The following is a 115,343-nucleotide window of genomic DNA, read 5'->3' on the forward strand; positions in this document are numbered from 1 at the left end:
ACGTGTCACTACAATGTTTTGATGTCAGCACATACTCATATTGATGATACAAAGGAAACCATGATGATGACTGCTTCGCAACTGATTCAACGCTTGGCCGAGATTGTCGGCGATAAATTCATTTTGACCGATCCTGCCAAAACCGAGCCTTACCGCCAAGGCTACCGCTTCGGCGAAGGGCGCGCATTGGCAGTGGTGCGTCCGGGTACTCTGTTGGAGCAATGGCAGATTCTGCAAGCCTGTGTCGATGCTGATGTGATTGTGATTACGCAGGCGGCCAATACCGGTTTGACCGGCGGCTCAACGCCTGATGGCAATGATTACGACCGCGATATTGTGATTGTGAATACCATGCGCATGAACATCATCCATCCGATTAACAATAACGAGCAAGTGGTGTGCCTGCCCGGGGCGACCCTAAATCAGCTAGAGCTTTTGCTGAAGCCGTTAGGCCGTGAGCCGCATTCGGTGATTGGTTCGTCGTGTATCGGTGCATCAGTGTTAGGGGGTGTGTGTAACAATTCGGGCGGCGCATTGGTGCAGCGCGGCCCGGCTTATACCGAAATGGCTTTGTTTGCGCAAATTAATTCAGACGGCCAATTGGAGCTGGTGAATCATTTGGGTATCGATTTAGGCGAGACGCCGGAAGAAATCCTCACCAATCTGCAAGGTCATCATTATCAGCGTAAAGACATCACGCAAAACGCCGGCAAAGGCCACGACCATGCTTATTGCGATCATGTGCGCCAAGTGGACGAGCCGACCGCCGCGCGTTTCAATGCCGATCCGGCGCGCCATTATGAAGCATCAGGCTGTGCGGGCAAATTGATGGTGTTCGCCGTGCGCTTGGATACCTTCCCGCAAGAACCGAAAACCGCCGTGTTCTACATCGGCACCAACGATATTAATGAGCTCACCGACATCCGCCGCGCTGCGTTGGCCGATTTCAAATCACTGCCGATTTCGGGCGAATATATCCACCGTGAAGCCTTCAATATTGCAGAAATCTACGGTAAAGACACTTTTTATGTGATTAAGAAATTCGGCACGCACCAACTGCCGAAATTATTTGATTACAAAGCACGCGCCGACCGCTTCAGCAAAAAATTATCTTTCCTGCCGAAGCACTTTTCCGACAAAGCCCTGCAATGGGTGAGCAGGCTGTTGCCGCAACATCTGCCGCAATCTTTGCTCAACTACCGCGACCAATACGAGCATCATCTGATTGTCAAGATGGGCGGTGAGGGTGTAGATGAAGCGCGTGCATTTTTGAAAAGCTATTTTGCCGGCCACAGCGGCGCGTATTTCGAATGTAACGCTGAAGAAGCACAAGCTGCCATGTTGCACCGCTTTGCGGTGGCTTCCGCAGCCATCCGCTATCGCGCCGTGCATGATGACGAAGTGGAAGATTTAGTCGCGCTTGATATTGCCCTGCGTCGTGACGATCGTGATTGGTATGAACATTTACCGAAGGAAATCGATGACAAAATCATTCACAAGCTTTATTACGGCCACTTTATGTGCCACGTGTTCCATCAGGATTATGTGATTAAAAAAGGCAACGACTGCATGGCTTTAGAGCATGAGATGTTGGCCCTGCTTGACCGGCGGGGTGCGCAATATCCGGCGGAACACAATGTTGGTCATTTATACGAAGCCAAACCTGCGCTGAAACAGTTTTACCGCAAACTTGACCCGACAAATAGTTTCAATCCGGGCATCGGGCATACGTCCAAGAAGAAAAACTGGGCGGAATAAGGCTGGGTTGATTTTGATAATGAAAGGCCGTCTGAAAGACATGATTTCAGACGGCCTTCCATCAATAATAAGGTAATGGTAAAAACAAAAAAGCCGCTTAAAATAAGCAGCTTTTTATCATTTGGCGGAAGCGGTGAGATTCGAACTCACGGAGGGCTATCAACCCTCGACGGTTTTCAAGACCGTTGCATTAAACCGCTCTGCCACGCTTCCTTAAAAAAAATAAATTCAAGAAAATGGCGGAAGCGGTGAGATTCGAACTCACGGAGGGCTATCAACCCTCGACGGTTTTCAAGACCGTTGCATTAAACCGCTCTGCCACGCTTCCGTTTTCTTGAAGACGATATAGTAATGAAAACTTGCCTGGTTGCCAAGCAAAATTTACGCATTCAGGCTTAGTTTTTTGTTTTTACTTGGTTTGTTCTTTGCGCAAAAATATCCATTCTTTATCATTTGAAGCGGCGGCGTTGAATTCGTAGCCTTCGTAATCAAAATTTTGCAAATCTTGCGGCTCGATAATGCCGTGCTCGGCGGCGTAGCGCACCATCAAGCCGCGCGCGCGTTTGGCGTAGAAGCTGATGATTTTGTATTGGCCGTTTTTCTCGTCTTTAAACACCGGCGTAATCAACCTGGCCTTGAGTTTTTTGGTGTTGATCGATTTGAAATACTCTTGCGAAGCCAAGTTGATCAACACCTCGCTGCCGTTGGCGGCAAGGGTTTCATTCAGTAGGTCGGTGATGCGGTCACCCCAAAATTCATACAGATTTTTACCGCGCGAATTGGCAAACGCGGTACCCATTTCCAAACGGTAGGGTTGCATTAAATCCAGCGGGCGCAGTAAGCCGTAAAGACCCGACAGCAGGCGCACGTGTTGTTGCAGGTATTGAATTTGTTCGGGATTTAGCGATTCGGCATCAATGCCTTCGTATACATCGCCGTTGAACATATACACCGCCTGTTTGGCATTTTGAGGGGTAAACGGCGTATGCCATACGGCATTGCGCTCGGCGTTGAGCAGGGCGATTTTGTCGGAAACGTGCATCAGTTCGGCGATTTGCTGTGGCGCAAGCCGGCGCAGTTCGCGCATCAGGATTTCCGATTCTTTCAGTAAATCAGGCCGGGTAAATTCTTGAATGGGAGCGGAATCTTTTTCGTTGAGATTTTTCGCCGGAGATAAGACAAAAAACATGGTCGCCTCGTATCGGTATTAAAATGAATGGGCTGATTTTAGTTTTAAACGCCAAGCAGGGCAAGAATCGGGGCGGTTGAAATGCTTAATCACACCAACTAAAAGGCCGTCTGAACTTTTTCAGACGGCCTATGTATCACACAAACGATCAACGATACAGCGACACGATGATTTCTGCCGCTTTGACGCAGGTTTCCACATCGGCTACCAAAGCGATGCGCACATAGCCTTCGCCCGGGTTGCCTTGCTCGGTGTCGCGCGCCAGGAAGCGGCCGGGCAAGACTTGAATCGCCGCTTTTGTCCATAAGCGTCTGGCAAAGGCCAAATCATCGCCGTCCGGTACTTTCAGCCAGATATAGAACGAAGCGTCGGGGAAATCGACATCAAATACTTCGCGCAAAATCGGAATCACTTTGTCGAATTTTTCCTGATACAGCCGGCGGTTGTCGATGACGTGGGTTTCATCGTTCCATGCGGCAATGCTGGCGCGTTGCACCGGAATGCTCATCGCGCTGCCGTGGTAGGTGCGGTAAAGCAAAAATGCTTTCAGCAAAGCGGCATCGCCCGCCACAAAGCCCGAGCGCAACCCCGGCACATTGGAGCGCTTGGACAAGCTGGTAAACATCATCAATTTATCGAAGCCGCGGCCTAATTGTGCCGCTGCCTGCAAGCCGCCGATGGGCTTTTTGCCGTCGAAATAGATTTCCGAATAGCATTCGTCGGAAGCAATCACGAAACCGTATTTGTCTTGCAGGGCAAACAATTCTTGCCAGTCTTCCAATTGCAGGACGCTGCCGCTCGGGTTATTCGGCGAGCAGACCAAAACCATTTTGGTGCGTTGCCACAAGCCGTCTGAAACGCTCGACCAATCAGGGTTGAACGACGGTGCAGGGCAATTGGCAAAATGGATTTCACCACCGCCGAGAATGGTGCCGCCTTCGTAGATTTGGTAAAACGGATTCGGGCTGATGACCACAGGCTTGCCGTCGGCAACCGGATCCAAAACCGTTTGAATAAACGAAAACAAGGCTTCGCGGCTGCCCAGTACCGGCAGGATTTCAGTAGCCGGGTCAACTTTTAAACCGTCATAGCGGCGCGCCAACCAGTCAGCACAGGCTTGGCGCAATTCCGGCAAGCCGGCGGTGAGCGGGTATTTTTCCAATTCGCTCAAAGAAGCAGTGAGCGCATCGGTGATGACTTTAGGGGTGGCGTGTTTGGGTTCGCCGATGTGCAGCGGTACGGTTGGTAAGCCTTCAGGCGCTTCCAAGCCTTGCATGGCTTCGCGTAAACGGGCAAACGGGTAGGGTTTGAGTTGGGATAATAATGAATTCATGATTTTTCCGAGCCTAAAATTTAACTGCTATGTTAACATTTTTCTGATTTATTTTGTTAACAATCTGCGCAGGCTGTGATGGATTGAGGCCGTCTGAAAAGTTTTAAGCCGGAGATAAATCTTTGAATAGTAAAAGGCCGTCTGAAACGTTTCAGACGGCCTGTCAGTTTTATTTTGCCGCAACCGGCATAGCACCGTTTAACAAATAGTGAATGGTTTCTTGCACCGTGCGCATGGCGTTGCCGAATGGAAGCGGGTCTTTACCACGGAAAAATAAGCCTTTATCGACTTCGCCACGGAGAGCGGCAGAAAGTTGGATGTCGATACAGAATTGGCCGGCTTTGTCCAGACCGTCGCGCAAACCGCAACTGGTCAGGCAGTTTAAGCCTTGGGTGCAGCGGCGCGGGTCGGCTTTGGCCACCGATTGCAATTTGGCCTCGCGCTTGATGTAGTTGTCGAGAAATTTGGTGCGCACGCCGCGGGCCGGCAAACCGGCGACCGACATAAATTCAACCACTTGCTCGGTATCGGCACCGGCCAAGGTTTTTTTGAAATTGATGTGGGCATCGCCTTCTTGGGTCACGGCAAATGCGGTGCCGATTTGCACGGCATTGGCACCCCATATTTTCAGCGCGGTGGTGACTTTTTCGAAATTTGCCATGCCGCCGGCCAATACCAAGGCGATTTTTTCGCTTTCCAAGCCCAAATTTTTAAACATTTCCAAGGTTTCTTCAATCACACGCTTAAACTCGAATTTTTTATCGTTGACACCGGCTACGGTGGCCGCTCCTAAGTGTCCGGCAGCGTGGGCAGGGTGCTCAATCACAATGGCATCGGGCAAAATGCCTTTTTTCATCCAGCGTTTCAATACAATATTGATGCCGCGCGATTCCGATAAAATCGGAAACAAAGCCACATCTTTGTGATAGCCCTCGGTCATTTCCGGCAAATCCAATGGTAAGCCGGCACCCATCACAATCGCATCTGCACCCGATTCGCAGGCTTGGCGCACATAAGCGGCATGGTCTTTGACTGCTTTCATCACGTTCACGGCAATCATGCCGTTGCCTTGGGCATCGCTTTTGGCTTTTTGGATTTCACGGTCCAGCGCGATACAGTTGAGCTTGGTGTATTTTTCTTCGGTCGGGTCGATTGTTGATTCTGCCAGCAAGTCTTCGTGCAGATGGCGTAAATCCACGCTGGCGATAGTGCCGATGCCGTTTTCACGGGCAACTGCACTGGATAATTTAGACGCTGAAATACCCACGCCCATGCCGCCTTGAACGACGGGAATCAATGACTTGCCGCGGATAACCAATGGATCGAAGGAGTGTGACATGTAATGGCCTCAGGTGTTGGAGTGAGTGTTACGATGTGTGTCAGTGTGTTCTTAAATTCTAGGCATTATACTCTAAAAAATCTAAAAATTAGAGTAATTCTATAGTTTTTTCAAAAGGTAACATAAAAATGTGAATTCAGTATAGTGTGGAATGATAATAAATTAAAATAATTCAATTATTTATATAAATTATTTGATGTCGTGAAGATGCCAATGAAAATAAGGGCCGTGGTAAGGTTGATGGTGAAATCAGAAAAATGTTTAATTTTGTATGAGCAAAATAAAGGCCGTCTGAACCTAAATTTTTCAGACGGCCTTAGATATTGCGCCTCATCAAAGGGATATTTTTGACCAATGTAAAGCCCCTTTAACGAAAGGGGCTTTTTTTATGTGCATTGTTTTCTACACTGTTAATCCCGAACCGCCTAAATTCCCAAAATCTTTTATCGTGCGCGTTTTCAAAGATGATGCCGACAACACCCATTGCTCTAAAACAGTCAATTTCCCTATCTCTTCACGCGACCGCATTCCACAAATCCAAAGCGCCGCAAATGAATACGGCCGTTTGTCTGTGCGCGAAATCATCGGCAAAGAGGTGCCCTAATGAAAAAAATCAGCACGAACAAAGCGCGTGCAGCCGCGTTTGACGGCGGCAGCGTAAGCGATGCGCCAAACGCGGCTTCATGCGCGCCGATGGTGCTCCTTATCTTTTTAGTGTCAATCTTTTTTCAAAGCGGTGCGCCAATCCAAGCCGTTGATAGCGGGGATTTGGGTCACGGCTTCGGTGTCGAGGTTGACGGCGGTGAGTTCGCCGCCCCACAATGCGCCGGTGTCGAGCGAGATGATACCGTCGGTGTTCATGTAGCCGAGTGACGACCAATGGCCGAATACGATTTTATGGCTCAGGTTTTGACGGTCGGGAACGCGGAACCATGGGCGCAGATAAATCGGCATTTTGTCGAGTGTGGCTTTGAAATCGAAATCGAGTTCGTTTTGGTAGGTCAGCGCGCGCATTCGGCTGAACACGTTGACGATAAAGCGCAAACGGCCGTAACCGCTTAAATTTTCATCCCACGCAATCGGGGTGTTACCGTACATTTTGGCAAAGAATTTTTGGTATTTGCTGCCTTGCAATTCAGTTTCGGCTTCACGCGCTAATTCTTCGGCTTGGGCAACAGACCATTGCGGCAAAATACCGGCATGTACCATAACGTGGCTGTCGTTGCGAATCATCAAAGGTTGATGACGCAGCCAGTCGAGCATTTTTCGGCTGTCGGGGTGATTCAGAATCGGGGCGATGGTGTCGCTGCGTTTGGTGGTACCGTGGCCATAGCCGACGGCAAGCAGGTGGAAATCGTGGTTGCCAAGAATGATTTGAACACTGTCGGGATGCTGCATGGCAAATTGCAGCGATTCCAAGGATTTGGGGCCGCGGTTGACGATGTCGCCGGTGAGCCACAGGGTATCGGTGCCGTGGTTGAAGTCGATTTTTTTCAGCAAAACCGAAAGCTCGTCATAGCATCCTTGAATGTCGCCGATTGCATAATGCGCCATGTTGATTCTGATTCCTGATGGTGGGGTTTCCGACGGCTTATTGAGAAAATAGGCCGTCTGAAAGCAATGATGCTTGAGACCGTTTCAGACGGCCTTTATTTTTTAAAGTAAATGGTTTATGCGTTTAGCACTAATACTGCTTCCGCTTCAACTTGTACGCCTTTAGGCAGGCCGGCGATGCCGACGGCGGCGCGGGCTGGGAACGGCTCGGCGATAAATTCTGCCATCACTTCGTTGAAAATGGCGAAGTTGCCTAAGTCGGTCAGATAGGCGTTGACTTTAACAATATCGTTCAATGAACCGCCGGCTGCTTCCGCTACGGCTTGCAGGTTTTTGAATACTTGCACCGCTTCGGCACGGAAATCGCCGTCGCCGACCACTTGCATGGTAGCCGGGTCAAGCGGGATTTGGCCGCTCATGTAAACAGTGTCCCCCGCACGCACGGCTTGGCTGTAAGCGCCGATGGCAGCTGGAGCGTTGTCGGTGTGAATGATGGTTTTTGCCATGATGTTTCTCCTGAAAAAGCAGTTGGAATAGGCTGTTATGATACAAAATTTTGTGCGGCTTAGGAAGATGGACGGTGTGTCTGATTGCGGTTCAGACGGCCTATTTTGTATCAAGGCCGTCTGAAAAAAACGGGGAATCTATTTCAGACGGCCTTTATCTTGTTTTATCAATAACCTATAAAAAGCATTGCAACAAATCATTTAAAAACAGGCGGCCTTGTGCAGTGGGTTTAAACACGGTCGGATCAGGCTCCAGCAAGCCTTTGCGGCGTGCGGTTTCAATTTGCGGCATGATGTGTGCAGTTGGAATGCCGGTGCGCTGTTGCAACATGGCAGCGGGCACGCCATCAGTCAGGCGCAGGGCATTCATCATGAATTCAAAGGCCAAATCATCGCGCTGAATGGTTTTGCGCTCTATGCCGTCGGCCGGATCGCTTTGCATGGCGGCAAGATAATCGTTGGGATGGCGGCGGCGGATGGTGCGTTCGATGCGGCCGGCGTAGGAAATCTTGCCGTGCGCACCTGCACCGATGCCGATGTAGTCGCCGAATTGCCAATAATTGAGATTATGGCGGCACTGCATGCCGGCTCGAGCAAAAGCGGATGTTTCGTAATGGATAAAACTGGCTTGCTCCAACGCTGTATGTACCGCATCTTCGATGTCTAAAGCGTTTTCATCGCTTGGTAAACCTGGCGGCGGTGTGTGGCCGAAAGCGGTGTTTGGCTCCATCGTGAGATGATAGGCACTGATGTGGCTTGCACCGGTGGCGATGGCGGTATGGACATCGCCTAAGGCCGTCCGAACGGTTTGGTCCGGCAGTGCATACATTAAATCAATATTGACTTTATCGAATAAATTCAAAGCAGTATCGATGGCGGTTAAGGCTTCGCGGCTGTTGTGTACACGCCCTAAGCGGGGCAGTATGTCGTCGTTAAAGCTCTGCACGCCAATGGAAAGACGGGTAATGCCGGCTTCTTTAAAGCCTTGAAACTTTTCGATTTCAAACGTACCGGGATTGGCTTCCAGCGTAATTTCCGCATTCGGTTGCAAACGCACCAACGAACGCACGCCGCTCAGCAGCCTGTCAATGGTTTGTGCGCCGAACAGGCTCGGTGTGCCGCCGCCAAAGAAAATCGTTTCGACCGGCCGCCCCCATATATTAGGTAATTCGGTTTGCAAGTCGGCCAGTAAAGCATCGACATAAGCATCTTCGGGTAAACCGCTTGGGGCGGTTTGCGCCGGTGTGATGGTGGCAAGCGGTTGGTAACGCAAGATATTGTGCGAGTTAAAATCGCAATACGGGCATTTTTTGATGCACCACGGAATGTGGATATAGAGCGATAACGGCGGCAGGGCAGTGAGCTGTTCTGATTGATTGAGGAGGATCGGGGTCATGGCGGGTTTGTGTGTGAGGCCGTCTGAAATGTTTCAGACGGCCTGTTTGAATGGATTACATTGCGGCTTGGATTTTTTTGAGTAATTCTTGCAAAGCCAAACCGCGGTGGCTGACGGCGTTTTTGACTTCAGGTGCGAGTTCGGCGGCGGTACAGCCGTGTTCGGGCAGGAAAAAATGAGGATCGTAGCCGAAACCGTTGCCGCCGGCAGCTTGTTGTTGCCATTGGCCGCGCCAAATGCCTTCGGCGATAACAGGCTGCGGATCATGCTCGTGGCGCACGAATACCAATACGCAAACATAATAGCAGCTTTGGTCGGCTTTATCGGCCAGATCGGCGGAAAGTTTGGCATTGTTGGCGGAATCGGATTTTGGGCAGGATCCGGCATAACGGGCAGACAATACGCCCGGTGCGCCGCCTAAAGCATTGGCGCAAATGCCGCTGTCATCGGCCAAGGCAGGCAAGCCGCTGTGTCTGGCAGCGTGGCGGGCTTTGGCCAGCGCGTTTTCAACGAAGGTAAAATGCGGCTCGGGGCATTCGGGTGTGTTAAATTGTGATTGAGGCAGGATGTCGATATTTTGTTCGGCAAACAGACGGGAAAATTCTTTGAGTTTACCGGCGTTGCCGCTGGCTAAAACGATTTTGTCAAACATGGGGCTTTCCTTGGTTGCCTTGCGCCTTTGTTTGTCTATACTGCATTTTGGCTTTTAAACGCAGATAAAGTGCCAAACTGGCGATTTGGCCGAAGATGGCGGCAAATGCGAATAAGAATGCGGCCACGGCAAATTGTTTGCTGCCGATGGAAATCAGATAGCTGCCCAGCAGTACCAAGGCCATAAACAGCAGGGTAAAAAAGACGATGCAGAGCAGGTAGGTTTTGCGTTGGTTCATGAGCAAGTTTGCTGCATAGCGAAATGCCGTATTATAGCGGATAGAGGAGGCCGTCTGAAATTATTTGCGTTTCAAATGGTCTTACCCGCATAAGCAAAACCGCTTTTGAACATTGAATTCAAAAGCGGTTTTGAGGCATAAGCCGGTGGCTTAACGCAATTCTGAATGCAGGCGGCCAATCAGGGTTGGGGCATCGCTGCCCTTGTAGCTGCTGCCGTCTTTGTTCAGCAGGCTGATGCGTGCGCCGTTGTTAACCGGTTCAACGTAAACAATCAGTTCAGGATGTTGCACTTGTCGGGTTTCGGCTTTTTTGCCTTTACCAAACCAGCGGCTGAACATGCCCGGTTTTTGGCTTTTTACGGCTTCGCTTTCGATTGGCGCTTGTTGCACCAAAAAAGCGTGGCGTTCGGCATTTTGGCCCAATACGGTCAGGCCGATGCGATCCAGTGCCAGTGCGGTACGGCGCCAGTTGCGGCCGTAGTCGCCGTTGAGCAGCAGGGTTTGGCCTTCTACTTTGGCCAAATCGCCGGCATTGGCACGCGGCGCAACGCTTTGGCCCAAGGCGTTTTCAGCCTGTTTTTCGTCCATACCCAAATATTGCATGAAACGCGCCAAGAAGGCGGCTTCTAAGTTTGGATCGTTCGGGCGCGGCTGCCACATGGTGGTGTCTTTGTTTTTGTCGCCATATACTTCTTCCATGCCTTTGTGGGCGAAGAAGACATCGGTGGTGCCGTTTTTGCCTTTTTCAACTCGAATGATGAATTTGTCGCGTTCGCTGGTTGAGTAAATGCCGCCCAAGCCGACTTTGTCGAACAAGCGGCGCAAGGTGTCTTGCGGGATTTTGGCACGGTTTTCCGCCCATTCGGTTTCCATTTGGCCGATGGCAGGCTCTTCCGATTTGATGTCGAAGCCGTTTTCTTGCCAGAAGGCTTTCAGTAATGGCCACAGTTCGGCCGGCTGTTTGCCGTCAACCACGACCCAGCGCTGGCTGCCGTCGCGCTCTAAGCTAACACCTTTTACCGATTGCAACACGGCTTGGTTGGCCGGTTGTTGCGTGGCTTGCGTACGGTTGCGGCGGTTGTCCAGTTCGGTCGCGCGCACGGCACCGTTGCCCGCCGGCAGGTGATAGAGATTGCCTTGATCCGGATTGGTCAAATCAGGCGGTACTTCCAAATTCACGATTTTGCGTGTTTGGCTTTGGTAATCCAGCTTAGGTTGCTCTTTTTTGCCGCTGGAGCACGCGGTCAGGCTAATCAGGGCGATAGCCACGGCTATCGGTTTGAGGTAAGTCATCTCGGTTTCCTGTGAGGTTAAATCAGTTTGGCTGCTTCCAATGCGCGGCGCACTTTGACTTGGCCGTCTTCAGTCAGGGCGACCAAAGGCAGGCGCACATGTGCTTCGCATTTGCCCAATGCTGCGGCGGCCCATTTTGGTGCGGCAGGGCTTGGTTCGCAGAACATGGTGTTGTAGATTGGAATCAGTTGGTTATTGAGTTGACGTGCCGCCGCAATGTCGCCGGCCAATGAGGCGCGGCACATATCGGCAAATAATTTCGGTGCAACGTTGGCTGCAACGGTAATCACACCGTGACCGCCCGAGAGCATAAAGGCCATACCGGTCGGATCATCGCCCGATAATACGGTGAAGCCTTCCGGCGTGCTGTTAATCAGCTCGATGTCGCGACCGATGTCGCCACTGGCTTCTTTAACGCCGACGATATTCGGAATTTCGGCCAGACGCAGTATGGTTTCATTGCTCATGCTTACCACGGTACGGCCCGGTACGTTGTACACAATCATCGGAATCGAAGTGGCTTCGGCAATGGTTTTGAAATGTCGGTAGATGCCTTCTTGCGAAGGTTTGTTGTAATAAGGAACCACCGACAAGCTGTAATCGGCACCGACTTTTTCTGCGGCTTTCGACAAAGCGATGGCTTCGGCGGTGTTGTTGGCGCCGGTGCCGGCAATTACGGGCACGCGTTTGTTGACATGCTTAACTGTGGCTTCAATCACAGCCAAGTGCTCGCCAACGTCTAAAGTTGCGCTCTCGCCGGTGGTGCCGACTGCGACGATACCGTCGGTGCCGTTGTCGATGTGCCAGTCAATCAGGTTTTTCAGGTGTTCGAAATTAATGCTGCCGTCTTGATTCATCGGGGTAATCAGGGCAACCAAGCTACCTTTTAACATAATGAATGAAACCTTTATTCGATAATGATGAAGTCGGTTATGTCGGCGATTGTAGCTTACTTTGTTGTTGGTGTGAAACACTGCTTAAACAGACGTTTGTGCAATAGATTGGAGTGTTAGGATTGTTTTGGGGGATATATTTATTAAAAACAAATAATTGCTTATCAAGCTTAGGCTTTTTTGTGTCAAGGCTAAAAAGTGTTAAATCTTCAAAAACGCACTAAGGCCGTCTGAAAATCATAAGGTTTCAGACGGCCTGTGTCCGGCAGCCTAATAATAAGCCTATCGGGGGGAGCGGAAATGCCGGTATTCTTAAGCAATCAATTGCCCAATATCGATGTATCAGAAATCAAATCGAGCCAATTATTCAGTAAGTGTTGCGATTACATGCCGCTACGCCTTGCAGGCCGTCTGAAAATTTGTCCGGATGCCAAAGCTTGTATACAATTTTGCCCTTACAAAAATTATCTGTTTATTACTAACTTTAAAGGATGGGTATGGTGCACGCAACGGACAAGCAGGCTCAATCGCCTGATTTGGTGTACGGTTTGGAAGACAAACCGCCTTTTATGAATGCATTGTTGAGTGCCATTACGCACTTACTGGCGATTTTTGTGCCGATGATTACGCCGGCGCTGATTGTCGGCGGTGCGCTCAATCTGCCGGTGGAAATGACCGCTTATTTGGTATCGATGGCGATGGTGGCCTCCGGTATCGGCACCTATTTGCAGGTGAACCGTTTCGGGGCGGTCGGCTCGGGTATGCTGTCGATTCAGTCGGTGAACTTTTCGTTTGTAACCGTGATGATTGCGTTAGGCACGGGCATGAAAGAAGGTGGTCTAACTGAGAACGCCATGATTTCAACGTTGTTGGGCGTGTCGTTTGTCGGTGCGTTTTTGGTGTGTTTTTCCGCTTGGTTGCTGCCGTACTTGAAAAAAGTGATTACGCCGACCGTGAGCGGTGTGGTGGTGATGTTGATCGGTTTGAGCCTGGTTCACGTCGGCATTACCGATTTCGGCGGCGGCTTCGGCGCTAAGGCTGACGGCACATTCGGTTCGATGGAAAATCTGGGCTTGGCATCGCTGGTGTTGTTTATCGTGTTGCTGTTCAACTGCATGAAAAACCCGTTGTTGCGCATGAGCGGCATTGCCGTGGGTTTGATTGCGGGTTATATCGTGGCGTTGTTTTTGGGCAAGGTGGACTTTGCGGCATTGCAAAACCTGCCGCTGATGACCATTCCCGTGCCGTTCAAATATGGTTTTGCTTTTGATTGGCATGCATTTATTGTGGCCGGTGCGATTTATTTGTTGAGCGTGTTTGAAGCAGTGGGTGATTTGACGGCCACGGCGATGGTGTCGGACAAGCCGATTGAAGGCATCGAATACACCGAACGTCTGCGCGGCGGCGTGTTGGCCGATGGTTTGGTGTCGGTGATTGCGACCGCTTTGGGTTCGCTGCCGCTGACCACGTTTGCGCAAAACAACGGCGTAATTCAGATGACCGGCGTGGCTTCGCGCCATGTGGGCAAATACATTGCCGCGATTCTGATTCTGCTGGGCTTGTTCCCTGTGATTGGCCGCGCGTTTACCACTATTCCGAGTCCGGTATTGGGGGGCGCGATGGTGTTGATGTTTGGTTTGATTGCGATTGCCGGTGTACGCATCTTGGTAAGCAACGGTATCCGCCGCCGCGAAGCCGTGATTGCGGCAACTTCTGTCGGCATCGGCTTGGGCGTGGCATTTGAGCCGGAAGTGTTTAAAAATCTACCGGTGTTGTTCCAAAACTCAATTTCTGCCGGCGGTATCATGGCGGTGATTCTGAACTTGGTGTTGCCGGAAGACAAAACCGAAGCCGCAATTCATGTGAATACCGATAGCTTGGAACACTAACTTGAAAGCGAATCGAAGGCCGTCTGAAACGATTGTTTCAGACGGCCTTTTTCATATTAATTAGTTAAGTTAAATTATGTTTATAAAAATTTTCTATGTTAAGCAAAAATCAGATTTAAACTTAAAAATACCATATTTAGTATTAATATGATTAAATACTCACTAAATATAGTATTTGGTCATCTGATATGCAAGCGTTCACTTTTACTGCCGAACACATTGTCTGGCAAGAAGTGCCGAATGAAACTTCATTGGCGTTTCTGATTGCCGGCTGCCCGCTGCGCTGCCAAGGCTGTCACAGTGCCGGCAGTTGGAAGGTCGGTTTGGGCAAGGCTTTGACCTCCGAATATTTAGCAGGCCGTCTTAAACGCTATCGAGGTTTGATTAGCTGTGTGCTGTTTATGGGCGGCGAATGGCAGCCTGAAGCATTGCTGCCGCTTTTAATGCTTGCACAATCCGCCGGATTGAAAACCTGCCTGTATACCGGTTTGGAGCGCGATGAATTGGAGGCAGTTTCAGACGGCCTGATTGAACGTTTGGATTATTTGAAAACCGGCCGTTGGGTGATGGAACTGGGCGGTCTCGACAGCCCGACGACCAATCAACGATTTACGGATTTGCGCACAGGCGAAGTGCTGAATCACTGTTTTATCAAAGACCGTCCGCAAAAAAACATCGCTATCACACCTGCTCAACCCGACTTTTTTCAGACGGCCTGACCGCCGCCCACCAACCAACCTTACTAGGAGAACAACATGATTCGGCTGCATCCCGAACAGTTAAACGGCAAACTCGATTTTATGCGCGACTACATTCACGCGGCCAATGCGGCCGACGGCTCGAAGATGGACGCCAACGCCAACGTTACGCAGAAAAACATCGCCACGATGGAAGCGGAATTGATGAAGGATTTTTTCGTGCAGATTAACCGCAGTCAGGTGTCGCGCAAGATTGCCGAATTATTTGGGCAGGGTGCAGCCGATGAATACATCCGCCAAATCGAGGCACACGAAATTTATGTGCACGACGAAACCAGCTTGAAACCGTATTGCGTGTCGGTGACGCTGTATCCGTTTTTGCTCGACGGTTTGGCCAAGCTTGGCGGCGAATCGAAAGCGCCCAAACACTTGGCTTCGTTTTGCGGCTCGTTTGTGAATCTGGTGTTTGCCATCAGCGCGCAATTTGCCGGTGCGGTGGCAACGGTGGAATTTCTCACTTATTTCGACCATTTTGCCCGCCGTGATTTCGGTGATGATTATTTGGAGACCCACGCTGCCGAAGTGGCCAATCACTTGCAGCAGGTGGTGTACAGCATCAACCAGCCCGCCGCCGCACGCGGTTATCAGAGCGTGTTTTGGAATATTTCGGTGTATGACCAATATTATTTTGAAGCCATGTTCGGCGATTTTGTCTTCCCCGATTTCGGCAAACCCGATTGGCAGAGCGTGGCCAAGCTGCAAAACTTTTTCCTGAAATGGTTTAATCAAGAGCGCACTAAAGCCGTGTTGACTTTTCCTGTCGTCACCTCCGCCATGCTTACCGACGAAGGCAGGTGCAAAGACACGCGGTTTGCCGGTGAAATGGCGCAGGAATTGGCTGAAGGCAATTCGTTTTTCGTGTATTTGTCCGACAACCCCGATTCGCTGGCTTCGTGCTGCCGTTTGCGCAACGCCATTGAAGACCGCACCTTTTCCTACACCTTGGGTGCGGGCGGCGTAGCGACCGGCTCGATTAACGTCATCACCATCAACATGAACCGCTTGGAACAAGACGGGCGGGACTTGGCGGCGGAAGTGGCGAAAATCCATCAATATCAATACGCTTACCGCAAGCTGATGGAAGAATACCAAGCCGCGGGCATGCTGCCGGTGTATGACGCAGGTTTTATTACGCTGGACAAACAGTTTCTCACCATCGGCATCAACGGTATGGCCGAAGCGGCGGAATTTCACGGCATCAAAGTCGGTTACAACGAAGAATACGTTGCTTTTGTACAAGGCCGTCTGAAAACCATTTTTGAAGCCAACCAAGCCGCCGGCAAACATTACGGCGTGAAGTTCAACACCGAATTCGTACCAGCGGAAAACCTCGGCGTGAAAAACGCCAAATGGGACAAAGCCGACGGCTATCAAGTGAGCCGTGATTGCTACAATTCGTATTTCTATGCGGTGGAAGACGAAGAAATCAATGCGTTGGATAAATTCCTGTTACACGGCAAAGAAATGGTCGATTGGCTCGACGGTGGCTCCGCCCTGCATTTGAACTTAGACGAAGCCCTGCCGAAAAGCGGCTACCGTTCGCTGCTCGACATCGCCGCGCAAACCGGCTGCAACTATTTCTGCGTGAATGTGCGTATTACCATCTGCAACGAATGCGGCCACATCGACAAACGCACCTTACACGCCTGCAGCAGCTGCGGTTCGAACAACATCGACTACGGCACACGCATCATCGGCTATCTCAAACGCGTGTCGGCCTTCAGCAGCGGGCGGCGTAAAGAACATGCCTTGCGGCATTACCACCGCCAAGCGGCGTAAGCTACCTAAAAGTAAAGGCCGTCTGAACAAGGTTTTATCCGTTTCAGACGGCCTTTCGTTATATAATTCAAGCTTAAGCAGATTTTGTTGGTTTATCGATATATAACACCTTTGTTTTTCCTATTTATTTTTTTACTCACGCCGCTGCTTTATGCCGCGGATACTCATGGTTTATTGTATTTTGGCAGCATCCCGCCCGAGCCGAAATCGTGACCGTAACCAAAACCACTGCCGAGAACGCAAGCGTAGAAGAAGCAAAAGCAGAGTTGGATGCATTTTGTCAAGCGCAAGACAGCTTGTGGAATTTGAGTGCGCAGGAAGAGAGTGGTTGCAGGAGCATTTATTACATTGAACAAACCTTGCTCGGCAGCGGCATGGCCGCGTGCGCAAGGTTTGTTGAAACATGAAAATGTGGCGGCGGCATAAAATGCAGCGTTTAGCAAAGCGGCGGGCGCAGGCTTTGCAACAATGCCGTCTGAAATACGGTAGCGCAGGCGGGCGGATGTGGGATTGAAACCGCGTTTTGGACATCCTCGGCGGCTTACGCTAAAGAAAGAAAGGGCCGAAATGTTGCATAAATTCAAGTTAAAATAAATGAAAACGGTTTGAAAATACATCATTTGAGCCCATAATCACCTCAAACCGACATTTGTTTTATATTGAATCTGAATTTGGAAATCATCGAGAATCACCATGAAGAAAATTCTCTCTGCATTGATATTCAGCGGCTGGGCAGCCATTGCCGCAGCCGCCGATACCTACGGTTATTTGGCTTTTTGGCAAAATCCGAGCGACGGCAGCGATATACTGCATATTAAAACCACGCGCGAAAATCTCAACCAGCTCGATGCCAGTAACGAATTGGCCGCCTATTGCCGCGGTCAGGATGCGTTGGCCGGCGTACAAAAAGACCAAGCTACCGGCTGCCGGTCGGTGATGCCGCTGCAAAATACCTGCGTTGCCGTGGCTTATCCGCGCGCGCACAACCGCCTGACAACAAATAACGTGGTGGTCATCAGCTCGCCTCTGTTTAAAAATATCCATCAAAAAGCGATTACCCAATGCAGCAAAAAATTCGGTACTGAAGGACAATGCGCCATTGAAGCTTCATATTGCACTTCAAGTGATTATTACGGTGGCGCGATGAAGACTTTATGGAGCAGAATTAAGTCTTTGTAATCTCAAAAATCTGAAGGCCTTCTGAAACATTCCTGATTCCGGACGGCCTTTTCCGACTTTTTCATCAGAAGAAAAACTCATGCAGAATATCCGTTTCCCTTTAAATTTCCAATTCAAAATCTTCACGCCGTCAAACGATTTTTCTGTGTTTGATGCCGATGGCAAGGAAATTGCCTACACGCGGCAGAAGATTTTTAAAATCAAAGAATCGGTGCAGATTTTTCGCAGCAGTAGCGACAAAACCGAATTGTTCAATATTCAGGCCGACCGTATCATTGATTTTAATGCGGTTTATACCGTGCGCGATTCAAGCGGTAATGTCATCGGCAAAATCCAACGCCAAGGCATGAAATCGTTGTGGAAAACCAGTTACGTGCTGTTTGACGAACAGGGGCGCGAAGCGTACCGGCTGCGCGAAACTAATCCGATGGTGGCTTTGGTAAACGGTTTGATCGGCGAAATTCCCTTGCTCGGTTCGCTGACCGGCTATTTTCTCAACCCGACTTACGCACTGACTGTGCCGGACGGGCGGGAAGTGTACCGTCTGAAAAAAGAACCGTCGTTTTTCGAGCGCAAGTTCAGCTTGGACAAGCTCGCCCAAACAGACGGGCGCGATGACGTGCTGGTGTTGAATGCGGTGATGATGGTGATGCTGTTGGAGCGCGGTGACGGATAAATGATTTAAATAAAAAGGCCGTCTGAAAACAAAAGTTTTCAGACGGCCTTTTATATCAGAGGCTTAAGCTTTACCCGTGCTGCCGAATCCGCCTTCGCCGCGTTCGCTGGCGGCAAATTCGTCCACCACTTTAAACGCCGCCTGAATCACCGGCACAATCACCATTTGCGCGATGCGTTCCATCGGTTCGATGGTGAATGCGGTTTGGCTGCGGTTCCACACCGACACTTTCAATTCACCCTGATAATCCGAGTCGATTAAGCCCACCAGATTACCCAATACAATGCCATGCTTGTGGCCGAGACCGGAGCGCGGCAGCAAGACGGCGGCGTAAGCCGGATTGGCTAAATGTACGGCCAAGCCGGTAGGCACCAGATAAGTTTCGCCCGGTTGCAGCGTCACCGCTTGGTCCAAGCACGCGCGCAAGTCCAAGCCGGCGGAGCCGGGGGTGGCGTAGGCGGGCAGCTGATCGGCCATTTTCGGGTTTAAGATTTTCAGTTCGACTTCTGCTTGCATGGTTTTTCTCGCATTCATATTTTTCAGACGGCATTATAACAAGCTTGAGGCCGTCTGAAAAAAAAGCGTATTATTAGAGCAAACCACAGGAGAACCATCATGGATCTGCACAATATCCGCGAAGACTACAGCAAACGCGAGCTGTCGGAATCAGAATGCAACAGCAACCCCATTACCCAATTCGAGCAATGGCTGCAAGAAGCCATGCATTCGCAGGTCAACGAGCCGACGGCGGTGAACGTAGCTTCAGTCGGCGAAGACGGCCGTCCCAACAGCCGCATGGTGCTGCTGAAAGAAGTGAATACGCAAGGCTTTGTTTTTTTTACTAATTACCACAGCCGCAAGGGTAAATCGTTTGCCGCCAACCCATTTGCTGCGATGACGTTTTTCTGGCCGGAGTTGGAGCGCCAAGTGCGCATTGAAGGGCGCATTGAAAAACTGGATGCCGCCGCTTCCGACGAATATTTCGACAGCCGCCCCTACACCAGCCGTATTGGCGCATGGGCGAGCAACCAAAGCGAAGTGATTTCCGGCAAAGCCGTGCTGGTGGCCAAAGCCGCGGCAGCCGGCGCGAAGCACCCGCTGCATGTGCCGCGTCCGCCGCATTGGGGCGGCTACGTCGTGATTCCCGACCGTATTGAATTTTGGCAAGGCCGCCCGAGCCGTTTGCACGACCGCATTCAGTATCGGCTGGCAAACGGTGCGTGGGTGAAAGAACGGTTAGCGCCTTGATGGAAATCGATTGAGAGATAAAGATGAAGTATTGAATTATCTGTTTTCAGATAAAGACCTTTATAAAATATAAAACTCGTTTTGAAACAAGAAAACTATGCCCGTCATTCCCGCCCGTGCGGGAATGACGGTATAAAGGTTTCTAAAAGTTTACGGGTTCTGCAAAGGCTCCGGACGGCCTTTTCTAAATTAAAACCGACACAAATTCAATAAAATAGGGTAGAATCACAGTTGATATAAAAGGCCGTCTGAAAACGTGTATTTTTTCAGACGGCCTCAGTATTCATTGTCCAACTGTCCTGCCGCCTTTGCCGCAGAAGAACCGTTGTTTTCAAAGTATCCAACGTGTTAGGAGATTCATAATGGCCAAAAAGCCGACCAGCAAGCGTGAATGGCGTGACGGCGTGGCAACCGCCGCCAAAAAGCCCGCCAAGAAAAGTGTATCATTCAAAAGCAAACCGAAAGCCGAATCCGGCTTTAAATCCAAATCCCAAGAAACTGAATCCAAAGGAGGCCGCCGCGCGCGCGGTGAAGCCGTTTCAGACGGCCTGAAAGCAGGTAAAACCGCAAAATCAAGTTTCCGCGACCAAACGGCCGGGGAAAATCCGCGTGCGCCGAAGCAGCGTGCGTCAAAAGCAAAAAAGTTGATGGTGCGCAATCCGAACCAAAAAATCATGGAACACGCGCGCGATTTGAAAGAGCGCCGCAGCGATTTGTCCCGCTTCGGGCCGGAGCGTCTGCAAAAGGTGTTGGCCGCTTCGGGCGTAGGTTCGCGCCGTGAGATGGAAGAATGGATCAGCAACGGTTGGGTGACGGTCAATGGCCGCGCGGCCGAATTGGGTGAAAAAGTCACGCCTGATGACCATGTGACGGTGAAAGGCAATGTCATCAAGCTGAAATGGGCTGACCGCCTGCCGCGCATTATTCTGTATTACAAACAAGAAGGCGAAATCGTATCGCGTGACGACCCGCAAGGCCGAGTGAGTATTTTCGACCGTTTGCCGCAAGCGGCCAGCAGCCGTTGGGTGGCCATCGGCCGTTTGGATATCAACACCAGCGGTTTGCTGATTTTGACTACTTCAGGCGAATTGGTGCAGCGTTTTGCCCATCCGAGTTTTGAAGTCGAGCGCGAATATGCTGTGCGCGTGTTGGGTGAATTGAGCACCGAGCAAATGCGTATGCTGACGCAGGAAGGTGTGATGCTGGAAGACGGTTTGGCCAAGGTCGAGCGCATTTACGAGCAGGGCGGCGAGGGCATGAATAAATGGTACAACGTGGTGATTAAAGAAGGCCGAAACCGCGAAGTGCGCCGCATTTTCGAAAGCCAAGGCTTGACCGTAAGCCGCTTGGTGCGTGTGGGCTTTGGCCCGATTGGTCTGCCGAACCGTTTGAAACGCGGCCGGTTTTACGAATTGAATCCGGCAGAAGTCGCCAATATCATGAAATGGGCGGATATGCTGCTGCCGGGTGAATACCGCCGCCGTTCGTAAGCGGTTGGGTTGAAATCAATGCCGTCTGAATGTCTGTGAAATGATTTTCAGACGGCATTTTGTGTATTGAGAAATGAGGGCGAAGATGTTCAGTCTTGGTTTGTCTGAAGAAACCGTCGTATTAATCCGGCACGACCGGTGCCGCGCCGAAATTTATACCTTTGGCGCCTTACTCAACCGCTATGAAATCATGCAGTCTGACGGCACTTGGTTCAATGCCGTCAATGGGCATGAGTCGCCGCAGCAATGCCGCCAGGCGCTGACCGATGGTTTTCGCAGCGCCAAACTCAGCCCGTTTGCCTGTCGCGTGCGGCATGGCAAATATGTATTCGAAGGGCGGCATTATCAGCTTGACGGCAAATTTCAGGCAGCAGATCATGCTTTGCACGGTTTGATGTATGACCTTGATTTTGCCGTTGTGGAAAGCGGTGCGGATGCGCAATCGGCTTGGGTGGAACTGGCGGCGGATTACCGCCAAGACGACAGCGGCTATCCTTTTGCCTATCGCCTGAATATTGTTTATCGACTGGCTTCGGACGGCCTGAGTGTGACTACCGGCGCAACCAATACCGGCAATCGCGCTATGCCGCTGGCCGACGGTTGGCATCCTTATTTCATGCTCGGCGGCAGGGTTGATGATTGGACAATGCAGCTCAACAGCAGCGAACGTTTGGAATTTGACCAAGATTTGGTTGCCAACGGCAATATTCTGCCCGACACCCGCTTTCAGACGGCCTTGAGTATGCAGGGCATCACGCTGGACAACAGTTTCGTGTTGGCCGATTTCGACAAACCGGCTTGCGTGTTGAGCGGTGAAAACCTGCAACTGCGCATTTACCCCGATTCGAGTTATCCTTATCTGCAAATCTATATTCCGCCAACGCGCGATTCGATTGCCTTGGAAAACTTGAGCGGCGCGCCGGATTGTTTCAATAATGGCTTGGGCTTGCAGGTGTTGCAGGCAGGGGAAACACAGACATTTTCTACGCGTTATGTGTTGTCTTTACAGGAATGATGTTTGGAAACAAATAGAAAAATGCCGTCTGAAAACTGTTTCAGACAGCATTTTGACGTGCCGTTAAGTTTTACTGTTCTGCCTTCAACACCCGCTGACGGCGTGTTTCGCCCAACACCATACCGGCGGATACTGATACGTTCATGCTTTCGACCGTGCCGAACATCGGAATCGATACCAACATATCGCAGTGTTCGCGCGTCAGGCGGCGCATGCCTTCGCCTTCGTTGCCCATCACCCATGCCACGCTTTCTGGCAGGTCGGTGTGGTATAAATCGGATTGGCCGCCCATGTCGGTGCCGACGACCCAAATGCCGTATTCCTTCAACTCGCGCAAGGTACGGGCCAAATTGGTGACGGTGATATAAGGCACGGTTTCGGCCGCGCCGCAAGCCACTTTGCTGACGGTGGCATTCAAGCCCGCGCTTTTGTCTTTGGGCGCAATCACCGCATGCACGCCCATCGCATCGGCGGTACGCAGGCATGCGCCAAGGTTGTGCGGGTCGGTGATGCCGTCGAGCACCAATAAAAAGGCAGGTTCGCGCAGGTTTTCCAATACGTCTTCCAAGTGGACGTGGTTTTTAGATGCGTCGATAAAGCCGGCCACGCCTTGATGGCGCGCGCCTTTGGCGATGGTGTCGAGACGGTCGGCATCGGCAAAATGCAGGCGTACGTTTTCGGCGACGGCTTTTTCCAACACTTCACGCATGCGGGCATCGTTTTTGCCTTCTTGGACGTAGAGTCCGGTAATGGATTTCGGGTTTTGCCACAAGCGGGCGTTAACGGCGTGAAAGCCGTAAATTAATCTTTGGTTGGCCATTGTTTTACTTAAGAAAATGTTTCAGACGGCATTATACGGGATTTGCGTGCCGGCGCGTGAAAATTGTGCCGTCGATGGACAACAATTTGAATCGATACATAAGAAGAAGGCCGTCTGAAAACCGATTGTTCAGACGGCCTTATCGTCAAAAAAAATCAAACCCAATTAAGCGATAAACGCTTTGATTTCCCTATCCATTTCTTTGAATTTGGCTTCGGCTTCGTTCATGCTGCCGCCGACAGCGGAAATGTAGAATTTGATTTTCGGCTCGGTGCCGGAAGGGCGCACGGCAATCCAAGAGCCGTCGGCCAAGTAGTATTTCAACACATTGCTTGGCGATGTGTTCAAAGCGGTAATCCTGCCGTCTGAATCGGTAGCGGTTTGCGCTTGGAAATCTTCTACTTTGACGATGTCGGTGCCGTTAAACTGCTTCGGCGCATTGGCACGGAATTTGTCCATAATCGCTTGGATTTCCGCCGCACCGTCAATGCCGGTCATGGTGATGGAAACCGGCTTGTCAAAGTAATAGCCGTATTCGCGGTAGATTTCGTCGAGACCGTCGGCCAAAGTCATGCCGCGTGAGCGGTAGTAGGCGGCGATTTCGGCAAACATCACTGCGGCTTGCACCGAATCTTTGTCGCGGGCAAACGGTTTGATCAAGTAGCCGTTGCTTTCTTCAAAACCAAACAAATACTCATAGGCTTGCGTGCGCTCGAATTCGGCGATTTTTTCGGCCACGAATTTAAAGCCGGTCAAAACGTTGAATACGGTTACGCCATAGCTTTCGGCGATTTTGCCGACTAATTCGGTGGAGACGACGGATTTGCAAATCGCGCCGTTTTTTGGAAGCGTACCGGCTTGGCGGCGGGCTTCCAAAATGTATTTGGCCATAACGGCACCGATTTGGTTGCCGGTTAAGGTTAAGTAGCTGCCGTCGGCTTGTCGGATTTCTGCGCCCAAGCGGTCGGCATCAGGGTCGGTGCCGAGTAGCAAATCGGCACCAACTGCTGCGCCCAGTTTTTCTGCCAAAGCAAACGCGGCTTGGCTTTCGGGATTTGGAGAAGGTGCGGTGGTGAAGTCCGGATCGGCTACGGCTTGTTCTCCGACCAACTCAAACGACTCAAAGCCGGCTTGTTTCAAGGCACGGCACACCATCATTTTGCCGGTGCCGTGCAGCGGCGTATAGACGATTTTCAGGTCTTTGCCGTGTTGGGCAATCAATTCGGGATTGATGGTCACCGTTTTAACGGCAGCCAAGTATTTTTGATCCGTCCCTTCGCCCAGCAGCTTGATTTTGCCGTTGGCTTGGGCGGCATCGAAATCGGCTACTTGAATGGTGAACGGATCTTCAACCGCACGGATGAGTTTGGTCAACGCAGCGGCATCGTCGGGCGACAATTGGCCGCCGTCTTCGCCGTACACTTTATAGCCGTTGAATTCGGCCGGATTGTGGCTGGCGGTAATCATGATGCCGCCGGCGGCTTCGAGTTCGCGCACGGCAAAGGATAATTCAGGGGTCGGGCGCAAGGATTCGAACACATAAGCCTGAATGCCGTGTTGCGCCAACAAAGCGGCGGAATCAAAGGCAAATTCTTGTGAAAAATGGCGCGAATCATAAGCAATTACCACGCCGGCAGCTTTCGCAGCTTCGCCTTTGGCGGCAATCAGTTGCGCAAAGCCTTCGGTAGCTTGGCGTACTACATAGCGGTTGATGCGGTTGATACCGGCACCGATAACACCACGCATACCGGCCGTGCCGAATTCCAGCGGTGCGTAGAATGCGTCTTCTTTGGTTTTTTCATCCATGGCCGACAATTCTTGTTTTAAGAAGTCGGGCATGTCGGCAAAATCCAACCATTTTTGATACGTTTCTTGATAGGCCATCTGAATCGTCCTTTGAGGGTAATAAACGAATTATGGGCAAGATTATACGTTATTGTGTTGCGATGCGCCTTATAAGCCGATATACGGCAGTATCAGCGCATCAAATAGCCGAGTATGCTCGACGAAGCCACGCCGATGATGACGGTGGCCAACATCGAAAAACGGCTGGCAGCCAATACGGTCAAGGCAATGGCAATCAGCTCATGCGGTTTGTCGGACACAAAATACGGCGCAATCACCGAAATCAACACACAGCCGGGCGCCGCTTCCATCACCGCTTGGGCGCGTTTGCCCAAAGTGCGGTTGCGCAGGGCAAAAAAGCCGATGAGGCGGGTGGAGTAAGTCACGCACAGCATGGCGCAAAAAAGCAGGAAGGAATCGAGCGGAATCATTCTTGTTCCCCCAGCAGATAGGCTGTGAGCAAGCCTGATAATGCGCCGGCCGGTACATACCAAGGGCCGTCAACGCTCAAGCAGGTAATGCCCGCCGCAATCAGGCTGACAAACCAAGGCCGCGCCGCCGAAAAGCTCTTCCACAAGCCGCGCATAATCACCAAGAACACCGCCGGAAACGCCATGCCGAAGCCCCAGGCGGCCACATCGCCGAACATCGGGCCGACCGCCGCACCAATGGCGGCAAACAGAATCCATGTGGTGTACATAATGAAACACGTGCCGCCGTAATAGGCAAAATTAAAGCCGCCCAAGCCGGCCGCTTTGCGCTTTTGTGCGTCGGCCAAACCCAGCGCCCATGATTCGTCACACATAAAAAACAGAGACGGCAACACTTTTTTCATCGGCGCGTTTCTCATATACGGCGCATAAGCCGCGCCCATCAAAATATGGCGCGAGTTAATCATAAAGGTCACGCCGGCAATCAGTAGAATCGGCAGCGGCTGCGTCCACAAATCAACCGCGGCAAATTCCGAGCCGCCGGCAAAATTCATCCCCGTCATCAGCATCATTTCCAGCCAACTCATGCCTTTTTGCCCGCCTTGTATACCCAGAATAATCGCCCACGGCAATAAGCCGATGAGCATGGGCGAGCAGTCTTTGATACCGCGTAAGAATTCTTGTTTGGGTGAAGCCGTCATGGTGCGGGAAAACAGTTCAATATGAAAAAGGCGCATTATACACCCATTGATTTTCAGACGGCCTGTTGAAATACTAACCGAATGGATTAGTTCTTTATAATTATAAAAGAGCACTAAGAGAAGTGGTACAACAACGTTTTTTATCCATCGGGTAGGCCGTATGAAAAAAAATTATGCTTTTTTGTTGACCGCTTTTATCGCAGGCCAAGTATCCGCGGCCGAAATCACCGTATCCGCTGCCGCCAGCTTAAAAGATGCGTTCAACGACATTATCACGCATTATCACAAGCAGTATCCGCAAAGCAAAATCAAGCTCAATACCGCCGGTTCGGGCGCTTTGCTGCAACAGGCGGTGCAGGGCGCGCCGGTAGATGTATTGGCTTTCGCAGATGAAATCACCATGAATCAGGCACAGCAGAAAAATGTAATTGATGCCTCCAGCCGCAAAACGTTTGCGCACAATGCCTTGGTGATTGCCGCGCCGAAGAACAGCCGGTCTGCGGTGACCAAACTCAGCGATTTGCAAAGCCGGCAGTTCGGCCGTATCGCCGTGGGCAATCCGGCCGGCGTGCCGGTTGGCCGCTACAGCAAAGCCAGTTTGGAAAAAGCCGGTTTGTGGGCGGACTTGCAGCCGAAAATCATTACCACGCAAAACGTGCGCCAGTCTTTAGATTACATCGCGCGCGGTGAAGTCGATGCCGGTTTCGTGTACCGCACCGATGCCGTGTTGATGAAAGACAAGGTCAAAATCTTAGCGACGGTGCCGACGCAAAACGCCGTGTCTTACCCGATTGCGGTGAGCAAAAATACCGAGCAAGCGGCGGAAGCCAAGCGTTTTGTGCGGTATGTATTGTCGGCGCAAGGTCAGGCAGTGTTGAACCGTTATGGTTTTAGGAAGCCTTAATGTTTTGAATGGAAAATAAAACAGGCCGTCTGAAAGCATACTCTTTTTCAGACAGCCTCCAATCATCATTATCTATGAACGAAACCTTACTCGCAACCTTATTACTCTCACTCAAAATTGCCGCGGCCGCCACGCTGTTGAATACCGTGTTGGCGGTGGCGGCGGGCTTCGCTTTGGCGCGTTGGCGTTTTATCGGGCGCAATGTGCTGGATACGCTGTTGACCCTGCCGATGGTATTGCCGCCGACGGTATTGGGCTATTACCTTTTAGTGGCATTCGGCCGCAACAGTGCTTTAGGTATGTGGCTGAAAGACACGTTCGGCATCAACTTGATTTTCACCTGGCAGGGTGCGGTGATTGCGGCGATGGCGGTGACTTTCCCGCTGATTTTCAAACCGGCGCGGGCGGCGTTTGAAGAAGTGAATCCGCAATTGGAGCAAGCGGCGCGGGTGTTGGGCTTGAGTGAAGCAGCGGTGTTTTTCCGCGTCAGCCTGCCCTTGGCATGGCGCGGGATTTTGGCCGGCATTTTGCCGGCGTTTGCCCGCGCTTTGGGTGAATTCGGCGCGACCTTGATGATTGCCGGCAGCATTCCGGGGCAGACGCAGACTTTGTCGATTGCGATTTACGAAGCGGTGCAGGCGGGAGATGATGCGCTGGCGAATGGTTTGGTGGTGCTGGTGTCGGCGGTGTGTATCGTGATTTTGCTGGCCGCCGGACATTTGATGCGGGTGAAAGACGGGAGAAAATAATGCTGTTTGATATTGAATTGCACAAGAAACTGCCGTCGTTTATCTTGAATGTTACGTTGCAATCCGATGCGCAGCGTATCGTGATTTTAGGTGCATCCGGTTCGGGCAAAAGCCTGGCTTTGCAATTACTGGCCGGTTTGATCCAACCTGACAGCGGCCATATCCGTATCAGTGGTGAAACATGGTGGGACGGGCGCATAAAGCTGGCCACACAAGCACGCAAGGCCGGTTTGCTGTTTCAGGATTATGCCTTGTTTCCGCATTTGACCGTGGCGCAAAATATCGATTTCGGCTTGGCGGCAGGCTGGCGTAATCCGAGTAAAAGGCCGTCTGAAAAGGCGCAGCATTGGTTGGCTTTACTTGAATTGTCGCATATTGCCGACCATTATCCCAACCAAATTTCCGGCGGGCAAAAGCAGCGTACCGCCTTGGCACGGATGTTGATAACCGAGCCCAAACTGCTGCTTTTGGACGAACCGTTTTCCGCATTAGACGCCCAATTGCGCGAACACACCCGCCATGAAATATCGGCCTTGCAGCAGGCAGCGGGTGTGCCGATGATTTTGATTACCCATGACCGCGCCGATGCCGAAGTTTTGGGGCAGGAAATCTGGCGTATGGAAAACGGGGGATTGCAGTTGGAAAAAACATATTGATATTAGATATTGATATTAAATGACAGACGAATTGAATAAAGGCCGTCTGAAAGCGTTTCAGACGGCCTTTGATGCATTAATCAATGATTTAAATCAGTTCCAAATCCGGGCCGGCGTTTTGCGCACGGCGGCTGCGCAATTGGATATCCAAGCGCAAATCGTGGGCAGAGTCGGCATTGCGAATCGCATCTTGGAAACTGATGTCACCGCGCTCGTACAAGTCATATAAAGCTTGGTCAAAGGTTTGCATGCCTTGGGCGGTTGATTTTTTCATCAACTCTTTAATGCCGTGGATGTCGCCCTTGTGGATCAATTCGGCAATCAGTGGGGAGTTGAGCAATACTTCCACCGCAGCTACACGGCCTTTGCCGCTTTCGCGCGGCACCAGACGTTGCGAGATAAATGCTTGCAGGTTCAGCGATAAATCAGTCAGAAGCTGTGTGCGGCGTTCTTCAGGGAAGAAGTTGATGATGCGGTCGAGTGCTTGGTTGGTGCTGTTGGCGTGCAGGGTTGCCATGCACAAGTGGCCGGTTTCGGCAAAGGCAATCGCGTAGTCCATGGTTCCGCGGTCGCGAATCTCGCCAATCAAAATCACATCCGGCGCTTGGCGCAGGGTATTTTTCAGCGCCGCCATCCAGTTCTCGGTATCTACCCCGACTTCGCGCTGGGTGATGATGCAGTTTTTATGTTGGTGCACAAATTCAATCGGGTCTTCGATGGTGATGATGTGGTCAAACGAGTTTTCGTTACGGTAATCAATCAAGGAAGCCAGCGATGTTGATTTGCCCGAGCCGGTCCCGCCGACAAAAATCACCAAACCACGTTTTTTCATGGCGACATCTTTCAATACCGGCGGCAGATTCAGGCTGTCGAATTTCGGGATATTGCTGGTAATCGCACGGAATACCATCGCCGTGGCGCCACGTTGGATCATGGCATTGACACGGAAGCGGCTGGTGTCGGGCAGGCTGATGGCGAAGTTGCATTCATTGGTACCGGAGAATTCTTCGATTTGCTTGGTATTCATAATCGAAAAAGCCAATTCCATGCACTTTTCCGCCGTCAGCGGTGTGTCGTTGATGCGGGTGATTTTGCCGTCCACTTTCATGGCAGGCGGGAAATTGGTGGTGATGAATAAATCCGAACCTTTGTATTTATTCATGTGGCGCAGCCAACCGAATAATTCTTCTTTGGCGCAGGGGGGATTGTTTGGATCAAACATTTGCGTTTTCGTATTCAAAATAGTTTGGAAGGGTATTATAGCAAGGTTGTTGCTTATGGTGTTCCATCATCGAAATATACGATGAAAAATTAAGCTGTAGCGGTTTTGCGCGGGGCGGAAAGATGGCGGCTTTGGGTTATAATCCAAGCAAATCATTTAAAAAAGGCAAGACAATGAGCATGAATACAGTAGCCGTTATCGGTGCAATGGTGCAGGAAATCGAATTATTGAAAACGCGTATGGATGGCATTAAAGCGTTCCAGTTCGGTAAGTTTAATGCTTATGAAGGCACGCTCGACGGCAAGCGTATGGTGCTGGTGTTAAGCGGCATCGGCAAAGTCAATGCCGCAATCGCCACGGCATGGGTGATTCATCAGTTTCGACCCGATTGCGTGATTAATACCGGTAGCGCGGGTGGCTTGGGCAAAGGCTTGAAAGTCGGTGATGTGGTGATTGGCGAACGCGTGGCGCATCACGATGTCGATGTCACCGCATTCGGCTATGTGCGGGGACAAGTGCCTCAACAGCCTGCTGTGTTTGAAAGCGATGAACGCTTGATGGCCGTGGCCAAAGAAGCCGCTCAGGCGTTTGAACACGCCCAAATCAGCCGAGGCTTGATTGTCAGCGGCGACCAATTTGTTCACAGCAGCGAGCGTGTGGCGGAAATCCGCGGTCATTTTACCGATGTGCAGGCGGTGGAAATGGAAGCGGCAGCGATTGCACAGGCTTGCCATCAATTAGGTACGCCGTTTGTAGTGATTCGCGCGGTATCCGATTCCGCCGATGAAAAAGCCGGTATCAGTTTCGAAGAATTTTTGAAAACGGCGGCGGCGAGCTCGGCGAAGATGGTGGCGGAGATTGTCGCCAAGCTTTAAAAATCCATGCAAAAACAGTAAATTTCCGCTAAAATACACGGCTATTTTAATTCTATTCGGAAGGCCGTCTGAAAGCTTACCGTGTTTTTTCAGGCGGCCTTTTGAGCCATCGAACTTCCCGTCAAAATAACCACATGAAAAATATCCGAAATTTCTCCATTATTGCCCACATCGACCATGGTAAATCAACGCTGGCCGACCGTTTCATTCAGTATTGCGGTGGTTTGGAATTGCGTGAAATGAGCACGCAGGTGCTGGATTCTATGGATATTGAAAAAGAGCGCGGCATCACCATTAAGGCGCAAACCGCAGCTTTAAGCTACAAAGCGCGTGATGGTCAGACTTACCGGCTCAACCTGATTGACACCCCGGGACACGTTGACTTTTCTTATGAAGTGTCTCGCTCGCTTTCCGCTTGTGAAGGTGCGCTGTTGGTGGTGGACGCGTCGCAAGGCGTGGAAGCGCAAACCGTTGCCAACTGCTATACCGCCATTGATTTGGGCGTGGAAGTGGTGCCGGTATTGAACAAAATCGACCTGCCCGCCGCCGATCCCGAACGTGTCGAACAGGAAATCGAAGACATTATCGGCATTGATGCCGTGGGTGCGGTGCAGTGTTCGGCAAAAAGCGGCTTGGGTGTGGAGGATGTATTGGAAGAAATCATCGCCAAAATCCCTGCACCCGAAGGCGATGAAGATGCGCCTTTGCAAGCGATGATTATCGACTCGTGGTTTGACAACTATGTCGGTGTGGTGATGCTGATCCGCATCAAACAAGGCCGTCTGAAACTCAAAGACAAAGTGCGTTTCATGAGCACCAAAGCGGAAACGCAGGTGGAACAATTGGGCGTGTTTACGCCGAAATCGGTGCAGAAACAGGAATTGAAAGCCGGTGAAGTGGGCTTTTTGATTACCGGTATTAAAGAATTGGGTTCGGCCAAAGTGGGCGATACCATCACGCTGATGGCCAATCCCGCCGCCGAGCCCCTGCCGGGTTTCCAAGAAGTGCAAAGTCAGGTATTTGCCGGCCTGTATCCGGTGGAAAGCCACGATTACGAAGCCTTGCGCGATGCCTTGGAAAAATTGCAACTCAACGATGCGGCTTTGAAATTCGAACCGGAGGTATCGCAAGCCTTGGGCTTCGGTTTCCGCTGCGGTTTCTTGGGCTTGTTGCACTTGGAAATCGTGCAAGAGCGTTTGGAACGCGAATTCGATATGGATTTGATTACCACCGCGCCGACGGTGGTGTATGAAGTATTGATGAAAAACGGCGAAAAAATCGAAGTGGAAAACCCGTCCAAGCTGCCCGACATCAGCCAGATTGAGACCATTCTCGAGCCGATTATCACCGCGACCATTCTCGTGCCGCAGGAATATGTCGGCAACGTAATGACCCTGTGCAACCAAAAGCGCGGCGTGCAGGCCAACATGCAATACATGGGCCGCCAAGTGATGCTGACCTATGATTTACCGATGAATGAAGTGGTCATGGATTTCTTTGACAAGCTTAAATCCACATCGCGCGGCTATGCTTCTTTGGACTATCATTTTAAAGAATTCCAAGCCTCTGATTTGATTAAACTGGATATTATGGTTAACGGCGAAAAAGTCGATGCCTTGAGCCTGATTGTACACCGTCAAAGTGCCGTTCACCGAGGCCGGGAATTGGCCGCCAAAATGCGCGAACTGATTCCGCGCCAAATGTTTGACATTGCCGTGCAGGCCGCCATCGGCAGCCAGATTATCGCCCGTGAAAACGTCAAAGCCCTGCGTAAAAACGTACTGGCGAAATGTTACGGCGGCGACATCACGCGTAAGAAAAAGCTGTTGGAAAAACAAAAAGCCGGCAAACGCCGTATGAAACAGGTGGGCAATGTGGAAATTCCGCAAAGTGCGTTCTTAGCGATCTTGCAAGTGAGTGACAAATAATGGGTACGAATTTATTGTTTGCGGCCATTGCCGCTTTTGTGTTCGGCGTGGTGCTGTATCTGAAAAGCAGCAAAGTGCGTGAAGGCAACGGAGAATGGAGCGGCGGTCTGCAATGGGGCTACCTGCTGATGATGATCGGCGTGTTCGGCGTGTTGTCGTTTTTTATGAGCTTTACCGCCGTATTGTTGGTGTTTGTGGTGTTTACCGGCATTGTGTGGTTTATCCATAAAGGCCGTCTGAAAAAAGATTCTGCGCATCAAGACGAAGGCCATTTCACCGATTACATGAGCGGCTTTTTCCCGATTATCTTAATCGTGTTTGTGTTGCGCACCTTCATCGCCGAGCCTTTCCAAATTCCGTCAAGCTCGATGCGTCCGGGTTTGGTGGTGGGTGACTTTATTTTGGTGAACAAATTTTCATACGGCATCCGCACTCCGATTATCAATAATGTGCTGATTCCGACCGGTAAAGTCGGGCATGGCGATGTGGTGGTGTTTACTTATCCGGAGAATCCGAGCATCAACTACATCAAGCGCGCCGTCGGTTTGCCGGGCGATGTAGTCGAATACAAAGACAAAGTCTTGAGCATCAACGGCCAAACCATTACCGATCAATCCGAAGGCATGCAGACTTACGCCGAAAACACCCGCCAATACGGCATAGTGGATATTGAAGCCGAAGCCTTCCGTGAAAGCATCGGCAGCCACAGCTTCCAAGTATTGAAGATGGCCGAACAGCCAAGCTTTCTGCCACAAGCCGTGCGCACCAATTTTGCTTACCGCGAAAACTGCGAATATGTGCAAGACGGTTCAGCCTTCAAATGCACCGTGCCGGAAGGTCATTATTTCATGATGGGCGACAACCGCGACAACAGCGAAGATTCCCGCTACTGGGGTTTTGTGAGCGATAAACTGATTGTCGGCAAAGCATTTTTTGTGTGGATGAACTTCGGTGATATGAGCCGAATCGGTACATCGATTAAATAAAAGCGGATAATAAAAGGGCCGTCTGAAAGTTATGAACTGCACCCCAAAAGTTGGACACCCCTCCAACTTTAAAAGGTGCAGTTTTCTTATGTCCAAATATAACCTACACTTCAAATACCGAGCCGTACTCCATTATCACCAAGTGCACAGCCAACAGCGCACCGCAGAGCACTTCAACGTCTCGCGCACCCACCTGCGCCGTTGGATAGCCGCCTATCGGCAAGGCGGTATCGCCGCACTTCAACACCCGCAGGCTACGTTTATGAAGACCAAACGCAAAAACCCGTTTATCGCCGACAAACCCGACCACGAAAAAACCCGGGCGGAACTGATTGAAGAGTTACGTTACATGAGGGCGGAGAACGACTACCTAAAGCACATGAAAGCCCTCAACGAAAAGAACGCCGCCAAAGCTGCGAAACCGTTCAAACGTTGAGAGCGAAGCACCCGCTGAAATATCTGCTGCACAGTGCCGGCATTCCCAAAAGCAGCTTTCATTACCATATCGGCAAAGCCGATCCCGATGCGGCGGCCAAAACCGCAGTAAGTGAAGTCTATCGCCGACACAAAGGCCGCTACGGTCATCGGCGGATTGCCGCCGTATTGTCGTGGAACAAAAAGAAAGTGCAGCGCATTATGGGTTTGTTGGGACTGAAAGCCAAAGTCCGCAGCAAAAAAGCCTACCGTCCGCAGGTAATAGGAGAGGCTTCGGATAATATTCTTAATCGTGAATTTACTGCCGGCAAACCGGCAGACAAATGGCTGACCGATGTGACGGAGTTCAAATGCACAGACGGGAAGCTGTACTTATCGCCGATATCGGATGTGTTTAATCGGGAGATTGTGGCCTATTCTTTAAGCCGCAGAGCAAACAGTAAACTGGTGGCGCAAATGTTGGATAAAGCATTTGGCCGTCTGAAAGGCCAAACGCCGCTGCTGCATTCCGACCGGGGTGTGCTTTACCGCACCGGGGCTTATCGGGCGAAACTGGCTGAGAAAGGAATGGTGCAAAGCATGTCGCGTAAAGGAAATTGCTGGGACAATGCGCCGATGGAGCGTTTCTTCGGTACATTAAAAGAAGAGAGCTTCTATCAGGAAGGTGCGTTGTCGGTGGCAGAGCTGACAGAGGTAATAGATGATTACATACGTTACTACAATCATGAGCGGATTAGTTTAAACTTAAAAAAGCTGAGTCCTGTCGGCTACAGAACCCAGCTTGAAAAGGCTGTTTGAGAAAGATTCTTAACTTGTCCAAGTATTGGGGGCAGTTCATGTTTTGCAGACGGCCCTTTTACTATACCGATTAATCTGCCGATTTGCTTTTAAGCGATCCTAAATAAATCGCCAGCAGCGTCATGGCTGCTCCCTGCCATTGCAGGCCGTTGATGGGTTTATCGAGCCAGAAATAGTCGATCACCAAGGCCGCGACGGGTTCGGAAAGCAGCAGCAGGCCGGTCAGCGAGAGCGACAGCAGCGGAATGGCATAAGCAATCAAGCCCCAAGCGAAACATTGCATCACCACGCCGTAAATCAATACCAAGCCGATATCGCGCAAGGTGGTCGGGTAAAGTGAGCCCGCATCAAACATCAACGCCGGAATAATCAGTGACAATGTGCCGCCGAAACTCAAAATCATCATTAAAGGAAACAGCGCGGTTTGTTCAATTTGATGGGTTTTGCGGATAAACACCATCGATAAAGCCAACATCGCGCCGGAAGCAATGCCGCTGACAAAGCCCCAAACTGCATTGCCGTTGTAGCCGAATTCCGGGCTGCCGATGAAGGCCACGCCGGTGATGGCAATCAGCAAACTGAGCATTTGCAGCTTGTTTAAGCGTTCGCCGAAAAAGAAAAAACCGATGGCGGATAGGAAAAAGATTTGCAGGCTGTTGAGCAGGGTGGAAATGCCGGGGCCGACAGCGTGGATACTCTCGTGCCACAGTGCCAAATCAAAGGCGAGGAACACGCCGGAGAGCAGGGCGGTGTAAATGGCTTTTTTGTTTTGCGGCAGCTTTTGGCCGAAAAAGCGCGCCAAAAAGAAAAACACCACACCGGAAACCGCCAGCCGCCAAAAGGCAATGGCATAAGAGCCGACATCGACAAATTTCACAATCAGGCTGCCTAAGCCGAAAATAATGCAGCCGACCACCAGCAGCGGTGCGGCATGCGGGGCGTGCCGTTCAGACATGATGTTTCTATAAATACGGATAAATCGAACTTTGGATTGTGCCATATTTTTGACGCAAATAGAATCATCATCCGAGGCCGTCTGAAACAAAAGGCCGTCTGAAAAGCATGGTTCCTATACTTTCAGACGGCCTCATACGCGGCTTATACCAAATCTTTTACCGCTTCTTGCTCTTCCAGCAATTCGTTTAAGGTCAAGGCAATACGCTGTTGGCTGAATTCATCGGATAAATCCAAACCTTGCACAATTTGATAATCGCCGTTTTCACAAATTACCGGAAAACCGAAAATCACATCTTCAGGAATGTTGTATGAGCCATCCGACGGCACGCCCATGGTGACCCATTTGCCGCTGGTCCCCAAAATCCAATCGCGCAAGTGGTAGATGATGGCATTGCCTGCCGAAGCCGCCGAAGAGGCACCGCGTGCTTCGATAATGGCTGCGCCGCGTTTGGCGATTTTCGGCATGTAAACATCGGTGTACCAAGTTTCATCGTGGATCATATCGACCACCGAATCGCCGTTGCTGGTGGCGTAGCGGTAATCGGCATACATGGTCGGGCTGTGGTTGCCCCATACGCACATTTTTTCTACTGAGGTGACCGAACGATTGATTTTTTCAGCAATTTGGCTGACTGCGCGGTGATGGTCGAGACGCATCAAGGCGCTGAAGTTTTTCTTCGGAATATCCGGTGCCGATTTCATGGTGATGTAAGTATTGGTGTTAGCCGGATTGCCCGCCACCAAAACTTTCACATCACGGCTGGCCACTTTGTTCAAGGCTTCGCCCTGTGTTTTAAAAATCGCCGCATTGGCATTGAGCAAATCCGAACGCTCCATGCCTTGCGTGCGCGGACGGGCGCCAATCAAAATCGCAATATCCGCATCTTTAAACGCCACTTCCGGATCATCGGTGGCAAACACATCCAGCAGCAGCGGAAACGCGCAATCGTGCATTTCCATGATGACACCCTGCAAAGCTTTTTGCGCATGCGGCAGATCCAGAAGCTGCAAAATCATAGGCTGGTCGCGTCCCAGCATAATCCCGCCGGCAATGCGGAACAAAGTCGCATATGCAATTTGTCCGGCCGCACCGGTGATCGCAATACGGATAGGGGGGTTCAAAGTCATCATCAATCTCCGCAAGAAAAACAAAAGTTTAAGGAAGTAGGATTATAACAAAGACTGACGGCAATAATATGGCAAAATAAAAGTTTTCTTACAAAAATAGCGAAGGCCGTCTGAAAGGCAGCAACATATTTCTGCTTTTCAGACGGCCTTGATGGCATGATTATTCACAATTCAAATTTTTGACCTTTTCCGGAAAATCATGCAGCGCGATTTCACACATTTTCACCCGCTGTTTTTCATCGGCGGCAGGCAGTGATTGGCGCAAGAATGTTGTGTTACCGCTTTGAAACAACGCCTTTTTCTCCCCCGCTTTTCGATAACACGCCTCCGCACGTTTGAAATATTGTTGGCAAACCGGCGGCAGCTCTTCCAAAGCCAAAGGCTTGTGTTTGTGCATACTGTGCGCCGAAGCGGCGGAAGCCGAAACTGCCATGGCTGCCAGCAGCCATTTGAAAGCATGGTTCATCATGGATTCCTTTAAAGAATTAACTTGGTCATTATAAAACTGTATGTCTCGAAAATCAGAAGAGTGTGTAGAAAGTTTGATAAAAGATAAATAAAAGGCCGCCTGAAAGATTTCAGACGGCCTATCAAGCTCAATCATTTATAAAGCTTGCTCTTCCTTATTCAGGTTTTTTTCCGGTTTCGGTTCAATAACCGTTGCGGCCGGTGCTTTTTCGACACCCAAATCAGCCGGCACTTCTATAAACGGCAGGTTCAACGCGCTGCCGGTGGCGCGACGGATTTCATTGGTAAATGCTGCACTGCCATTGATTTTTTGACCGTAAGACGGCACCATTTCTTTCAATTTCGCTTCCCAACCTTGTTTCATCTGCTCAGGGAATGCTTTCGGCAGCAGGCTCAGCATAATAGAAGGTGAGGTCGAAGCACCCGGCGAAGCACCAAGCAGGGCAGCTATGGTGTGGTCTTTATCGGCCACGATTTCGGTGCCAAACTGCAAAACAGAGCCTTTTTCAGGATCTTTTTTGATGATTTGCACGCGTTGGCCGGCGGTAATCAGCTTCCAAGAATCCTGTTTCGCACTAGGATAATATTTTAGCAATTCCGTTTGGCGGTCGGCATCTTTCAGTACTGCTTGCTGCACCAAATAGCTCACCAAATCCAAATTGTCTGAACCGACTTTTAACATCGGAATCACATTGTTGTTGTTCACAGAACCGAATAGATCAAACCATGTGCCGGATTTCAGGAATTTTGTGCTGTACAGCGCAAACGGGCCGAACAGTATCGATTGCTTGCCGTCAAGGAAGCGTGTATCCAAATGCGGCACCGACATCGGCGGCGCACCGGTTTCGGCCTGACCATACACTTTCGCACGGTGGCGTTTGGCTAACGCTTCGTCTTGGAACGATAAAAATTGGCCGCCCACAGGGAAGCCTGCATAGTTTTTCGATTCAGGAATGCCGGAAAGTTGCAGCAATTTCAATGCCGCGCCACCCGCCCCGATAAACACGAATTTGGTTTTAACCGTTTTTTCCTGACCGTTGGCCAAGTCCAACACCGTTACATTCCACGTTTTATCGTCGTTCTGATTCAACGCACGCACTTCATGCTGCACATTCAGCTTGAAATTTTGACTTTTTTGTAAAGAAGCCGCCAACTGTTTGGTAATCACACCGAAGTTTACATCCGTACCCAACGGCATATAAGTCGCCGCCACTTTCTGATTCGGGTCACGGCCCTCAATCAACAAAGGCGCCCATTTGCGGATTTGTTCTTGGTCGGTCGAAAATTCCATACCGTAAAACATCGGATGTTGCGTCAGCGCCGCATGGCGTTTGCGCAAAAATTCGATATTGGCATCACCCCAAACAAAACTCATGTGCGGCACGGCATTGATGAAATCCTGCGGATTGCCCAAGCGGCCTTTACGCACCCAATGCGCCCACAATTGACGTGATACCTCAAATTGTTCGGTAATGCGCAAAGCACGTTCGGTTTCAATCACGCCGTTTTTCTCAGGCGTGTAGTTCAATTCGGCAAAGGCAGCGTGACCGGTACCGGCATTGTTCCAGCCATTCGAGCTTTCCAATGCCACCGCATCCAAGCGTTCAAACGCCTCGATTTTCCAATCCGGCTCCAACTCTTGCAGCAGCGTCGACAGTGTCATGCTCATAATACCGCCGCCAATCACCACCACATCTACCGGCTGCTCGTTTTCAGCTTGCGGTTTATTCGGTTTGACCAGCGGCCAATTTAAGAAAATTACAGCGGCTGCAACAGCAAACAGCAGCAGTAAAATGAAGGATTTTAATAATTTTTTCATGATGTATATGTATTTAAAAGATAAAAGTGCAGTAATTGTATCATATAAAACTTGATATAAATCAAATCTTGATGATTGAAATAAACAAAGAGGCCGTCTGAATGTTGCAAAGTTTCAGATGGTCTGAGACCTTTGCAAGCTCCTCAGATTTGAGTGCAGTTCGAAGTTAGAGCAGTGCAGAAGGCGCAGACATATCATGAAGATAGGCAAGCTTTCGAGCAGCGCATAACGAAGAAATGTGCCAAAGATGGGGAGCTTGCAAAGGTCTCAGCCTCAGAATAATAAGATTGATTAGGGCAATAAAAAAGCAGCCCAAAAATACATCAGGCTGCTTTTTTAAAAGATTGGTCGGAATGAGAGGATTCGAACCTCCGACCCCCTGCACCCCATGCAGGTGCGCTACCAGACTGCGCTACATTCCGGTTGATAAGTAGGAATTATAAAGATTGTCGGGTGGTTTGGCAAACGGAGAGTATACCCACAACATAGATATGTTTAATTGTGGAATAGCAAACCTGAATTTTAAATAGTAGGTCGGATACTTGTATCCGGCATTTGCTTTTGTTATGGAAGTATGTATTCAATGTAGAAAATTATCAGATTCAAGAATTCGACCTACTTCTCAATATCTATTCCGGCAAAAACAGGTAGGATGGTGCGAACCCGCAGTTCGGCATGATGGGTTGCTAGAAATCCTACAGTGACGGGTTATCTACAAGATGTTTTCAGACGGCCTCGCTGGAAATCATAGACACCCTGCACACCCGCCCCGCCCACAAAAAAGCCGCTGACCCCACCGACCCGCTCGCCTTCGCCCGCAGCAAAGAAACGACGTTTCTGTATCGGTTAAAAAAGTGCAGCAGCTGATTTCAGGTTTAAATTGAACAATGCCGTCTGAAAATAAAGTTTTCAGACGGCATGGACGTGGGGATTATAGTGAATCAACCAAATTTTCTGTACAAACCGGTAAATCAATGATAGTTGAAATATGGTTTTGGTAGGCAGCAAGTTGCCCCCCTACGACAGCTAATCCTTTCCCGCCAACGGTAGGGTGCGTGCCAAAGCACGCACGGGTTCTTTAACTCACATTGATGCCGTCTGAAAATTGGGAACTGGCCGTTTACGTTGTCATACTTTTAAAGTGAATTCACTATAGAAAACAGGTGTACGCAAAGGCGTACACCCTACATACGGGATTTAAGTTTTGCGGGCTATGATTTTGCTTTACCTTAGCGCAACATCGGTTTCAAATACTTCCCGGTATAACTCCCCTCAACCTTTACCACTTCTTCCGGCGTTCCTTTGGCAATAATCCTACCGCCGCCGTCGCCGCCTTCCGGTCCTAAATCGACAATATAATCGGCGGTTTTAATCACATCAAGGTTGTGTTCGATGATGACAATCGAGTTGCCTTTGCCTTTCAGACGGCCTATGACTTCTAACAATAAAGCGATGTCGGCAAAATGCAGGCCGGTGGTGGGTTCGTCCAAAATGTATAAGGTGCGGCCGGTGTCCCGTTTGGATAATTCCAAGGCGAGTTTGACCCGTTGGGCTTCGCCGCCGGACAGGGTGGTGGCGGATTGGCCGAGACGGATATAGCCGAGTCCGACATCCATCAGGGTTTGCAGCTTGCGGGCGACGGTAGGGACGGCATCGAAAAATTCCCGTGCTTCTTCGACGGTTAAGTCCAGGACTTCGCTGATGTTTTTGCCTTTGTATTGCACTTCCAGCGTTTCCCGATTGTAGCGTTTGCCGTGGCAGACTTCGCAGGGAACATACACGTCGGGCAAAAAGTGCATCTCGACTTTAATCACGCCGTCGCCTTGACAGGCTTCGCAGCGGCCGCCTTTGACGTTGAATGAGAAACGGCCGACGTTGTAGCCCCGCTCCCGTGATACGGGTACGCCGGCGAAGAGTTCCCGAATCGGGGTAAACAGGCCGGTGTAGGTGGCGGGGTTGGAACGGGGGGTACGGCCGATGGGCGATTGATCGACATTGATGACTTTGTCGAGGTGTTCCAAACCGTGGATTTCTTCGTAAGGTGCCGGTTCCTGCTGGGCCCGGTTGAGTTCCCGTGCGGTGATTTTGGCAAGGGTGTCGTTAATCAGGGTGGATTTTCCGCTGCCGGATACGCCGGTAATGCAGGTAATCAGCCCCAACGGTAATTCTAGGGTAACGTTTTTCAGGTTGTTGCCGCCGGCACCTTTCAACACCAGCATTCTGTCGGGATTGACCGGCGTTCTTTCAGACGGCACTTGAATGGCTTTCCGGCCGCTTAGGTATTGTCCGGTTACGGAATCCGGGCAATCTGCGACTTTGGCGGGCGTGTCGGCAATCAGCACCGTACCGCCGTGTTCCCCTGCTCCGGGGCCCATATCAACCACAAAATCGGCTTCCCGAATGGCATCTTCGTCGTGTTCGACCACAATCACACTGTTGCCCAAATCCCGCAGGCGTTTGAGGGTAGCGAGCAGGCGGTCGTTGTCCCGCTGGTGCAGGCCGATGGAAGGTTCGTCCAACACATACATCACGCCGGTCAAGCCGCTGCCGATTTGGCTGGCAAGGCGGATACGTTGGGCTTCGCCGCCGGACAGGGTTTCGGCGGAGCGGGAAAGATTAAGGTAATCCAAGCCGACGTTAATCAGAAAGCCCAAACGCTCGGTGATTTCTTTCAGGATTTTTTCTGCAATTTGCTGTTTGTTGTCGCTTAATTCCAGATGTTCAAAGAAATTTAAAGTTTTGTTCAACGGCCACGAAGAAATTTCGTGCAGCGGTTGTTTGCCGACATAAACATAACGGGCTTCTTTGCGCAAGCGTGCGCCGCCGCAGCTCGGACAAGCCCGATGGCTTTGGTATTGCGATAATTCTTCACGCACGGTCGGCGAATCGGTTTCCCGATAGCGGCGTTCCAAATTCGGCAAAATGCCTTCGAATGCGTGTTCCCGCTGGAACGTGCCGCCCCGCTCGCTCAAATAGGTAAAGGCAATCACTTCTTTGCCCGAACCGTTGAGAATGATATTTTGGATTTTCTTCGGCAAATCTTCAAACGGCGTATCCACATCAAAGCCGTAATGTTTTGCCAGCGACTGAATCATTTGAAAATAAAAAGTGTTGCGCTTGTCCCAACCTTTGACGGCACCGGCGGCCAAGGACAATTCGGGGTGCATCACCACCAGTTTCGGATCGAAGAAATTCATGCTGCCCAAGCCGTCGCAAGTCGGGCATGAACCCATAGGATTGTTAAACGAAAACAGGCGGGGTTCTAATTCCTGCAAACTGTATGAGCAGACCGGACAGGCGAATTTGGCGGAAAACCAGTGTTCTTTGCCCGAATCCATTTCCAAGGCCAGCGCACGGTCGTTGCCGAAACGCAGCGCCGTTTCAAAACTTTCCGCCAAACGCTGCTGGATATCGGCTTTGATTTTAATGCGGTCAATCACCACATCGATATTATGCTTGATGTTTTTTTCCAGCTTCGGCACTTCGTCCAAAGTATAAACTTCGCCGTCCACCCGCACCCGCGCAAAACCCTGCGCCTGCAAATCGGCAAAAAATTCGACAAACTCGCCTTTGCGTTCCCGCACCGCCGGTGCAAGAATCATCATACGGGTGTCTTCGGGCAACTGCAACACCGTATCCACCATCTGCGAAACGGTTTGGCTGGAAAGCGGCCGGTTGTGTTCGGGACAATAAGGCGTACCGACACGGGCATAAAGCAAGCGCAGATAATCGTGGATTTCGGTAACCGTGCCGACCGTTGAACGGGGGTTGTGGCTGGTGGATTTCTGTTCGATGGAAATCGCCGGCGACAGCCCTTCGATTAAATCCACATCGGGTTTGTCCATCATCTGCAAAAACTGGCGGGCATACGCCGACAGGCTTTCCACATAGCGGCGCTGCCCCTCGGCATACAGCGTGTCAAACGCCAGCGAAGACTTGCCGCTGCCGGAAAGGCCGGTAATCACCACCAGCTTGTGGCGGGGAATGTCCAAATCGACATTTTTCAAATTATGGGTACGCGCGCCGCGGATACGGATCGTGTCGTTGTCGGAAGCGTTTTTGCGGTGATGGTTGCACATAGTGTCTAGGCCGTCTGAAAATAAAATCAAGAATAGGATATTGTAGCACTTTTCGTCAGTTCAACTGATGATGTGCGCCGTCGATTTTTTCAGACGGTCTGACTATTTACGCCGATAATCCGTTATAATCACCCAAACTTTACGAATAGAATAAAGGAATCTGCATGAACAAACCTTCTTATCCGCACCCGATTATTGCCCGCGAAGGTTGGCCGTTTATCGCCATCGGTTTTATCGCCGGCGTGTTGGTGACGGCTGTCAACGGCTGGTTGTCGCTGCCGTTTTGGCTGTTTACCATTTTCGCCTTGCAGTTTTTCCGCGACCCGGCGCGCTACATTCCGCAAGATCCGGATGCGGTGTTGAGCCCGGTTGACGGCCGCGTGGTGGTGGTTGAGCGTGCGCAAGACCCATACCGCAAAACTGAAGCCTTGAAAATCAGTATTTTTATGAACGTATTCAACGTGCATTCGCAGAAATCGCCGGTTGACGGCACGGTTGAAGCAATCGAATACAACCGCGGCAAATTCCTGAATGCGGATTTGGACAAAGCCAGCACCGAAAACGAACGCAATGCTGTGTTGGTTACTACCGCAACCGGCCGTGAAATTACCTTTGTGCAGGTGGCCGGTTTGGTGGCGCGCCGCATTTTGTGTTACACCCAAGTCGGCCGCAAATTAAGCCGGGGCGAACGCTACGGCTTTATCCGCTTCGGTTCGCGCGTCGATGTTTACCTGCCTTTGGATGCCAAAGCCGAAGTGGCCATCGGCGACAAAGTCACCGGTGTAAGCACTATCTTGGCGCGTTTGCCGTTTCCGTCACCGGATGCCAAACCGTTTGACGATGCGCCGGTGAATACCGCAAATGCAGCGTTGCAAACAGTGGCAACAACTTCCCCGCAAACTGCCGAACCGGTGATGACTGCTTCGGAAAATATTACGGAAGTCAGCCAAGCGGCGATTGAAGAAGCGGCGGACAAAGTGCGCGAAGCTGCGGCTAAGGCTGTTCAGTCTTAATTGCAGTAAATGATCAAAAGGTTTTCAGGCGGCCGTCTGAAAGCCTTTTTTTATGCGTGAAACAAGCGCACGTTTGGCGTGTTTGACGTAGAATAGGTGTTTTGATTCAGGCTGAGACCTTTGCAAAATCCCCATCTTTGGCACATTTCTTCGTTATGTGCTGCTCGAAAGCTTGCTTATCTTTTTGATATGTCTGCGCTTTCTGCGCTGCTATAACTTCGAACTGCACTCAAATCCGGGGTTTTGCTAAGGTCTCAGGCCGTCTGAAAAAAAGGAAATCTCTTGAGTAAAGCCCGTTTGTTCCCCGTTGATAAATCTTTGGAAAAACCCGAGCGCGTGATGTTGGTCGGGGTAATGTTGAGTGCGGATTATTCCGGTACCAATGAATTGCGCGAGCAGTCTTTTCAGACGGCCTTGGAAGAAGCTGCCGATTTGGTGCGGGCGGCCGGCGGCGATTTGGTGCAGGTGGAAACAGCCAAACGCGATAAGGCGCATACCGCGCTGTTTGTCGGTACGGGTAAAACTGATGAATTGGCCGCAGTGGTGAAACAGCATGATGTGGATTTGGCGGTGTTCAACCACGAGCTGACACCGACGCAGGAACGCAATCTGGAAAAAACGCTGCAATGCCGTGTTTTGGATCGGGTCGGGCTGATTCTGGCTATTTTTGCCAAACGGGCGCAGTCGCAGGAAGGCGGCAAACTGCAAGTGGAACTGGCGCAGCTCTCGCATTTGAGCGGACGGCTGGTGCGCGGCTACGGGCATTTGCAGAGCCAAAAAGGCGGTATCGGCATGAAGGGGCCGGGCGAAACGCAGTTGGAAACCGACCGCCGCCTGATTGCCCAAAAAATCGCCGCCTTAAAAAAACAGCTTCAAGAAGTGAAAAAACAGCGTGCCACCCGCCGCAAATCCCGTCAGCAAGGCCGTCTGAAAACCTTTGCCATCGTCGGCTACACCAACGCCGGAAAATCCAGCCTGTTCAACCGTTTGACCAAAGCAGACGTATTGGCGCAAGACCAACTGTTCGCCACGCTCGATACCACCGCACGCCGCTTGTTTTTGTCGCATGATGCCAGTGTGATTCTCACGGATACGGTCGGCTTTGTGCGCGATTTACCTCACAAGTTGGTGTCGGCTTTTTCCGCTACTTTGGAAGAAACCGCGCTGGCGGATGTGTTGCTGCATGTAGTGGACGCATCAAATCCGGATTTTCAACGCCAAATCGATGATGTGAACGAAGTATTGCATGAAATCAAAGCGCATGAAGTGCCGCAATTGGTGGTGTACAACAAAATCGATTTGCTGCCCAAAGGCGGGCGCAAAGCCGGTGTGTTACGCGACCATCGCGGCAAGGCAGTGGCGGTGAATATTTCAGTGGAGAAAAGTGTGGGGTTGGAAGCCTTACGCGAAGTGATGATTGAATATGCACTGGCGGATAGGCCGTCTGAAAGCGATAGCGAAGATTAAAGATAGATAAGATAAACGAAGCCGGTAGGCGTAGGTCGGCCGTCTGAAGTCAAAGATAAATCAGGGAGGGTTCACCAATGAAATTCAGACGGCCGGAAGACATCGATCAAATTGTTATGCAAGCGCAATGATTTGATGGAGAAAAAGTCGGGTTAGTGGGCAGTAATCTGCTTCACGTTCACGTGCTTTTTGGGTTTTTTCTGTAGGTTTTCATACAAGACCCAAACGGCCAAGCTGAGGTAAACAGTACTGGATAAGATGCCGATTACGGCAAAGATAGGCATAAGGCGATCAATCATGACAATTCCCAGTGAGTTAATTTAGATATTTTTCGTCAATGTGTATTTTGTTGCGCAGATGATTCTGCTTTATTGTTTTCCGTCTTATGCGGAATATGGGTGCAGTATGCGATTTAAATTTTCACAGGTCAATTGAAAATGTATTAAAATTTTAAAAAAAGTTCCATTTTTACATTCGGATAATCGGAATAATTTACGGATAAAAGGAAAATTAATCGGCCTTTTATTTTTGTATAAAAGGTTAGTTTGTTGAAAAGTATAAATAAATTATTATCAAAAAATATTTTTATTTTATTTTGAATAAACAGGCAGTCCGAAAATAGTTTATGCAATAATGAAACACTAATTTTAGATATAGAATATTAAGTATAAACTCCATAAAGTATGATTGTTGTGTGCTAATGCGATAATCGCAATTTACTATCATGAAGAAAAATTGTTTTCACTGCGGGCTCGAAATCCCCGAGCATATACATTTACCCGTCATTTATGACAATGAAGAGCACGAAACATGCTGTATGGGTTGTCAGGCGGTGGCGCAAAGCATCATTGATGCCGGCTTGGGCAACTACTATAAACAGCGCACCGCCGATCCGGAAAAAGCCGCTTTGCCCGGGCAGGATATTTTGTCGCAACTCAAGCTCTATGATCTGCCTGAGGTGCAGGCCGAATTTGTCGAAGTGGGCGAGGGTGACGAGCGCGAAGCGGTGTTGATGCTGGGCGGCATTACTTGTGCGGCTTGTGTTTGGCTGATTGAGCAGCAATTGCTGCGCCTGCCTGGGGTAATACGCGTGGATTTGAATTACAGCACCCACCGCGCGCGCGTATCGTGGAATAACGGCCAAGTTGCGCTTTCCGATATTTTATTGCGCGTACAGTCAACCGGTTATACCGCGTCGCCTTATGATGCGCAAAAAGTGGAAGAATCGGCCAATAAAGAGCGCAAGCAATTTATCGTGCGCTTGGCGGTGGCGGGCATGTGTGCCATGCAGACCATGATGTTTGCTTTGCCGACTTATCTCTACGGCAACGACATCGAACCGCCGTATCTGCAAATTCTGCACTGGGGCGGGTTTTTAATGGTGTTGCCGGTGGTGTTTTATTGTGCCGTGCCGTTTTATAAAGGTGCGCTGCGTGATTTTAAAAACCGCCGCGCCGGTATGGATACGCCGGTTGCGATTGCGGTGTTGATGACGTTTGCCGCCGGTGTTTACAGCATGGTGCAAAGCACCGGCGAAGGCATGTATTTCGAATCGATTGCCATGCTGATGTTTTTCCTGCTCGGCGGCCGTTTTATGGAACAAATCGCGCGGCGGAAAGCCGGTGACGCGGCGGAACGCCTGGTAAAACTTGTGCCTGCGTTTTGCCACCGCCTGAAAGATTATCCGAATAGCGATGAAACCGAGGAAGCCGTGGTTGCCAAATTGCAGCGCGGCGAAATGATTGTGGCGAAGCCGGGCGAAGTGATTCCGGTCGACGGCACGGTATTATCGGGCGAAAGCGAAGTGAACGAAGCCATGCTTACCGGCGAGAGCATGCCCGTAGCTAAGCACGTTGGCGATAAAGTGATTGCCGGTACGCTCAATGCCGCCGGCCCGCTGATTATCCGCACCGATACCGTCGGCAGCGAAACGCGCTTGTCACACATCGTTAAACTGCTCGACCGCGCCTTGGCGCAAAAACCACGCGTGGCTGAGCTGGCCGAAAAATATGCATCTAATTTTGTTGCGGCCGAATTGATTTTGGCGGTTCCCGTATTTATCGGCTGGGCATTATACGCCGATGCACAAACCGCCTTGTGGATTACCGTGGCGCTGTTGGTGATTACCTGTCCGTGCGCCTTATCGCTGGCCACACCGACTGCGCTGGCGGCTTCCACCGGCGTGCTCGCCAAAGACGGCGTGTTGATTGGTGGCAAAAATGCCCTTGAAGCCTTGGGACAGATTGATGATGTGGTGTTCGACAAAACCGGCACACTTACGCGCGGCGAATTATCCGTCAGCCGCATCATCGCTTTAGGCCGTCTGAATAATGAAGATGGCTTAGCCATCGCACAAGCTTTGGAACAGCAATCCGAGCATCCGATTGCGCGCGCGATTTTGAATCACACGCCTGATAAAACGTGTTCGGACGGCCTGGATGTCGGCCAGCGGGTAAACCGGGTAGGCCACGGTGTCAGCGCGCAAATTACCTTTGGCGGACAAACACAAGTCTGGGCATTGGGGCGTGCCGGATTTGTCGCCGAAATCGCCGGCACATTGCCGCCGGGTGCCGACATCGAACACAACGGCAGCATGGTGTTTCTCGGCAACCAAAGCGGCTTTCAGACGGCCTTTTTACTGGAAGACGAAATCAAAGCCGGCGCGTCGGAAATGTTGGCCGGTTTGAAAGCCAAAGGCATCCGCCTGCATTTATTGAGCGGTGATAGAAAAGCTGCCGTCGCCCATGTTGCTCGAACCTTGGCTTTGGATGCTTATCAAGCCGAAGCCACGCCGGAAGATAAATTGAACTATGTCGAATCGCTGCAAAAACAAGGCCATAAAGTATTGATGGTAGGCGACGGCATCAACGACGCGCCTGTGTTGGCGCAGTCTGATGTATCCGTGGCGGTGGCCGGCGGCGCCGATGTGGCGCGCGACGGTGCCGATGTGGTGTTGCTCAACGACGATATACGCATCATGCCGCTGATGATCGAGCAAGCCCGGCGCACACGCCAAATCATTCAGCAAAACCTGACTTGGGCAACGGCTTACAACCTGATTGCCGTGCCGCTGGCGGTGTTGGGCTATGTCAAACCATGGATTGCCGCGCTGGGCATGAGCTTGAGTTCACTGCTGGTGTTGGGGAATGCGTTAAGGTTGTTGAAACGCAAGTAGTTTTGTAGCTCGATGGGGAATTGAAGGCCGTCTGAAATCTTTTTTAAAACTTTTTCCGACGGCCTTTAACTAACGGGTATCTGCATATAAAAAATGATTAAATTAACTTTAAGAAATACCTATATAATGAGAATTTTGAAGAATTTATCCCCGAAACTGCCGGTAACTTTCACCAATGGATAGATTTAGATGTCGGTATAGAAGGAGAGCTGGGGGTATCAATATTTTCAGCCTGTGTTTGTCCTCCTAAATGGATGGCACATAATGAATTACAGAAAAGAAGGTTTTTTTGGTCAAATGCGTTAATAATAGAAGAATTTAATTATGTAACCATCAAAAATCAAATCAACAAAATCTTGTTATACTCTTCAAAAGAGACTTGGGGTTTATCTTTATCAAATTTATTAAAATTTTCTCCTGATCGTTTGAAGATTATCATCCAAATTTGTAGAACTTGCCGTACGCTTGCCCAACAAGTCAATCGAAGGCCGTCTGAAAAATGGGTTTCAGACGGCCTTCGATTGACTGGCAGCTTTTTGCCATTAAATCACGCAGCCATTGGTGTGCCGGATTGCGGTGGGTGCGTTCGTGCCACACTAAGGCATTGCTGAATCCGGTAATATCGACCGGCGGCGTAAAATGGCTGATATCGGCGTGTTCGGCAATCAGGCGGTAAGGGATGAGGGCGCATAAATTGCTGTGGCGCACGATATCGGGCAGCACCAATGCGCTTTGCACCGATACGCGGCGGTTGAGGCCGAGGTCGTCTAGGACGCGGGCGGGCGTGTTGTTGTAGGCATTGTCTTCTGATGAAGCGGTAACATGCTGCAAGATGCGAAATGCAGTTAAATCGGGCTGGCGGTCTTGCTGCAAAATAGGGTGGCCTGTGCGCACGGCGCAGACGTAATGGTCGTCAAACAAGATGCGCACATGCAGATTGTCCGGCGCTTGTCCGGGCGTGGCCAGTACAAAATCGAGCTTGCCGCGTTCCAAATCTTCCTGCATGCTGCGCGGATTGAGTAAGGCAACGTTGATTTGAATGTTGGGCGCTTGGTGGTGCAGTATAGACAGTAAAGGCGTGATGATGGTGCACATGGCGTAATCGCTGGCGGCGATGTTGATTTTGAGTTCGGCACGGGCAGGGTCGAATTCGGGTTCGGTCAACAAGCCTTGGGCCTGATCGAGAATCTGCTTCACAGGAATGGCCAAACCCAAAGCACGGTCGGTGGGCAAAATACCGTGTTGGGTGCGGATAAACAGCGGGTCGTTGAAGCTGTCGCGCAGGCGGGTAAGCATTCCGCTCATGGCCGGTTGCGATATGGAAAGCTTCTCGGCGGCGCGGGTGACGTTGCGCTCGTCAAGCAGGGCGTTAAGGGCTTTGAGCAGGTTCAGGTCTAGGGTTTTGATGGTTTGCATGGCGTGGATAAAGGCCGTCTGAACGGGCAAAGTGGAATCGTGATTAAGGCCGTCTGAAAGAAATAGGCTGAGATTTTTACGCTACTCAATTTAAATTAGGAAATCTATGCTCGTCATTCCCGCTTGGGCAGGAATCCGGAACTTTAATTTTATATTTCTGAAACTGATAAATCCGGGTTCCCGCTCACGTCGGAATGACGGATTGCAGGTTTCTTAAAAATCTGCCGGTTTTGTGAAAGTCTCAGGTTTTCAGACGGCCTTTCATGAGGAAAAAAATTAGAAATAGCCTGCTTTTTTGCGCTCTTCCATCGCCGCTTCGGAAACGCGGTCGTCCATGCGGGTGGCGCTGCGCTCGGAAATGGTGGCGGAAGCGGTTTCGGCGATGATGTCTTCCGGTGTGGCGGCGGTACTGGCGACAGGGGCGGTGCAGGAAATGTCGCCGACGGTGCGGAAGCGTACGTCACGAATCACGGATACGTCGGCGTCGCGTTTCGGCGTGAGCGGGGTTACCGGAATCAGCAGGCCGTCGCGCTCGACCACTTCGCGTTTGTGGGTGTAGTAAATCGGCGGCAGGGCGAGTTTTTCGCGTGCGATGTATTGCCAGATGTCGAGTTCCGTCCAGTTGGAAATCGGGAACACGCGCATGTTTTCGCCTTGGAATAATCGGGTATTGTAAAGCGACCACAATTCAGGGCGTTGGTTTTTCGGATCCCATTGGCCGAATTCGTCTCGGAACGAGAAAATCCGCTCTTTCGCACGCGCTTTCTCTTCGTCACGGCGTGCGCCGCCCATCAGCGCGTCAAAACCCTGTTCTTCAATGGTTTCCACTAAGGTAATCGCTTGCGCGGCGTTGCGCGAATCGGTTTCCCGACGCAAAACGACCGTGCCTTTACGGATGGATTCTTCCACGCTGCCCACCACCAACTGTACACCCGTGCGCGCTACGGTTTCATCGCGGAACTGAATCACTTCGGGATAATTGTGGCCGGTATCGACATGCAGCAGTTTAAACGGCAATTTCAGCGGACGCCCCTCGATTTGAAACGCCTTTACCGCCAGCGACAGCAACACAACAGAATCTTTGCCGCCGGAAAACAGCAACGCTGGATTCTTGGCCTCGGCGATGACTTCGCGGATAATGTGGATGGATTCGGCTTCAAGCCAGTCGAGATGGTGGTTTTGGATAGACATGCGGTTTCTCTTTTGTGTAGTGCTTGATAGTGCATACTGTAAACAGACGGTCTGAAAAAGGGAAAGAATGGTTTGTTTGATATAAAGATGATTTTGTTATATTGCTGAAGTGGGTATTTCACGGCATCTTTGGCTTAAACACAAAAAGGCCGTCTGAAAACATAAGTTTCAGACGGCCTTTGTTCAAACCGAATCTTACAAATAAACAATCTCGCCGCTGCGGCCTTTACTTTCTTCGCTCGCCCACCAAATGAATTGCGGCAACACGTCTTCATAGGTTTTGCGTTCGCTTTGCGCTTCGCCGGGGTGGGATTTGATGCGTTGCGGCGAGTTAATCGGGCCCGGCACCAAGATATTGGCGCGCAGGTTGGGGAAGCGCTCCCATTCGTCGGCGATGACTTTGCCCAAGTAGTTGAGCGCGGCTTTGGAGGCGCCGAAGCCGCCCCAGTAGGCTTGCGGGGTTTCGCCGTGGCTTTCGCTGACGAACACGACTGAAGCATCCGGCGATTCTTTCAGCAAGGGCGAAAAGGCGCGGGTCAAACCCATCGGAGCGATGGTGTTGATGCGGAATTGCTTGATCCAATCCGGCACGGTTTGGAAATCTAATGGCGACAGAGCGTTGAAATAGCTGGCGCAATGCACGATGCCGTCAAGTTTGCCTTGGGTGGCTTCGGCTACGGTGGCGGCCAATTGGTCGAATTCTTTGTCTTCGGCGGTCAAGAGGTCAAAGCAGATGGCGTAAGGCTCGGCGTGGCCGGCTTCGACAATCGCGTCGTACACTTTTTCCAAACGCTTTTGGTGGCGCGCAATCAGAATCACGGTAGCGCCTGCAGCGGCATATGCCTTGGCCACTTGTTCGCCCAAACCTTGAGATGCGCCGGTTACGATGATGGTTTTATTGCTGAGTGTCGGCATCGGATATCCTTGTTTTCCGGTTGATGCCGCCGGAAAACTTCTTATACATGTAAATAAAAATGTTTTCAGACGGCCTTTTCTTTATATTATACAATATTGGTTTTCTATTTGGTTACATCAAGGAATACCTATGAAAAAAATCATCACTTTATTATTGAGTTCATTATTGAGCGTAAGCAGTTTCGCCGCTCCTGCCGTTTTCCCTGTTTCAACGTCTGTTAATCACGAAGCCAAGCTCTCTTCAACTATTTTATTGTGGATGCGTGCCGATAAACCACGCCAAGTGAGTATGGACAGATGGGCAGGGCCACACGCCAAAATTATTAGTGCCAATCCAAGTTTGAGCGAATACCGCCAATTACATTTTAAGGAAGTGAATACAGGGCTGTGGCCTGCGATAGAAGGCGTGCAAACCCAAATTCCTGCGGACAGAAAAATAGACGGCGTTGCCGATGTAACGTTAAAAAGCTATGATGCCATCGCCCTTGGCGAAAAACAAAGCCGACTGGCACAAGCCGATGAAATCAATTTATTTTCACGCACGCTGTTATATGCAGCTTCGCCTGATAACTCAAAATGGTATCAACTTAACGCACAACCGACACAAACACGCGTGATGGTGTTTATTCGCAAGCGTGATGGAATCAGTGAATCACTTTTCCAACAGTTTATCAACCAAGAACTTGCCCCAAGCCTGGCGAATTTAAATGCTAACGGTTTAACCGAACTTCGCAGCCACGTTTATGGCAAATACAATCAAGCCCAATGGGATTCGCCCAATGTGGCACACGACAATCCGCCGGAAGCACAATTTCAAGCGGCGTTAATTTTAGGTTTTCAAAGCCCTCAAGCGATGACTGAGTTTTTTGAAAGCGAGGCTCTTAAACCAATTTCACAACGCCTTGCTCAATTCAGCCAAGCAGTTCACGCCTATCAACTGGAAAAAACACTAATATTTATCGACAATGGAAAGCAAATGCCAGCACGCTAGTCTCTTGAAAAATAAGCAATAATCTGGGGCGTATTGTCAAAATGTATTTGCGGATTTTCTCACCAAAAGATGCCGGTGAGCACGGTTAAAGAATGTTAACAGTGTATCGCAGTTTGCTAACCTTTACAACAGGCTCAAGTGCCCGAGTTTGGCTTCGGCGCGTCGATAAGCAGCATGGGTTTCAATCCGCTGCACATAGGCCGCAATATTCGGCAAATCCAGCGCGCTGCGTGCAAGGGCGGCCTGCAGCGGAAAGCTCATCATTACGTCGGCGGCGGTGAGTGTGTCGCCCAAGAGCCAAGTTTGGTTTTTCAGACGGCCTTCGATAAAGGTCAAATGTAGTTTGAGTTGCGGCTGCAGGAAGCTTTCCTTTACGCCGCCGGTGATTTTGTGCGCAATCGGGCGTGCGAAAAACGGCATCGGTTTTTCATCAATCTTGCGGAACACGAGCGACATCACCAACAGCGGCATCAGCGAGCCTTCGGCATAGTGCAGCCAAAACAGGTAGTCGGGGTAAGCCGCGCTGTCTGTTGCCGGTTTGAGCGTGGAATCTTTACCGTAGCGGCTAATGAGATATTCCACGATCGCGCCGCTTTCGGGCAGCGTCAAATCACCGTCTTGCAGCAGCGGCGATTTGCCCAAAGGATGGATTTGGCGCAGGCTTTCCGGCGCGAGCTTGGTGGCTTCGTCGCGTGCAACGACATTGGCCTGATAATCGAGATTGAGCAATTCGAGCAGCCAAGCGATGCGGTAGGCGCGCGATTGGGTGAGGGCGTGGAGGGTAATCATGGGTGTCCTTTCAGACGGCATGGAGTAAAAATCAAAGATGATTCAATGCAAAGAAAGTGTTTGGGCGAAGATAATCAAATGTTTGCTCTGCGGAAAAACAGCGTATCGGAAAAACCGTCGTCAAAACGGCCGCTGTTTGTCCATTCTTGTAAGCAAAAATCCGCCGCGGCTGCGCCTGATTGAACCGCCGCTTCCAGCGTCGCCGGATAGCGCGGGTGCAGGTAGTCGCCGCAGGGGTAGATTTTGCAGTGATGCAGCCAAGCCAAATCAGGAAGGCGGCGATTGGCTGTGGCGGCGACGGTGGCGCGTTTTTCCGTAATCACGCGGTAGGCGGCCGGTTCGCCGATATCGGGACAAACGCGTTTGATATCGGCATGGATTTTGGCCGCCCATTCGTCTGTTTTTACCGCACCGACACGGTCGCACACGCTTACCACAGCGGCAATTTCCTGAGGCGGCAAACCGAGCGCACCGCGTGCAATCAGCCATTGCGCCGTGCCTTGGGCAAAGCCCGTCATCGCCGCAGGCAGCTTGAGCGGTTCGTTATAGCGCAGATACACGGTGGTAATCGGGCAATATTCGATATTTTGGTAGGCCGTCTGAATATAATCCGGCGTTTCAGACGGCAACAAGGCTGCGGCATGATAAGGCGCCACGGCCAAGATCGCCGCATCAAATGTCTCGCTGTTGACCGATACTTGGCCGTTAGGTAAGGTTTCCAAACGCGGCACGCGCGTTTCCATGTGAATGTCCGCGCCGCGTTCACGCAGGAAGGCCAAGGCAGGCTCGGCAATGATGTTGCCCAAATCCGTTTTCGGCAGCAGATAGTCGCTACCGGCCTTATCTGTCCACACGCCGTCTGAAAGCACGTTACACAAAATATTCAAACTTGCCTGCTCCAGCGGCGTATTGAGCGCGCCCCACACCAATGGCTGCCAGAACTGGGCAATCAGTTTGCGCGGCGTTTCGCGCTGATTCAGCCATGCGCCGACACTGGTGTCGGGCAGGTTTGATCGGTGGCGGCTTTGCAGCGCGCGCATATCGCGTAATAATTTGATTTTATAAGAAAACGAAAGATTTTTGCCTCGCAGTAAGCCAAACAAAATATGCCAAGGCGCAGGCAGGGAGGCCGTCTGAAAACGCAAACCGTCGTGCAGATACCATTGCAGCGGCAACCGCACAAACGCATTCTGCTCGCGCACACCGATTTGCTTCATCAAAGCCAACACACCGTGATACGCCCCAATCATAATGTGCTGGCCATTGTCCAAAAACGAAAAACCGCCCTTATCACCGCCAAACGAACGTGCCCGCCCGCCCGCCAGCTTGCCAGCTTCAAACAGCGCAACATCTGCACGGTGCACGAGCTTTACCGCCGCCGATAAACCGGCCCATCCGGCACCGATGACAGCAATTTTGGGTTTGGACTGTTGATTAGGAAACATGGTTTTTCTTTTTTGATTGGGGTTGGTGGAAGGGTTTAGACAGCCTGAAAACTCGGTGTCATGGGATTATAGCAATGATTAAAGAGTGTGGGTTGCGTAGCGCGGGGGAGCTTTGGTTGGTATGGTATTTCGAGAAAACCGATGCCGTCTGAAGAGTTCAGACGGCCTTGTATATTGCACTTCACGCAAGGGGGTGTAAATCTTCGTTAATGCCCATTGGCAGGTTTAACCGACTTTCAATAGGTCTGACCAGACGGCATGAAGCCCGAATTTAACGAGTTTTCAACATCTCACAAAAAATCATCAACCGCTTTGGAAATGAACGTACGTCAATTTATTAAAACATCCGGCCTTTTCCATTTGATCGAATCCTAAACCCAAACACCCAAGTTTTCAGCGCAATCCGTTTCTTTCTCGGTGAAGGAATGGCGATTTTGTATTTCAACACATTCTGTGCGCCGTCGCGTTCGATTTCGTTTAATAAGGCATAATAAATCGCAGCCATCACCAAGCCGACTTTTTGGTTTTTTTTGTCGGCGGCGGGCAATAGGGCGAGGGCTTGGCGGTAGGTGTCGCGCGCGCGTTGGATTTGAAAGCCCATAAGTTCGCCGAATTCGGGCGTGGGCTGATATTGCATGATGGCGGCGGCGGGTACGTTGAAGCGTTGCAGCTCTTCCATCGGCAGGTAGATGCGGCCGTTGCGGGCATCTTCGCCGACATCGCGGATGATGTTGGTCAGTTGCAGCGCCAAGCCCATTTGGTCGGCGTAATCAAGGGTTTGTGGGTTAGTAAAGCCTAAAATGCGGGCAATCAGGCAGCCGACTACACCGGCGGCGCGGCGGCAGTAAAGTTTGAGTTCCTCAAACGTGGCGTAGCGGGCTTGATCCAAATCCATCTGCATGCCGTCGATGAGTTCGACAAATTCGCTTTGCGGCAGATTGAAGGTGCGGGCAACGGGCTGTAAGGCTTGGTTGACCGGGTGTTCGGGCAGGCCGTCTGAAAAGGCGCGCGCCAAGTCGAGGCGCCACCAGTTGAGCGTGGTTTGGGCGATGTTTTTGTCGCTGCAATCATCGACTGCATCGTCGAGCTCGCGGCAAAAAGCGTATAACGCCGTCATTGCATCGCGCCTGTGTTCGGGCAGGAATTTGAAGCCCGATAAAAAGCTGGAACCGCTTTCGGCGGCTTTTTGGCGGCAGTATTCGATGGGTTGCACGGCGTGTCCTGTGGGTCGATTATGATGATTGTGACGGAATTGTATAGCGATTTGGGGTTGAACTGAAGGCCGTCTGAAAAAATTGTGTTTTTCAGACGGCCTGAGATTTTTGTCAAATTCAATTTGAATCAGGAGATGTATGCTTGTCATTCCCTCCCGGGCGGGAATCCGGAAATTAAAATTACCGTCGTAGCTCAATATTCCTGAAACCGGTAGGTCCGGACCCCGTCCGTGCGAGAATGACGGCTAAAGATTTCTGAAAATCTATGCGTTTTCCAAAGGTTCCGACCTTCGATACCGTGCAGGGCTGAAAAGCCCATTGAGATTGGCTATTATTCCCGACTAAACCACTCAACTATCGGCGTCAAATCTGTTAGAATACGGCCGATGACACAATAAAACCAAAAGGCACACCAACCATGGCACTTTTGCAAATTTCCGAACCCGGCATGTCTGCCGCACCGCATCAACACCGTTTGGCCGTGGGCATCGATCTCGGCACCACCAACAGCCTGGTCGCTACCGTGCGTAGCGGCAGCGCTGTTTGTCTGTCTGACGAGCACGGCCGCAAAACTTTTCCTTCTGTCGTGCGCTATTGCGAAGACGGCCGTGTGGAAGTCGGCGCGGATGCCCTGAAAGCGCAAAAAATCGATCCGATTAATACCATCAGTTCGGCCAAGCGTTTAATCGGCCGCACTTTGGCCGACTTATCGAAAGAAACGCATTACCTGCCTTACCGCTTCGGCAACAACGAACGCGTGATTGAATTGAACACGCGGCAGGGTGCGAAAACGCCGATTGAAGTGTCGGCGGAAATTCTGAAAGTTTTGAAAACGCACGCCGAAGAGAGCTTGGGCGGCGATTTGGTGGGGGCGGTGATTACTGTGCCGGCGTATTTTGACGATGCGCAACGCCAAGCCACTAAAGATGCGGCGCGTTTGGCCGGATTAAACGTGTTGCGTCTGCTCAACGAGCCGACCGCCGCGGCGATTGCCTACGGTTTGGACAACGGCTCGGAAGGCACGTTTGTGGTGTACGATTTGGGCGGCGGCACCTTTGATGTGTCAGTGTTGCAGTTGACCGAAGGTTTGTTCCAAGTGAAGGCCACGGGCGGCAATTCCGCTTTAGGCGGCGATGATTTCGACCATCGTTTGTTCTGCCATATTTTGGAACGCGCCGATTTGTCGAAACTCAATGAGCAAGACAGCCAATTATTGCTGGCCTTGACCCGCAAAGCCAAAGAAACCTTGACCACCGAAACCGGCGCGGCCGTGCAGGCCACGCTTTCAGACGGCCATAAGGTTGATGTGACCATTACGCGCCAAGAGTTTCATCAATTGACACAGCATTTGGTGCAAAAAACCATCGAACCGGTGAAGCAGGCATTGAAAGATGCAGGTGTGACCAAGACCGATATTAAGGGTGTGATTATGGTGGGCGGTTCGACGCGTATGCTGCACGTGCAGCAAGCGGTGGCAACCTTCTTCGGCCAAACACCATTGAATAATCTGAATCCTGATGAAGTGGTGGCGCTGGGCGCGGCGATGCAGGCCAATGTGTTGGCCGGCAATAAAACCGACGGCGAATGGCTGCTGCTCGATGTGACGCCTTTGTCGCTCGGTTTGGAAACCTACGGCGGCTTGGCGGAAAAAATCATTCCGCGCAACAGCACCTTGCCGGTGGCGCGCGCGCAAGAGTTCACCACGTTTAAAGACGGCCAAACCGCGATGACGATTCATGTGGTGCAGGGTGAACGCGAGCTGGTATCCGATTGCCGCAGCTTGGCAAAATTCACCTTGCGCGGCATTCCGCCGATGGTGGCCGGTGCGGCGCGTATCCGCGTGATTTTCCAAGTGGATGCCGATGGTTTGCTGTCTGTATCGGCGCAAGAGCAAACCGTCGGCGTAAGCGCGCAAATCGAAGTGAAGCCGTCTTACGGTTTGGACGACGATACCATCACGCAAATGCTGAAAGAAGGTATGAGTAACGCCGCCGACGATAAAGCCGCGCGTGCGCGCGCCGAAGCCACAGTCGAAGCCGAAAGCCTGATGGATGCCGTCAAGGCCGCGCTTGAGCTCGACAGCGATTTGCTTGAAGCTGAAGAGTTGGCCAAAATCGAAGCCGGCATCACCGCTTTGCAGGACCATGTGCAAAATGGCAGCGCCGATGAGATTCGCACCGCCGTGACTGCGTTGAGCCGCAGTACCGACGGTTTCGCCGCCAAGCGCATGAACCGCAACATCCGGCGCGCGCTGATGGGGCAGAGCGTGGACAATATTTAAGCAGTTTCAGACGGCCTTCTTTCTTCAAGGCCGTCTGAAAAAAGAAAGCCGATATGGAATCACTCAATCAAGATTTATACGAACGAATCAGCGCATTGTGCGATCAAGGCGATGAGTTGGCGGATGAAGGCCGGTTTGACGAAGCGGTTAAGCAATATAAAGAAGCATGGAGGCTGCTGCCCGAGCCGAAATCACAGTGGGAAGCAGCAACATGGATTTTGGCCGCGATGGGCGACACGCATTTTTTAAACGGCAAATACCGCCAAGCCGTAAAAAATTTGACCGAAGCATTGGCCTACATCAATGCGCTGGATAATCCGTTTATCTATCTGCGCTTAGGACAAAGCCGGTTTGAATTGGGCGAAGAAAAAGCCGCGCTCGAAGCCTTACAGACGGCCTATGACTTGGGCGATGAAGAATTGTGGGAAGGTGAAGATGAAAAATACCTGCAATTTTTGGCGGCCAAAGTGGATAGTATTGTCATATCCTGATATTTAGGCCGAGACTTTTGCAAAATTTGTAAATTCCTGAAATTTTTAAGCCGTCATTCCCGCGTAGACGGGAATGACGAGCATAGCTTTTTGACTCAAATTAGGGTTGCAAATATTTCAGGCCGTCTGAAAGATTACGAAAAAAATCATGCGCTTGTGGCAGAATCTTTAATTGGCCAATTGCCGTGCCGGCAGCTTTGGGCCCGATACCGTGAACGTGCTGCTTTGCGTGCGCAGGTTGGGGCGGCCGCATGCGACGGCGGATGATGTGTTTAGCCATCTGCCGTATAAGCTTTTTCAGTATCATGTGCTGATTATGCAGGAAATGTACCGGTGGTTATCGGCCTGATGAAGCGTGGTTCGACCCGCTGTATCGCGGCAAACCGAACCGCCTTATGCCGATCACACGCCATTGTCGGCCGGCAACCCAATTTATCTCCGAGCATGTGCGGATTATCTGCAAGAGTGCTTGGACAATTTAAAGCAAAAAGGCATCGTGTTACGCATGCCCGACACAAACCATTGACATCAACGAGAACATAAAAATGCCGAAAATTACCGTATTACCACACGCAACATTGTGCCCTGAAGGCGCGGTTATCGATAACGCACCGGAAGGCAAAACTGTATTGGACATTTTGTTGGATTACAACATCGAAGTCGATCATGCCTGTGAAAAATCCTGCGCCTGCACCACTTGTCACGTGATTATCCGCAAAGGTTTCGACAGTTTGGAAGAGCCGACTGAAATCGAAGAAGACTTGCTCGACCAAGCATGGGGCTTGGAAGCCGATTCGCGCTTGAGCTGCCAAGCGGTGGTGGCTGATGAGGATTTGGTGGTGGAAATTCCGAAATACACTATTAATCATGCGCGCGAAGATCATTGATTAACCAAAAGGCCGTCTGAAACCATCATTTGATTTCAGACGGCCTTGAGCACGAAATTGAATATACCAAAATTATTTCTGTTTATAACCGCCAAAGCTGAAACGGGAAACCTTAATGGACTGAGCTTTGGGCAGGTTTGCTTGCGCTGCGGCATAGTTTTCCGTTTTCGGTTGGGTGTTAATCCGGCTTAAACTCTTACCGAGTGACGAGATAATGCTTGGCGCTTCCGGTAGAGAATAAGCAGAAGATTCGTTGGGTAATTGGGCAAAGGCATTGTTTGCAGGGAGGGTGGAAAGCGCTGGTTCATCGGCTGTCAAACCAAAGCCATTAATCATTTGCAGCACAATGTCTTCGCAATAAGCTTGCTCAATGGCACCTTTTACTTTCACATTCGCCAATGATACCGATATTTGGCCGCAGCCGAGCACTTGTTCTGCAATGCGCCGATAGAGATTCCAGCGTTTCAAACGAATCACGGCCGAATTGGCATTCAGCGGAATCGGTTGCAGGCGCACTTGCCCTTGCTTGCTACCGCAATGGATGCGCAAAGTGACTTGGGTCAGGCCGTGTTGTTCGTCCAAGGTATGGTAGATATGGCGGATGAGCAGAATCAGACGGTCAAGCGGGTGTGCTTTGGCAAAATAATCAGGCTCTTTGGGCACGGAGCCGTAAACCAATTTAGACAGCTTGGCATTCAGCGCATTGTTCATCGGCGATTCCTTATTAATTACTGCTGGAAATAGAATTTAAGAGCATTTTGCGCTGATTTAGTTGCATGGCCGAATGTAAATTAGAGTATATTAGCCATTGCCGAACCTGATTTGACCGCGGCAATTGTTTGCTTTACATTAAAATGGTTTCAGACGGCCCAAGCCGCTACGCATCGAAAGGAAATACTCATGAAATGGACCGATACCCAACGCATCGCCGAAGAATTGTATGACGCACACGGCGACATCGACCCGAAAACCATCCGCTTTACCCGCTTGCGCGAATTGATTATGGCTTTGCCTGATTTTGATGACGAACCGGCACATTGCGGCGAGCGCATTCTCGAAGCCGTGCAACAGGCTTGGATTGAAGAAGCCGAATAATGGGTTTACAGGCTGTATGTTCGCGCTGCGCATGGTTTGGGCGGCGCGGCAGATTGCCAAAGAAGACACGCCGTCTGAAAAAATTGCAGACGGTGTGTTGGATGAAATGCCGCCGTTTTGCCGATGGCGCAGTGTTGCGCTGCAGCATGGAGCAGGATGAGGGCAATTTTGATGCCGCTGTTTGTTTGCCGTGTGAAATCAGCTGTCAGGTGTTGGCGCATCCCGGGCATGGCCGTATCACACCCGAGCGTAAACGCTTTACTGATTCGTGCCGCCATTGTTTTGGTTGAAAATGCAGAAGCAGGATTAAGATTGGATGACAGGCCGTCTGAAAGCTAATACTTTCAGACGGCCTATTTATTTTTGATGAACAAAATTCATATTTGATTATCGGTATTCCAAGTATTTTCTGCCGGATTGTTCTGGCTGGCCATGAACCTTTTGAACAGGCCGTCTGAAAAAGAAAACGCTCTTTTTCAGGCGGCCTTTTTCATATTTTTCTGAATTATAGTGAGTCCATTTTAAAATAGTACGGCGTTGGCTCGCCTAGCCGTATTATCTATACTGTCTTCGGCCCGCCGCCTTGTCCTATTTTAAAGTGAATCCACTATAAAAAGAATTATGAAAAGATAATTAAAGTGCTGATTTTCTATATTATTAAAATAATTCATGATTAATTTGAAAATTTTGAAATTGACTCATGGTAAAGAAGAAAATAAGATGGCGTTAACAGGAACACAGCACCATTGCACAAGAGGTAAAAGCATGAGTTACGCAAAAGAAATCAATGCACTGAACAACAGTTTGTGTGATTTAAAAGGCGATATCAACGTATCGTTTGAATTTTTCCCGCCGAAAAACGAGCAAATGGAAACCATGCTGTGGGATTCGATTCACCGCCTGAAAAAACTGCATCCCAAATTTGTTTCAGTGACCTATGGTGCCAATTCGGGCGAGCGCGACCGCACGCACGGCATCGTGAAAAACATCAAGCAGCAAACCGGCTTGGATGCTGCGCCGCATTTGACCGGCATTGATGCATCGCCTGAAGAATTGAAACAAATCGCGCAAGATTATTGGGACAGCGGTATCCGCCGCATTGTGGCGCTGCGCGGTGATGAACCGGCAGGTTATGCGAAAAAGCCTTTTTATGCCGAAGATTTAGTGAAAGTATTGCGCTCGGTGGCCGACTTCGATATTTCCGTGGCGGCTTATCCGGAAGTACACCCCGAAGCCAAATCGGCGCAGGCGGATTTGATTAATCTGAAGCGCAAAATCGATGCCGGTGCCAATCATGTGATTACCCAGTTTTTCTTTGATGTCGAAAGCTATCTGCGTTTCCGCGACCGCTGCGTGATGGTCGGTATTGACGCTGAAATCGTGCCGGGTATTTTGCCGGTAACCAATTTCAAGCAGTTGGGCAAGATGGCGCAAGTAACCAATGTTAAAATTCCGAACTGGCTGGCAAGAATGTACGACGGTTTGGACAACGACCAAGGCACCCGCAATCTGGTTGCCGCCAGCATTGCCATCGATATGGTGAAAGTGTTGTCGCGCGAGGGCGTGAAGGATTTCCATTTTTATACGCTCAACCGCAGCGAGCTGACTTATGCAATCTGCCATACTTTGGGCGTGCGTCCGATTAGTGCATCATAATGTTTTAAGTTTTAGATTTTAATTTTAATCATTTATCCAACAGGAGAGTCAATATGGCCACATTACATTTTTCAGGTTTCCCGCGTGTGGGTGCCTTCCGTGAATTGAAATTCGCCCAAGAAAAATACTGGCGCAAAGAAATCAGCGAACAAGAGCTGCTTGACGTTGCCAAAGATTTGCGTGAAAAAAACTGGAAACACCAAGCTGCGGCGGATGCCGATTTCGTGGCGGTTGCCGATTTCACTTTCTACGACCATATTTTGGATTTGCAAGTGGCTACCGGTGCGATTCCGGCACGTTTCGGCTTCGACAGCCAAAACCTGACTTTGGAACAATATTTCCAACTGGCACGCGGCAATAAAGACCAGTTCGCCATCGAAATGACCAAATGGTTCGACACCAACTATCACTATTTAGTACCCGAATTCCACGCCGATACCGAATTTAAAGCCAACGCTGCACACTATCTGCAACAATTGAAAGAAGCCCAAGCGTTGGGCTTGAAAGCCAAACCGACCATCGTCGGCCCGCTGACTTTCCTGTGGGTAGGTAAAGAAAAAGGCGCAGCCGCATTCAACCGTTTGGATTTGTTGCCGAAACTGCTGCCGGTTTATGTAGAGCTGCTGACTGAATTGGCGCAAGCCGGTGCCGAGTGGATTCAAATCGACGAGCCTGCTTTGGCGGTTGATTTGCCTAAAGAATGGGTTGCCGCTTACCAAGAAGTGTATGCCGAGTTGAGCAAAGTAAATGCCAAAATCCTGTTGAGCACGTACTTCGGTTCGGTTGCCGAACACGCCGCTTTGCTGAAATCCCTGCCGGTTGACGGTCTGCATATCGACCTGATTCGTGCGCCCGAACAATTGGCTGCATTTGCCGATTACGACAAAGTATTGTCTGCCGGTGTGATTGACGGCCGTAACATCTGGCGTGCCAACCTCAACCAAGTATTGGAAACCGTAGAGCCGCTGAAAGCCAAATTGGGCGACCGTTTGTGGATTTCCAGCTCATGCTCGCTGCTGCACACGCCTTACGATTTGTCGGTCGAAGAAAAACTGAAAGCCAACAAACCCGATTTGTACTCATGGTTGGCATTCACCCTGCAAAAAACCCAAGAGTTGCGTGTGTTGAAAACCGCATTGAACCAAGGTCGCGAAGCCGTTGCCGAAGAGTTGGCAGCCAGTCAGGCTGCTGCCGATTCCCGTGCCAACAGCAGCGAAATCCACCGTGCGGACGTTGCCAAACGTTTGGCAGACCTGCCTGCCGATGCCGACAAACGCAAATCACCGTTTGCCGACCGCATCAAAGCCCAACAGGCATGGTTGAACCTGCCGCTGCTGCCGACAACCAATATCGGTTCATTCCCGCAAACCACCGAAATCCGCCAAGCCCGTGCCGCCTTCAAAAAAGGCGAACTGTCTGCCGCCGATTACGAAGCTGCGATGAAAAAAGAAATCGCTTTGGTAGTTGAAGAGCAGGAAAAATTGGATTTGGACGTGTTGGTACACGGCGAAGCCGAGCGTAACGACATGGTGGAATACTTCGGCGAATTGCTGAGCGGCTTTGCCTTCACCCAATACGGTTGGGTACAAAGCTACGGTTCGCGTTGCGTGAAACCGCCTGTGATTTTCGGCGACGTAAGCCGTCCGAACGCCATGACCGTTGCTTGGTCAACCTATGCCCAAACCCTGACCAAACGTCCGATGAAAGGTATGCTGACCGGTCCGGTAACCATTCTGCAATGGTCTTTCGTGCGCAACGATATTCCACGTTCGACCGTGTGCAAACAAATCGCACTGGCGCTGAACGACGAAGTTTTGGATCTGGAAAAAGCCGGTATCAAAATTATCCAAATCGACGAACCGGCCATCCGTGAAGGTCTGCCGCTGAAACGTGCCGACTGGGACGCATATCTGGATTGGGCGGGCGAATCTTTCCGCCTGTCATCAACCGGTTGCGAAGACAGCACCCAAATCCACACCCATATGTGCTACTCAGAGTTCAACGACATTCTGCCTGCGATTGCCGCTATGGATGCCGACGTAATCACCATCGAAACTTCACGTTCCGATATGGAATTGCTGACAGCCTTCGGCGAGTTCAAATACCCGAACGACATCGGCCCGGGCGTGTACGACATTCACAGCCCGCGTGTACCGACCGAAGCAGAAGTCGAACACCTGCTGCGTAAAGCCATCGAAGTAGTGCCGGTAGAACGTCTGTGGGTGAACCCGGACTGCGGTCTGAAAACCCGTGGTTGGAAAGAAACCATCGAGCAGCTGCAAGTGATGATGAACGTTACCCAAAAACTGCGTGCCGAATTGGTTTGATTTTGAGCTGATTTTAATTAAGTAACAAAGGCCGTCTGAAAGAGGAAATCTTTCAGACGGCCTTTTTATAGTGAATCCACTATATATTTGGTTTGTTTAGCACAAAAAAAACGATGTCCCTTAAGGCCGAAGCTTTAAGGGACAGAGCGTTGCGGCACACCTTTCGGTGGCCTTATTGTAGCAACGTTTCTCATTTCGCAGTGCAACAATGGAGCTGATTCTACGTTGGGAAAATAGCTTTGTCAATAATAATTTAATTGCATAAAAATACCCGGATGAGGTATATTTATATTTAACATTTCTATACAAAGGGTTAACGATGATTACCGCAAGATTGAAACCGATGAATTATATTTTGGGCCTGGATATCGGCATTGCTTCAGTCGGTTGGGCTGTGATTGAAATTGATGAGCAGGAAATGCCGAAGCGTTTAATAGACGTGGGCGTGCGGGTATTTGAAAAGGCTGAAACGGCTAAAGAAGGGGAATCTTTAAATAAAGTCCGCCGTGAAGCGCGTAGTCAGAGACGTATTATCCGCCGCCGTGCTCATCGTTTGTTGCGCGCGCGACGGCTGTTAAAGCGCGAAGGGGTTTTGCAGGCGGAAGATTTTGATGAAGCAGGCTTGGTCATCGGCTTGCCCAATATGCCTTGGCAATTGCGCGTGGCTGCGCTTGATCGGAAATTGATGCCGAAAGAGTGGGCGGCGGTGTTGCTGCATATGATTAAACACCGGGGCTATCTATCGCAGCGGAAAAATGAGGAGCAAAAAGCGGCAAGCGAAGGCGATAAGGAAGCAGGTGCGTTGCTCAAAGGAGTAAAGGCCAATCATAACGCCTTAAAAGACAAAAAATTCCGTACACCTGCTGAATTGGCCGTGAAAAAATTCGAGCAGGAAACCGGTCATATCCGTAATCAGCGCGGTGATTATTCGCATACGTTTAACCGAAAAGATTTGCTCGCCGAATTGGATTTATTGTTTGAAAAACAAAAAGAATACGGCAACTCTCATGTTTCAGACGGCCTGAAAAAAGCAGTTGAAGATTTGCTGATGGTTCAACGGCCTGCTCTTTCCGGCAATGCGGTGCAGGAAATGTTGGGACATTGTACTTTTGAAACTGCTGAATATAAGGCCGCTAAAAATACTTACACCGCCGAGCGTTTTGTTTGGTTGACGAAGCTGAATAATTTGCGGATTTTGGAAAATGGCACAGAGCGGGCACTAACGGATAGCGAGCGCAGCCAACTGATTGATTTGCCGTATCAAAAATCTAAGTTGACTTATGTGCAAGTGCGTAAGAAATTGGAATTGAATGAAACCGCTTATTTTAAGGGGTTGCGGTATGGCAAAGACAATGCTGAAAATGGCATATTGATGGAAATGAAAGCCTATCATGCCATCAGCCGGGCTTTGGAAAAAGAAGGTTTGAAAGATAAGACATCGCCTTTGGTATACAGCCCTGAATTGCAAGATGAAATCGGAACGGCATTTTCACTGTATAAAACCGATGATGATATTCGAGACCGTTTGAACGGATTATTGCCGGAAGCAGAGTTAAATGCGCTGCTTTTTCATTTAAATTTCGAGAAATTTATTCAAATTTCGCTTAAAGCGTTGCGTAAAGTTCTGCCATTGATGGAGCAAGGGCAGCGTTATGATGAGGCTTGTCGGTCGGTTTACGGTGATCATTATGGTCAGAAAGAAAAGCGTGAAGAAATGTATTTGCCGCCGATTCCGGCTGACCAAATTCGTAATCCGGTAGTGTTGCGCGCCTTGTCGCAGGCACGAAAAATCATTAATGCCGTGGTGCGCAGATATGGATCGCCAATGAGGATTCATATCGAGACAGCGCGTGAAGTCGGTAAATCTTATAAAGACCGCAAAGATATTGAAAAACGCCAAGAAGAAAACCGCCGTGATAGAGAAAGAGCGGTGGCGGAGTTTAAAAAACGTTTCCCAAATTTTGCCGGTGAACCCAAAGCCAAAGATATTTTGAAAATGCGTTTGTATGAGCAGCAGCATGGGCAATGCTTGTATTCAGGTAAAAAAATTGATTTAGACCGTCTGAATGAGAAAGGCTATGTCGAAATTGACCATGCGTTGCCATTTTCACGAACATGGGATGACAGCTTTAATAATAAAGTGCTGGTATTGGGCAGTGAAAACCAAAATAAGGGCAATCAAACGCCATACGAATATTTTGATGGCAAGGAAAATAGCCGTGAATGGCGGGGATTTGTTGCGCGTGTACAAACCTGCCGTTTTCCATACAGTAAAAAACAAAGAATTTTGCTACAAAAAATTGATGAAGAAGGTTTTAGAGAACGCAATCTTAACGATACCCGCTATGTGAATCGTTTCCTGTGTGAATTTGTAGCCGATAATATGATGTTGAAAGGCAAAGGCAAGCGTCGCGTGTTTGCCTCTAATGGCCAAATTACCAATCTTCTACGCGGCTTCTGGGGTTTGCATAAAGTACGTTCCGATAATGACCGCCATCATGCCTTGGATGCCGTTGTGGTGGCTTGTTCAACGGCTGCTATGCAGCAGAAAATCACCAATTATGTGCGTTATCGTGAAATGAATGCATTTAATGGTGAGATGATTGATAAAACAACCGGTGAAGTAACACGATTAAGTTTTCCGCAGCCTTGGGATTTCTTCCGCCAAGAAGTAATGATTCGTGTATTTGGCCGTCCGGAAGGTGACCCGCAATTTGAGATAGCTGATACGGCAGAGGATTTAAAAGCTTTGTTGGCAGATAAATTGTCTTCACGGCCTGATGCAGTACATGAATATGTGACACCGCTGTTTGTTTCTCGTGCGCCAAATAGGAAGATGAGCGGGCAGGGGCACTTGGAAACCATTAAATCGTCTAAACGTTTAGCTGAAGGTATCAGTGTCTTACGTGTGCCTTTAATGCAGTTAAAACTTTCGGATTTAGAGAGAATGGTCAACCGCGACCGTGAACCTAAAGTATATGAAGCTCTGAAAGCGCGTTTGGAAAACTATGGAAATGACCCTGCTAAAGCCTTTGCAGAGCCATTTTACAAATTAGATAAAAATGGTCTTCCTACCCAGCAAGTTAAAGCTGTGCGTGTCGAGCAAGTGCAAAAATCAGGGGTGCTTGTACGAGAAGAAAACGGCGTAGCTGATAATGCCACAATGGTCAGAGTAGATGTATTTGAGAAAGGTGGCAAATATTTCTTAGTACCTATTTATAGCTGGCAGGTTGCCAAAGGAATTTTGCCGGATAGGGCGATTGTGGCTTTAAAAGATGAGTCAGAGTGGGAAAAAGTTGATGACAGCTTTACTTATCAGTTCACGCTTTATGCTAATGATTTAATCAAGATAGGATTAAAAAAGGGTACATTCTTTGGTTATTACATTGGTCTTGATAGAACAACTGGTGCTATTGCGATTAGAGAGCATGATCTAGACAAAAGTAAAGGAAAAGACGGTATTTACCGTATCGGTGTCAAGACGGCTCTTTCGTTCCAAAAGCTTCAAGTAGATGAGCTTGGCAAAGACATTACCCCATGTCGTCCTAAAAAACGTCCACCGGTTCGTTAATTTATTTATTCCCTGTTTCAGGCCGTCTGAAACAGGGATTTTTCGTCTTTAATGATAGGTTTAGGGGATTATCATGACTTGGAGGAGCTTACTCATTCAAAACAGCAGCAAGTTATCTTTGCAACGTAAACAACTTAATATCCAACAAGAAGGAGAAAGTTATACCGTACCTTTAGAAGACATTGCCATCATCGTGGTTGAAAACCGTGAAACAGTGATTACCACGCCGCTATTATCGGCCTTGGCAGAAAATGGCGTAACTCTGCTGACCTGTGACGAACAGTTTTTGCCTTGCGGGCAATGGTTGCCATTTTCGCAATATCACCGCCAACTGAAAACCTTGAAACTGCAAATACATGCGGGCGAGCCGATTAAAAAGCAGCTTTGGCAAAAAATTGTGAAACAAAAAATTCTCAATCAGGCTTTTTGTGTGGATGAAACCGGGAACGATATTGCAGCTAAACGTTTGCGTATATTGGCTTCTGAAGTGAAATCAGGAGACAACGGCAATCGGGAAGCACAAGCAGCAGCATTATATTTTCAGGTACTGTTTGGCGAACGGTTTACCCGCACAGAAGACAATCAAATCAATGCGCATTTAAATTATGCCTATGCCGTATTGCGTGCAGCAGTCGCACGCAGCCTAACCTTATATGGATGGTTGCCTGCATTGGGTTTATTCCACAAAAGCGAGCTAAATCCTTTTAATTTAGCTGATGATTTTATCGAACCGCTTCGTCCACTAGTTGATTTAATGGTGACTCAATTAAAAGAAAAAGGCCGTCTGAAAGAACAATTAGACACAATGGCAAAGCAGCAGCTTATCAGCGTGTTGCACCATCAAATGATGATTGAGAAGCAAAGTTTCAGCACATTAGCAGCCATTGATAAAATGATTTCATCGTTTCAGACGGCCTTGAGTCAAAAAAATGCTCGTTTTTTGAAATTACCTGAGTTACAAACATTAAAGGCATATCAATATGAGTGAGGCGAAATTTATGAGAATTATCGTTTTTTTCGATTTGCCGGTTACCACTGCAGCCAAGCGAAAAGTGGCCAACCAATTCCGACATTTTTTGCTCAAAGATGGTTACCAAATGCTGCAATTATCCGTTTACAGCCGAATTGTAAAAGGTAGAGATTCGTTGCAAAAATACCACAATAGGTTGTGTGCGAACTTGCCTGAAGAAGGTTCTGTACGCTGTTTAGAGGTGACAGAAAAGCAATTTGCCGGTATGAAATTGCTTTTGGGAGAGTTAAAAGTACAAGAAAAAAAGGTCAATGCAGACCAATTATTGTTGTTTTAAGAAGATTTTAAATTAGAAAAACCAAGCGGAAAGTCTTATCAAATAAGGCTTTTCGCTTGGTTTAATTGTAGCACTGCGAAATGAGAAAGGGAGCTACAACAATGCGGTCAGAGCAGTTAAAAATACTGTTATTGTAGCACTGCGAAATGAGAAAGGGAGCTACAACCGAAGAATGCATCGTATAAACCTTTTACATATTGTAGCACTGCGAAATGAGAAAGGGAGCTACAACCTGCTGGCTGATGGGTACTGCTGATGTACTATTGTAGCACTGCGAAATGAGAAAGGGAGCTACAACGCGAAAGGTCCGAATAGGTAAATCTGATTGATTGTAGCACTGCGAAATGAGAAAGGGAGCTACAACTGAAGCCTTAATAGGTATAAGCATAGCAGCATTGTAGCACTGCGAAATGAGAAAGGGAGCTACAACATATCCCCATTCACTTCAGGAATGCCGTCTATTGTAGCACTGCGAAATGAGAAAGGGAGCTACAACCTATCTAGGGCAAAAAGCCCGAATTCATAAATTGTAGCACTGCGAAATGAGAAAGGGAGCTACAACTCGGTGAGTCCGCCCAAATGCTGCTTGAAAATTGTAGCACTGCGAAATGAGAAAGGGAGCTACAACGGATAATCTTTCTGTAACCGCCGTTGTCGGATTGTAGCACTGCGAAATGAGAAAGGGAGCTACAACTTGACAGGACAGATGTTGCGTTGATAGCTAATTGTAGCACTGCGAAATGAGAAAGGGAGCTACAACCGTGGCATACGCTCGGGGTTAATCAGTTTAATTGTAGCACTGCGAAATGAGAAAGGGAGCTACAACCCTACAAGCAATACTGTAAGACAGACACCGATTGTAGCACTGCGAAATGAGAAAGGGAGCTACAACCAACTTCAGGTGCTGCTTTGCGGCATTTGAATTGTAGCACTGCGAAATGAGAAAGGGAGCTACAACTACATTAATGCCGCCGTTGACGGTAATTTGATTGTAGCACTGCGAAATGAGAAAGGGAGCTACAACTTTTGAATCGGCTGAACGGGAATTGAAGCAATTGTAGCACTGCGAAATGAGAAAGGGAGCTACAACGATGATTATTAAAGAGCGTAAGCAAGACGAATTGTAGCACTGCGAAATGAGAAAGGGAGCTACAACTCGGCACATTCGCCTTTGTAACATCCTTGAATTGTAGCACTGCGAAATGAGAAAGGGAGCTACAACAAAACGGCCAAAGTAAAAAAACTGTGTCTCATTGTAGCACTGCGAAATGAGAAAGGGAGCTACAACTGTGTCCTATGCCGCCCGGAAATGGCACAAATTGTAGCACTGCGAAATGAGAAAGGGAGCTACAACCAAAACAATTCAAAGGCGAAATCGATGGTAATTGTAGCACTGCGAAATGAGAAAGGGAGCTACAACAAGAACTTTCTCGATACCTAGACCACCTGAATTGTAGCACTGCGAAATGAGAAAGGGAGCTACAACATCGCCCGGCTGCTTCGGCCAATCCTGATAATTGTAGCACTGCGAAATGAGAAAGGGAGCTACAACTCCTTACGACTACTTTTGCAACATCGCCCGATTGTAGCACTGCGAAATGAGAAAGGGAGCTACAACTTTGTTTAGTGGTATCCCCAGAGGTGTAGCATTGTAGCACTGCGAAATGAGAAAGGGAGCTACAACCCTTCGACACCTTTTATAAGCTCATCAACAATTGTAGCACTGCGAAATGAGAAAGGGAGCTACAACGGGCGATATTGAAGATTTTGCCAACCTCTGATTGTAGCACTGCGAAATGAGAAAGGGAGCTACAACCCGACTCGAACGGGTACGATACGTTTTTCAATTGTAGCACTGCGAAATGAGAAAGGGAGCTACAACTCTTCGCAGACGACATGCAAGACGATTTGTATTGTAGCACTGCGAAATGAGAAAGGGAGCTACAACCCGGCGCGGTTGTCAACTGATAATGCTAAAATTGTAGCACTGCGAAATGAGAAAGGGAGCTACAACCGATTCGCTCCCCATTGCCACGGTAGAACCATTGTAGCACTGCGAAATGAGAAAGGGAGCTACAACATGAAGATTTCGTCCGTGCCGCTTCTATGCATTGTAGCACTGCGAAATGAGAAAGGGAGCTACAACAAATATGGTACATCAAAAAAGCCAAAATATATTGTAGCACTGCGAAATGAAAAAAAGGCTTAAGCAATTCTAATCAATAATCAAGCATAAAGCCGTCTGAAAACTTTCAGACGGCCTTTTTTCTATGCACATTCGTTATTTCTAATTTATCATAATAAAAACTATTACAAGAGAAATAATTTATGTTACGTTATGTATTGCCGTGTTGGGTGTTCGGGGTATTGGTGTCATTCCTGCTGCCTGTGGTGCCGCCGCTATGGCTTTGGCTTGCGGTGTTTGGGGTAATTTTATTGGCGGCTTGGTATTGGAAACCATTGGCAGTGTTGTTATGTGTGTTGTCTGGTATGGCTTATGGGGTATGGCGCACGGAATCGGCGTTGGGGCGGCAATGGCCGCTGGAGCGGGCGGAGGATGTGGCGTTGACGGTGGTGGTGGACGATTTGCCGCGTCGTGATGAGCGGCGGGTACAGTTTGCGGCGAAGGTGTGGGATAAAGATGGCGGCGAATATCGGCTGATGTTGTCGGATTATCAGTTGCGTGATTGGCCGGTGGGCAGCCGCTGGCAGGTGTCGGCGCGGGTACGGCCGGTGGTGGGTGAGGTGAATCTGCGTGGGTTGAACCGTGAGGCGTGGGCGCTGGCCAATGGTGTGGGCGGCATGGGTTCGTTGGGTAGGGGCAGGGTATTGCTGGGGGAATCGGGCGGGCTGAATTTGACGCTTTGGCGTGAACGCATTAGCCGTCATTGGCAGCAGGCGAATCTTGGCGGGCATGAGTTTTCAGACGGCATTGGCTTGATGCGGGCATTGGGGATTGGTGAACAATCGGCTTTGCGGGCGGAATTGTGGCAGGCGTTCCGGCCTTTGGGTTTGACGCATTTGGTGAGCATTTCGGGTCTGCATGTGACGATGGTGGCGGTGTGGTTCGGTTTTTTGACGAAACTGTTGCTGCGGGTGCTGCCTGTGCCGAAGCGGCCGAGATTGTGGGTGTTGACGGGCGGTGTGCTGGGCGCGCTGCTGTATGCGGGTTTGGCGGGCTTTGGTGTGCCGACGCAGCGCAGTGTGCTGATGTTGGCTGGGTTTGCTTATGTGTGGTGGCGCGGCAGCGGCTCATCACCGTGGACGGGGTGGTGGCAGGCTTTGGCGCTGGTGTTGCTGTTTGATCCTTTGGCGGCATTGGGTGTGGGTTTGTGGCTGTCGTTCGGTTTGGTGGCGGCGTTGATTTGGTCGTCGGCCGGCCGTCTGAACGAGCGCGGCCGGTGGCTGGCTATGCGTGGGCAATGGGCGGCAACTTTGTTGTCAGTCGTGTTGCTGGGTTATATGTTTGCGTCGTTGCCGCTGCTGAGCCCGTTGGTGAATTTGCTGGCGATTCCGTGGTTTTCTTGGGTGTTGACGCCGCTGGCTTTGCTCGGGTCGGCTGTGCCGTTTGCACCGTTGCAATGGTTGGCGGCGGCTTTGGGGGAATACACGCTGCGGTTTTTAGTATGGTTGGCAGTGTATTCGCCTGAGTTTGCGGTAGCGGCTGCGCCGTGGCCGTTGATGGCGTCGGCAGTATTGGCTGCGTTGATTTTATTGCTACCACGCGGTACGGCCTTGAAACCATGGGCTTGGTTGGTGTTGGTTGGATTTGTGTTTTATCGTATTCAGCCTTTGCCGGAAGGCCGTCTGAAAGTATGGGTATGGGATGCGGGGCAAGGTTTGTCGGTATTGATGCAGACACGTGAACGCCGTTTGTTGTTCGATACCGGCACGGCGTATGCGGCAGGTGCGGGCATTGTGCCGAGCTTGAATGCGCTGGGTATCCGACGGCTGGATAAGCTGGTGTTGTCGCATCATGATATCGATCACGACGGCGGCTATCCGGCAATCAAGCGCACCCAACCGCCGGAAAAGCTGCTGGCCGGTCAGCCCGGGTTTTATCCGCAAGCTGAGTTTTGTGATGAATCGCGATGGATGTGGGATGGTGTGGTATTTGAGTTTTTAAGGCCGTCCGAACATTATTCTGGCAAGGATGATAATGATGAAAGCTGCGTGCTGCGTGTAGTGGCTGACGGGCAGGCGCTGTTGATTACCGGCGATATGGGGCAGAAGGGTGAGATGGATTTGGTGCAAAAATACGGCGATGCGCTGTACAGCCAAGTATTGGTTTTGGGACATCACGGCAGCAATACCGCCAGCGCGGGCGCGTTTTTGAACGCGGTGTCGCCCAAATATGCGGTGGCATCAAGCGGCTATGCCAATAGCTACGGCCATCCGACCAAGGCGGTGCAAAACAAAGTTGCGGCGCATGGGGCGATATTGTTGCGCACGGATTTGTCGGGTGCGCTGGTGTTTGAGTTGGGCAGTGGAACAGAAATCTTTCAAGGCCGTCTGAAACAGAAAAAGTTTTATTGGCAGAAAAAGCCGTTTGATTGATTGAATGAACGCAATGGAAAAATGCGTTCAGACGGCCTGAGTACAAACTTAACAAAAGTATAGTTATCCTTGCTTTGTGTGAATCCTGCTGTGGATAATAAGGTTTGTGGATTGAAAATTAAAGAGAAAATATAATTGTTTAAAAAATAGGCAAAGTGATTTTTATGCAAAAAGCGTTGAATCCGTCAAGCGGAATGTGTTTTTTCAGACGGCATTTTGTTGCAAATTATAGTGAATCCACTTTAAAGTAGTACGGTGTTGGTTCGCTTGGCCGTATTATCTATACTGTCTTCGGCTTACCGCCTTGTCCTATTTTAAAGTGAATCCACTATACAGGTGATTTGGGAGTACTCATTAGGAGATAAATCGGGCCGATATGCGTGATTAAGGTGTGCGATGGTGTGTGAATCATGTGGATAACTGGCTTTGTTGGTTGAATTTTAATAAGAAAAAATTTCTGCTTAAAATTTAATCAATAATAGATAGGCCGTCTGAAAACCATTTTTTCAGACGGCCTGATAATTTGATAGATGATGTTAGGGCAACAGTTTGCCCGGATTCATAATATTGTGCGGATCCAATTGTGCTTTAATGGCGCGCATTAAGGCGATTTCGGCTGCATCCCGCACACGGGGGAGCCAATGGCTTTTGATTTCGCCAATGCCGTGTTCGGCAGCGATGGTGCCTTGATGTTTTAAGACATGCTCGTAAACAATGGTGTTGATGATTTCTTCGTATACATACACTTCGTTGCTCATAATGTCGGGCAGGAAGGTGTTGTAATGCAGGCTGCCGTCGCCCAAGTGGCCGAAACAGACGATTTGGATATCGGCAAAGCGCGCTTTTAAGGCGGCAGCGCATTCGGTCACAAAATCAGCTGCATTCGCAATCGGGGTAGCAATGTCGTGTTTGATGCTGGTGCCTAAATTGCGCTGCGAAGCAGAGATGTTTTCGCGTAAAGCCCACAATTCTTGGCGTTCTTGCTCGGATTGCGCCAATACGCTGTTTTCATAACCTTGAGCGTAAAGGTATTCGGCCAATTGCCCGGCCAAGTCGGTATCGGGAACGGAATCGGCCAGTTCCATCAAAATGTGCCAATCGGCATTGGTAGGCTTAGTTAATTTACTGAATTCAGACGATAAATCCAAGGCAAAACGGCTAATTAGTTCGAAGCTGCATAAGCGTTCGGCAAAATGGCCTTGGATTTTGGTGAGCAGCGTCACTGCTTCATCGATGCCGGGTAAGCCTATCCATGCGGTGGCGGTAGTTTGAGGGCGGGCAAAGAGTTTTAGGGTTGCGGCGGTAATTACGCCGAGTGTACCTTCACTGCCGATGAATAAATGGCGCAAGTCGTAACCGGTGGTGTTTTTATGCAAAGGTTGCAGGTGCGAAATCAATTCGCCGTTGGGTAAAACGATTTCCAAGCCTAAGACCAAATCGCGCATAGCACCGTAGCGCAACACATTCAACCCGCCGGCATTGCAGGCGATGTTGCCACCGATTTGGCAAGAGCCTTTACTGGCCAAATTTAAGGGAAACAAGCGGCCGGCATTGGCGGCGGCTTCTTGCGCATGTTGCAAAATCATGCCGGCTTCGACGGTCATGCTGTTGTCGGACAGATTGATTTCGCGCAGTTTGTTGAGTTTGGAAAGGTTGAGCAACACGCCTTGGCGGGCAACTGCCGCGCCGCATAAACCGGTATTGCCGCCTTGCGGGGTGACAGTGATGCGGTTCTCATGACAAAAGCGCAGGATTTTTTGCACGCTTTCAACGGAATGGGGTTGCAGGATAATATCCGGTGTGGAAGTAAAGCGGCGGCGTTGGTCGATGATGAGTGAGGCAGCCGGCTCAAGTATTTCCGAAGGAGCGAGAAATGATTGAAAGGAGGTGAGTAGGTCGGTGTGCATGCTGTGTCTGATGATTGGTTTTGTTTTTAATGAATCAAGATTATAGCGCAAATCTGCAAATAAGCCGGGCTACAAGCAAAAGGGTATAAAAGGCCGTCTGAAAAACAAAAAGCAGGATACTTTAGAAAAGTATCCTGCTTTTTTATTCTGAAACAGAATATTAGTTGGCGGCAGAAGCAGCGGCTTCAGAAGCAGCATCGGCAGCAGAAGCAGCTTCAGTTGCAGAAGCGGCGGCAGAAGCGGCTTCGGTAGCGGCAGCAGAAGCTTCAGAAGCAGCTTCGGTAGCCGCTTCGGTAGCGGCAGAAGCAGCTTCGGTAGCAGCAGAAGCGGCAGCGTCAACAGCAGAAGCAGCAGCGTCGGTAGCAACAGAAGCGGCAGAAGCGGCTTCAGCAGCAGCGTCTTTAGCCGGCTCAGAACCACCGCAAGCGGCCAAAGTCAAAGACAACAAAGCAGCAGCGAACAATGAATTTTTCATTTTATAACCTTCTTTTTTAAATCGATTTAAAGTAAAAACTAAAAAACGGCCGCATAGCGGCCTCTACAAATAGAAATTCATTACTGAATTTTCTTAATTATGCCCCACCGTATAAGCCATTGCAACGGCGCGGAATTAAGAGAGAGCGCAGAATGAATTACTTAGTTTGGTAAAATAACAAAATAGTTCCGAATTTTTGGAAATTTTGTAATGATTCTTCCGTAAAATTCTGGCTAAATATTTTTGAATTCAACCGTTTATTATCTTAATTGAAGGCGTTTGTGACAAGCGCGTGAAAATTTTGACGAAGCGTTAGTTTTTGCAATTTGGTTGTGGAAAAACAACAATAAATATTAATTTTGTGAAAAGCCGGGGTTTAATTTGCAAGTGGCAAAAGACGGTGCTTACCGGTTTTTGCCGGTGCCGTCAGAATGACACACTTCAAGCAGCGGCTCTGTGTTAGAATGCAGCCTGTATCAACGTGGTAACAATTAACAAGGACGACAAAATGGCGATTGCTAAAAATTCAGTAGTATCCCTGCATTATGAAATGTACGATGCCAACAACCAATTATTGGACAAAACCGAAGAACCTATTGAGTATCTGCATGGCGGTTACGATGGTATTTTTCCATTGGTTGAAGAAGCATTACACGGCAAAAATGTCGGTGAGACCGTAGAAGTGGCATTGTCGCCTGATGATGCGTTTGGCGAACAAGATCCGGAATTGGTGCGCATTGAAGATGTCGGTGTATTTCCGGTTGAAGTTGAAGTGGGTATGATGTTTGAAGCCGACGATCCGGAAACCGGTGAAGTGTTGATTTACCGTGTAACCGATGTGGCCGACGGTAAGGCCGTGGTTGACGGCAACCATCCTTTAGCCGGTATGAAAGTGCTGTTTAAAGCGACTGTCGACGGTATCCGTGAAGCATCTGCCGAAGAAATCGAACACGGCCATGTACATGGTCCGCATGGCCACCACCATTAATTTGTGATCGGATGATAAAAGGCCGTCTGAAAAGTTTTGACCTGTGCGTCGAACTCTTCAGACGGCCTTTGGTCTGATTGGTTCATTCGGGCAATTGATTGAAAAGATTGCCAAATCTTGGCTTAAATCAAATCAAACCGAGAAAAATACGCTTTAGCAGCGGCTTACATCGAATTACATATTTGATACCGCGCAATCTATATTAAGATTAGTTTTCCCGCACCTTTAACTGCAACGGCAGATTTACGCGATGAATTCATTAGAAACACAAGCCGGCGAACACGGCATCGATTTAGGCTTTTACGACATCGGCGGCGTTTACCACGAAACCATGCCCGAAGTCTTACAGGCCATTCTTCAATCCTTACAGCAAACCGATGTTTCAGACAGCCTGTTTGCCGATACCTTGGTGGCTCGCGAGCAGGAAGTGCAAAATTTAGGTTTGCCTTCGGCATTTCATTCAGCCGCACAATACCGTTTGGAAAACGAAGTCGGAGAAATCTGGGTTTTAAATGCCTATGACGACAACGGTAACACGCGGGTAGCCTTGCCCGAATTGGCCGCCGGCTATTATGTGTTGTCAGCAGAAACCGATGGTGCGGCGGTGAAACTGCGTTTGATTGTGGCGCCGAAATCGGTTTATCAGCCCAAAGCGCTTTCAGACGGCCTGAGAATGAACGGCCTGACCACGCATCTTTACAGCTTGCGTTCCGAACGAAACTGGGGTATTGGTGATTTCACCGATTTGACCGATTTAATGGCCTTTGCGGCCGAACAACAATTGGATTTTATCGGCATCAATCCGCTGCATGCACTGTTTACCAGCCGTCCGGCGTATGCCAGCCCGTATAGCCCGTCATCGCGTGAATGGCTCAATCCGATTTATTTGGATGTTGCCAAGGTAGCCGCGTTCAGTTATGGCGGAAAAGCCAAAAAGTGGCTGGCGCAGCCGAATATCCGACAACGCATCGCCGCCTTGCGCGTGACCGATACCGTCACCTATACCGCTGTTTGGGCATTTAAGCGTGATGCGCTGCAATTGGCGTTTAACGCATTTGAAAAAGAAGCCTGCGAAGAAGCACAGCGCGAACGCGAAGCCTTTGCTGCATTTGCCGCTGAAAAAGGCGAAGCCTTGCGCGGTTTCGGTTTGTTTGAAGCCCTAGACCAATATTACAGCCAACCGGGCGAGATTGGCTGGACATCGTGGCCGTTTGAATATCAAGACCCACAAAGCGAGGCGGTTCAGAATTTTGCCAAAGGCCACGAACGTGAAATCCGCTTTTATATGTGGCTGCAATGGCTGTGTGTGCAGCAATTGGCCGAAGTGAACCAAGCCGCGCAAAAATACGGTGTGAAACTGGGCGTTTACGGTGATTTGGCCGTCGGCGTGGCGCGCGGCGGCTCGGATACTTGGCTCAACCGCCGCGATTACTGCATGGATATGTCGGTCGGTGCGCCGCCGGATCCATTGGGGCCGGCCGGTCAAAACTGGAATCTGCCGCCGCTGAATCCTTATGCGCTCAAACACAACGGTTATGAAAAATTCGCCCAATTGCTGCGTGAAAACATGCGTTTATATGGTGTCTTGCGCATCGATCATGTGATGGCTTTGTGCCGCCTGTGGTGGGTGGTGGGCAGCCAAACCGCCGATCACGGCGCATATGTGCATTACGATGCCGAAGCGATGTTCGCTATTTTGGCTTTGGAAAGCCGGCGCCATCAATGCGTGATTATCGGCGAAGATTTGGGCACGGTGCCGGATCAGGCGCGGGAATTGCTTTACCGCTATCAGGTGTATTCTTATAAGGTAGTGTATTTCAGCAAAAATGCACAAGGCTTCGAATGGCCGCAAGATTATCCGCATCAAGCAATCGCGGCCGTCAGCACCCACGATGTGGCGCCGCTGGCTGCGTATTGGAACGGCAAGGATTTGGCTACCATGCACCGCTTGGGCACCATTGCCGGTGACGAAGCGTTTCAGATGGCCTTACAACAACGCGAATACGATAAAGCCGATTTGTTTGCCAAATTAAAACAAAGCCGCTGTTTGCCTGAAGATGTAGATATGCCGTCTGAAATGACCGAAGATTTAATGAGCGCCGTGCACCGCTATGCCGCCCGGACCGAGTGCAAACTGCTTGCCCTGCAATTAGAAAACCTGCTGGGCATGAGCGATAATCTCAATGTGCCGGGTGTGGCCGAAGGTTATCCGAATTGGGCGCGCAAAATGCCGGTTACGCTGGAGGAGTTCTCTAATCACCGCTTAATGAGCGGACAACTTGCCATGATTGACGAGGTACGCATGAAGAAAAACAGCCGCACCAAGGCTTATCACGATCTGGATTCCGCCGAACGCGACACGGTTGAAAGCCTGTTTTTGGCGACACACAACGATTTGTTCGCCTATCTGGGCAGACACCGTTTGGCAGAAGGCGGTGAAGTGGTGCGCACGCTGTTTCCGGGCGCGTTTAGTGTGGACATCGTCAACCGCCACGACGGCAAATTGATTAGGCCGTCTGAAAAAATTGATGAACGCGGTTTCTTCGTAGCCGTGTTGCCGGAAAATGCGCCGGACTATGCCTTGAGCGTGAAATACAGCGAACATGGCGAAGCAGTGCGCGAAGAAGACGTGTACCGTTTCGGCACGGCTTTGCAGGATATGGATTCTTGGTTGTTGGCGGAAGGCAAACATTTGCGGCCGTATGAAACTCTAGGCGCGCACTTTGCCGAAGCGGATGGCGTCAAAGGCGTGAGCTTCGCGGTGTGGGCGCCGAATGCGCAGCGCGTGTCGGTCATCGGTGAGTTTAACCAATGGGACGGCCGCCGCCATGTGATGCGTTTCCATCGCGACAACGGTATTTGGGACATGTTTATCCCGGGCATTAAGCTCAACGATTTATACCGCTTTGAAATCCGCGATATCCACGGCAATGTACGCCAAAAAACCGATCCGTATGCCTTTGGCGCCGAATTGCGCCCGGGCACGGCATCGGTGGTGCGCGGTTTGCCGGATAAAGTGGCCGAACCGGAATTCCGAGCCCGTGCCAATGCGATTGATGCGCCGATCAGCATTTACGAAGTGCATTTGGGTTCGTGGAAACGCAATCCGGAAAACAATTTCTGGCTGACATATGGGCAATTGGCAACCGAATTGGTGGCGTATGTAAAAGACATGGGCTTTACCCACATCGAATTGCTGCCGATTTCGGAATATCCGTTTGACGGCTCGTGGGGCTATCAAGCCACCGGCTTATATGCGCCGACCAGCCGTTTCGGCTCGCCTGACGAATTACGCGCCTTGATTAAGGCGGCGCATGATGCGGGCATTTGCGTGATTCTCGACTGGGTAGTCGGCCATTTCCCGGCGGATGATCACGGTTTGAACAAGTTCGACGGCACGGCCTTATACGAACACGCTGATCCGCGCGAAGGCTATCATCAGGATTGGAACACGCTGATTTACAACTTCGGCCGCAACGAAGTCAAAAATTTCCTGCAAGGCAATGCGTTGTATTGGGTTGAGCGTTTCGGCTTCGACGGTTTGCGTGTGGATGCGATTGCCTCGATGATTAGCCGCGATTATTCGCGCAAAGAAGGCGAATGGATTCCGAATCAATACGGCGGCAATGAAAACTTGGAAGCAATTGCATTTTTGCATGACACTAACACTATGTTGAAAGCAGAAGTGCCGAATTCGACGCAAATCGCCGAAGATTCGACTTCATTCCCGAATGTGACCCGCCAAGAAGGTTTGAATTTCAGCTACAAATGGAACATGGGCTGGATGAACGACACCTTGCGCTACATGCAGGAAGACCCGATCAACCGCAAATACCATCACGATAAAATCACCTTTGCCATGATGTATCAATACAGTGAAAACTTCGTGTTGCCGCTGTCGCATGATGAAGTGGTGCACGGTAAATATTCGCTGTTGGGCCGTATGCCGGGCGATTGCTGGCAGCAGTTTGCCAATTTGCGCGCTTATTACGGCTTTATGTTCGGCTTCCCGGGTAAGAAATTGCTGTTTATGGGCAACGAATTTGCGCAAGGCCGAGAGTGGAATTACAACGAGGGCTTGGACTGGTATTTGTTGGAAGAAGAAGGCGGCTGGCACAAAGGCATGCAGGATTATGTGCGTGATTTGAACCGCATTTATCAAGCCAATGCGCCGTTGTATCAGCTTGACCAATGGCCGGAAGGTTTTGAGTGGCTGGTGGCCGACGACAGTAATAATTCGATTTTTGTATTTGAACGGCGCGACCGTGAAGGCAACACCGTCATCGTCATAAGCAACTTTACGCCTGTGGTGCATGATGCCTACCGCTTCGGCGTGAATCAGGCGGGCGTGTATCGTGAAATTATGAATTCCGACCAAACCGCCTACAAAGGCAGCGGCGTGAGTGCCGGTGTGGAAGTGGCGAGTGAAGAAACCGCGTCACACGGCAAACCGAATTCCCTGTCGGTGAAAATTCCGCCGTTGGCCACCGTGTATTTGTATCAAGCCGCCGATAAGCCTGAAACGCTTTGAAGCCCAAGCGCTGCAAAGCGATACTGTCGAAGAATAAGCAGTTTATCGGAAACCGCTGTTTCAGACGGCCTCTGAAACAGCGGTTTAGGCTAAATGCAGTATGTGAAATATTGATGTCGGTATATTCAGACGGCCTGATCACAACATCATCGGTTTGAATCAATAAGTTGAAATAAGGTAAATCATATGAATGCCGAAGCATGGCATATTGAAGCAGGCCGCCCTTATCCTTTGGGCGTGTCTTTGCAGGAAAACGGGGCAAATTTTGCGGTATTTTCGTATTACGCACAATCAGTTGAATTGTGTTTGTTTGACGGGGAAAAAGAAACGCGCTTGAAGCTGCCTTGCCGCTCGGGTACGGTGTTTTACGGTTTTGTACCCCATGTCAAAGCCGGGCAGCGTTACGGCTTCCGTGTGTACGGGCAGGGTTATGGCGCGCATTGTGCTTTTTTCAATCCGCAAAAGCTGCTGGTTGATCCCTGTTCGAAGCAGATTGACGGCATACCGAAATACCGCAACGCCAAAGAAATGGCATGGTTCCATCATTCAGACGGCCGCGATAATGCCGCCATTGCACCCAAAAGCGTGGTGGTACCGCCTTCTGATTTCGATTGGGGTGATGACCGCCATCCCGATATTGCTTGGGGCAACACGGTGATTTATGAAGCGCATGTCAAAGGGTTTACCAAGCAATTCCCTGATTTGGAGAATGCAGGCACTTATCAAGCATTGGCGGATAAACGTGTGATTGCTTATTTACAGCAATTGGGCATCACCACGGTTGAGCTGTTGCCGATACATCAGCATTTGGATGAATACCATTTGCAGAAAATGGGTTTGTCGAATTATTGGGGTTACAACACTTATTCGCATTTTGCGGTAGAACCCGATTACGCGGCCAATCCGAAAAAAGCCGCCGACGAATTCAAACAAGCAGTGAAAGCCTTGCATGTAGCCGGTATCGAAGTGATTTTGGATACGGTGTACAACCACACCGCCGAACAAGACATTGAAGGGCCGACTTTATGCCAGCGCGGCATGGATAATTCGCTGTGGTATTGGCAAAACGCGCAGCATGAATACGAAAACTGGTCGGGTTGCGGCAATACGCTTAAGGTTGTGAACCGCGACATCAGCCGTTGGGTGATGGACAGCCTGCGTTATTGGGTGGAAGAGTTTCATGTTGACGGCTTCCGGTTTGATTTGGGCACGATTTTAGGCCGTGAACCGGCGTTTAAAACTTATGGCTGCTTCTTCAATATGCTGTTTCAAGATCCGCTGTTGGCCGGCCGCAAAATGATTGCCGAAGCGTGGGACATCGGTGAAGACGGCTACCATGTCGGCAAATTCCCACAGCCTTTTGCAGAATGGAACGGCTTATTCCGCGATGATATGCGCGCGTTTTGGAGTTGGGAAAACGGCAATCTCGGCGCATTTGCCGAGCGTTTGTCGGGCTCCGCCGATATGTTTAACCACAGCGGGCGATTACCTTCGGCCAGCATCAATTTTATTACTGCGCACGATGGCTTTACGTTGCAGGATTTGGTGAGTTACAACGAAAAGCATAACGAGCCCAACGGCGAGCTGAACCGCGACGGCCACAATGAAAATTTCAGCTACAACCACGGCGTGGAAGGCGAAAGCGATGATCCGTGCGTGTTGCAGTCGCGCGAATATACCGCCAAAGCTTTGTTGGCATCACTGTTTTTATCCGCCGGTACGCCGATGTTGCTTTCCGGCGACGAATTCGGCAACAGCCAGCAGGGCAACAACAACGGCTATTGCCAAGACAATGCCACGACATGGCTGGATTGGCCGTCTGAAACGCACGTGTTGCAGGATTATGTACGTGATTTGATTGGAATCCGTAAGCAAACCAAATCCTTAAATGCAGATGAATGGTGGGATAAAACACATGTTACTTGGCTGAATTCAGACGGCCTTGAAATGACGGATAAATGCTGGAATGACCGCAGCGTAAAAGCCATGCAGGTATTATTGGATAACGAATGGTTGTTGTTGGTAAATGGCAAGCGTAGTAGGCAGCTATTTAACTTACCTCAAGGAAGTTGGAAAATTTCTTGCGTACCATCGGAGAAATTTAATTACGATTCGGTTACCAATCAGTGCGAAGTGTTGCATATGGGTATCTGGGTTTTACGCAAAGAGGATAAAGCATAGATTTTAATAGTGTTTTAATAGAAGCTAAGGTAAAATCGAAGCATATCTATTCTATTCGGCTCAAGATTTGTTGCGGTTTATATGAGGCCGTCTGAATATATTTGCAGTCGGAAAGATACATCGGCTGCTGAAAAGCGAAACTATTTTTGTAGTTTTATATCTAATTGGCCGTTGAATTTTATTTAATCCACTTTCCTATTTTTGCCGTCTGAAACGATTCGGACGACCTGATTTCATTACTGTGTTTTGAAACACACGAAAAAGAAAGGCTATCATGGCTCAGAAACTTCCTATCTCAGGCTACGATTATGTTATGCCGAAGCCGGATGCAGAAACGATCCGCAAATCGATTGTTTACAAACTGATTTTTATTTTGGGTGTTGACCCGAAAGATGCCGATGAGCATCAATGGTTGAATGCCGCCATGCTGGCTGCGCGTGACCTGATTGCCGAGGATTTTCTTAAAACCCGCCGTGCCCACATCGAAAACGGCAAGCGTATGGTTTACTATCTTTCTATGGAATTCTTGTTGGGCCGCTCGTTTGTCAATGCCTTGATTAACGAAGGAGTGTACGCGGAATTTGAAGAAGCCTTCAAGCAATTGGGCAAAGAATTTGCCGATGTGTGCGAGCAAGAGCAAGACCCGGGGCTGGGTAACGGCGGCTTAGGCCGCTTGGCCGCATGTTTCTTGGATTCGTTGGCCACTTTGCGTATTCCGGCCATGGGCTATGGCATCCGCTATCAATACGGTATGTTCAAACAAGAAATCGTGGACGGCCAACAGGTTGAAAAACCGGATTTGTGGCTGGATCAGGATTTGGCATGGCAGTTTGCCCGTCCGAACAAACAATATGCGGTCAGCTTCGGCGGCCAAGTGTTGAATATGGGCGACAAAAAAGAATGGCATCCGAGCGAAGAAATTTCGGCTTGGGCTTATGATGAAATCATTCCGGGTTACGGCGGCGATGTGGCCAATCCATTGCGTTTGTGGACTGCGCATGCCGGAAATCTGTTTGATTTGGCCGACTTTAACCGCGGCGACTATGCATCTGCCGTGCGTGCACAAAACAGCGATGAAAATATTTCCCGCGTTTTGTATCCGAATGATTCGACCGAAAGCGGGCGCGAATTGCGTTTGAAACAAGAATATTTCTTGGTTTCCGCTTCGGTGCAAGACATCATTGCGCGCCATAAATGCCGTTTCCCGAATATCCGTACCTTGGCCGATGAAGTGGCGATTCACTTGAACGATACCCATCCGGTATTGGCGATTCCTGAATTGATGCGCATTTTGATCGACGAAGAAGGCTTGTCGTGGACAGAAGCATGGAATATTTCCTGCAAAGTGTTCTCTTACACCAACCACACCTTGATGAGCGAAGCCTTGGAAACTTGGTCGGTCGATTTGATGGGCCGCTTGTTGCCACGCCACTTGGACATCATCTTTGAAATCAATGCTTATTTCCTTAATGCCTTGCGCGCCATTGGTAATTTTGATGATGAATTTGTACGCCGCGTGTCGATTATCGACGAAACTCATGGTCGCAGGGTGCGTATGGGATGGCTGGCCGTTATCGGTTCGCATAAAGTCAACGGCGTGGCCAAAATCCACTCTGATTTGATGGTAAACACCATTTTTGCCGACTTTGCCAAAATCTTCCCGGAGCGTTTCACCAACGTTACCAATGGTGTGACTCCACGCCGCTGGATTAATATTGCTAACCCGGCGTTGACTTCATTCTTGGATAAGCATTTGGGCGAACAAGATTGGCGTTTGCATTTGGATAATTTGGTGAAACTGAACGACAAAGCTGATGATGCGCAAGTGCAGGCCGAATTTGCCGAAGTGAAAAAAACCGCCAAAGTACGCTTGGCCGACTACATCGAAAAAGAGTTGGACATCAAAGTCAATCCTGAAGCCTTGTTTGACATTCAAATCAAACGTATCCACGAATATAAGCGCCAAGCCTTGAACGTGATGCACATTGTTGACCGTTACAACAAAATCTTGGAAAACCCTGATGCCGATTGGCAGCCTCGCGTGTTTATTTTTGCCGGTAAAGCCGCTTCTGCTTACTGTATGGCGAAGAAAATCATTCGTTTGATCAATGATGTGGCCAAAGTCATCAACAACGACAGCCGCATCCGAGATTTGATTAAAGTGGTCTACATTCCGAACTACAGCGTGAGCTTGGCACAAATCATCATTCCGGCCGCCGACTTGCACGAGCAAATTTCATTGGCCGGTACCGAAGCATCAGGCACCAGTAATATGAAATTCGCTCTGAACGGTGCGATTTGTATGGGTACGTTGGATGGCGCCAATGTGGAAATTCTGGACAAAGTCGGTGCGGAACACTGCTACATCTTTGGTAATACTGTCGAACAAGTGGAAGAAATCCGCCGCAATGGTTACGATCCATTGAGCTACATTGAGCAAGACCATGACTTGCGTCGTGTGGTGAATCAAATCAGCCACGGTACGTTCTCGCCGGAAGAGCCGACCCGCTACAACGATGTGTTGCAGCCTAATGGCGACCATTACCAATTAATGGCCGACTTCCGCAGCTATATCGACACGCAAGCCAAAGCAGATGCACATTTCAAAGACAAAGCAGCTTGGAACCGCTCTGCCTTGATTAACATTGCGAACATGGGCTTCTTCTCATCAGACCGTTCGATTGCCGATTATTGTCGCGATATTTGGTATATCGAACCATTGACTGAAGAAGAGTTGCCGCATCGTGCCGAATAAGATGTGATGATGCAAAAGGCCGAGACCTTTGCAAAACTCCCTTTTCCAAACAATAAAGGTTACTTGGGTTATCAAGTAACCTTTATTTCTCCTCCAAACACACAATATTTCCCTAAACTCCCCCGAATCCTGCCGCCCAAGCGCCCGATTTCCCATTTTCAGGCGGCAGGCGCAGCGAGGTTAAATTTGTTTGCCTCTTTGGGCAAATTCGAACACACCGCTTTCAAATAACTTTGCGCATTCACTTTCCGTAAGCCGAAATATGTTGCCCTACGGCAGCGGAACTTGCGGTGCAATGTACCGAACCCCTGTTCCGCCGCATAACGGGTATTTGATAAGTATCGGTTGCGTTGTTTGCCTTCGTCTGTTAAGGGGCGGCCACGGCGGGCTTTACGCATGATGCCGTCTGAAAGTTTTTTTTGTTGTTTAAGCATTGCAGCCTTTGCCGGCATATACGGCGGTGTATTCGGCTGTGCCGTCGAAGTGGCGGCACTCGTGTTCGTTGGCGGGGCTGACAGGCAGTTGGCCGGTATCGGTGTGTTGTTTACAGCTGTTTGAATTTGCCGTCTTTTTTATCCGACGGGCGTCTTTGTCTTTGCCGGGCGGTTTGGATGATGGCGGCATCGATAACGGCGGTGGCTTTTTCTACTTTTAAGCCTTTGCCGGTTAATCGGTTCTGACGGATAAGGCAAAGTTTGGTCTTGCGCCAACCGGTTGCGGCAGCGGCGGTCGGGAATGCAGTGTTTTTTTTGTTGCTCAAGATAGCTATGGATGGATTGGCAATCGATGGCTTGGTTGATTTTGAGCAGCGGAAAGCGGTCGAGGCCGTTGATGGCAATGATGGTTTGGGCGGTTTGTTGGAAAAAGCTGCTTATGGAAAATCCTCTAAATTCGGTTTAGGGGAATTTAGAGGTTTTTTTTGGGGGGCAAAGGTTTCCGCCTTTGTTTCTATTTCTATTGATAGACTTGTTGTAATGCATTACGTCCAGAAATCGCGTGGCGCATCAACCACCGGTTTCACAATGCCGCTGCGTACGGCAAAATCGCCAAAGCCTTCATTGGCTTTACGGCTTTTCGCCCATGCGCCGACCCATTGGTTGATGATCTCTAAAATTTCCGGCTCGGTGATGTTTTCTTTAAACAGACGCGGAACTCGGGTACCTTCGCGGTTGCCGCCGGTGTAAAGGTTATAGCGGCCGACTGCCTTGCCGACCAAACCGATTTCAGCCAACATGGCGCGGCCGCAGCCGTTCGGGCAGCCGGTCACACGCAAAACAATGTGTTCGTGCGATAAATGATGGCGGGCAAGAACCTCATCGATTTTGTCGGAAAAGCTTGGCAGGAAGCGTTCGGCTTCAGCCATCGCCAGCGGGCAAGTCGGTAAGGAGACGCAGGCCATGCTGTTTTCGCGTTGCGGAGTAACGCTGTCGCTGATTAAGCCGTGTTCGCGGGCGATTTTTTCGATGGTGTCTTTTTCAGACGGCTTCACATCGGCCACAATCAGGTTTTGGTTGGCGGTGAGGCGGAAGTCGCCGGTGTGGATTTGGGCGATTTTGCGCATACCGGTTTTAAGCGGACGACCCGGATAGTCGAGCAGACGGCCGTTTTCGATAAACAGGGTCAAGTGCCAGTTGCCTTCTTCGCCTTGCACCCAACCGATGCGGTCGCCGCGCGAAGTGAATTCGTAAGGGCGCAGCGGCTCGAATTTCGTGCCCATGCGGTTTTCTACTTCTTCGATAAAGGTTTGCACACCAACGCGCTCGAGGGTGTAGCGGGTTTTGGCGTTTTTGCGGTCGCTGCGGTTTCCCCAGTCACGCTGCACGGAAACTACAGCTGCGGCGCAATCCAATACTTTATCCAAACCGATAAAGCCGAATTCGCGTGCGGTATTGGGGTAGGTTTTGGTGTTGCCGTGTTCCATCGACAAACCGCCGCCGACTAATACGTTGAAGCCGATCAGTTTTCCGTTTTCTTCGATGGCGACAAAGTTTAAGTCGTTGGCATGCAGGTCAACATCGTTGTGCGGCGGAATTACTACAGTCGTTTTAAATTTGCGCGGCAGGTAGTTTTTACCCAAAACCGGCTCGATGGCATCGCCGCTTTTCACTGAATCGGCTAAGGGTGCGGTGACCAAGTCTTCGGTAGAGTGCAGTTTTTCACCATCCAGCCAGATTTCGGCATAGGCGCGGGTTTTCGGTAGTAAATGCTCGCTGATTTTTTTTGCCCATTCGTAAGCTTCTTTGTGCAAACCGCTTTCGACAGGGTTGCTGGTGCACAAAACGTTACGGTTTACATCGCCTGCGGTGGCGATGGAATCCAAGCCCAATTCGTTGAGCCATTGGTGCATCGGCTTGATATTGTCTTTCAGTACACCGTGGAATTGGAAGGTTTGGCGGTTGGTCAGTCGGATAGAGCCGTAGAGCGTGCTTTCTCCTGCAAATTTATCGATACCCAGCCATTGCTCGGGCTTGATAATGCCGCCCGGTAAACGGCAGCGCAGCATCACGTTTTTCAGCGGCTCGAGTTTTTGATCGGTACGCTCGGCACGGATGTCTCGGTCGTCTTGCTCATACATGCCGTGGAAACGGATGAGTTGGAAATTGTCGCCGTTAAAACCGCCGGTCATGCCGTCTTTTAAATCGTCGGCAATAGTGCCGCGCAAGTGTTGGCTTTGGCCTTTTAAGCGTTCGTTGTCGGCTAAGGGGGCATCGGGCAGTTTGGCACGTGGGTCGGTGGTGGTCATGGTGGTTCCTAGGCTTATTTTGATATGGTCGTTACTTTACCTAGGCCGTCTGAAAATGGGAAAGAATGCTTGGTTGTATGATAAGTGTTTTTGGTTATATTCTTTTATACACAAAGCGACCATGTTCTTTACAGTGTCGTTATATATGTTTACAATGATTCTGCCATATGCAATAGTGCTTTGGCTTTTTTTGGGAGAGTAAAAGTATGATAAAGAAAATGTCTTTAATCGTTGCCGGTTTGTTGATATCGGCTCATGTCTTGGCTACGCCGGGTGTGTATGTACAAGGTGATGTAGGTGTGGCTAAAGTAAAAATCAAAAATGGTGCTTCGGATTCTAAAAGCGGCTTTAGCCCACGCGTAACTGTAGGTTATGATTTCGGTAACAACGTGCGTGTTGGTGTGGATTATACCCACTATAAAAATTATAGCTATGATTTACCGGACGGTAGCGGCAAAGCTAAATTCCAAAGCGTAGGTGTATCGGCGATTTATGATTTTGATATGTACCAGCCCGTTAAACCTTATGTGGGCGCACGTTTAGGTATTAACCGGGTTTCAGATGATTGGACAGAAGAGGGCATCGGTTATAAAGAAACAGCCTCTTACCGCAAAACCCGTACCGGTGCGGGTGTATTGGCCGGTGTGAGCTATGATGTGGCTCAAAATGTTGCCTTAGATGCCGGTTATCGTTATAACTATTGGGGCAAATTCGATGATGTTAAAGTTCACTCTCACGAAGCTTCCGTTGGTGTACGTGTGAAGTTTTAATTGAATTGTGTTTTGCCACAAAAAAGAAAGCATCTGGGATTCAGGTGCTTTCTTTTTTGTATGCAAGGTTTAGGCTGATTTATTGGTCAACGCGGCTTTTACAAAAGCGTTAAACAACGGATGGCCTTGGCGCGGATTAGATGTAAATTCCGGATGGAACTGGCAAGCGAAGAACCAAGGGTGGTTTGGTAATTCGATGGTTTCTACCAAGCGCTCGCGACCCATTGATACACCGCCGATTACCAGGCCGGCTGCTTCTAATGCCGGAACAAAGTTGTTGTTGACTTCGTAGCGGTGGCGGTGGCGTTCACGGATTTTTTCGCTGCCGTAGATTTTAGCGGCCAAGCTGTCCGGTTTGAGTTCGACGTTTTGTGCGCCCAAGCGCATAGTGCCACCTAAATCGGCATTTTCATCGCGCACTTCCACGCTGCCGTCGGCGGTTTGCCATTCGTCAATCAGGGCAACCACAGGCGATGCACATTTTAGGTTAAACTCGGTTGAGTTGGCATCCGGCAAGCCGGCCATATCGCGAGCATACTCAATCAAGGCAATCTGCATACCTAAGCAAATGCCCAAGTAGGGCACATTGTTTTCACGCGCGTAACGCACAGCGGCGATTTTGCCTTCCACACCACGTACGCCGAAGCCGCCCGGTACCAAAATGGCGTCCATTTCTTTCAAGGCTGAAACATCGCCGCCGTTTTTCTCGATTTCTTCGCTGTCAAAGTAAGTAATCTGCACATCGGTTTCGGTGTGGATGCCGGCGTGGCGTAAGGCTTCAATCAGCGATTTGTATGATTCGGTCAAATCGACGTATTTGCCAACCATGCCGATTTTGGCAACGTGTTTCGGGTTTTTAATGGCATGAACAATTTTCTTCCATTCGGTCAAATCTGCTTGCTGCACATTCAATTGCAGCTGCTCGGTGATGATGGTGTCGATGCCTTGGTTGTGCAGCATTTCAGGGCATTCGTAGATGCTGTCCACATCGTAGCTGCCGACAATCGCGCGTTCTTCTACGTTGCAGAACAGGGCGATTTTGCGGCGCTCGTCTTCCGGCATCATGCGGTCCATGCGGCAAATTAAAATATCCGGTTGGATGCCGATGCTCAGCATTTCTTTCACGGTATGCTGGGTCGGTTTGGTTTTGATTTCACCGGCTGCGGCGATGTAAGGCACATAGCTTAAGTGGGCAAATAAGGTATTGTTGCGGCCAAGCTGGCTGCGCATTTGGCGGATGGCTTCGAGAAACGGCAGCGATTCGATGTCGCCAACGGTGCCGCCGATTTCGACGATGGCCACGTCGTAGCCTGCCGCGCCTTCGTGAATGCGGCGTTTGATTTCATCGGTGATGTGCGGAATCACTTGTACGGTGCCGCCCAAGTAATCGCCGCGGCGCTCTTTGGCAATCACGTTTTCATACACTTGGCCAGCGCTGAAGCTGTTGCGGCGGGTGAGGGTGGCGTTGATGAAACGCTCGTAGTGGCCTAAGTCAAGGTCGGTTTCCGCGCCGTCGTCGGTAACGAATACTTCGCCGTGCTGGAACGGGCTCATCGTGCCGGGATCGACGTTGATATACGGGTCGAGTTTGAGCATGGTGACGTTGAGGCCGCGCGATTCGAGAATGGTCGCAATAGAAGCGGCGGCGATGCCTTTTCCTAAGGAAGATACAACGCCGCCGGTGACGAATATAAATTTAGTCATGATGAAATACCCATGTTGGAATACGTGATTTTACCCTGAAGCAGCCGCACTGGCAAACGTGAGCAGGGGAAAACGAAACAGGCCGTCTGAAAAATACACATTCTTTTCAGACGGCCTGATGGATATGGAATCAATCCCATTCGACTACTTGTTTTTCAATACTTCGTCACGCAATTCGCGGCGCAGAATTTTACCGACATTGGATTTCGGCAATTCGTCGCGGAATTCGATGTCCTTCGGTACTTTATAAGCAGTCAGTTCGGTGCGGCAAAAATCGATCAATTCTTCTTTGGTGAGCGAATCGTCTTTTTTAACCACAAATACTTTTAAGGCTTCGCCGGTTTTTTCATTCGGCACACCGATACAGGCGACTTCCAAAACCTTATCGTGATGGGCGACCACTTCTTCGATTTCGTTCGGATAAACGTTAAAGCCGGAAACTACGATTAAGTCTTTTTTACGGTCAACCAGTTTGAACCAGCCTTTTTCGTCCATCACGGCAATATCGCCGGTTTCAATAAAGCCTTTGTTATCCATGGCTTTGGCAGTGTCCTGCGGGCGGTTCCAATAGCCTTTCATCACTTGCGGACCGCGGACCCACATTTCACCCGGCTGGCCTTGCGGCACAAGTTTGCCATCACCATCGCGCAACTCAACCTCGGTAGAAGGAACAGGCAAGCCGATGCCGCCGCTGTAGGCTTCGATATTCAATGGGTTGCAACACACGCCCGGGCTGCATTCGGTCAGGCCGTAGGCTTCGACGATGGGGGTGCCGGTGATTTTTTTCCATTTTTCCGCTACGGCACGTTGCGTGGCCATGCCGCCACCCAAAGTCAGTTTCAGATTAGAAAAATCAATTTCGGTAAATTCAGGGCGGTTTACCAAACCGTTGAACAAAGTATTCACGCCGACAAACACGCTGATGCGTTCTTTTTTCATGTCGCCGATAAAACCTTTCATGTCGCGTGGGTTGGTAATCAAAATGATTTTGGAACCGGCATTCGAGAAAATCATCAGGTTTACGGTGAGTGCGAAAATATGGTAAAGCGGCAGTGCGGCGATGACCACTTCTTCGCCTTGGCGCAACAGGTTTTTAATCCATTCCGAAGCCTGCATCATATTGGCGCAAATATTGCCGTGGCAGAGCATAGCACCTTTGGCCACGCCGGTGGTGCCGCCGGTGTATTGCAGCAGGGCAGTATCGCCGCGGTTTAATTCAACCGGGCGGAATGTTTGCGCCGCACCTTGTTTCAAGGCCGTCTGAAAGGTAATGGTGTTGGCAATGCGGTATTCTGGCACCATTTTTTTTATTTTGCGCAAGACAAAGTTTATCAAACTGCCTTTAATGGCGCCGAACATTTCGCCAACGGATGCGATAATCACGTGTTTGATGTCGGTGCGCGGCAGCACCAATTCCAGCGTATTGGCAAAATTTTCCAACACGATAATGGTGGTCGCGCCGCTGTCTTTCAGTTGGTGTTCGAGTTCGCGCGGGGTGTAGAGCGGGTTGGTGTTTACCACTACTAATCCGGCTTGCAAAATACCGAACAGCGCCACCGGATATTGCAGCAGATTGGGCATCATGATGGCCACGCGCCCGCCGCGTTGCAGCTTTAATACGTTTTGCAGATAGGAGGCAAAATTGGTGGCGAGCTTGGCGGTTTCGTTGTAGCTGAGCGATTTGCCCATGTTTTGAAACGCCGGCTTGTCGCCGAATTTGGCCACGCTTTTTTGGAATACATCAATAATGGATTGGTAACGGGTGATGTCGATTTCATGCGCCACACCCGTTTCATAACTTTGCAGCCAAGGTTTTTCCATGGATAATCAGTCTCTTGTAGTAATAATAAAATGGAAGAAAACCATTGATATGGTTTAGATCAAGCGATTATAGCAGCCTAAGCGGATTGAATACAGAAAGGCCGTCTGAAAAGCTTCAGACGGCCTGAGACCTTTGCAAACTCCCTATCTTTGGCACATTTCTTCGTTATGGCTGCTCGAAAGTTTGCCTATCTTCATGATATGCCTGGGGTTTCTGCGCTGCTCTAACTTTGAACTGTACTCAAATCTAGGGTTTGGAAAGGTCTCGACTTTTATTTGATGATAACCGGTTTATCGGTCGACATAATAATGCCACCGCCTAAGCACACATCACCGTCGTAAATCACGGCGGATTGGCCGGGGGTAACCGCCCATTGCGGCTCGTCGAATACCAATTCGATGGTGTCATCATCGAGATAGCGCAATTCGCAGGCGGCATCGGCCATGCGGTAACGGGTTTTGCAGGAGTAGCGTCCGGGTTGCGGGCGATCGGGCAGGGTAAAGCTCAAATCGTTCATGATCAGGCTGTTGGTGTAAAGCAGCGGATGATCGTGACCTTGCACCACGATTAATTCGTTTTTGCCTAAATCTTTGGCGGCAACAAACCACGGCTCGCCCGCACCACCAATGCCTAAACCTTTGCGTTGGCCTAAGGTATAAAACATCAAGCCGACGTGTTCTCCGACTACTTTTCCTTCAGGGGTGACCATTTTGCCGTTGTTGGCCGGCAGGTATTTTTGCAGAAATTCGCGAAACGGTCGCTCGCCGATAAAGCAAATGCCGGTGCTGTCTTTTTTCGTAGCAGTCGGCAGCTCGAATTCGGTGGCCAAACGGCGCACTTCGGGCTTTTCCAAATCGCCCAATGGGAAAATGGCGCGCTCGAGTTGATGCGGTTTTAAGCGGTAAAGGAAATAGCTTTGGTCTTTGTTTTGGTCGAGACCTTTGAGCAGGTAATGCACGCCGTTCCGCACTTCCTTGCGTGCGTAGTGGCCGGTGGCAATGGCATCCGCGCCTTGTTCGATGGCGTAATCCAAGAAGCATTTGAATTTTATTTCGGCATTGCACAATACATCGGGATTCGGCGTGCGGCCGGCACCGTATTCTTTTAGGAAATAGGCGAACACATTGTCTTTGTATTGTTCGGCAAAATTCACAATATCGATGTCGATACCGACAATATCGGCCACGGCAATGGCATCGAATGAATCCTGCTTGATGCTGCAATATTCGTCGTTGTCGTCGTCTTCCCAGTTTTGCATAAATACGCTGTTGACTTGGTGGCCTTGTTTTTTCAACAAAGCAGCAGTCACGGACGAATCGACACCGCCGGACAGGCCGACGATGATGTTTTGCGGGGTGTGTTGAGTATTCATGCGGGTAGATATGGGGTAGAAACGGAAAATTTAAAGCCGGATTATAGCATATTTAGTAGTGTGGATATGGAAAGGCCGTCTGAAAATCATGGTTTTCGGACGGCCTGTTTCAATCATATATACACTAAAAATTAGTGCTTGTGTTCGCCTTCGCCGTGGTTGTGTTTATGCGCGGCAGGCATAGGGGCGGTTTTCACCGGCACATTAATAGTTTGCGCTTTTTCATTTTTGAATTTCAGCGTTACCGGAATCGTTTCGCCGTCCTTTAAAGCGCGTTTCAAACCTATAAACATAATGTGGTAGCCGCCCGGTTTCAATTCGGTATTGGCTTTGCTTGGCAATAGCACGCCGTCTTTCGCTTCGCGCATGCGCATTACGCCATTGTCGTTGATGTGGGTATGCACTTCAACACGTTCGGCCACTTCGCTGCTGCCGCCGAGTAAGAAATCTTGTTTGGCATTGTCGTTGTGGATGGTCATGAATGCACCGCTCATGTGCATACCTTCTACGGTGGCGCGAGCCCACGCATCTTTCACGCGGATGCCTGCGGCTGATGCGGAAGTTGCCAAACCGGCGATGATTAAGGTTGCCAAAAGTTTTTTCATGTCACATTCCTTGGTAAACGATGGTAATAAAATAATCTTACAGGAAAAGGCCGTCTGAATACTTTGATATGGGTTAAAACACAGGTTAAAACAGGTTAACCCCGTATTCGCGCCACAGCGACATCAGCCATACCAGTGCCAACAGGGTCAAGGCCAAAAGCTGGGCGGCCGAACCGGCATCTTTAGCGCGCTTGGCCAGATCGTGTTTTTCGGTGGACGTATGGTCAACTGCGGCTTCAATGGCGGTATTGAACAATTCGGTAATCAAAGAAATAAGCGAAGCCATAATCAGCAAAATGCGTGTGGCAGGTCCGAAATTCAGCAAAAAGGCGGTAATGATCAATACGGCGTTGAGCAGCACCAATTGGCGGAATGCGCTTTCAAAGCGGTAAGCGGCTTTCAGGCCGTCTTTGGAATAGCCGAACGCATTGATAATGCGCCGAAGACCGGTTTTGCCTTTTTTGGCTGCGGCGTAAGAGTCGTTTTTCATGGTGATATGGATTTGTTGTTTTATAAGGTAAACAAGATAAATAGGCCGTCTGAAAAAGGGAAATGGTTTCAGACGGCCTTGAAAGTTCATTTAAGCTTTCGACCAAGATTCAACCGCATCGGCAAACATCGCTGCCGCATCAAAACCTTTTTGCTTCATGATTTCTTGGAAACCGGTTGGGCTGGTGACGTTGACTTCGGTCAGGTTGCTGCCGATTACGTCCAAACCAGCCAGCAAGATGCCGCGGCGTTTGAGTTCAGGGGCAAGCGTTTCGGCGATTTCGCGGTCTTTTGCTCTCAATTCTTGCGCCACACCGCGACCACCGGCAGCCAAGTTGCCGCGCGTTTCACCATTTTGCGGGATGCGTGCCAAGGCGTAAGGCACGACTTCTCCGCCGATAATCAGAATGCGTTTGTCGCCATCGATGATTTCAGGAATATAGCGTTGCGCCATGATGGTGCGTGAATCCAGCTGCATTAAGGTTTCCAAAATGCTGCCGGTATTGGGGTCTTGGCCGGTTAAGCGGAAAATGCCCATGCCGCCCATGCCGTCGAGCGGTTTGACGATGATGTCGCCGTGTTCTTGCAAGAAAGCACGCACATCTGCAGCGTGGGTGGTGACTAAGGTTGGGGCGGTAAACTGGCTGAAATTCAAAATCGCCAGTTTTTCATTGAAATCGCGCATGGCTTGGCCGCTGTTGAACACTTTCGCTCCTTGTTCGGAAGCCAAGGTCAGAAATTGGGTGGCATACAGGTATTGCATATCAAACGGTGGATCGGTGCGCATAATCACGGCATCGAAATCTTTTAAGGCCGTCTGAACTTTATCGCCGCTTTGAAACCATGCGTGATCGTGTTCGTCTTTCGCACCCAAAAATTCAAACGGTGCCGCTTGTGCTACCACCAAACCTTGTTGCACCGACAATTCGCTGCTCAAAGTATGCGCCAGCTGCCAGCCGCGTTTGGCCATTTCGCGCATCATGGCGTAAGTGGTGTCTTTATAGGTTTTGAAAGTAGCCATCGGGTCGGCGATAAACAGAACGTTCATGGGGGTTCCTTAAGATAAGATAGTGCCATCATACACTTATTGAGGCCGTCTGAAAATTTTCAAGATGGGGTTTATTTTGATATTTTAAGTAAAAGTAATGTTTATTATTATATGGTTGATTTAACCATGAAGAAGGGGGTGACATGACGAAAATGAAGTTTGTAGTTTTGGCTTTCGGACTATTGCCTGCAAGGGTGTGGGCAAACGATTATGCTGATTACAACAATGAAGAATTGCGTAAGCCATGTGAATTTCAAAAACAGAGCCTGCAAAGAAAACAATAATGGCACACCTGCTTGCGAAGCTTTGAAAAACGTGGGAGATAAATAAAGCAGGGTTTATTGTGAAGATAAACTAGGCCGTCTGAAAACCGGTGGATTTTCAGACGGCCTAGTTTATGGTTGCCAATGTAAACCCAATCAGGCAGCGGCTAGTGTAAGCAATTCGGCTGCATGGTGGCGGGTGGTATCGGTGATGATTTCACCGCCCAGCATACGGGCTACTTCTTCCACGCGTTCCTGTTCGTTTAAGACGCGGATTTCGCTGACGGTTTGCTCGCCTTCGCTGTGTTTGCGCACTTGCCAATGGTGTTCGCCGCATGAGGCAACTTGCGGTAGATGGGTCACGGCCAAGACTTGGTGCTTTTTGCCCAAAGCGCGTAAGGCTTTGCCGACCATTTCGGCCACGCCGCCGCCGATGCCGGTATCAACTTCGTCAAAAATCAAGGTGGGTACATGGGTGTATTGGCTGGATACGACTTGAATTGCCAAGCTGATGCGTGCCAATTCGCCGCCTGAGGCAACCTTGTTTAATGGGCGCGATACGCTGCCTTTGTTGGCGGCCACTTGAAATTGCACTTGCTCCAAGCCGTGTGCGGTTGGTGATGACGGCAGCAAAACGATGTCGAAACGTGCGCCTTTCATTGCCAAGTGTTGCATGTGTCCGGTGGTTTCGCTGCTTAATCGGCCGGCGGCTTGATGGCGCATGGACGAAAGTGTGTGGGCGGCTTCTTGGTATTCGGCGAATTGTTGCGCAACTGCTGCTTCCAAGGCTTCCAAATCGGTAGCAGCGTGCAGGGTTTCCAATTGATCGGCGGTTTCTGCTAATTTATCTGGCAAGGCTTCAGGTTCTATGCGGTATTTGCGCGCCATGCTCATGAGTTCGGCCATGCGGTGTTCTTGTACGGCCAATTTATCGGGGTCGATGTCGGTGCGGCCGGCTACGTCTCGCATATTGGCGCTGATTTCGCTCAATTCGGCTTCGATGCTGGCGAGCATATTCAGGCTTTCGGCAAAGCGCGGTTCGATGTTTTGCAGGTTGCCGAGCAGTTTTTGGCATTGGTAGATTTGGCGTTGGATGCCGTTGTCACCATCGATGTTTTCGCCGATTTGTTCGGCCGTTTGCAACAATTCGGCAGAGTGCGCCAAGCTGTCGTGGCTTTGGCTGAGGGTTTCCCATTCGCCGGCTTGCAGGTTGAGCTGGGTCAGTTCGTTAAACTGCCATTCCAAACGTTCGCGCTCGATAGCGATATTTTCGGATTGCTCTTGCGCTTCTTGCAGCGATTTTTTGGCCGCAACCCAGCTTTGGTATTGCTGGCGCACTTTCTCGGCTTGATCCAAAGCGCCGGCAAAGGCATCCAAAAGCTGACGCTGGGCGGATTCTTGATTTAAGGAATGATGGGCATTTTGGCCGTGGATATCGATTAACTGCCCGCCGATGGTTTTGAGCTGCGCCAAGGTGGCGGCTTGGTTGTTGATGTAGCTGCGGCTTTTGCCTTTGGCATCGATAATGCGGCGGATGTTGAGCTCTTCCGCATCGTCTTCCAGTAAGCCTTGTTCGCGCAATTGGGCTTGCAATTGCGGCAGGCCGCCGATATCGAATAAGGCGGAAAGTTGCGCTTCTTTAGCACCGTTGCGCACTTGGCTGTAATCGGCTTTGTCGCCCAAAAGCAGGCCGATCGCGTCGAGCGTGATGGATTTTCCGGCACCGGTTTCACCGGTTAAAACAGTGAATCCGTTTTGGAAATCTAAGTTTAGGTTTTCAACAATCACGAAATCGCGCAAAGAGAGTGCCAGCAACATGATGGTATTCCTTAGTATGATAAAGGCCGTCTGAAAAGAGTGATTTAAACGGTTTTCTTTAGATAGATTTATTTTAGCTAAGATTTTTCGTAATTGGAATAAGATTTTATATATTTTATTATTGGTTTTGTTGGAAATATTTTTAATGTGTTGAATTATATCATTTTATTTGTTGTAAAAAAGGCCGTCTGAAATTCAGACGGCCTTTGATTGGTAACTTAAATCTAGATTAAGTCATGAAAGCGTTGAATACCAATACCAGCGCCAAACATGCACCTGAACCGATAAAGGAAATCATGGTTTTCGCCATAAATTGGTCTTTCACTTCTTTCAAGCCGTACAGACCGTTAAATACCCAGAAACCACTGTCGTTAAAGTAGCTGAACGATACAGCGCCGGCACAAGTCGACATGGCAACCAAAGTCGGATTCAAGCCTAATTGTGCTACCAAAGGTGCGGTCAGGGTTGCGGCGGTAATCAGTGCCACAGTCGCGCTACCCAAAGAGATACGCATCAGAGCGGCAATCACGAATGGAATCAAAATCCCCGGTATACCGATGTTTAATACTGCTTCACCCAAGGCATTACCGATACCGGCATCACGTACGACATAGCCCAAAGCCCCGCCCGCACCGGTAATAAACAGAATCATACCGGTAGATTTCACGCCGTCTTCAATCGCTTTGTTGATTTCTTGTTTGCTCAAGCCGCGACCCAAGCCATACAGGGCAATCAGCAAACCGATAATCAAAGCCATAATCGGATGGCCGACGATTTTGAAGAAAGAGGCAAAGGCGTTTTCCATTTTCAGGAAGCTGGCAGTGGTGTTACCCAAAATCAGAATCAATGGAATGACAATCGGGGCAAACGACAGACCGGTACCCGGCAGGTTTTTATCTTTGTAGATTTGCTCCATGTTTTCGATTGAACGGATGTATTCTTCTTTAAATTCTTTGCGGTCGAATTCACCTTCATCGTTCGGAATCATGTAGATTTTTTGACCGAGCCATTTACAGTGTGATAAAGAATTTTAAGCTGCTTGCAAAGGTGTTCGGACGGCCTAATTTATCTCTATGCTATAGAGATTACGTATTTTATAGTTTGGATTTTTCCATAAGGCCGTCTGAAAAAATATCAGACGGTTTTGATTTATGTTTAAGTGGTATAAAAAAATGTTTGGATGGTTTATAGTGACTCCGCTTTAAAATATAGTCAATCTCATGAATTTAAATAACACTCCTAAACAACTCATCCACAGACACCACCCCAAGTTTTCTCCGTCTCGCCTTTAACCAAGCCCATTTCTTTTCGATGGGATTCAGGTCGGGGCTGTAAGGCGGCATCCATAGGACGGTATGCCCCTTTTCCTTCAGCAAGGCTTCTGCCTTACCCTTATGAAACGCCGCATTGTCCATCACCACCACACTCTCGGGCGGCAGTTGCGGGATCAGTAACCGTTCTATCCAAGTGTCGAATATCCTGCTGTTGATGGAACAGTCAAACAAACCGACCGCAAACAGTTGATGATCATACAGCGCACCGATGGCATTAGTCTGATTACGTCCCTGCCAGTCATGGGTATCAATACACCGTTTGCCTTTTGGGGCATAACCGTAAGGACGGTGGACGGAAGCTCTGAATCCGCTTTCGTCCAACCAAACAATCGGACGTTCTTTCAGTTGGAAACGGTGTCTGAGTCTGATAAAGCGTTTTCTGAGCTGAACATCTGCTTTGGGGTGTTTATTGGTCTTTTTTTCGGCTGATTCCGTATCTTTTCAATGCCTGGTGAATGCCGTTGGTCGAACAGTTGAGCCGTTGTGCCCGTTCGTAGCAATAGGCATCGGGGTATTGTTCGACGTCTCTAAGCAGTGCTTCTTTGGTAATTTTGAGGGGTTTTCTGTCTTTGGGATAGCCTTTGGGAATGGGATTCTTTTTCCATTTGAACACGGTATCGCTGCCGATGCCGAGCTCTTTGGCTACTTGACGGATGGAGAGGCCTTGGGCGAGTTTGGCTAAGGCGAGCTGGCGGAAGTCTGTTGAATAGGTCATGGGGGAGATTGTAATTTATATTTGGGGGATTGACTATATACTGTTTTCGGCTCACCGCCTTGTCCTATTTTAAAGTGAATCCACTATAGTTTTTAAGTGTGCGGATCTTCTTTCGAAGGTAAGTAAACTTAGAGCAAAATTTGTTTGGTAAAAAGAATGAGATAAATAAGAATTTCAGAGAAACATAAAAAGCCGTTCTGAAATATTTTCAGACGGCTTGGATTTATGATTAAAACGTAAACTTATTTACTCAGCAAATACAGCCTGCCGATATTTTGCGCAGTCGAAACCAAATTTTCACGCCCCTGTTTTAAGATTTCTTCCAATGGACCCGAGTGGCGGATAATCGGGAATACGGCATCAATACCTGCTTGATAAACAACTTCATAATCTTCACGCAAACAGCCTACAATCGCAATGACGGTTTTATTGAAGTTTTTAGCAGTTTTGGCGACGCCTACCGGTGTTTTGCCTCGAATGCTTTGGGCATCCATGCGCCCTTCGCCGGTAATAACCAAATCGGCATCTTTCACTTTTTCAGCCAACTGAGCCGCTTCGATGACGATTTCGACGCCTGCTTTCAGTTTCACTTGCGGTAATACGAGCAGACCGCCGCCCATGCCGCCGGCTGCGCCTGCACCTGCATGATCACGGATAGAGATGCCGGTATCGCGCTCTACAATCTCAGCAAAGTGGGAAAGTGCTTTATCCAGTTGCCGCACCATATCGGGGCCGGCACCTTTTTGCGGACCGAATACAGCAGAAGCACCGTTTGTGCCGCATAACGGGTTATCCACATCACACGCTACTTCAAAAGACACGTTTTTTAAACGATTGTCTAATCCGCTTAAATCGATTTTGTCCAGTCGCTCAAGGCTGCCGCCGCCATGGCCGATTTCTTTGCCTTCTGCATCTGTTAATTTTGCACCCAAAGCTTGCAACATACCGGCACCTGCATCGTTGGTGGCACTGCCGCCAATGCCGAGTATCACTTTTTGCACGCCTTTATCCAATGCTGCACGGATGAGTTCGCCTGTTCCGTAACTGGTCGTGAGCAGAGGGTTACGTTTTTCAGATGGCACTAAATGCAAACCGGAAGCCGCCGCCATTTCGATAATGGCTGTTTCTCCGTCACCGGAAATGCCGAACGCAGCAGTGATTTTGTTACCTAAGGGGGCGGTGACTTCTGTTTCAATCAAGCGCCCTTCCGTAGCATCCGCCAGTGATTGCACCGTACCTTCACCGCCATCGGCCATTGGCACTTTCATATATTCGGCATCCGGCAGAACTTTTTTCAATCCGGCTTCGATGGCTTCGGCTACTTCTAATGCGGTCAGGCTTTCTTTGAAGGAGTCGGGGGCGATAACGATTTTCATGAGGTAGTCCTTTTTAGGTTGTGTCAGGCAGTGCAGGCGGCCTGATTCCGTCTGAAAGAATAAAGATAATTGCGTGTTACTTAAAAATATTTTCCAGATTCAGACGGCTTGCTTAATGGCAAGGCCGTCTGAATCTGTTGGTTAAAATTTAAATACGCCAAATATCAGGGTAGAGATGATAGTCATCAATAAACCGATAGCACTTTCATAAGGAATCAGCTTGAGACGTTCTTTAATATCCATGTAAACGCTGCCGCCTGTTGCGTGGAAGAATGAACCGTGAGGCATATGGTCAAGTACCGTGGCACCGGCATGAATCATGGCTGCTCCGGCAATACCGGCGATACCCAGTTCGATTAAGGTGCTGTCGAATACATTGGAAGCTACAACCGTACCTGCTGTCGTGGAAGCGGTTGCCAGCGACATCAACATACCGGACATCGGGGCAAGGATATAGGAAGGTAAACCCGAAGCAGTCAAACCATTGATTAACATATCTTTTAAACCCGAATTGGCAATAATGCCGGACAACGCACCTGTGCCCAACAGCATGATGGCTACAGGTGCCATCTTGCCTAAACCGCTGACTGCATATTGATTACCGTTACGAATCTTACCCATCAGTAAGGCACCCACCAAGCCGCCGACAGGCAAGGCAATCATTGGGTCGATGGCAATATCGGCGATAGGCCGTAAAGCCAACAATAAAATAGCAACAAGAGGGGCGGAAATAGCGGCAGCAAAGCTTGGAAGTTGTGACGCATTCCCGGTAACTAATTCTTCTGCTTTCACGCGGGAACCTTTATTGATAAGGCGCTTGGCAAGGAAATAGGTGAATACCAAACCGAAAATAGCCGGAATGATGCCTGCAGCCATTACGGAAGTCAGTGTTAAATCAAAGGCATCTGCAGCAGCAATGGCGTTGGGATTCGGCGAGATAATATTACCGGCTTTACCACCGCCGATCATCGCCAACAACACAGCGGATTTCGACAAATCCACACGTTTGGCTAAGGCCAATGCAATCGGTGATACGGTAATGACGGCAACATCAACAAATACACCTACTGCGGTTAAAATCATAGTGGCCATGGCTAAGGCCAGAAGTGCGCGGTTTTCACCGAGTTTTTTGACAATCGTTTCGGCAATCGAAGTTGCAGCACCGGATTCAATCAATACACCGGCCAATACACCGGCAGCCAAAATACGTATGACAGCCGTAGTAATACCTTGCGCGCCTTCAATCATAAGCTTAACGGTGGCCGCCAAATCAGCGCCACCGATTAAGCCGCCAATCAATGCGCCGGCAATCATGCCGTAAGCAGGCGGTACTTTTTTGAGAATGAGAAAAATGGCGGCACACAATGCCACCAACGCACCAAGCGCGGATACAGCGGGCATATTGAAAATCCTTATTTTTTAACGCGTAACGTTATTATGGATGGAAACTGCTTGATAAGTCTTTGTGCAACTGTCTGAAAAATGTGCTTTATAATCCATTTTTTTTATACAAATATCCAGTTCTGCCTAATGTCAGCTGTGGCACAATCGTTATGCCTATCCTATATCTCATCTTTTCTTTATAGAAAGAAATATTATGTCTGTTTATCCACTCAACACCGAACTTGCCCAAAAAATTGTCGAGCGGACGATGGATATCATCGGTTGCAACGTCAATATTATGGATATCAAAGGCAGAATCATTGCCAGCGGTGATGAAAAACGCATAGGCGGCATACACGATGGTGCATTATTGGCACTCTCTCAGGGACGTATCGTCGATATTGATGAACAGATTACCAAAAATCTGCATGGCGTTCGTCCCGGCATTAATTTGCCGTTGCGCTTGGATGGGGAAACTGTCGGTGTTATCGGACTGACCGGCGATCCGGAAAATTTGCGCGAATTCGGCCGCTTGGTATGTATGACCGCTGAAATGATGCTGGAGCAGGCCCGGTTATTTGAGATGCTGGCGCAGGATGCACGTTTGAAAGAAGAGTTGATTCTCAACCTGATTTCAACGGAAAAAATCAGCCCGTCGATGAACGAATGGGCGAAGCGATTAGGCGTGGACTTATCCACTCCGCGTGTGGTGTGTATTATTGAAGTCGATACCGGCCATCTGAATATCGAAGCCATCAGCAACGAATTGCACAATCTGCAAAATCTGCTGCATTATCCGGAGCGGGATAATTTAGTAGCGATTTTGTCGCTCACTCAAATCGTGATTCTTAAGCCGGCTTTGGATTCTCTTGGGCGTTGGAATGTCCGCAATCACATGGAGCGGGTAAAATTGCTGGTGTCGCGCATGAGTGAGCAAACTTCATTGAATGTACGCATTGCCTTGGGCAATTATTTTCCCGATTGCGAGGCCGAAGCCAATAGTATTGCTTTGTCTTATCAAACTGCTGGTGCAACTTTACAAGTAGGTAAAAACCGTTTTCCCGAGCAACGCATTTACAATTATCAAGAATTGGTTTTACCGGTATTGCTCAACCAGCTTAAAGACGGCTGGCAACGGCGCGAATTAGAGCGAACGCTCAATAAACTCAAGCAGGCGGATAAAAATGGCTTGTTGACTAAAACATTGCTGGCTTGGTTTAATCACAATATGCATTCGGCGGAGACGGCTAAAGCGCTGTTTATCCACCGCAATACTTTGGAATATCGCTTACACAAAATTGCTGAATTGACCCGCTTGAATCTTGATCGCACCGATGACCGTTTTTTGCTGTATATCGCGGTGCATATGGTGTAATTCATCTTGACTAGACAAAGGCCGTCTGAAAAACATTTCTGCTTTTCAGACGGCCTTTTATCGTTAAACCAGCTGTTCGCCCCAGTGCAATTTTTGGCGCAGGGTTTTGAAATATTGGTAATCGGCAGTGTGCAGCACGCGCAGCGGGTTGTGATAGCGGCGGATAATCAGGCGGTCGAGGTTTTGGATATCGTGGAACGATTGTCCGTCGAAATGCACGCGGGCGTCGCCGCTTTTGGTGACCAATATTTCGATTTCGCTGGTGTCGGCCACGGCGATTGGGCGGTTGGTCATGGACTGCGGGCAAATCGGCACCAAGGTAAAGGCGCGCAAACTGGCCTGCAAAATCGGGCCGCCGGCAGCCAAGGCATAGGCGGTTGAGCCGGTGGGGGTGGAAACAATCAGGCCGTCTGAACGTTGGGTGTACACAAATTCTTGATTGATAAATACTTCGAACTCAATCATTTGGCCTGCAGCGCCGCGAGAAAGTACGGCATCGTTTAAGGCCAGCGAGCGATGAAGAATTTCACCGTCACGGATTAAATCCACTTCCAATAAAATGCGCTCTTCCGGCAGGTATTTGCCTTCTAGCACCGGCAGCAGATCTTCAACCATTTGTTCGCGCGGAATTTGGGTCAGAAAACCGAGATGGCCTTGGTTGATACCGATCATCGGGATGCCGCGCCCGGCCACTTCGCGGGCGGCCGAAAGAAATGTGCCGTCGCCGCCCAATACAATCACCAAGTCGCAATATTTGCCCAAATCGGCTTTGCAGCAGGTAGTGCAGAGCGGAATATCGTCGGCAAGGATGCTGTGTTCAACGATGGTTTCTTCATCTACATAAATGGCAAACTCGGATTGGCAGAGAAATTCCACCAAAGTATGCACGGTGGTTTGGATTTCGGGTGTGTTCGGGCGGGTAACAATGCCGATGTTTTTGAATGGACTGTTCATGGCGGTGGGATAAAGGTGAGAGGCCGTCTGAAATCAGAGCCAGATATCGCGCTCGAGTCGGTCAAGACGGGCGTGTAGGCGGGCAACGTCGTCGCGCAGTTGGTCGACTTCTTCCATCCATGCGGCCAGTGTAGTTTGGTCGATGACCGGCGATTCCGGCTCGCGTGAAAACTCACTGATTTGCTCGGCGATGCTTTTGCCGATTTGTTTGACCGTATGGCCGATAACGACGGCGCGGGCGGCAATGCTGCCGGCTGCGGCATCGCCGAAAATACGGCTTAAATCATCGTTGGCATAATAGCGCAGGCCGCCGAAAATCGGCAAAAGCGACATCCCCAAAATCAAATCGCCGTCGATGGCAATGTCGCCGACACCGGGCTGCTCGCCTTGCAGAATTTTTTGAATGGCGCTGTTGTGAAAAGTGATTTCGGTATCGGGTCCGTCGGCGGCGGCTTCTAAAAAGCCTTTTTCGCTGATGCGGCCGTGAATACGGAAACCGGCAATCCGAACGCTCAGGGTTTTACCTGCAAATCCGGCCAAATCATATTGCTGCTCGGGATTCTGCTGAATCAGGTGGTTGATGACTGGAAGGAGGGCGGACATGGTTTTCTCTGAGGCCGTCTGAAAATAAAACAAACCTTGATTTTACAGACTTAAGCCGTGCACGCAAACGGTATTTACAATTTTCCCGCTGCTTTGGTCGTCGGGATTGAAATCGGGTGCGGGCAAACCGAGCTTGGCGGCTTCGGCGGCGTAGAATTCGGCGCGTGTCGGGTGGTTCGGTTCGACCACGTTTTTAATGCGCTTGCCGTCGGGATTCAAGGCCGTCCGGAACAGGGCGGCTACCGCCAAATCCTGATGCACTACATTTACCGGATGCTTACCGCCGCTGATGTTGTGTTTCAAGACCAAACGCGTTACCGGATGGCGTTCGGCGGAATAAAGGCCGCCCAAGCGCAAAATATCGACATTCGGGATGCGGCTGTTGAGCAACAGGGCTTCTACGGCGGCAATCTGCTTGGCCTTTTCGGTTTGTGGTTGCAGCGGGTCGGTTTCGTCGTACTCGCGTGCTTCGTCGCCGTAAACGCTGGTGCTGCTGGTGAAAATAATGTGTTGCACATTAAGCGATTCGGCCGATTGCAACCATTGTTGCAGCGTGGCCGTGTAATCGTTGAGCGAAGAGGGCGGCAACAAGCAGAACCATGTCGGTTTGTCAGCACAATGTTGCAAGGCCGTCTGAAAACCATCCGGCTGGTTTAAATTGACGGCATCAAGCTGAATCGGCAGGTTAATGTCGTCGGAAGTCAGGCGGCGTTTGACGGCGGCTACTTCATAGCCGTTTTCATAGAGTTTTTGCGCCAAGGCACGGCCAAGGTAGCCGAGGCCGAAAATGGCGTAAGCAGGAAGCGTTTCTTTCATGTTCAGACGGCCTTTTATTTTTGCCAGCCCGGCTGCACCCATTTAGGTGCGTCGACAAATTCATATTTGGCCATTTTGGTCAGCAAATCGGCAGGATTATCGGCCGCGCAGAGCAAATTCAGATTGGCTTGCGGCATAAAACCTTGGGCGGCGGTTTGCTGCATTAAGGTTATCAAAGGGTCAAAAAAGCCTTCGATATTCAGTATGCCGATGGGTTTGGCGTGTTGGCGCAGCTGGGATAGCGACAAGACTTCAAACAGTTCTTCGTAAGTGCCGATGCCGCCGGGCATGGCGATAAAGGCATCGGATAGGGCAATCATTTTGGTTTTGCGCTCGGTCATGCCGGGTGTTTCGATAAGCTTGGCCAAACCTTGGTGGGCGATTTCTTTTTCACGCAAAAAGGTTGGAATCACGCCGATGACTTCGCCGCCGTATGCCAAAACCGCATCGGCGACCGTACCCATCAGGCCGACTTTGCCGCCGCCGTAAACCAAACGGCTGCCGCGTTCGGCAATGGCTTTGCCCATTGCTTGGGCTGCTCGATAAAAAGCAGGCGATTCGCCTAAATTGGAACCGCAATAAACAGCGATGTTTTTCATGTTATTGATTTTTTTCAGTAAAAGCCGAGGCCGTCTGAAAATCAATTTTTTTCAGACGGCCTGAGCGAATGTAAAAAAATTAAACCGGCGGATTGCTGATTTTTTGGTCAAATTCAACCATGTGATCGGGCAACAGGTAAGGGCGCAACAGGCTCAATGAGCGTTGCACGCCGCGGGCTTTGGAATCTTCGGTTAATTTGGTGCGGCCTTGCAGCGAGCCGTCGAAATCGAACCAGTATTTGGTCATCATCCACATATTCACGGCCAAATCGTCAATGGCGGTTTTGTCGGCGCGGATGATGCCGTGGTCGTTGAGTTCGTTCAATAATTTTACCAGCAAAGGCGATACTTTGGCGTGGGTGAAGTTGTTGTGTTCGCCCAATAATTCGGCGCTGCGTGCCAACAGTGTATTCACATCGCTAAACAGGAAGCGGTATTCCCACATCACATTGTAAATGCCGGCCATATAGGTAATCGCGCCTGCGACGTCTTTAGGCAGCTCCGCTTCTTGCAGGTATTGCAATAAGGCTTCGCTGTAGCGCTTGAAAAGCTGGATGATGATTTCGTCTTTATTGCGGAAATGGTAATACAGATTGCCGGGACTGATGCCCAAATGCGCCGCGATGTGGTTGGTGCTGATGTTGCGCTCGCCTTCTTCGTTAAACAAAACAAGGCTGGCATTGATAATGCGGGTGTAAGTGTTGATTTTGGGTTCTCGTACCACGTGATTATTCCTTAATGGTATGGATTACAAACTGTATGAAACCGGCAGCCAGTTGGGTTCGGCATGCAATGCGACTTGGAATTTTTCGGCCACTTCGCGGCGGACATGCCGTGCTAATTGATAAACATCTTGGGCTTGAGCGTTGTTTTTATTCACTAACACCAAAGCCTGTTTGTCATGCACGGCCGCACCGCCGATTTGAAAGCCTTTCAGACGGCATTGGTCAATCAGCCAGCCTGCAGCCAGCTTAACGGTGCCGTCGGCTTGCGGGTATTGCGGCATATTAGTATATTTACTCGATAATAATGCAGCTTGCTCGGCGCTGACAATCGGGTTTTTAAAGAAACTGCCGACATTGCCGAGAATTTTCGGGTCGGGCAGCTTACTGTTGCGGATTGCACACACGGCATTCGACACATCTTTTGCCGTAGCTTCGCGACCTTGGCAGATGGCTTCGACTGCGGCGGCCAAGTCGCCGTATTTCAGGTTGGGCGTGAAGTGCTCTTTGAGGGTGAACACCACCGAAACAATCACATAGCGCCCTTTGCCTGCCTGCTTGAAAAAGCTTTCGCGATAAGAAAATTGGCAATCGGCATTGCTTAATTCGACAAAGGCTTCGTTGTCCAAATCAAAGCAGCGCACGCTGTGAATGACATCTTGCACTTCCAAACCGTATGCGCCGATATTTTGTACCGGCGATGCGCCGACCGTTCCCGGAATCAGACTTAAGTTTTCCAAGCCGCTTAAGCCCAAACCCAGCGTGTGCAACACAAAGTCATGCCAAACTTCGCCGGCTTGCGCTTCTATATACACAAGGCCGTCTGAACGGGCGGCTTCGCGCACGCCTTTGTTCTCCATGTGCACCACCAAACCCGGATAATCTTCCATCAGCAGGATATTGCTGCCGCCGCCCAGCCACAAGACGCTGTCGCGATTGAATTCCGGCAAGCGGATAATTTCACGCACATTTTCAGCCTGTTCCAATACGGCAAAGGCATAGGCGTTGGCTTTGAGGCCGAATGTGTTGTAAGGGGTCAGGTCGGTTTGATAACTGAGTTTCATGATAAAGCCTGAAGAAAGGTTTCAGACGGCATAGCATAAGGCCGTCTGAAATTTACCGTATATAAGATTTCACAAATGATTTGCTGCACAATTCCAAGCACCAAACCAATGCAATTGCAGCAATGGTAAGCGACACGATTAAGGCTGTCCAAAAGCCGTTTAAGCCCATGTCGAAGCGGTAGGCCAAGATGTAGCCCGGCAGCAAACCGCACAGCCAAAAAGCAACCGCATGGATATACATCGGCACTTTGGTCACTTTATAGCCTCGCAGGGCATAAGAAGCAATGCATTGGGTTGAGTCGGACAATTGGAACACTGCCGCCAGCAGCAACACGCCTGAGGCAATATTCAACACCATCGCATCGTCGGTGTATATGCCAGCCAAAGGATAACGCAATGATACCAAAGCCAAGGCGGTGATGACAGCCAATGCCCAGCCTAAAATCAAGGATACGCCGGAAATATAGCGGGCACGGACAAATTGGCGGCGGCCGAGTGCAAATCCTACGCGCACAGTCGAAGCCGAGCCAACGCTTTGCGGCACCATGTAAATAATGCCGGTCAGGCTGATGACCACTTGTTGCGCCGCCACATAATCTTCACCCAAACGCGCTACCAAAAACACAATAAAGGTAAACGCGCTGGCTTCCAAAAAGTAAGATAAGCCAATCGGCGCACCCAGTTTCCAGAAGTTTTTAAACGCTGCCCAATCCGGTTTGCTGAAATGGTCGGTGAGCTTGAATTTTTTGAAATAATCATGCTTGGTGACATACAGCCATAAAGTGACGGCGTTAAACCAAAACACCAAAGCCGTTGCCAAGCCGCAGCCTGCGCCACCCAAAGCCGGCATGCCGAATTTGCCGTAAACAAACATATAATTGAGCGGCACATTCAGGAAAAATGCCGCCACGCTTACCCACATAATCACGCGCGGGCGGTTGAGGCTGGAGGCATACGCATGCAGCGCGCGGTGTACCATCGCAGCCGGCATGGCCAGGCCGGTAAAAATCATATAGAGCGCCATCGTATCTTCGATGTAGCCGCCCAAATCTAACCAACTGCGAAACGGCGTAATCACCGCCCACATCAGCAGCATACCGAACACGCCCAACGCCAATCCAAACCACAAGCCTTGGCGGCCGGTTTCGCCGACTTCATTGAATTTACCCGCTCCGTTAAGCTGGGCGATAATGGGGTTGAGCGCGGTCATAATGCCGATAAAGGCGATGAAAACGGTGGCAAACGCACCACTGCCCAATGCCACGGCTGCTAAGTCTTCCTTACCCGCGCCACCGGCCATTACGGTATCGACGAAACCGATGCCGACCTGCGCCACTTGCGCCAACAGCATCGGCACGGCCAGTAGAATCAAATGACGGATTTCTTTTTTGAAAACGGGAAAAGGGTAACGGTTGATATCGAGAAACATGACAATGGCGCAGAAAATAAAACAGGCCGTCTGAACATTCAAACGGCGCGGGATCGTTAAAGACGTATTATAGGCTAAATCAAGGTAAGCGGATAGATTGTTAGCGCGGGTGTCGGGTAATATTTAATTATGTATTAGGCCGTCTGAACCATAAAACAACATACAAAAAGGCCGTCTGAAAGCATAGTTAACTTTCAGACGGCCTTTGATGAATGTCAGCAGCCGCAAATCCAATGAATTTTACAAAAGATTCGGCCTTGCCTTCATTACAGTGCAGCCAGAGCCGCGTTCAAGGTAGCACTTGGGCGCATCGTTTCAGAAGCCAATTCTTCATTCGGGCTGTAGTAGCCTTTGATGTCTACAGCTTTGCCTTGGCCGGCTGCCAATTCTGCCACAATTTTGTCTTCGTTTGCAGTCAGGGTTTCGGCCAATGGTGCGAACTTGGCTTTCAATTCGGCATCTTTGTCTTGAGTGGCCAATGCTTGCGCCCAGTAGAGTGCGATGTAGAAGTGGCTGCCGCGGTTGTCGAGTTCGCCGGCTTTGCGTTTTGGTGATTTGCCGTTCAGCAGCAATTGCTCAGTAGCGGCATCCAAAGTGTCGGCCAAAACTTGCGCTTTGGTGTTGCCGGTTTTTTGTGCCAAATGCTCAAACGATACCGCCAAGGCCAAGAATTCACCCAAAGAATCCCAACGCAAGTGGTTTTCTTCCAAGAATTGTTGCACGTGTTTCGGTGCAGAACCACCCGCGCCAGTCTCAAACATGCCACCACCGTTCATCAAAGGCACGATAGACAACATTTTCGCACTGGTGCCCAATTCCAAAATCGGGAACAAGTCGGTCAGGTAGTCGCGCAATACGTTACCGGTCACAGAGATGGTGTCTTCGCCTTTTTTGATGCGTTCCAAGCTGAACTTAGTGGCTTCTACCGGTGACAGAATGCGGATATCCAAACCACTGGTATCCAAGTCTTTCAGGTAGGTTTCCACTTTGTTGATCAAGCTCTTGTCGTGCGGGCGTTTTTCATCCAACCAGAATACGGCAGGGGTGTTGCTCAAGCGGGAACGGTTTACTGCCAATTGCACCCAGTCTTTCACCGGTGCATCTTTGGTTTGGCACATGCGCCAGATGTCGCCGGCTTCAACTTCGTGCTTCATCAACACTTTGCCTGAAGCATCAACTACTTCTACCACGCCGTCGGCTTCGATTTCAAAAGTTTTGTCGTGCGAACCGTATTCTTCGGCCGCTTGCGCCATCAGGCCGACGTTGGGTACAGTGCCCATGGTAGTCGGGTCGAATGCACCGTGTTCGCGGCAGAAATCGATGGTGGCCTGATATACGCCGGCGTAGCTGCTGTCCGGAATGACGGCTTTGGTGTCTTGCAGCTTGCCTTCTTTATCCCACATTTGACCGGAATTGCGGATCATCGCAGGCATAGAGGCATCGACGATCACATCGCTCGGCACGTGCAGGTTGGTAATGCCTTTGTCGGAATCCACCATTGCCAAATCAGGGTTGGCGGCATATACGGCAGCGATTTCGGCTTCTACGGCTGCTTTGGTTTCAGACGGCAGTTTGTCCAAGTTGGCCAACAAGTTGCCGAAACCGTTGTTCACGTTGACACCGGCAGCGGCTAATTCGCCGCCGAATTTTTCAAATACAGGGGCAAAGAAAGCTTTTACAGCGTGACCGAAGATAATCGGGTCAGATACTTTCATCATGGTTGCTTTCATGTGCAATGAGAACAGCAAACCTTGCTCTTTGGCTTCTTTGACTTGTTCATTCAAGAAGCCCACCAAGGCTTTTTTGTTCATCACGGTCGCATCGATGATTTCGCCGTCTTTCAGGTTAACCGGTTTGCGTAATTCTTTTTTGTTACCTTGTTTATCGGTGAAGACAATGGAGACAGAAGTGGCGGTTGGTACGGTAACTGATTGTTCATTATGGAAAAAGTCACCGCTTTGCATGGTGGCAACGTGGGTTTTGGAATCTTTAGACCAAGCACCCATGCTGTGCGGGTTTTTCTTGGCAAAGTTTTTCACGGCTTTAGGTGCACGGCGGTCGGAGTTGCCTTCGCGCAAAACAGGGTTTACCGCGCTGCCTTTAATGCGGTCGTAACGCTCGCGGATGGTTTTTTCTTCGTCGGTTTGGGGGTCGGTCGGGAAATCCGGCACAGCAAAACCCTGTTCTTGCAATTCTTTAATTGCAGCAGTCAGTTGCGGCACAGATGCGCTGATGTTCGGCAGCTTAATCACGTTGGCTTCAGGTTTTTTCACCAGCTCGCCCAATTCGGCCAAAGCATCCGGTACGCGTTGCTCTTCTTTCAAGAAATCCGGGAAAGTGGCCAAAATACGGCCGGCCAATGAAATATCTTTGGTTTCCACGTCGATGTTTGCGAATTGGGTAAACGCACGGACGATAGGCAGGAGTGATTTGGTTGCCAAAGCAGGCGCTTCATCGGTGTGGGTATAGATAATGGTGGCTTTGTTAGTCATAGAGATTCTCTTGTAGGTTAAGGTTTTTCTTTTCCATGCCAAGCGGTATGGCACTTCGTTATTATGGCACAATTTAAAGAAATTGGGGAATGCAACCATTATCAATAAAGATAGTTCTTTGGTATAGTAAAGGCCGTCTGAAAAGGCGGGCGGCTAAGCCATAAACGTCGGCTATGGGTTTAAACTGAATGAAGCAAAATCAGGCCGGCTCTTGCTATGCAGAGTAAACCATTACT

Annotated in this window: 92 protein-coding genes, 3 tRNA genes, 3 pseudogenes and 1 CRISPR repeat array; of the genes and pseudogenes, 42 read left to right on the forward strand and 56 right to left on the reverse strand. The window is 49.7% G+C overall.

The genetic code is table 11. From position 1 onward, the window contains the following. The first annotated feature begins 66 nt into the window (after nucleotides 1-66). Nucleotides 67-1,758, forward strand: a complete 1,692-nt coding sequence (gene dld, locus H4O27_RS03990; protein WP_165009454.1) for a D-lactate dehydrogenase — start codon at nucleotides 67-69, stop codon at nucleotides 1,756-1,758. A gap of 122 nt (nucleotides 1,759-1,880) precedes the next feature. Here the strand turns inward: dld and H4O27_RS03995 are convergent. From H4O27_RS03995 to H4O27_RS04015, 5 genes are all read right to left on the reverse strand, one after another. Beyond that, nucleotides 1,881-1,971 (reverse strand) — tRNA-Ser (locus H4O27_RS03995). Nucleotides 1,972-1,995: 24 nt separating this feature from the next. Next, a tRNA-Ser gene (locus H4O27_RS04000) sits at nucleotides 1,996-2,086 on the reverse strand. Between the two features lie 81 nt (nucleotides 2,087-2,167). Continuing rightward, nucleotides 2,168-2,947 (reverse strand): peroxide stress protein YaaA, encoded by a 780-nt coding sequence (gene yaaA, locus H4O27_RS04005; protein ID WP_165009412.1) that lies wholly within the window; start codon nucleotides 2,945-2,947, stop codon nucleotides 2,168-2,170. Between the two features lie 148 nt (nucleotides 2,948-3,095). Beyond that, on the reverse strand, nucleotides 3,096-4,280 hold the full coding sequence (gene dapC / locus H4O27_RS04010) for a succinyldiaminopimelate transaminase (RefSeq protein ID WP_165009410.1): 1,185 nt from the start codon (nucleotides 4,278-4,280) through the stop codon (nucleotides 3,096-3,098). Between the two features lie 169 nt (nucleotides 4,281-4,449). Continuing rightward, nucleotides 4,450-5,619, reverse strand: a complete 1,170-nt coding sequence (locus H4O27_RS04015) for an NAD(P)H-dependent flavin oxidoreductase (protein WP_165009408.1) — start codon at nucleotides 5,617-5,619, stop codon at nucleotides 4,450-4,452. 388 nt (nucleotides 5,620-6,007) lie between these two features. Here H4O27_RS04015 and H4O27_RS04020 point away from each other — a divergent pair, with 388 nt between their 5' ends. After that, a complete protein-coding gene (locus tag H4O27_RS04020; RefSeq protein ID WP_165009406.1) occupies nucleotides 6,008-6,223 on the forward strand; it encodes a hypothetical protein in 216 nt (71 codons plus the stop codon). A 113-nt stretch (nucleotides 6,224-6,336) separates the two neighbouring features. Here H4O27_RS04020 and H4O27_RS04025 read toward each other — a convergent pair whose 3' ends face one another. The 7 genes from H4O27_RS04025 to dapA form a co-directional block, all read right to left on the reverse strand. Next, entirely contained in the window at nucleotides 6,337-7,173 is an 837-nt protein-coding gene (locus H4O27_RS04025) for a symmetrical bis(5'-nucleosyl)-tetraphosphatase (protein ID WP_165009404.1), read from the reverse strand. A gap of 116 nt (nucleotides 7,174-7,289) precedes the next feature. After that, nucleotides 7,290-7,679: a RidA family protein gene (locus H4O27_RS04030; protein WP_165009402.1), complete on the reverse strand. Its 390-nt coding sequence runs from the start codon at nucleotides 7,677-7,679 to the stop codon at nucleotides 7,290-7,292. Nucleotides 7,680-7,854: 175 nt separating this feature from the next. Beyond that, the gene (hemW, locus tag H4O27_RS04035) at nucleotides 7,855-9,075 is read right to left on the reverse strand and encodes a radical SAM family heme chaperone HemW (protein ID WP_165009400.1); all 1,221 of its coding nucleotides are present in this window, start codon (nucleotides 9,073-9,075) and stop codon (nucleotides 7,855-7,857) included. Nucleotides 9,076-9,130: 55 nt separating this feature from the next. Then, nucleotides 9,131-9,727, reverse strand: a complete 597-nt coding sequence (gene rdgB, locus H4O27_RS04040) for an RdgB/HAM1 family non-canonical purine NTP pyrophosphatase (RefSeq protein WP_165009398.1) — start codon at nucleotides 9,725-9,727, stop codon at nucleotides 9,131-9,133. Then, nucleotides 9,720-9,965, reverse strand: coding sequence for an NGO_0222 family membrane protein (locus H4O27_RS04045; RefSeq protein WP_165009396.1), 246 nt, complete (start codon nucleotides 9,963-9,965; stop codon nucleotides 9,720-9,722). Before H4O27_RS04045 ends, rdgB begins: the two co-directional genes overlap by 8 nt. 150 nt (nucleotides 9,966-10,115) lie before the next feature. Then, nucleotides 10,116-11,258, reverse strand: coding sequence for an NlpB/DapX family lipoprotein (locus H4O27_RS04050; RefSeq protein ID WP_165009394.1), 1,143 nt, complete (start codon nucleotides 11,256-11,258; stop codon nucleotides 10,116-10,118). Nucleotides 11,259-11,275: 17 nt separating this feature from the next. Continuing rightward, nucleotides 11,276-12,151: a 4-hydroxy-tetrahydrodipicolinate synthase gene (dapA, locus tag H4O27_RS04055; RefSeq protein WP_165009392.1), complete on the reverse strand. Its 876-nt coding sequence runs from the start codon at nucleotides 12,149-12,151 to the stop codon at nucleotides 11,276-11,278. 497 nt (nucleotides 12,152-12,648) lie between these two features. On the opposite strand from dapA, the gene H4O27_RS04060 reads away from it, so the two are divergent. From H4O27_RS04060 to nrdD, 3 genes are all read left to right on the forward strand, one after another. After that, entirely contained in the window at nucleotides 12,649-14,040 is a 1,392-nt protein-coding gene (locus H4O27_RS04060) for a nucleobase:cation symporter-2 family protein (RefSeq protein ID WP_165009390.1), read from the forward strand. 188 nt (nucleotides 14,041-14,228) lie between these two features. Next, a complete protein-coding gene (gene nrdG / locus H4O27_RS04065) occupies nucleotides 14,229-14,759 on the forward strand; it encodes an anaerobic ribonucleoside-triphosphate reductase activating protein (protein ID WP_165009388.1) in 531 nt (176 codons plus the stop codon). A gap of 36 nt (nucleotides 14,760-14,795) precedes the next feature. Further along, nucleotides 14,796-16,577 carry an anaerobic ribonucleoside-triphosphate reductase gene (nrdD, locus tag H4O27_RS04070; RefSeq protein ID WP_165009386.1) on the forward strand — a complete coding sequence of 594 codons (1,782 nt, stop codon included), beginning with the start codon at nucleotides 14,796-14,798 and terminating at the stop codon, nucleotides 16,575-16,577. Nucleotides 16,578-16,741: 164 nt separating this feature from the next. Here the strand turns inward: nrdD and H4O27_RS04075 are convergent, their stop codons facing one another. Then, nucleotides 16,742-17,197: a hypothetical protein gene (locus tag H4O27_RS04075; protein WP_165009384.1), complete on the reverse strand. Its 456-nt coding sequence runs from the start codon at nucleotides 17,195-17,197 to the stop codon at nucleotides 16,742-16,744. A 73-nt stretch (nucleotides 17,198-17,270) separates the two neighbouring features. Here H4O27_RS04075 and H4O27_RS04080 point away from each other — a divergent pair, with 73 nt between their 5' ends. Both H4O27_RS04080 and H4O27_RS04085 read left to right on the forward strand, forming a co-directional pair. Further along, nucleotides 17,271-17,756, forward strand: coding sequence for a DUF4189 domain-containing protein (locus H4O27_RS04080; protein ID WP_165009382.1), 486 nt, complete (start codon nucleotides 17,271-17,273; stop codon nucleotides 17,754-17,756). Between the two features lie 79 nt (nucleotides 17,757-17,835). Continuing rightward, nucleotides 17,836-18,432, forward strand: a complete 597-nt coding sequence (locus H4O27_RS04085; protein WP_165009380.1) for an LURP-one-related/scramblase family protein — start codon at nucleotides 17,836-17,838, stop codon at nucleotides 18,430-18,432. A gap of 63 nt (nucleotides 18,433-18,495) precedes the next feature. Here the strand turns inward: H4O27_RS04085 and dut are convergent, their stop codons facing one another. Further along, the gene (gene dut, locus H4O27_RS04090; protein WP_165009452.1) at nucleotides 18,496-18,948 is read right to left on the reverse strand and encodes a dUTP diphosphatase; all 453 of its coding nucleotides are present in this window, start codon (nucleotides 18,946-18,948) and stop codon (nucleotides 18,496-18,498) included. A gap of 99 nt (nucleotides 18,949-19,047) precedes the next feature. Here dut and pdxH point away from each other — a divergent pair, with 99 nt between their 5' ends. The 3 genes from pdxH to H4O27_RS04105 all read left to right on the forward strand — a co-directional run bounded on the left by pdxH (nucleotide 19,048) and on the right by H4O27_RS04105 (nucleotide 22,185). Continuing rightward, nucleotides 19,048-19,680, forward strand: coding sequence for a pyridoxamine 5'-phosphate oxidase (pdxH, locus tag H4O27_RS04095; protein ID WP_165009378.1), 633 nt, complete (start codon nucleotides 19,048-19,050; stop codon nucleotides 19,678-19,680). Nucleotides 19,681-20,042: 362 nt separating this feature from the next. Then, entirely contained in the window at nucleotides 20,043-21,170 is a 1,128-nt protein-coding gene (locus tag H4O27_RS04100) for a pseudouridine synthase (RefSeq protein ID WP_165009376.1), read from the forward strand. A gap of 85 nt (nucleotides 21,171-21,255) precedes the next feature. Beyond that, complete coding sequence (locus tag H4O27_RS04105) at nucleotides 21,256-22,185, forward strand: aldose 1-epimerase (protein ID WP_165009374.1); 930 nt, start codon at nucleotides 21,256-21,258, stop codon at nucleotides 22,183-22,185. Between the two features lie 70 nt (nucleotides 22,186-22,255). Here H4O27_RS04105 and rlmB read toward each other — a convergent pair whose 3' ends face one another. The 4 genes from rlmB to H4O27_RS04125 form a co-directional block, all read right to left on the reverse strand. After that, nucleotides 22,256-23,005: a 23S rRNA (guanosine(2251)-2'-O)-methyltransferase RlmB gene (gene rlmB, locus H4O27_RS04110; RefSeq protein WP_165009372.1), complete on the reverse strand. Its 750-nt coding sequence runs from the start codon at nucleotides 23,003-23,005 to the stop codon at nucleotides 22,256-22,258. A 165-nt stretch (nucleotides 23,006-23,170) separates the two neighbouring features. Continuing rightward, the gene (locus H4O27_RS04115) at nucleotides 23,171-24,889 is read right to left on the reverse strand and encodes a phospho-sugar mutase (RefSeq protein ID WP_165009370.1); all 1,719 of its coding nucleotides are present in this window, start codon (nucleotides 24,887-24,889) and stop codon (nucleotides 23,171-23,173) included. Between the two features lie 92 nt (nucleotides 24,890-24,981). Next, nucleotides 24,982-25,281, reverse strand: coding sequence for an AzlD family protein (locus tag H4O27_RS04120; RefSeq protein WP_165009368.1), 300 nt, complete (start codon nucleotides 25,279-25,281; stop codon nucleotides 24,982-24,984). Beyond that, nucleotides 25,278-25,928: an AzlC family ABC transporter permease gene (locus H4O27_RS04125; RefSeq protein WP_371865581.1), complete on the reverse strand. Its 651-nt coding sequence runs from the start codon at nucleotides 25,926-25,928 to the stop codon at nucleotides 25,278-25,280. Before H4O27_RS04125 ends, H4O27_RS04120 begins: the two co-directional genes overlap by 4 nt. Before the next feature lie 214 nt (nucleotides 25,929-26,142). Here H4O27_RS04125 and modA point away from each other — a divergent pair, with 214 nt between their 5' ends. The 3 genes from modA (at nucleotide 26,143) to H4O27_RS04140 (ending at nucleotide 28,291) form a co-directional block, all read left to right on the forward strand. Beyond that, complete coding sequence (gene modA / locus H4O27_RS04130) at nucleotides 26,143-26,886, forward strand: molybdate ABC transporter substrate-binding protein (protein ID WP_165009366.1); 744 nt, start codon at nucleotides 26,143-26,145, stop codon at nucleotides 26,884-26,886. A 74-nt stretch (nucleotides 26,887-26,960) separates the two neighbouring features. Further along, complete coding sequence (modB, locus tag H4O27_RS04135) at nucleotides 26,961-27,635, forward strand: molybdate ABC transporter permease subunit (protein WP_165009448.1); 675 nt, start codon at nucleotides 26,961-26,963, stop codon at nucleotides 27,633-27,635. Then, a complete protein-coding gene (locus H4O27_RS04140; RefSeq protein ID WP_165009364.1) occupies nucleotides 27,635-28,291 on the forward strand; it encodes a sulfate/molybdate ABC transporter ATP-binding protein in 657 nt (218 codons plus the stop codon). Before modB ends, H4O27_RS04140 begins: the two co-directional genes overlap by 1 nt. An 88-nt stretch (nucleotides 28,292-28,379) precedes the next feature. On the opposite strand, the gene H4O27_RS04145 is transcribed toward H4O27_RS04140, so the two are convergent. Then, on the reverse strand, nucleotides 28,380-29,513 hold the full coding sequence (locus tag H4O27_RS04145; protein WP_165009362.1) for a PilT/PilU family type 4a pilus ATPase: 1,134 nt from the start codon (nucleotides 29,511-29,513) through the stop codon (nucleotides 28,380-28,382). Between the two features lie 173 nt (nucleotides 29,514-29,686). On the opposite strand from H4O27_RS04145, the gene H4O27_RS04150 reads away from it, so the two are divergent. From H4O27_RS04150 to H4O27_RS04170, 5 genes are all read left to right on the forward strand, one after another. Continuing rightward, nucleotides 29,687-30,388 carry a 5'-methylthioadenosine/adenosylhomocysteine nucleosidase gene (locus H4O27_RS04150; protein WP_165009360.1) on the forward strand — a complete coding sequence of 234 codons (702 nt, stop codon included), beginning with the start codon at nucleotides 29,687-29,689 and terminating at the stop codon, nucleotides 30,386-30,388. 134 nt (nucleotides 30,389-30,522) lie between these two features. After that, nucleotides 30,523-32,316: a translation elongation factor 4 gene (gene lepA / locus H4O27_RS04155; protein WP_165009358.1), complete on the forward strand. Its 1,794-nt coding sequence runs from the start codon at nucleotides 30,523-30,525 to the stop codon at nucleotides 32,314-32,316. Beyond that, nucleotides 32,316-33,302, forward strand: coding sequence for a signal peptidase I (gene lepB, locus H4O27_RS04160; protein ID WP_165009356.1), 987 nt, complete (start codon nucleotides 32,316-32,318; stop codon nucleotides 33,300-33,302). Before lepA ends, lepB begins: the two co-directional genes overlap by 1 nt. An 88-nt stretch (nucleotides 33,303-33,390) precedes the next feature. Further along, a complete protein-coding gene (locus tag H4O27_RS04165) occupies nucleotides 33,391-33,738 on the forward strand; it encodes a helix-turn-helix domain-containing protein (protein ID WP_165009354.1) in 348 nt (115 codons plus the stop codon). Then, a complete protein-coding gene (locus tag H4O27_RS04170; protein WP_193004245.1) occupies nucleotides 33,735-34,535 on the forward strand; it encodes an IS3 family transposase in 801 nt (266 codons plus the stop codon). The genes H4O27_RS04165 and H4O27_RS04170 overlap by 4 nt, the downstream gene beginning before the upstream one ends. 70 nt (nucleotides 34,536-34,605) lie before the next feature. Here H4O27_RS04170 and H4O27_RS04175 read toward each other — a convergent pair whose 3' ends face one another. From H4O27_RS04175 to H4O27_RS04195, 5 genes are all read right to left on the reverse strand, one after another. Beyond that, nucleotides 34,606-35,490 (reverse strand): DMT family transporter, encoded by an 885-nt coding sequence (locus H4O27_RS04175; protein ID WP_165009041.1) that lies wholly within the window; start codon nucleotides 35,488-35,490, stop codon nucleotides 34,606-34,608. A gap of 143 nt (nucleotides 35,491-35,633) precedes the next feature. After that, complete coding sequence (locus H4O27_RS04180) at nucleotides 35,634-36,620, reverse strand: malate dehydrogenase (RefSeq protein ID WP_165009049.1); 987 nt, start codon at nucleotides 36,618-36,620, stop codon at nucleotides 35,634-35,636. A gap of 160 nt (nucleotides 36,621-36,780) precedes the next feature. Then, nucleotides 36,781-37,086, reverse strand: a complete 306-nt coding sequence (locus H4O27_RS04185) for a DUF5339 domain-containing protein (protein WP_165009047.1) — start codon at nucleotides 37,084-37,086, stop codon at nucleotides 36,781-36,783. A gap of 138 nt (nucleotides 37,087-37,224) precedes the next feature. Beyond that, entirely contained in the window at nucleotides 37,225-38,907 is a 1,683-nt protein-coding gene (mqo, locus tag H4O27_RS04190) for a malate dehydrogenase (quinone) (protein ID WP_165009039.1), read from the reverse strand. Between the two features lie 345 nt (nucleotides 38,908-39,252). Next, a tRNA-Pro gene (locus H4O27_RS04195) sits at nucleotides 39,253-39,329 on the reverse strand. A gap of 328 nt (nucleotides 39,330-39,657) precedes the next feature. On the opposite strand from H4O27_RS04195, the pseudogene H4O27_RS12950 reads away from it, so the two are divergent. Further along, a pseudogene (locus H4O27_RS12950) lies at nucleotides 39,658-39,774 on the forward strand (methyltransferase); the annotation flags it as partial. A gap of 362 nt (nucleotides 39,775-40,136) precedes the next feature. Here H4O27_RS12950 and uvrA read toward each other — a convergent pair. Then, on the reverse strand, nucleotides 40,137-42,986 hold the full coding sequence (gene uvrA, locus H4O27_RS04200) for an excinuclease ABC subunit UvrA (protein WP_165009037.1): 2,850 nt from the start codon (nucleotides 42,984-42,986) through the stop codon (nucleotides 40,137-40,139). Nucleotides 42,987-43,150: 164 nt separating this feature from the next. On the opposite strand from uvrA, the gene H4O27_RS04205 reads away from it, so the two are divergent. The 4 genes and pseudogenes from H4O27_RS04205 to H4O27_RS13315 form a co-directional block, all read left to right on the forward strand. After that, nucleotides 43,151-43,999 carry a phosphatidylserine decarboxylase gene (locus H4O27_RS04205; protein ID WP_165009035.1) on the forward strand — a complete coding sequence of 283 codons (849 nt, stop codon included), beginning with the start codon at nucleotides 43,151-43,153 and terminating at the stop codon, nucleotides 43,997-43,999. A gap of 282 nt (nucleotides 44,000-44,281) precedes the next feature. Continuing rightward, nucleotides 44,282-45,466, forward strand: coding sequence for a GTPase HflX (gene hflX, locus H4O27_RS04210; RefSeq protein WP_165009033.1), 1,185 nt, complete (start codon nucleotides 44,282-44,284; stop codon nucleotides 45,464-45,466). A gap of 724 nt (nucleotides 45,467-46,190) precedes the next feature. Beyond that, nucleotides 46,191-48,641, forward strand: coding sequence for a heavy metal translocating P-type ATPase (locus H4O27_RS04215; RefSeq protein ID WP_165009031.1), 2,451 nt, complete (start codon nucleotides 46,191-46,193; stop codon nucleotides 48,639-48,641). Nucleotides 48,642-48,820: 179 nt separating this feature from the next. Then, nucleotides 48,821-48,994: pseudogene (locus H4O27_RS13315) on the forward strand (Imm8 family immunity protein); the annotation flags it as partial. Between the two features lie 124 nt (nucleotides 48,995-49,118). Here the strand turns inward: H4O27_RS13315 and H4O27_RS04225 are convergent. The 3 genes from H4O27_RS04225 to H4O27_RS04235 all read right to left on the reverse strand — a co-directional run bounded on the left by H4O27_RS04225 (nucleotide 49,119) and on the right by H4O27_RS04235 (nucleotide 52,163). Further along, nucleotides 49,119-50,087: a LysR family transcriptional regulator gene (locus H4O27_RS04225; protein ID WP_206224753.1), complete on the reverse strand. Its 969-nt coding sequence runs from the start codon at nucleotides 50,085-50,087 to the stop codon at nucleotides 49,119-49,121. A gap of 246 nt (nucleotides 50,088-50,333) precedes the next feature. Beyond that, on the reverse strand, nucleotides 50,334-51,329 hold the full coding sequence (gene cysD, locus H4O27_RS04230) for a sulfate adenylyltransferase subunit CysD (protein ID WP_371870281.1): 996 nt from the start codon (nucleotides 51,327-51,329) through the stop codon (nucleotides 50,334-50,336). Between the two features lie 114 nt (nucleotides 51,330-51,443). Next, nucleotides 51,444-52,163, reverse strand: coding sequence for an SDR family oxidoreductase (locus H4O27_RS04235; RefSeq protein ID WP_165009027.1), 720 nt, complete (start codon nucleotides 52,161-52,163; stop codon nucleotides 51,444-51,446). Nucleotides 52,164-52,293: 130 nt separating this feature from the next. Here H4O27_RS04235 and H4O27_RS04240 point away from each other — a divergent pair, with 130 nt between their 5' ends. After that, nucleotides 52,294-53,154 carry a strictosidine synthase gene (locus tag H4O27_RS04240; RefSeq protein ID WP_165009025.1) on the forward strand — a complete coding sequence of 287 codons (861 nt, stop codon included), beginning with the start codon at nucleotides 52,294-52,296 and terminating at the stop codon, nucleotides 53,152-53,154. Nucleotides 53,155-53,277: 123 nt separating this feature from the next. Here the strand turns inward: H4O27_RS04240 and H4O27_RS04245 are convergent, their stop codons facing one another. The 3 genes from H4O27_RS04245 to hpnD form a co-directional block, all read right to left on the reverse strand. Continuing rightward, nucleotides 53,278-53,943, reverse strand: a complete 666-nt coding sequence (locus tag H4O27_RS04245; RefSeq protein WP_165009023.1) for a glutathione S-transferase — start codon at nucleotides 53,941-53,943, stop codon at nucleotides 53,278-53,280. 74 nt (nucleotides 53,944-54,017) lie between these two features. Then, entirely contained in the window at nucleotides 54,018-55,388 is a 1,371-nt protein-coding gene (gene hpnE / locus H4O27_RS04250; protein ID WP_165009021.1) for a hydroxysqualene dehydroxylase HpnE, read from the reverse strand. Nucleotides 55,389-55,725: 337 nt separating this feature from the next. Next, nucleotides 55,726-56,601: a presqualene diphosphate synthase HpnD gene (gene hpnD / locus H4O27_RS04255; RefSeq protein WP_165009018.1), complete on the reverse strand. Its 876-nt coding sequence runs from the start codon at nucleotides 56,599-56,601 to the stop codon at nucleotides 55,726-55,728. A gap of 419 nt (nucleotides 56,602-57,020) precedes the next feature. Between hpnD and hscA the strand changes: the two genes are divergently transcribed. The 3 genes from hscA to fdx all read left to right on the forward strand — a co-directional run bounded on the left by hscA (nucleotide 57,021) and on the right by fdx (nucleotide 60,261). Continuing rightward, nucleotides 57,021-58,883: a Fe-S protein assembly chaperone HscA gene (gene hscA / locus H4O27_RS04260; protein WP_165009016.1), complete on the forward strand. Its 1,863-nt coding sequence runs from the start codon at nucleotides 57,021-57,023 to the stop codon at nucleotides 58,881-58,883. A 53-nt stretch (nucleotides 58,884-58,936) separates the two neighbouring features. Beyond that, nucleotides 58,937-59,374 carry a tetratricopeptide repeat protein gene (locus H4O27_RS04265; protein WP_165009014.1) on the forward strand — a complete coding sequence of 146 codons (438 nt, stop codon included), beginning with the start codon at nucleotides 58,937-58,939 and terminating at the stop codon, nucleotides 59,372-59,374. 545 nt (nucleotides 59,375-59,919) lie between these two features. Further along, nucleotides 59,920-60,261 (forward strand): ISC system 2Fe-2S type ferredoxin, encoded by a 342-nt coding sequence (gene fdx, locus H4O27_RS04270; protein WP_165009012.1) that lies wholly within the window; start codon nucleotides 59,920-59,922, stop codon nucleotides 60,259-60,261. A gap of 72 nt (nucleotides 60,262-60,333) precedes the next feature. Here fdx and H4O27_RS04275 read toward each other — a convergent pair whose 3' ends face one another. Then, entirely contained in the window at nucleotides 60,334-60,972 is a 639-nt protein-coding gene (locus tag H4O27_RS04275; RefSeq protein WP_165009010.1) for a hypothetical protein, read from the reverse strand. A 189-nt stretch (nucleotides 60,973-61,161) separates the two neighbouring features. Between H4O27_RS04275 and iscX the strand changes: the two genes are divergently transcribed. From iscX to H4O27_RS04315, 8 genes are all read left to right on the forward strand, one after another. Continuing rightward, the gene (gene iscX, locus H4O27_RS04280) at nucleotides 61,162-61,356 is read left to right on the forward strand and encodes a Fe-S cluster assembly protein IscX (protein WP_165009008.1); all 195 of its coding nucleotides are present in this window, start codon (nucleotides 61,162-61,164) and stop codon (nucleotides 61,354-61,356) included. A gap of 16 nt (nucleotides 61,357-61,372) precedes the next feature. Further along, the gene (locus H4O27_RS04285) at nucleotides 61,373-61,516 is read left to right on the forward strand and encodes a hypothetical protein (RefSeq protein WP_165009006.1); all 144 of its coding nucleotides are present in this window, start codon (nucleotides 61,373-61,375) and stop codon (nucleotides 61,514-61,516) included. Nucleotides 61,517-62,121: 605 nt separating this feature from the next. Further along, nucleotides 62,122-63,012 (forward strand): methylenetetrahydrofolate reductase, encoded by an 891-nt coding sequence (gene metF / locus H4O27_RS04290; protein ID WP_165009004.1) that lies wholly within the window; start codon nucleotides 62,122-62,124, stop codon nucleotides 63,010-63,012. Between the two features lie 53 nt (nucleotides 63,013-63,065). Then, nucleotides 63,066-65,339 carry a 5-methyltetrahydropteroyltriglutamate--homocysteine S-methyltransferase gene (metE, locus tag H4O27_RS04295; protein WP_165009002.1) on the forward strand — a complete coding sequence of 758 codons (2,274 nt, stop codon included), beginning with the start codon at nucleotides 63,066-63,068 and terminating at the stop codon, nucleotides 65,337-65,339. Nucleotides 65,340-65,658: 319 nt separating this feature from the next. Beyond that, nucleotides 65,659-68,910 (forward strand): type II CRISPR RNA-guided endonuclease Cas9, encoded by a 3,252-nt coding sequence (gene cas9, locus H4O27_RS04300; protein WP_165009000.1) that lies wholly within the window; start codon nucleotides 65,659-65,661, stop codon nucleotides 68,908-68,910. Nucleotides 68,911-68,983: 73 nt separating this feature from the next. Beyond that, entirely contained in the window at nucleotides 68,984-69,898 is a 915-nt protein-coding gene (gene cas1, locus H4O27_RS04305; protein ID WP_165008998.1) for a type II CRISPR-associated endonuclease Cas1, read from the forward strand. Next, nucleotides 69,891-70,217 (forward strand): CRISPR-associated endonuclease Cas2, encoded by a 327-nt coding sequence (cas2, locus tag H4O27_RS04310; protein ID WP_165008996.1) that lies wholly within the window; start codon nucleotides 69,891-69,893, stop codon nucleotides 70,215-70,217. Before cas1 ends, cas2 begins: the two co-directional genes overlap by 8 nt. 64 nt (nucleotides 70,218-70,281) lie before the next feature. Beyond that, a CRISPR array of direct repeats spans nucleotides 70,282-72,363; the repeat unit is 36 nt; unit sequence ATTGTAGCACTGCGAAATGAGAAAGGGAGCTACAAC. Nucleotides 72,364-72,545: 182 nt separating this feature from the next. Then, nucleotides 72,546-74,774: a DNA internalization-related competence protein ComEC/Rec2 gene (locus H4O27_RS04315; protein WP_165008994.1), complete on the forward strand. Its 2,229-nt coding sequence runs from the start codon at nucleotides 72,546-72,548 to the stop codon at nucleotides 74,772-74,774. Between the two features lie 536 nt (nucleotides 74,775-75,310). Here the strand turns inward: H4O27_RS04315 and H4O27_RS04320 are convergent. Then, complete coding sequence (locus H4O27_RS04320) at nucleotides 75,311-76,681, reverse strand: FAD-binding oxidoreductase (RefSeq protein WP_165008992.1); 1,371 nt, start codon at nucleotides 76,679-76,681, stop codon at nucleotides 75,311-75,313. Between the two features lie 160 nt (nucleotides 76,682-76,841). Next, nucleotides 76,842-77,156: a hypothetical protein gene (locus H4O27_RS04325; RefSeq protein ID WP_165008990.1), complete on the reverse strand. Its 315-nt coding sequence runs from the start codon at nucleotides 77,154-77,156 to the stop codon at nucleotides 76,842-76,844. Between the two features lie 508 nt (nucleotides 77,157-77,664). On the opposite strand from H4O27_RS04325, the gene H4O27_RS04330 reads away from it, so the two are divergent. From H4O27_RS04330 to H4O27_RS04345, 4 genes are all read left to right on the forward strand, one after another. Next, nucleotides 77,665-78,144, forward strand: coding sequence for an FKBP-type peptidyl-prolyl cis-trans isomerase (locus H4O27_RS04330; RefSeq protein WP_165008988.1), 480 nt, complete (start codon nucleotides 77,665-77,667; stop codon nucleotides 78,142-78,144). Between the two features lie 250 nt (nucleotides 78,145-78,394). Beyond that, nucleotides 78,395-82,675 carry a 1,4-alpha-glucan branching protein GlgB gene (gene glgB, locus H4O27_RS04335; protein ID WP_165008986.1) on the forward strand — a complete coding sequence of 1,427 codons (4,281 nt, stop codon included), beginning with the start codon at nucleotides 78,395-78,397 and terminating at the stop codon, nucleotides 82,673-82,675. A gap of 186 nt (nucleotides 82,676-82,861) precedes the next feature. Further along, nucleotides 82,862-84,856: a glycogen debranching protein GlgX gene (gene glgX, locus H4O27_RS04340; RefSeq protein WP_165008984.1), complete on the forward strand. Its 1,995-nt coding sequence runs from the start codon at nucleotides 82,862-82,864 to the stop codon at nucleotides 84,854-84,856. 274 nt (nucleotides 84,857-85,130) lie between these two features. Next, a complete protein-coding gene (locus H4O27_RS04345; protein WP_245242680.1) occupies nucleotides 85,131-87,611 on the forward strand; it encodes a glycogen/starch/alpha-glucan phosphorylase in 2,481 nt (826 codons plus the stop codon). Nucleotides 87,612-87,769: 158 nt separating this feature from the next. Here H4O27_RS04345 and H4O27_RS04350 read toward each other — a convergent pair. Both H4O27_RS04350 and cysI read right to left on the reverse strand, forming a co-directional pair. Next, nucleotides 87,770-88,486, reverse strand: a pseudogene (locus H4O27_RS04350) (transposase). A gap of 104 nt (nucleotides 88,487-88,590) precedes the next feature. Further along, complete coding sequence (cysI, locus tag H4O27_RS04355) at nucleotides 88,591-90,354, reverse strand: assimilatory sulfite reductase (NADPH) hemoprotein subunit (protein ID WP_165008982.1); 1,764 nt, start codon at nucleotides 90,352-90,354, stop codon at nucleotides 88,591-88,593. Between the two features lie 209 nt (nucleotides 90,355-90,563). On the opposite strand from cysI, the gene H4O27_RS04360 reads away from it, so the two are divergent. Beyond that, complete coding sequence (locus H4O27_RS04360; protein WP_371865578.1) at nucleotides 90,564-91,124, forward strand: opacity family porin; 561 nt, start codon at nucleotides 90,564-90,566, stop codon at nucleotides 91,122-91,124. A gap of 69 nt (nucleotides 91,125-91,193) precedes the next feature. Here the strand turns inward: H4O27_RS04360 and pyrG are convergent, their stop codons facing one another. The 6 genes from pyrG to gshB all read right to left on the reverse strand — a co-directional run bounded on the left by pyrG (nucleotide 91,194) and on the right by gshB (nucleotide 98,164). After that, the gene (pyrG, locus tag H4O27_RS04365; RefSeq protein WP_165008978.1) at nucleotides 91,194-92,828 is read right to left on the reverse strand and encodes a CTP synthase; all 1,635 of its coding nucleotides are present in this window, start codon (nucleotides 92,826-92,828) and stop codon (nucleotides 91,194-91,196) included. Between the two features lie 144 nt (nucleotides 92,829-92,972). Continuing rightward, nucleotides 92,973-94,649 (reverse strand): AMP-binding protein, encoded by a 1,677-nt coding sequence (locus H4O27_RS04370; protein ID WP_165008976.1) that lies wholly within the window; start codon nucleotides 94,647-94,649, stop codon nucleotides 92,973-92,975. A gap of 272 nt (nucleotides 94,650-94,921) precedes the next feature. Next, nucleotides 94,922-96,022, reverse strand: coding sequence for a tRNA 2-thiouridine(34) synthase MnmA (gene mnmA / locus H4O27_RS04375; protein ID WP_165008973.1), 1,101 nt, complete (start codon nucleotides 96,020-96,022; stop codon nucleotides 94,922-94,924). Nucleotides 96,023-96,153: 131 nt separating this feature from the next. After that, nucleotides 96,154-96,627, reverse strand: coding sequence for a copper chaperone PCu(A)C (locus H4O27_RS04380; protein ID WP_165008971.1), 474 nt, complete (start codon nucleotides 96,625-96,627; stop codon nucleotides 96,154-96,156). Between the two features lie 85 nt (nucleotides 96,628-96,712). Next, nucleotides 96,713-97,117, reverse strand: a complete 405-nt coding sequence (locus tag H4O27_RS04385; protein WP_165008969.1) for a diacylglycerol kinase — start codon at nucleotides 97,115-97,117, stop codon at nucleotides 96,713-96,715. Nucleotides 97,118-97,207: 90 nt separating this feature from the next. Further along, nucleotides 97,208-98,164 (reverse strand): glutathione synthase, encoded by a 957-nt coding sequence (gshB, locus tag H4O27_RS04390; protein ID WP_165008967.1) that lies wholly within the window; start codon nucleotides 98,162-98,164, stop codon nucleotides 97,208-97,210. 143 nt (nucleotides 98,165-98,307) lie between these two features. Here gshB and H4O27_RS04395 point away from each other — a divergent pair, with 143 nt between their 5' ends. Next, nucleotides 98,308-98,448, forward strand: a complete 141-nt coding sequence (locus H4O27_RS04395; RefSeq protein ID WP_165008965.1) for a hypothetical protein — start codon at nucleotides 98,308-98,310, stop codon at nucleotides 98,446-98,448. Nucleotides 98,449-98,583: 135 nt separating this feature from the next. Here the strand turns inward: H4O27_RS04395 and recN are convergent, their stop codons facing one another. From recN to H4O27_RS04425, 6 genes are all read right to left on the reverse strand, one after another. Then, complete coding sequence (recN, locus tag H4O27_RS04400; RefSeq protein WP_165008963.1) at nucleotides 98,584-100,245, reverse strand: DNA repair protein RecN; 1,662 nt, start codon at nucleotides 100,243-100,245, stop codon at nucleotides 98,584-98,586. Nucleotides 100,246-100,474: 229 nt separating this feature from the next. Further along, complete coding sequence (locus H4O27_RS04405) at nucleotides 100,475-101,233, reverse strand: GntP family permease (protein ID WP_206224752.1); 759 nt, start codon at nucleotides 101,231-101,233, stop codon at nucleotides 100,475-100,477. 238 nt (nucleotides 101,234-101,471) lie between these two features. Next, the gene (locus H4O27_RS04410) at nucleotides 101,472-101,948 is read right to left on the reverse strand and encodes an IS630 family transposase (protein ID WP_226883499.1); all 477 of its coding nucleotides are present in this window, start codon (nucleotides 101,946-101,948) and stop codon (nucleotides 101,472-101,474) included. Between the two features lie 37 nt (nucleotides 101,949-101,985). Further along, on the reverse strand, nucleotides 101,986-102,294 hold the full coding sequence (locus tag H4O27_RS04415; RefSeq protein WP_165010422.1) for an IS630 transposase-related protein: 309 nt from the start codon (nucleotides 102,292-102,294) through the stop codon (nucleotides 101,986-101,988). A gap of 242 nt (nucleotides 102,295-102,536) precedes the next feature. Next, nucleotides 102,537-103,670, reverse strand: coding sequence for a glycerate kinase (locus H4O27_RS04420; RefSeq protein ID WP_165010910.1), 1,134 nt, complete (start codon nucleotides 103,668-103,670; stop codon nucleotides 102,537-102,539). A 141-nt stretch (nucleotides 103,671-103,811) separates the two neighbouring features. Continuing rightward, a complete protein-coding gene (locus tag H4O27_RS04425; RefSeq protein ID WP_165010908.1) occupies nucleotides 103,812-105,071 on the reverse strand; it encodes a GntP family permease in 1,260 nt (419 codons plus the stop codon). A gap of 196 nt (nucleotides 105,072-105,267) precedes the next feature. Between H4O27_RS04425 and H4O27_RS04430 the strand changes: the two genes are divergently transcribed. Further along, nucleotides 105,268-106,428, forward strand: coding sequence for a CdaR family transcriptional regulator (locus H4O27_RS04430; protein WP_165010906.1), 1,161 nt, complete (start codon nucleotides 105,268-105,270; stop codon nucleotides 106,426-106,428). Between the two features lie 63 nt (nucleotides 106,429-106,491). On the opposite strand, the gene H4O27_RS04435 is transcribed toward H4O27_RS04430, so the two are convergent. From H4O27_RS04435 to H4O27_RS04470, 8 genes are all read right to left on the reverse strand, one after another. Further along, nucleotides 106,492-107,382, reverse strand: coding sequence for an NAD(+) kinase (locus H4O27_RS04435; RefSeq protein WP_165010904.1), 891 nt, complete (start codon nucleotides 107,380-107,382; stop codon nucleotides 106,492-106,494). A 33-nt stretch (nucleotides 107,383-107,415) separates the two neighbouring features. Then, on the reverse strand, nucleotides 107,416-107,985 hold the full coding sequence (locus tag H4O27_RS04440; protein ID WP_165010902.1) for a ubiquinone biosynthesis accessory factor UbiJ: 570 nt from the start codon (nucleotides 107,983-107,985) through the stop codon (nucleotides 107,416-107,418). A 42-nt stretch (nucleotides 107,986-108,027) separates the two neighbouring features. Beyond that, complete coding sequence (locus tag H4O27_RS04445) at nucleotides 108,028-108,801, reverse strand: SDR family oxidoreductase (RefSeq protein WP_165010900.1); 774 nt, start codon at nucleotides 108,799-108,801, stop codon at nucleotides 108,028-108,030. Nucleotides 108,802-108,815: 14 nt separating this feature from the next. Further along, a complete protein-coding gene (locus H4O27_RS04450; protein WP_165010898.1) occupies nucleotides 108,816-109,400 on the reverse strand; it encodes an LOG family protein in 585 nt (194 codons plus the stop codon). A 79-nt stretch (nucleotides 109,401-109,479) separates the two neighbouring features. Next, nucleotides 109,480-110,124: a TetR/AcrR family transcriptional regulator gene (locus H4O27_RS04455; RefSeq protein WP_165010896.1), complete on the reverse strand. Its 645-nt coding sequence runs from the start codon at nucleotides 110,122-110,124 to the stop codon at nucleotides 109,480-109,482. A gap of 24 nt (nucleotides 110,125-110,148) precedes the next feature. Continuing rightward, a complete protein-coding gene (gene murB / locus H4O27_RS04460; protein ID WP_371865595.1) occupies nucleotides 110,149-111,186 on the reverse strand; it encodes a UDP-N-acetylmuramate dehydrogenase in 1,038 nt (345 codons plus the stop codon). A gap of 52 nt (nucleotides 111,187-111,238) precedes the next feature. Further along, on the reverse strand, nucleotides 111,239-112,615 hold the full coding sequence (locus H4O27_RS04465; RefSeq protein WP_165010894.1) for an MATE family efflux transporter: 1,377 nt from the start codon (nucleotides 112,613-112,615) through the stop codon (nucleotides 111,239-111,241). Between the two features lie 266 nt (nucleotides 112,616-112,881). Then, complete coding sequence (locus tag H4O27_RS04470; RefSeq protein WP_165010892.1) at nucleotides 112,882-115,107, reverse strand: NADP-dependent isocitrate dehydrogenase; 2,226 nt, start codon at nucleotides 115,105-115,107, stop codon at nucleotides 112,882-112,884. Between the last annotated feature and the right edge of the window lie 236 nt (nucleotides 115,108-115,343).

The sequence above is a fragment of the Neisseria yangbaofengii genome, assembly GCF_014898075.1.
In the GTDB taxonomy this organism is placed as follows: domain Bacteria; phylum Pseudomonadota; class Gammaproteobacteria; order Burkholderiales; family Neisseriaceae; genus Neisseria; species Neisseria yangbaofengii.

Bases quoted from the DNA above. Each gene is read 5' to 3' on its own strand.
- cas2 (WP_165008996.1), top strand. From the start codon at position 69,891: ATGAGTGAGGCGAAATTTATGAGAATTATCGTTTTTTTCGATTTGCCG.
- H4O27_RS04405 (WP_206224752.1), bottom strand. From the start codon at position 101,233: ATGATTCCGAACGATGAAGGTGAATTCGACCGCAAAGAATTTAAAGAA.
- H4O27_RS04115 (WP_165009370.1), bottom strand. From the start codon at position 24,889: ATGGCCTATCAAGAAACGTATCAAAAATGGTTGGATTTTGCCGACATG.
- recN (WP_165008963.1), bottom strand. From the start codon at position 100,245: ATGTTGCTGGCACTCTCTTTGCGCGATTTCGTGATTGTTGAAAACCTA.
- mnmA (WP_165008973.1), bottom strand. From the start codon at position 96,022: ATGAATACTCAACACACCCCGCAAAACATCATCGTCGGCCTGTCCGGC.
- H4O27_RS04100 (WP_165009376.1), top strand. From the start codon at position 20,043: ATGGCCAAAAAGCCGACCAGCAAGCGTGAATGGCGTGACGGCGTGGCA.
- glgX (WP_165008984.1), top strand. From the start codon at position 82,862: ATGAATGCCGAAGCATGGCATATTGAAGCAGGCCGCCCTTATCCTTTG.
- dld (WP_165009454.1), top strand. From the start codon at position 67: ATGACTGCTTCGCAACTGATTCAACGCTTGGCCGAGATTGTCGGCGAT.
- yaaA (WP_165009412.1), bottom strand. From the start codon at position 2,947: ATGTTTTTTGTCTTATCTCCGGCGAAAAATCTCAACGAAAAAGATTCC.
- glgB (WP_165008986.1), top strand. From the start codon at position 78,395: ATGAATTCATTAGAAACACAAGCCGGCGAACACGGCATCGATTTAGGC.
- H4O27_RS04265 (WP_165009014.1), top strand. From the start codon at position 58,937: ATGGAATCACTCAATCAAGATTTATACGAACGAATCAGCGCATTGTGC.
- iscX (WP_165009008.1), top strand. From the start codon at position 61,162: ATGAAATGGACCGATACCCAACGCATCGCCGAAGAATTGTATGACGCA.
- H4O27_RS04080 (WP_165009382.1), top strand. From the start codon at position 17,271: ATGAAGAAAATTCTCTCTGCATTGATATTCAGCGGCTGGGCAGCCATT.
- dapA (WP_165009392.1), bottom strand. From the start codon at position 12,151: ATGTTAAAAGGTAGCTTGGTTGCCCTGATTACCCCGATGAATCAAGAC.
- pdxH (WP_165009378.1), top strand. From the start codon at position 19,048: ATGGATCTGCACAATATCCGCGAAGACTACAGCAAACGCGAGCTGTCG.
- H4O27_RS04385 (WP_165008969.1), bottom strand. From the start codon at position 97,117: ATGAAAAACGACTCTTACGCCGCAGCCAAAAAAGGCAAAACCGGTCTT.
- dapC (WP_165009410.1), bottom strand. From the start codon at position 4,280: ATGAATTCATTATTATCCCAACTCAAACCCTACCCGTTTGCCCGTTTA.
- H4O27_RS04125 (WP_371865581.1), bottom strand. From the start codon at position 25,928: ATGCTCATCGGCTTATTGCCGTGGGCGATTATTCTGGGTATACAAGGC.
- cas1 (WP_165008998.1), top strand. From the start codon at position 68,984: ATGACTTGGAGGAGCTTACTCATTCAAAACAGCAGCAAGTTATCTTTG.
- hemW (WP_165009400.1), bottom strand. From the start codon at position 9,075: ATGACCCCGATCCTCCTCAATCAATCAGAACAGCTCACTGCCCTGCCG.
- H4O27_RS04380 (WP_165008971.1), bottom strand. From the start codon at position 96,627: ATGAAAAAACTTTTGGCAACCTTAATCATCGCCGGTTTGGCAACTTCC.
- H4O27_RS04345 (WP_245242680.1), top strand. From the start codon at position 85,131: ATGGCTCAGAAACTTCCTATCTCAGGCTACGATTATGTTATGCCGAAG.
- H4O27_RS04145 (WP_165009362.1), bottom strand. From the start codon at position 29,513: ATGTTTGATCCAAACAATCCCCCCTGCGCCAAAGAAGAATTATTCGGT.
- H4O27_RS04235 (WP_165009027.1), bottom strand. From the start codon at position 52,163: ATGCCGACACTCAGCAATAAAACCATCATCGTAACCGGCGCATCTCAA.
- H4O27_RS04420 (WP_165010910.1), bottom strand. From the start codon at position 103,670: ATGAAAATCGTTATCGCCCCCGACTCCTTCAAAGAAAGCCTGACCGCA.
- murB (WP_371865595.1), bottom strand. From the start codon at position 111,186: ATGAAACTCAGTTATCAAACCGACCTGACCCCTTACAACACATTCGGC.
- dut (WP_165009452.1), bottom strand. From the start codon at position 18,948: ATGCAAGCAGAAGTCGAACTGAAAATCTTAAACCCGAAAATGGCCGAT.
- H4O27_RS04050 (WP_165009394.1), bottom strand. From the start codon at position 11,258: ATGACTTACCTCAAACCGATAGCCGTGGCTATCGCCCTGATTAGCCTG.
- H4O27_RS04285 (WP_165009006.1), top strand. From the start codon at position 61,373: ATGTTCGCGCTGCGCATGGTTTGGGCGGCGCGGCAGATTGCCAAAGAA.
- H4O27_RS04030 (WP_165009402.1), bottom strand. From the start codon at position 7,679: ATGGCAAAAACCATCATTCACACCGACAACGCTCCAGCTGCCATCGGC.
- rdgB (WP_165009398.1), bottom strand. From the start codon at position 9,727: ATGTTTGACAAAATCGTTTTAGCCAGCGGCAACGCCGGTAAACTCAAA.
- H4O27_RS04175 (WP_165009041.1), bottom strand. From the start codon at position 35,490: ATGTCTGAACGGCACGCCCCGCATGCCGCACCGCTGCTGGTGGTCGGC.
- fdx (WP_165009012.1), top strand. From the start codon at position 59,920: ATGCCGAAAATTACCGTATTACCACACGCAACATTGTGCCCTGAAGGC.
- metF (WP_165009004.1), top strand. From the start codon at position 62,122: ATGAGTTACGCAAAAGAAATCAATGCACTGAACAACAGTTTGTGTGAT.
- H4O27_RS04275 (WP_165009010.1), bottom strand. From the start codon at position 60,972: ATGAACAATGCGCTGAATGCCAAGCTGTCTAAATTGGTTTACGGCTCC.
- H4O27_RS04440 (WP_165010902.1), bottom strand. From the start codon at position 107,985: ATGTCCGCCCTCCTTCCAGTCATCAACCACCTGATTCAGCAGAATCCC.
- H4O27_RS04435 (WP_165010904.1), bottom strand. From the start codon at position 107,382: ATGAACAGTCCATTCAAAAACATCGGCATTGTTACCCGCCCGAACACA.
- hpnE (WP_165009021.1), bottom strand. From the start codon at position 55,388: ATGTTTCCTAATCAACAGTCCAAACCCAAAATTGCTGTCATCGGTGCC.
- H4O27_RS04470 (WP_165010892.1), bottom strand. From the start codon at position 115,107: ATGACTAACAAAGCCACCATTATCTATACCCACACCGATGAAGCGCCT.
- H4O27_RS04320 (WP_165008992.1), bottom strand. From the start codon at position 76,681: ATGCACACCGACCTACTCACCTCCTTTCAATCATTTCTCGCTCCTTCG.
- H4O27_RS04245 (WP_165009023.1), bottom strand. From the start codon at position 53,943: ATGATTACCCTCCACGCCCTCACCCAATCGCGCGCCTACCGCATCGCT.
- H4O27_RS04105 (WP_165009374.1), top strand. From the start codon at position 21,256: ATGTTCAGTCTTGGTTTGTCTGAAGAAACCGTCGTATTAATCCGGCAC.
- H4O27_RS04325 (WP_165008990.1), bottom strand. From the start codon at position 77,156: ATGAAAAATTCATTGTTCGCTGCTGCTTTGTTGTCTTTGACTTTGGCC.
- H4O27_RS04215 (WP_165009031.1), top strand. From the start codon at position 46,191: ATGAAGAAAAATTGTTTTCACTGCGGGCTCGAAATCCCCGAGCATATA.
- H4O27_RS04045 (WP_165009396.1), bottom strand. From the start codon at position 9,965: ATGAACCAACGCAAAACCTACCTGCTCTGCATCGTCTTTTTTACCCTG.
- H4O27_RS04140 (WP_165009364.1), top strand. From the start codon at position 27,635: ATGCTGTTTGATATTGAATTGCACAAGAAACTGCCGTCGTTTATCTTG.
- rlmB (WP_165009372.1), bottom strand. From the start codon at position 23,005: ATGGCCAACCAAAGATTAATTTACGGCTTTCACGCCGTTAACGCCCGC.
- pyrG (WP_165008978.1), bottom strand. From the start codon at position 92,828: ATGACTAAATTTATATTCGTCACCGGCGGCGTTGTATCTTCCTTAGGA.
- H4O27_RS04315 (WP_165008994.1), top strand. From the start codon at position 72,546: ATGTTACGTTATGTATTGCCGTGTTGGGTGTTCGGGGTATTGGTGTCA.
- H4O27_RS04075 (WP_165009384.1), bottom strand. From the start codon at position 17,197: ATGATGTATTTTCAAACCGTTTTCATTTATTTTAACTTGAATTTATGC.
- H4O27_RS04180 (WP_165009049.1), bottom strand. From the start codon at position 36,620: ATGACTTTGAACCCCCCTATCCGTATTGCGATCACCGGTGCGGCCGGA.
- hscA (WP_165009016.1), top strand. From the start codon at position 57,021: ATGGCACTTTTGCAAATTTCCGAACCCGGCATGTCTGCCGCACCGCAT.
- H4O27_RS04465 (WP_165010894.1), bottom strand. From the start codon at position 112,615: ATGTTTCTCGATATCAACCGTTACCCTTTTCCCGTTTTCAAAAAAGAA.
- cysI (WP_165008982.1), bottom strand. From the start codon at position 90,354: ATGACCACCACCGACCCACGTGCCAAACTGCCCGATGCCCCCTTAGCC.
- H4O27_RS04415 (WP_165010422.1), bottom strand. From the start codon at position 102,294: ATGACCTATTCAACAGACTTCCGCCAGCTCGCCTTAGCCAAACTCGCC.
- H4O27_RS04185 (WP_165009047.1), bottom strand. From the start codon at position 37,086: ATGAACCATGCTTTCAAATGGCTGCTGGCAGCCATGGCAGTTTCGGCT.
- lepA (WP_165009358.1), top strand. From the start codon at position 30,523: ATGAAAAATATCCGAAATTTCTCCATTATTGCCCACATCGACCATGGT.
- H4O27_RS04205 (WP_165009035.1), top strand. From the start codon at position 43,151: ATGAACAAACCTTCTTATCCGCACCCGATTATTGCCCGCGAAGGTTGG.
- H4O27_RS04025 (WP_165009404.1), bottom strand. From the start codon at position 7,173: ATGGCGCATTATGCAATCGGCGACATTCAAGGATGCTATGACGAGCTT.
- H4O27_RS04060 (WP_165009390.1), top strand. From the start codon at position 12,649: ATGGTGCACGCAACGGACAAGCAGGCTCAATCGCCTGATTTGGTGTAC.
- H4O27_RS04240 (WP_165009025.1), top strand. From the start codon at position 52,294: ATGAAAAAAATCATCACTTTATTATTGAGTTCATTATTGAGCGTAAGC.
- H4O27_RS04450 (WP_165010898.1), bottom strand. From the start codon at position 109,400: ATGAAAAACATCGCTGTTTATTGCGGTTCCAATTTAGGCGAATCGCCT.
- H4O27_RS04150 (WP_165009360.1), top strand. From the start codon at position 29,687: ATGAGCATGAATACAGTAGCCGTTATCGGTGCAATGGTGCAGGAAATC.
- H4O27_RS04330 (WP_165008988.1), top strand. From the start codon at position 77,665: ATGGCGATTGCTAAAAATTCAGTAGTATCCCTGCATTATGAAATGTAC.
- H4O27_RS04020 (WP_165009406.1), top strand. From the start codon at position 6,008: ATGTGCATTGTTTTCTACACTGTTAATCCCGAACCGCCTAAATTCCCA.
- H4O27_RS04425 (WP_165010908.1), bottom strand. From the start codon at position 105,071: ATGCCCGCTGTATCCGCGCTTGGTGCGTTGGTGGCATTGTGTGCCGCC.
- nrdG (WP_165009388.1), top strand. From the start codon at position 14,229: ATGCAAGCGTTCACTTTTACTGCCGAACACATTGTCTGGCAAGAAGTG.
- lepB (WP_165009356.1), top strand. From the start codon at position 32,316: ATGGGTACGAATTTATTGTTTGCGGCCATTGCCGCTTTTGTGTTCGGC.
- H4O27_RS04120 (WP_165009368.1), bottom strand. From the start codon at position 25,281: ATGATTCCGCTCGATTCCTTCCTGCTTTTTTGCGCCATGCTGTGCGTG.
- H4O27_RS04165 (WP_165009354.1), top strand. From the start codon at position 33,391: ATGTCCAAATATAACCTACACTTCAAATACCGAGCCGTACTCCATTAT.
- nrdD (WP_165009386.1), top strand. From the start codon at position 14,796: ATGATTCGGCTGCATCCCGAACAGTTAAACGGCAAACTCGATTTTATG.
- H4O27_RS04370 (WP_165008976.1), bottom strand. From the start codon at position 94,649: ATGGAAAAACCTTGGCTGCAAAGTTATGAAACGGGTGTGGCGCATGAA.
- cas9 (WP_165009000.1), top strand. From the start codon at position 65,659: ATGATTACCGCAAGATTGAAACCGATGAATTATATTTTGGGCCTGGAT.
- uvrA (WP_165009037.1), bottom strand. From the start codon at position 42,986: ATGTGCAACCATCACCGCAAAAACGCTTCCGACAACGACACGATCCGT.
- H4O27_RS04015 (WP_165009408.1), bottom strand. From the start codon at position 5,619: ATGTCACACTCCTTCGATCCATTGGTTATCCGCGGCAAGTCATTGATT.
- H4O27_RS04430 (WP_165010906.1), top strand. From the start codon at position 105,268: ATGTCTGTTTATCCACTCAACACCGAACTTGCCCAAAAAATTGTCGAG.
- H4O27_RS04085 (WP_165009380.1), top strand. From the start codon at position 17,836: ATGCAGAATATCCGTTTCCCTTTAAATTTCCAATTCAAAATCTTCACG.
- modA (WP_165009366.1), top strand. From the start codon at position 26,143: ATGAAAAAAAATTATGCTTTTTTGTTGACCGCTTTTATCGCAGGCCAA.
- metE (WP_165009002.1), top strand. From the start codon at position 63,066: ATGGCCACATTACATTTTTCAGGTTTCCCGCGTGTGGGTGCCTTCCGT.
- modB (WP_165009448.1), top strand. From the start codon at position 26,961: ATGAACGAAACCTTACTCGCAACCTTATTACTCTCACTCAAAATTGCC.
- mqo (WP_165009039.1), bottom strand. From the start codon at position 38,907: ATGAAAAAATTATTAAAATCCTTCATTTTACTGCTGCTGTTTGCTGTT.
- H4O27_RS04395 (WP_165008965.1), top strand. From the start codon at position 98,308: ATGACGAAAATGAAGTTTGTAGTTTTGGCTTTCGGACTATTGCCTGCA.
- gshB (WP_165008967.1), bottom strand. From the start codon at position 98,164: ATGAACGTTCTGTTTATCGCCGACCCGATGGCTACTTTCAAAACCTAT.
- H4O27_RS04445 (WP_165010900.1), bottom strand. From the start codon at position 108,801: ATGAAAGAAACGCTTCCTGCTTACGCCATTTTCGGCCTCGGCTACCTT.